This is a genomic window from Paenibacillus sp. WG02 (genome assembly GCF_055396115.1).
Genome location: NZ_AP036016.1, coordinates 732,862 through 848,204, shown reverse-complemented (window position 1 = coordinate 848,204; position 115,343 = coordinate 732,862). Strand labels below are relative to the sequence as shown.

Annotated in this window: 103 protein-coding genes, 3 pseudogenes and 1 riboswitch (2 of these 107 only partly in view); of the genes and pseudogenes, 15 read left to right on the top strand and 91 right to left on the bottom strand. The window is 45.7% G+C overall.

From position 1 onward, the window contains the following. A protein-coding gene (locus tag ACBP55_RS03810) for a type I glyceraldehyde-3-phosphate dehydrogenase (RefSeq protein ID WP_173192683.1) crosses the window boundary here: on the top strand, positions 1-847 show its 3' portion. Its footprint begins 152 nt before the window's first position; the window shows 847 of its 999 coding nt (coding positions 153-999); its start codon lies off the left edge, out of view; the stop codon is at positions 845-847. Between the two features lie 68 nt (positions 848-915). Here the strand turns inward: ACBP55_RS03810 and ACBP55_RS03805 are convergent, their stop codons facing one another. From ACBP55_RS03805 to ACBP55_RS03750, 12 genes are all read right to left on the bottom strand, one after another. Further along, positions 916-1,392 carry a GNAT family protein gene (locus tag ACBP55_RS03805; protein ID WP_029195534.1) on the bottom strand — a complete coding sequence of 159 codons (477 nt, stop codon included), beginning with the start codon at positions 1,390-1,392 and terminating at the stop codon, positions 916-918. Between the two features lie 237 nt (positions 1,393-1,629). Beyond that, positions 1,630-4,761 carry an S-layer homology domain-containing protein gene (locus tag ACBP55_RS03800; protein WP_464649895.1) on the bottom strand — a complete coding sequence of 1,044 codons (3,132 nt, stop codon included), beginning with the start codon at positions 4,759-4,761 and terminating at the stop codon, positions 1,630-1,632. 373 nt (positions 4,762-5,134) lie between these two features. Next, positions 5,135-5,530 (bottom strand): type II toxin-antitoxin system VapC family toxin, encoded by a 396-nt coding sequence (locus ACBP55_RS03795; RefSeq protein WP_464649894.1) that lies wholly within the window; start codon positions 5,528-5,530, stop codon positions 5,135-5,137. Next, positions 5,527-5,760 (bottom strand): hypothetical protein, encoded by a 234-nt coding sequence (locus ACBP55_RS03790; protein ID WP_464649893.1) that lies wholly within the window; start codon positions 5,758-5,760, stop codon positions 5,527-5,529. Before ACBP55_RS03790 ends, ACBP55_RS03795 begins: the two co-directional genes overlap by 4 nt. 147 nt (positions 5,761-5,907) lie before the next feature. Next, complete coding sequence (locus tag ACBP55_RS03785; protein ID WP_464653222.1) at positions 5,908-6,009, bottom strand: S-layer homology domain-containing protein; 102 nt, start codon at positions 6,007-6,009, stop codon at positions 5,908-5,910. Continuing rightward, a complete protein-coding gene (locus ACBP55_RS03780) occupies positions 5,996-10,171 on the bottom strand; it encodes an immunoglobulin-like domain-containing protein (protein WP_464649892.1) in 4,176 nt (1,391 codons plus the stop codon). The genes ACBP55_RS03785 and ACBP55_RS03780 overlap by 14 nt, the downstream gene beginning before the upstream one ends. A gap of 9 nt (positions 10,172-10,180) precedes the next feature. After that, positions 10,181-10,612 (bottom strand): type VI secretion system tube protein Hcp, encoded by a 432-nt coding sequence (locus ACBP55_RS03775; protein WP_464649891.1) that lies wholly within the window; start codon positions 10,610-10,612, stop codon positions 10,181-10,183. After that, a complete protein-coding gene (locus ACBP55_RS03770; protein WP_464649890.1) occupies positions 10,609-10,764 on the bottom strand; it encodes a hypothetical protein in 156 nt (51 codons plus the stop codon). The genes ACBP55_RS03775 and ACBP55_RS03770 overlap by 4 nt, the downstream gene beginning before the upstream one ends. A gap of 119 nt (positions 10,765-10,883) precedes the next feature. Continuing rightward, complete coding sequence (locus ACBP55_RS03765; protein ID WP_464649888.1) at positions 10,884-15,029, bottom strand: helix-turn-helix transcriptional regulator; 4,146 nt, start codon at positions 15,027-15,029, stop codon at positions 10,884-10,886. Continuing rightward, the gene (locus tag ACBP55_RS03760; protein WP_464649886.1) at positions 15,026-15,286 is read right to left on the bottom strand and encodes a hypothetical protein; all 261 of its coding nucleotides are present in this window, start codon (positions 15,284-15,286) and stop codon (positions 15,026-15,028) included. The genes ACBP55_RS03765 and ACBP55_RS03760 overlap by 4 nt, the downstream gene beginning before the upstream one ends. A 318-nt stretch (positions 15,287-15,604) precedes the next feature. Next, the gene (locus ACBP55_RS03755; RefSeq protein WP_464649884.1) at positions 15,605-16,129 is read right to left on the bottom strand and encodes a hypothetical protein; all 525 of its coding nucleotides are present in this window, start codon (positions 16,127-16,129) and stop codon (positions 15,605-15,607) included. Positions 16,130-16,213: 84 nt separating this feature from the next. Further along, entirely contained in the window at positions 16,214-17,038 is an 825-nt protein-coding gene (locus ACBP55_RS03750) for a protein-glutamine gamma-glutamyltransferase (RefSeq protein ID WP_464649883.1), read from the bottom strand. Between the two features lie 705 nt (positions 17,039-17,743). Between ACBP55_RS03750 and ACBP55_RS03745 the strand changes: the two genes are divergently transcribed. After that, positions 17,744-18,904, top strand: a complete 1,161-nt coding sequence (locus ACBP55_RS03745; RefSeq protein ID WP_464649882.1) for an acyl-CoA dehydrogenase family protein — start codon at positions 17,744-17,746, stop codon at positions 18,902-18,904. A gap of 13 nt (positions 18,905-18,917) precedes the next feature. Here the strand turns inward: ACBP55_RS03745 and ACBP55_RS03740 are convergent, their stop codons facing one another. The 5 genes from ACBP55_RS03740 to ACBP55_RS03720 form a co-directional block, all read right to left on the bottom strand. Next, a complete protein-coding gene (locus ACBP55_RS03740; protein ID WP_464649880.1) occupies positions 18,918-19,622 on the bottom strand; it encodes a PIG-L family deacetylase in 705 nt (234 codons plus the stop codon). After that, a complete protein-coding gene (locus ACBP55_RS03735; RefSeq protein ID WP_464649878.1) occupies positions 19,619-19,930 on the bottom strand; it encodes a DUF1806 family protein in 312 nt (103 codons plus the stop codon). Before ACBP55_RS03735 ends, ACBP55_RS03740 begins: the two co-directional genes overlap by 4 nt. A gap of 118 nt (positions 19,931-20,048) precedes the next feature. Further along, positions 20,049-21,953, bottom strand: a complete 1,905-nt coding sequence (locus ACBP55_RS03730; RefSeq protein WP_464649876.1) for a leucine-rich repeat domain-containing protein — start codon at positions 21,951-21,953, stop codon at positions 20,049-20,051. A gap of 29 nt (positions 21,954-21,982) precedes the next feature. Continuing rightward, positions 21,983-22,318, bottom strand: coding sequence for a hypothetical protein (locus ACBP55_RS03725; RefSeq protein WP_464649875.1), 336 nt, complete (start codon positions 22,316-22,318; stop codon positions 21,983-21,985). A 121-nt stretch (positions 22,319-22,439) separates the two neighbouring features. Next, complete coding sequence (locus ACBP55_RS03720; protein ID WP_464649874.1) at positions 22,440-23,417, bottom strand: restriction endonuclease; 978 nt, start codon at positions 23,415-23,417, stop codon at positions 22,440-22,442. 217 nt (positions 23,418-23,634) lie between these two features. Here ACBP55_RS03720 and ACBP55_RS03715 point away from each other — a divergent pair, with 217 nt between their 5' ends. Then, entirely contained in the window at positions 23,635-24,315 is a 681-nt protein-coding gene (locus ACBP55_RS03715; RefSeq protein ID WP_464649873.1) for a YHYH domain-containing protein, read from the top strand. Between the two features lie 274 nt (positions 24,316-24,589). Here ACBP55_RS03715 and ACBP55_RS03710 read toward each other — a convergent pair whose 3' ends face one another. The 3 genes from ACBP55_RS03710 to ACBP55_RS03700 form a co-directional block, all read right to left on the bottom strand. Then, a complete protein-coding gene (locus ACBP55_RS03710; RefSeq protein ID WP_464649871.1) occupies positions 24,590-26,326 on the bottom strand; it encodes a GTP-binding protein in 1,737 nt (578 codons plus the stop codon). A gap of 1 nt (position 26,327) precedes the next feature. After that, positions 26,328-27,251 carry a sulfate adenylyltransferase subunit CysD gene (gene cysD, locus ACBP55_RS03705; protein ID WP_464649869.1) on the bottom strand — a complete coding sequence of 308 codons (924 nt, stop codon included), beginning with the start codon at positions 27,249-27,251 and terminating at the stop codon, positions 26,328-26,330. A 598-nt stretch (positions 27,252-27,849) separates the two neighbouring features. Next, a complete protein-coding gene (locus ACBP55_RS03700) occupies positions 27,850-28,122 on the bottom strand; it encodes a hypothetical protein (RefSeq protein ID WP_464649867.1) in 273 nt (90 codons plus the stop codon). A gap of 97 nt (positions 28,123-28,219) precedes the next feature. Here ACBP55_RS03700 and ACBP55_RS03695 point away from each other — a divergent pair, with 97 nt between their 5' ends. Then, positions 28,220-28,480 carry a helix-turn-helix domain-containing protein gene (locus ACBP55_RS03695; protein WP_464649865.1) on the top strand — a complete coding sequence of 87 codons (261 nt, stop codon included), beginning with the start codon at positions 28,220-28,222 and terminating at the stop codon, positions 28,478-28,480. Positions 28,481-28,740: 260 nt separating this feature from the next. On the opposite strand, the gene ACBP55_RS03690 is transcribed toward ACBP55_RS03695, so the two are convergent. The 18 genes and pseudogenes from ACBP55_RS03690 to ACBP55_RS03605 all read right to left on the bottom strand — a co-directional run bounded on the left by ACBP55_RS03690 (position 28,741) and on the right by ACBP55_RS03605 (position 47,847). Beyond that, positions 28,741-28,998 carry a hypothetical protein gene (locus ACBP55_RS03690; RefSeq protein ID WP_464649863.1) on the bottom strand — a complete coding sequence of 86 codons (258 nt, stop codon included), beginning with the start codon at positions 28,996-28,998 and terminating at the stop codon, positions 28,741-28,743. 1,198 nt (positions 28,999-30,196) lie between these two features. Beyond that, a complete protein-coding gene (locus ACBP55_RS03685) occupies positions 30,197-30,799 on the bottom strand; it encodes a hypothetical protein (RefSeq protein WP_464649861.1) in 603 nt (200 codons plus the stop codon). A gap of 214 nt (positions 30,800-31,013) precedes the next feature. Next, positions 31,014-32,405 (bottom strand): hypothetical protein, encoded by a 1,392-nt coding sequence (locus tag ACBP55_RS03680; protein ID WP_464649859.1) that lies wholly within the window; start codon positions 32,403-32,405, stop codon positions 31,014-31,016. A 15-nt stretch (positions 32,406-32,420) separates the two neighbouring features. After that, a complete protein-coding gene (locus ACBP55_RS03675; protein WP_464649857.1) occupies positions 32,421-33,749 on the bottom strand; it encodes a hypothetical protein in 1,329 nt (442 codons plus the stop codon). A 474-nt stretch (positions 33,750-34,223) separates the two neighbouring features. Further along, positions 34,224-34,889 carry a DUF6946 family protein gene (locus tag ACBP55_RS03670; RefSeq protein ID WP_464649855.1) on the bottom strand — a complete coding sequence of 222 codons (666 nt, stop codon included), beginning with the start codon at positions 34,887-34,889 and terminating at the stop codon, positions 34,224-34,226. Between the two features lie 156 nt (positions 34,890-35,045). Then, positions 35,046-35,741, bottom strand: a complete 696-nt coding sequence (locus ACBP55_RS03665) for a hypothetical protein (RefSeq protein ID WP_464649853.1) — start codon at positions 35,739-35,741, stop codon at positions 35,046-35,048. 18 nt (positions 35,742-35,759) lie between these two features. Continuing rightward, a complete protein-coding gene (locus ACBP55_RS03660) occupies positions 35,760-36,236 on the bottom strand; it encodes a hypothetical protein (RefSeq protein WP_464649851.1) in 477 nt (158 codons plus the stop codon). 100 nt (positions 36,237-36,336) lie between these two features. Then, positions 36,337-36,957: an SIR2 family NAD-dependent protein deacylase gene (locus tag ACBP55_RS03655; protein WP_464649849.1), complete on the bottom strand. Its 621-nt coding sequence runs from the start codon at positions 36,955-36,957 to the stop codon at positions 36,337-36,339. Between the two features lie 267 nt (positions 36,958-37,224). Further along, positions 37,225-37,780: pseudogene (locus ACBP55_RS03650) on the bottom strand (IS4 family transposase); the annotation flags it as partial. 318 nt (positions 37,781-38,098) lie between these two features. Beyond that, complete coding sequence (locus ACBP55_RS03645; RefSeq protein ID WP_464649848.1) at positions 38,099-39,463, bottom strand: DNA cytosine methyltransferase; 1,365 nt, start codon at positions 39,461-39,463, stop codon at positions 38,099-38,101. Positions 39,464-39,610: 147 nt separating this feature from the next. Beyond that, complete coding sequence (locus ACBP55_RS03640; RefSeq protein WP_464649846.1) at positions 39,611-39,772, bottom strand: hypothetical protein; 162 nt, start codon at positions 39,770-39,772, stop codon at positions 39,611-39,613. A 470-nt stretch (positions 39,773-40,242) separates the two neighbouring features. Next, positions 40,243-41,307 (bottom strand): HpaII family restriction endonuclease, encoded by a 1,065-nt coding sequence (locus ACBP55_RS03635; protein ID WP_464649844.1) that lies wholly within the window; start codon positions 41,305-41,307, stop codon positions 40,243-40,245. 66 nt (positions 41,308-41,373) lie between these two features. Next, positions 41,374-41,610, bottom strand: coding sequence for a winged helix-turn-helix transcriptional regulator (locus tag ACBP55_RS03630; RefSeq protein ID WP_464649842.1), 237 nt, complete (start codon positions 41,608-41,610; stop codon positions 41,374-41,376). Between the two features lie 395 nt (positions 41,611-42,005). Then, positions 42,006-43,790 (bottom strand): GmrSD restriction endonuclease domain-containing protein, encoded by a 1,785-nt coding sequence (locus tag ACBP55_RS03625; protein WP_464649840.1) that lies wholly within the window; start codon positions 43,788-43,790, stop codon positions 42,006-42,008. A 224-nt stretch (positions 43,791-44,014) separates the two neighbouring features. After that, positions 44,015-45,439, bottom strand: coding sequence for a 23S rRNA (uracil(1939)-C(5))-methyltransferase RlmD (gene rlmD / locus ACBP55_RS03620; protein ID WP_464649838.1), 1,425 nt, complete (start codon positions 45,437-45,439; stop codon positions 44,015-44,017). A gap of 203 nt (positions 45,440-45,642) precedes the next feature. After that, on the bottom strand, positions 45,643-46,620 hold the full coding sequence (locus ACBP55_RS03615; protein ID WP_464649836.1) for a diacylglycerol kinase: 978 nt from the start codon (positions 46,618-46,620) through the stop codon (positions 45,643-45,645). Beyond that, positions 46,599-47,405, bottom strand: a complete 807-nt coding sequence (locus tag ACBP55_RS03610) for a sirohydrochlorin chelatase (RefSeq protein ID WP_464649834.1) — start codon at positions 47,403-47,405, stop codon at positions 46,599-46,601. Before ACBP55_RS03610 ends, ACBP55_RS03615 begins: the two co-directional genes overlap by 22 nt. A gap of 151 nt (positions 47,406-47,556) precedes the next feature. Then, on the bottom strand, positions 47,557-47,847 hold the full coding sequence (locus tag ACBP55_RS03605; RefSeq protein WP_029198698.1) for a YerC/YecD family TrpR-related protein: 291 nt from the start codon (positions 47,845-47,847) through the stop codon (positions 47,557-47,559). Between the two features lie 239 nt (positions 47,848-48,086). On the opposite strand from ACBP55_RS03605, the gene ACBP55_RS03600 reads away from it, so the two are divergent. After that, complete coding sequence (locus ACBP55_RS03600; RefSeq protein ID WP_464649832.1) at positions 48,087-48,758, top strand: aminotransferase; 672 nt, start codon at positions 48,087-48,089, stop codon at positions 48,756-48,758. 32 nt (positions 48,759-48,790) lie between these two features. Here ACBP55_RS03600 and ACBP55_RS03595 read toward each other — a convergent pair whose 3' ends face one another. The 3 genes from ACBP55_RS03595 to ACBP55_RS03585 are packed head-to-tail and all read right to left on the bottom strand — an operon-like array spanning position 48,791 to position 50,007. After that, positions 48,791-49,165 carry an Asp23/Gls24 family envelope stress response protein gene (locus ACBP55_RS03595; RefSeq protein ID WP_464649830.1) on the bottom strand — a complete coding sequence of 125 codons (375 nt, stop codon included), beginning with the start codon at positions 49,163-49,165 and terminating at the stop codon, positions 48,791-48,793. Between the two features lie 42 nt (positions 49,166-49,207). Further along, complete coding sequence (locus ACBP55_RS03590) at positions 49,208-49,777, bottom strand: hypothetical protein (RefSeq protein WP_464649828.1); 570 nt, start codon at positions 49,775-49,777, stop codon at positions 49,208-49,210. Positions 49,778-49,797: 20 nt separating this feature from the next. Continuing rightward, the gene (locus ACBP55_RS03585; protein WP_464649827.1) at positions 49,798-50,007 is read right to left on the bottom strand and encodes a hypothetical protein; all 210 of its coding nucleotides are present in this window, start codon (positions 50,005-50,007) and stop codon (positions 49,798-49,800) included. Between the two features lie 580 nt (positions 50,008-50,587). On the opposite strand from ACBP55_RS03585, the gene ACBP55_RS03580 reads away from it, so the two are divergent. Next, positions 50,588-50,914, top strand: coding sequence for an ArsR/SmtB family transcription factor (locus tag ACBP55_RS03580; protein ID WP_056829088.1), 327 nt, complete (start codon positions 50,588-50,590; stop codon positions 50,912-50,914). A 162-nt stretch (positions 50,915-51,076) separates the two neighbouring features. After that, entirely contained in the window at positions 51,077-52,801 is a 1,725-nt protein-coding gene (locus ACBP55_RS03575; RefSeq protein ID WP_464649825.1) for a SulP family inorganic anion transporter, read from the top strand. A gap of 169 nt (positions 52,802-52,970) precedes the next feature. Here ACBP55_RS03575 and ACBP55_RS03570 read toward each other — a convergent pair whose 3' ends face one another. After that, the gene (locus ACBP55_RS03570) at positions 52,971-53,795 is read right to left on the bottom strand and encodes a DUF3048 domain-containing protein (protein WP_464649823.1); all 825 of its coding nucleotides are present in this window, start codon (positions 53,793-53,795) and stop codon (positions 52,971-52,973) included. On the opposite strand from ACBP55_RS03570, the gene ACBP55_RS03565 reads away from it, so the two are divergent. From ACBP55_RS03565 to ACBP55_RS03555, 3 genes are all read left to right on the top strand, one after another. Further along, a complete protein-coding gene (locus tag ACBP55_RS03565) occupies positions 53,788-54,144 on the top strand; it encodes a hypothetical protein (protein WP_464649822.1) in 357 nt (118 codons plus the stop codon). The two genes, ACBP55_RS03570 and ACBP55_RS03565, sit on opposite strands and share 8 nt — an antisense overlap. 67 nt (positions 54,145-54,211) lie before the next feature. Further along, entirely contained in the window at positions 54,212-54,367 is a 156-nt protein-coding gene (locus ACBP55_RS03560; protein ID WP_464649821.1) for a hypothetical protein, read from the top strand. Between the two features lie 132 nt (positions 54,368-54,499). Next, positions 54,500-54,913 carry a thiol-disulfide oxidoreductase DCC family protein gene (locus ACBP55_RS03555; RefSeq protein WP_464649819.1) on the top strand — a complete coding sequence of 138 codons (414 nt, stop codon included), beginning with the start codon at positions 54,500-54,502 and terminating at the stop codon, positions 54,911-54,913. A 16-nt stretch (positions 54,914-54,929) separates the two neighbouring features. On the opposite strand, the gene ACBP55_RS03550 is transcribed toward ACBP55_RS03555, so the two are convergent. The 3 genes from ACBP55_RS03550 to ACBP55_RS03540 form a co-directional block, all read right to left on the bottom strand. Continuing rightward, positions 54,930-55,268 carry a DODA-type extradiol aromatic ring-opening family dioxygenase gene (locus ACBP55_RS03550; protein WP_464649817.1) on the bottom strand — a complete coding sequence of 113 codons (339 nt, stop codon included), beginning with the start codon at positions 55,266-55,268 and terminating at the stop codon, positions 54,930-54,932. A 5-nt stretch (positions 55,269-55,273) separates the two neighbouring features. Further along, entirely contained in the window at positions 55,274-55,714 is a 441-nt protein-coding gene (locus ACBP55_RS03545) for a DODA-type extradiol aromatic ring-opening family dioxygenase (protein ID WP_464649815.1), read from the bottom strand. Between the two features lie 121 nt (positions 55,715-55,835). After that, a complete protein-coding gene (locus ACBP55_RS03540) occupies positions 55,836-56,843 on the bottom strand; it encodes an N-acetylmuramoyl-L-alanine amidase family protein (RefSeq protein ID WP_464649813.1) in 1,008 nt (335 codons plus the stop codon). Positions 56,844-56,905: 62 nt separating this feature from the next. Between ACBP55_RS03540 and ACBP55_RS03535 the strand changes: the two genes are divergently transcribed. Further along, positions 56,906-57,034: a hypothetical protein gene (locus tag ACBP55_RS03535; protein WP_464649811.1), complete on the top strand. Its 129-nt coding sequence runs from the start codon at positions 56,906-56,908 to the stop codon at positions 57,032-57,034. A 20-nt stretch (positions 57,035-57,054) separates the two neighbouring features. On the opposite strand, the gene ACBP55_RS03530 is transcribed toward ACBP55_RS03535, so the two are convergent. The 24 genes from ACBP55_RS03530 to ACBP55_RS03415 form a co-directional block, all read right to left on the bottom strand. Further along, positions 57,055-59,112 (bottom strand): methyl-accepting chemotaxis protein, encoded by a 2,058-nt coding sequence (locus ACBP55_RS03530; RefSeq protein ID WP_464649810.1) that lies wholly within the window; start codon positions 59,110-59,112, stop codon positions 57,055-57,057. A gap of 663 nt (positions 59,113-59,775) precedes the next feature. Continuing rightward, positions 59,776-61,056 carry a CehA/McbA family metallohydrolase gene (locus ACBP55_RS03525; protein WP_464649808.1) on the bottom strand — a complete coding sequence of 427 codons (1,281 nt, stop codon included), beginning with the start codon at positions 61,054-61,056 and terminating at the stop codon, positions 59,776-59,778. A 28-nt stretch (positions 61,057-61,084) separates the two neighbouring features. Continuing rightward, complete coding sequence (locus ACBP55_RS03520; protein WP_464649806.1) at positions 61,085-61,969, bottom strand: carbohydrate ABC transporter permease; 885 nt, start codon at positions 61,967-61,969, stop codon at positions 61,085-61,087. An 18-nt stretch (positions 61,970-61,987) separates the two neighbouring features. Beyond that, positions 61,988-62,878: an ABC transporter permease gene (locus ACBP55_RS03515; protein ID WP_464649804.1), complete on the bottom strand. Its 891-nt coding sequence runs from the start codon at positions 62,876-62,878 to the stop codon at positions 61,988-61,990. A 91-nt stretch (positions 62,879-62,969) separates the two neighbouring features. Continuing rightward, the gene (locus tag ACBP55_RS03510; protein WP_464649802.1) at positions 62,970-63,299 is read right to left on the bottom strand and encodes a hypothetical protein; all 330 of its coding nucleotides are present in this window, start codon (positions 63,297-63,299) and stop codon (positions 62,970-62,972) included. Continuing rightward, positions 63,268-64,611, bottom strand: coding sequence for a type 2 periplasmic-binding domain-containing protein (locus ACBP55_RS03505; RefSeq protein ID WP_464649800.1), 1,344 nt, complete (start codon positions 64,609-64,611; stop codon positions 63,268-63,270). The genes ACBP55_RS03510 and ACBP55_RS03505 overlap by 32 nt, the downstream gene beginning before the upstream one ends. Before the next feature lie 184 nt (positions 64,612-64,795). Continuing rightward, positions 64,796-65,581, bottom strand: a complete 786-nt coding sequence (locus ACBP55_RS03500; protein WP_464649798.1) for a response regulator transcription factor — start codon at positions 65,579-65,581, stop codon at positions 64,796-64,798. Continuing rightward, positions 65,578-67,308 (bottom strand): sensor histidine kinase, encoded by a 1,731-nt coding sequence (locus ACBP55_RS03495; protein WP_464649796.1) that lies wholly within the window; start codon positions 67,306-67,308, stop codon positions 65,578-65,580. Before ACBP55_RS03495 ends, ACBP55_RS03500 begins: the two co-directional genes overlap by 4 nt. Before the next feature lie 161 nt (positions 67,309-67,469). Then, complete coding sequence (purD, locus tag ACBP55_RS03490; protein WP_464649794.1) at positions 67,470-68,729, bottom strand: phosphoribosylamine--glycine ligase; 1,260 nt, start codon at positions 68,727-68,729, stop codon at positions 67,470-67,472. A gap of 67 nt (positions 68,730-68,796) precedes the next feature. Beyond that, on the bottom strand, positions 68,797-70,344 hold the full coding sequence (gene purH / locus ACBP55_RS03485) for a bifunctional phosphoribosylaminoimidazolecarboxamide formyltransferase/IMP cyclohydrolase (protein ID WP_173189590.1): 1,548 nt from the start codon (positions 70,342-70,344) through the stop codon (positions 68,797-68,799). Positions 70,345-70,872: 528 nt separating this feature from the next. After that, complete coding sequence (purN, locus tag ACBP55_RS03480) at positions 70,873-71,484, bottom strand: phosphoribosylglycinamide formyltransferase (protein WP_464649792.1); 612 nt, start codon at positions 71,482-71,484, stop codon at positions 70,873-70,875. Continuing rightward, entirely contained in the window at positions 71,484-72,524 is a 1,041-nt protein-coding gene (purM, locus tag ACBP55_RS03475; RefSeq protein ID WP_464649790.1) for a phosphoribosylformylglycinamidine cyclo-ligase, read from the bottom strand. Before purM ends, purN begins: the two co-directional genes overlap by 1 nt. A gap of 107 nt (positions 72,525-72,631) precedes the next feature. Beyond that, on the bottom strand, positions 72,632-74,164 hold the full coding sequence (gene purF, locus ACBP55_RS03470; RefSeq protein ID WP_464649788.1) for an amidophosphoribosyltransferase: 1,533 nt from the start codon (positions 74,162-74,164) through the stop codon (positions 72,632-72,634). Continuing rightward, positions 74,149-76,392 carry a phosphoribosylformylglycinamidine synthase subunit PurL gene (gene purL, locus ACBP55_RS03465; RefSeq protein ID WP_464649786.1) on the bottom strand — a complete coding sequence of 748 codons (2,244 nt, stop codon included), beginning with the start codon at positions 76,390-76,392 and terminating at the stop codon, positions 74,149-74,151. Before purL ends, purF begins: the two co-directional genes overlap by 16 nt. Further along, positions 76,370-77,065: a phosphoribosylformylglycinamidine synthase subunit PurQ gene (gene purQ, locus ACBP55_RS03460; RefSeq protein WP_029198288.1), complete on the bottom strand. Its 696-nt coding sequence runs from the start codon at positions 77,063-77,065 to the stop codon at positions 76,370-76,372. Before purQ ends, purL begins: the two co-directional genes overlap by 23 nt. 97 nt (positions 77,066-77,162) lie before the next feature. Next, the gene (gene purS, locus ACBP55_RS03455; protein ID WP_029198287.1) at positions 77,163-77,402 is read right to left on the bottom strand and encodes a phosphoribosylformylglycinamidine synthase subunit PurS; all 240 of its coding nucleotides are present in this window, start codon (positions 77,400-77,402) and stop codon (positions 77,163-77,165) included. A 258-nt stretch (positions 77,403-77,660) separates the two neighbouring features. After that, positions 77,661-78,518 (bottom strand): phosphoribosylaminoimidazolesuccinocarboxamide synthase, encoded by an 858-nt coding sequence (locus ACBP55_RS03450; RefSeq protein WP_464653221.1) that lies wholly within the window; start codon positions 78,516-78,518, stop codon positions 77,661-77,663. 68 nt (positions 78,519-78,586) lie between these two features. Beyond that, positions 78,587-79,882, bottom strand: coding sequence for an adenylosuccinate lyase (purB, locus tag ACBP55_RS03445; protein ID WP_047676348.1), 1,296 nt, complete (start codon positions 79,880-79,882; stop codon positions 78,587-78,589). A gap of 26 nt (positions 79,883-79,908) precedes the next feature. Further along, a complete protein-coding gene (gene purK, locus ACBP55_RS03440) occupies positions 79,909-81,090 on the bottom strand; it encodes a 5-(carboxyamino)imidazole ribonucleotide synthase (protein WP_464649784.1) in 1,182 nt (393 codons plus the stop codon). Further along, complete coding sequence (purE, locus tag ACBP55_RS03435) at positions 81,087-81,572, bottom strand: 5-(carboxyamino)imidazole ribonucleotide mutase (protein ID WP_029198283.1); 486 nt, start codon at positions 81,570-81,572, stop codon at positions 81,087-81,089. The genes purK and purE overlap by 4 nt, the downstream gene beginning before the upstream one ends. Positions 81,573-81,729: 157 nt before the next feature. Then, positions 81,730-81,831: riboswitch (purine riboswitch) on the bottom strand. 730 nt (positions 81,832-82,561) lie between these two features. After that, positions 82,562-83,845 (bottom strand): dicarboxylate/amino acid:cation symporter, encoded by a 1,284-nt coding sequence (locus ACBP55_RS03430; protein WP_464653220.1) that lies wholly within the window; start codon positions 83,843-83,845, stop codon positions 82,562-82,564. A gap of 34 nt (positions 83,846-83,879) precedes the next feature. Continuing rightward, positions 83,880-85,304: an NAD-dependent malic enzyme gene (locus ACBP55_RS03425; protein WP_464649783.1), complete on the bottom strand. Its 1,425-nt coding sequence runs from the start codon at positions 85,302-85,304 to the stop codon at positions 83,880-83,882. A 128-nt stretch (positions 85,305-85,432) separates the two neighbouring features. Then, complete coding sequence (locus ACBP55_RS03420) at positions 85,433-86,146, bottom strand: response regulator (RefSeq protein WP_464649781.1); 714 nt, start codon at positions 86,144-86,146, stop codon at positions 85,433-85,435. Next, positions 86,139-87,737: an ATP-binding protein gene (locus ACBP55_RS03415; RefSeq protein WP_464653219.1), complete on the bottom strand. Its 1,599-nt coding sequence runs from the start codon at positions 87,735-87,737 to the stop codon at positions 86,139-86,141. Before ACBP55_RS03415 ends, ACBP55_RS03420 begins: the two co-directional genes overlap by 8 nt. Positions 87,738-87,838: 101 nt before the next feature. Between ACBP55_RS03415 and ACBP55_RS03410 the strand changes: the two genes are divergently transcribed. Then, positions 87,839-88,915: a DctP family TRAP transporter solute-binding subunit gene (locus tag ACBP55_RS03410; RefSeq protein ID WP_464649779.1), complete on the top strand. Its 1,077-nt coding sequence runs from the start codon at positions 87,839-87,841 to the stop codon at positions 88,913-88,915. Positions 88,916-88,988: 73 nt separating this feature from the next. Here the strand turns inward: ACBP55_RS03410 and ACBP55_RS03405 are convergent, their stop codons facing one another. From ACBP55_RS03405 to ACBP55_RS03385, 5 genes are all read right to left on the bottom strand, one after another. Further along, positions 88,989-89,261, bottom strand: coding sequence for a Fur family transcriptional regulator (locus ACBP55_RS03405; RefSeq protein WP_051253912.1), 273 nt, complete (start codon positions 89,259-89,261; stop codon positions 88,989-88,991). 56 nt (positions 89,262-89,317) lie between these two features. Continuing rightward, positions 89,318-90,781: a catalase gene (locus tag ACBP55_RS03400; protein WP_464649777.1), complete on the bottom strand. Its 1,464-nt coding sequence runs from the start codon at positions 90,779-90,781 to the stop codon at positions 89,318-89,320. 167 nt (positions 90,782-90,948) lie between these two features. Beyond that, entirely contained in the window at positions 90,949-91,869 is a 921-nt protein-coding gene (locus tag ACBP55_RS03395) for a polyprenyl synthetase family protein (protein ID WP_464649775.1), read from the bottom strand. Positions 91,870-91,880: 11 nt separating this feature from the next. Next, a complete protein-coding gene (locus ACBP55_RS03390; RefSeq protein WP_464649773.1) occupies positions 91,881-92,519 on the bottom strand; it encodes a response regulator transcription factor in 639 nt (212 codons plus the stop codon). Further along, on the bottom strand, positions 92,516-94,837 hold the full coding sequence (locus ACBP55_RS03385) for a sensor histidine kinase (RefSeq protein ID WP_464649771.1): 2,322 nt from the start codon (positions 94,835-94,837) through the stop codon (positions 92,516-92,518). The genes ACBP55_RS03390 and ACBP55_RS03385 overlap by 4 nt, the downstream gene beginning before the upstream one ends. Before the next feature lie 77 nt (positions 94,838-94,914). Here ACBP55_RS03385 and ACBP55_RS03380 point away from each other — a divergent pair, with 77 nt between their 5' ends. The 3 genes from ACBP55_RS03380 (at position 94,915) to sda (ending at position 95,993) form a co-directional block, all read left to right on the top strand. Further along, positions 94,915-95,142 (top strand): hypothetical protein, encoded by a 228-nt coding sequence (locus tag ACBP55_RS03380; RefSeq protein WP_464649769.1) that lies wholly within the window; start codon positions 94,915-94,917, stop codon positions 95,140-95,142. A gap of 220 nt (positions 95,143-95,362) precedes the next feature. Further along, complete coding sequence (locus ACBP55_RS03375) at positions 95,363-95,800, top strand: hypothetical protein (protein ID WP_029198010.1); 438 nt, start codon at positions 95,363-95,365, stop codon at positions 95,798-95,800. Positions 95,801-95,813: 13 nt separating this feature from the next. Beyond that, on the top strand, positions 95,814-95,993 hold the full coding sequence (gene sda / locus ACBP55_RS03370; RefSeq protein ID WP_464649767.1) for a sporulation histidine kinase inhibitor Sda: 180 nt from the start codon (positions 95,814-95,816) through the stop codon (positions 95,991-95,993). A 187-nt stretch (positions 95,994-96,180) separates the two neighbouring features. Here sda and ACBP55_RS03365 read toward each other — a convergent pair whose 3' ends face one another. The 17 genes and pseudogenes from ACBP55_RS03365 to ACBP55_RS03285 all read right to left on the bottom strand — a co-directional run. After that, positions 96,181-97,158 (bottom strand): Rieske 2Fe-2S domain-containing protein, encoded by a 978-nt coding sequence (locus ACBP55_RS03365; RefSeq protein ID WP_464649766.1) that lies wholly within the window; start codon positions 97,156-97,158, stop codon positions 96,181-96,183. Between the two features lie 21 nt (positions 97,159-97,179). Then, positions 97,180-98,325 (bottom strand): BMP family ABC transporter substrate-binding protein, encoded by a 1,146-nt coding sequence (locus tag ACBP55_RS03360; RefSeq protein WP_464649765.1) that lies wholly within the window; start codon positions 98,323-98,325, stop codon positions 97,180-97,182. 8 nt (positions 98,326-98,333) lie between these two features. After that, on the bottom strand, positions 98,334-98,819 hold the full coding sequence (locus ACBP55_RS03355; protein ID WP_464649763.1) for a (2Fe-2S)-binding protein: 486 nt from the start codon (positions 98,817-98,819) through the stop codon (positions 98,334-98,336). Then, on the bottom strand, positions 98,812-101,241 hold the full coding sequence (locus ACBP55_RS03350) for a molybdopterin cofactor-binding domain-containing protein (RefSeq protein ID WP_464649761.1): 2,430 nt from the start codon (positions 101,239-101,241) through the stop codon (positions 98,812-98,814). The genes ACBP55_RS03355 and ACBP55_RS03350 overlap by 8 nt, the downstream gene beginning before the upstream one ends. Next, on the bottom strand, positions 101,225-102,145 hold the full coding sequence (locus tag ACBP55_RS03345) for an FAD binding domain-containing protein (RefSeq protein WP_464649760.1): 921 nt from the start codon (positions 102,143-102,145) through the stop codon (positions 101,225-101,227). Before ACBP55_RS03345 ends, ACBP55_RS03350 begins: the two co-directional genes overlap by 17 nt. 576 nt (positions 102,146-102,721) lie before the next feature. Next, positions 102,722-103,369: a nucleotidyltransferase family protein gene (locus ACBP55_RS03340; RefSeq protein WP_464649758.1), complete on the bottom strand. Its 648-nt coding sequence runs from the start codon at positions 103,367-103,369 to the stop codon at positions 102,722-102,724. Beyond that, a complete protein-coding gene (locus ACBP55_RS03335; protein ID WP_464649756.1) occupies positions 103,363-104,352 on the bottom strand; it encodes an XdhC family protein in 990 nt (329 codons plus the stop codon). Before ACBP55_RS03335 ends, ACBP55_RS03340 begins: the two co-directional genes overlap by 7 nt. A gap of 34 nt (positions 104,353-104,386) precedes the next feature. Then, positions 104,387-105,983 (bottom strand): annotated as a pseudogene (ggt, locus tag ACBP55_RS03330) (gamma-glutamyltransferase). Continuing rightward, positions 105,977-107,221 (bottom strand): pyridoxal-phosphate-dependent aminotransferase family protein, encoded by a 1,245-nt coding sequence (locus tag ACBP55_RS03325; protein ID WP_464649754.1) that lies wholly within the window; start codon positions 107,219-107,221, stop codon positions 105,977-105,979. The pseudogene ggt and the gene ACBP55_RS03325 overlap by 7 nt, the downstream one beginning before the upstream one ends. Continuing rightward, on the bottom strand, positions 107,208-108,488 hold the full coding sequence (locus ACBP55_RS03320; protein WP_464653218.1) for a hydantoinase/carbamoylase family amidase: 1,281 nt from the start codon (positions 108,486-108,488) through the stop codon (positions 107,208-107,210). The genes ACBP55_RS03325 and ACBP55_RS03320 overlap by 14 nt, the downstream gene beginning before the upstream one ends. Position 108,489: 1 nt before the next feature. Continuing rightward, positions 108,490-109,884 carry an allantoinase gene (locus ACBP55_RS03315; RefSeq protein ID WP_464649752.1) on the bottom strand — a complete coding sequence of 465 codons (1,395 nt, stop codon included), beginning with the start codon at positions 109,882-109,884 and terminating at the stop codon, positions 108,490-108,492. 48 nt (positions 109,885-109,932) lie between these two features. Next, the gene (gene uraH, locus ACBP55_RS03310) at positions 109,933-110,289 is read right to left on the bottom strand and encodes a hydroxyisourate hydrolase (RefSeq protein ID WP_464649750.1); all 357 of its coding nucleotides are present in this window, start codon (positions 110,287-110,289) and stop codon (positions 109,933-109,935) included. Next, complete coding sequence (gene pucL / locus ACBP55_RS03305; protein ID WP_464649748.1) at positions 110,286-111,755, bottom strand: factor-independent urate hydroxylase; 1,470 nt, start codon at positions 111,753-111,755, stop codon at positions 110,286-110,288. The genes uraH and pucL overlap by 4 nt, the downstream gene beginning before the upstream one ends. A gap of 624 nt (positions 111,756-112,379) precedes the next feature. Next, positions 112,380-112,865, bottom strand: coding sequence for a nucleoside deaminase (locus ACBP55_RS03300; RefSeq protein WP_464649746.1), 486 nt, complete (start codon positions 112,863-112,865; stop codon positions 112,380-112,382). A 29-nt stretch (positions 112,866-112,894) separates the two neighbouring features. After that, positions 112,895-113,823, bottom strand: a pseudogene (locus tag ACBP55_RS03295) (ABC transporter permease). A gap of 51 nt (positions 113,824-113,874) precedes the next feature. Continuing rightward, complete coding sequence (locus ACBP55_RS03290) at positions 113,875-114,951, bottom strand: ABC transporter permease (RefSeq protein WP_464653217.1); 1,077 nt, start codon at positions 114,949-114,951, stop codon at positions 113,875-113,877. 41 nt (positions 114,952-114,992) lie between these two features. Continuing rightward, positions 114,993-115,343, bottom strand: the 3' portion of a protein-coding gene (locus tag ACBP55_RS03285; protein ID WP_464653216.1) for an ABC transporter ATP-binding protein. It continues 1,155 nt past the right edge of the window; only the last 351 of its 1,506 coding nucleotides appear in the window; its start codon lies off the right edge, out of view; its stop codon occupies positions 114,993-114,995.

Genomic DNA, 115,343 nt, shown 5'->3' with positions numbered 1-115,343 from the left:
GCGCTGGCACGAAGCCGTATCGGCACAAGAAGGCAGTATGGTGATCGGTGGACGCGAAATTCAGTTTATCGATTCATCGAAGGAAGTCCCTAATTGGAAAGAATTAGATGTAGATCTGGTAATTGACTGTACAGGCCGAGCTGTCACCCGAGCTGTTGCTCAGGTTCATTTGGATCGCGGGGCAAATAGAGTATTAGTTAGTGGGCCTAGCAAGAGCCTTGAAGATTGTGACGCTGTATTGCTGAAAGGGATAAATCTGGATAGTTTTGATCCGGAAAAGCATAAAATTATTAGCATGGCGAGTTGTACGACCAACGCATTGGCTCCAGTGGTCAAAATAGTCAAAGAAAACTTCGGCATTAAGTATGGTCTTTTCTCCACCGTCCATTCTTACACGAACACCCAGTCGCTAACGGATCAGCCTATGAAGGATCGCCGAGATTCGTGGGCTGCAGCTGAGAATATCATTCCTTCTTCATCAGGAGCTGCAAGAGCCCTTAAATTTATCTGGAATGATTTGCAGATTACTGGGAAAGCATACCGCATTCCAACGCGCACCGGAAGTATTGCTGAATTAAACCTTGTGACGGAAAAGCCGTGTACGGTACAGCAGGTAAATGATATTTTCCGTAGTGCTGCCAAAGATGGTCAATTAAAGGGAGTTCTTGATGTTCTGGAAGGTGAATGGGCATCGTCTCGTATCGTCGGCGACCCCCACTCCTCCATCATTGACCTTCCTTTGACCCAACTGCAGGGTGAAATCCTATCCGTTGCAACTTGGTACGATAATGAATGGGGTTATGCTTCACGATTAGCAGAAGTTGCAGCTTTTCTAGTTAATAAGTAAAATCGCTGCCATTGAATACGTAGGATCACCTCCGTTTATATAGAGGTGGTCCTACCGCAGCTTGAGAATTAATTATACGACATCCATACTGTATGACCCACAACCTCAAAACCCTGCTTATACCAAAAATTACGTGACTTTTCTAATGAATAAACATACATTTTCTTATTAGGGTATGTCAGTTTAAGCCAGTCCATGAAGAAAGCTGCATAGCCCTTCCGTTCAAATTCTTTCAGCACATCCAATGCTTCTATAAATACATAATCTGTTTTGTTCTTGATATCGATATAGAAGTCTTGTTCTAAGTATTTTTCATCATCGTTAAAATAATCTTTCTCCGCTTTCTGAATTAGCTGTTTCGCACTCGTGTATTCCCAAACCACGGCATACCCCACCATCGTATTTTCAACTTCAATGAGATATACATCGTTAGGCAGCTCCGAGCTTTCCTTCTTACTCAATTCCCCTGCATGGTACCCGGATTGCAATTCACTTAATATCGTTTGGAACTCTTGATCGAATGGTCTTTTCGTAATCGTAGGCATTATAAATCTCCTTTTCACTTGTCGCTAACGGAAGTATAACATACTTCTACACCACATCCCTTATGTTGGTTAATAGTGTTAACTATAGCTAATCATGTATAGCACATATACTATTAGACGCCGGGGAACAAAAAAACCTACAAACTCTGCTCCTTACAGAACAGCGCATGTAGGTTCTATATCTAATAGTCTCTTACTAAGTAAATAACTGCTGATAATTTAACCAAAAGGTTTGGATCAATTCTCTGGCCAAGCAGCATTCCGAAGCAGTTGATTGATCAGCAAGGCGGCTTCCCCGCGTGTTGTATTGGAACCCTTTTTGAAGGAGAATCCGTTACTCGCATTCAAAACATTCCGTTTTAAAGCCAAGGCCGTAGAATCACTCGCCCAATCATCCACTTTGATAGCTAATTCATTCATTCTCTTCACATAAAATGCACGTTCGGAGTCATCCAACTTAGAGGCGGAATTAATGAATCTCAGAGCATTACTTATCATCGTAATCGCTTCTTGATGTGTAATGCCTTTGTTAGGATGGAATGTTTCATCTTCATATCCGTTTATTAGGCCTGCGCTGACAGCTGTATGAACAGCTTTGCTAAACCAATCTTTAGAATTCACATCTGAGAATCGTTTATCGGAACTATTAACTGATTTTAGTCCGAGGCCTCTTCCTAGGAGGGTCGCAAACTCTGCACGTGTGACACTCGCATCAGCCCTGAAGGAGCCATCTTCAAAACCTTGAATAACATGACTTGAGGCTAAAGACTCGACATCAGCTTTTGCAAAATAGTCATCTTTTACATCTGCAAAATGCTTTTCAGATTTATAAACGGTATAGATTGAGTTTCCTTTTCTCCAAAGTGTTACGTATGCAGGCTTACCGTCTTTTTCTGGAGTAAAGGTTAAAGGAACAGAAACCAACTCGTTGGTCTTAGGGTCCCACACAGCACCGCTAATCTTTTCACCTGGTTTTAATTTATAATCAGTAGGTAAAAGGAGAATATGCCCAACAAATTCGGAAAAAGAATCGATTGTCGCAATAGTTTTATTAGTATCCATGAGAGAGAGTTCATAGGAAAGAGCTTTACCTATACTTACTCCCCCCTTAGAGGAAATGGTTTTCTCTAGATCCTGTTGGCTAGCCGTTGGTAAAGCATCGATACTAACCTTTAGGCTCATCTTATCCGTTCCGCCATTTGCTTTCACTGCTTCTTGCAATACATTAAATGGGATGCGTGCTGTTCCCAAGGTTGTATTTACAACTAGTACAGCATCGTCCATCTTACTTTTGATCTCATCTATCAAGCTAGCATTGATTTGGAAATCATACCCTTCAGCCTTCGTCTTTAAATCAATAGGAATTTCGCGTTTACCAGCTTTGGATTGATCTGCCGTCAGCTTCCTAATTTGATCAGGATCGACACTAGAAGAGATGCGGATAGTTCCATTCTGATTTACAATATCCCATTTTACGGTATCGACTGGACCTCCCCCAAAGCCTCCCCCGCCACCTCCACTTGAAAGTGTGTGAATTTGAATAATCGGACTATACCTACTACTATTACCTGCTGCATCAACAGCTTTAAGCGCATATGCATAATCGCTATTCGGAGTTAACTTGGTTAAATGGTAAAGTGTTGTAGTGTCTGATATTGTAGCTACTTCGCTGTACGTACTGCCCGTCACTGTGTACAGTTTGTATCCCGTAACACCCACATTATCGATTCCCGCAGCCCAATTTAAGGTTGCACTACTTGTAGTGATCTCAGTGGCGCTTGTAGTCATATTGGTTGGCCATTCCGGAGACTCTGTGTCAGCTGGAATTGGAGGTTCAAGTTGTGGAAGAACTACAACATCTGCATTTGTACTATATCCTCCATCGTTCGAGACATAGACAGCAGTAATAGTTGCGTTACCCTGTCGAATGCCTTTTATCACACCTTTTTCATCAATTTTAGCCACTCCAGAATCTGAAGTTACAAAATGTGAGAGATTCGTAACATCACGAGTCGTCTTATCGGAGTAAGTTGCAGATAGAACAGTATCAAGGGTTTCTCCAGCATGTAAAGTATAACTGTTAGTACTGAAATGAATAGAAGTAACCCTAGGTGGAGTTACATTAATAAATAGTTTTTGGTAGGCATCCTTGTATATTGCAATGATTGTCACAGGTCCAGACTTTGTTAAAGTGATGGAGCGATCCGGATTAACCCGCCCTTTACTAGCATCATCCAACACAAATAATGTATCACTTGTGACATCAGTATACGCCGACTTGTCTATTATAAATGCCTGAAATTCAGGGCGAATAGTCGTTCCCGCGGCAAAGCTTTTATTTTGCAAGGTAGTTTGGGTATTTTGAGAGAAAGCGGTGTTCGTTACATTAGGATCACTGGCTCCTACTACAATAACCGGTACAGATGAGGTTAAACCCTTATAAGTAGCTGATATTACTGTATATCCTAAATCTGTAGCGTTAGCTCTCTTATTAACCGGGTCAATGTTAAGTATCGAGCTATCCGAATAAGAATATGTAGCGTAAGAGGTAACATCATGAAATACCCCATTTTGATCAAATGCATTAACCATGAAATAATTGTTAGAATACCCTTTCAAGTATGTATCGAATGGAAAAGGCAGGGTTAAGCCTTTATATGATCCTTGCTCTACTTTAATGTTTTGAGAACGACTAATTCCATTACATACTGCTGTGATTGTAGTATTTCCTGGTGCTTTCGTTGTAATTTGAGCATATGCTTCAATACTAGCAATAGCGGGATTAGAAGAAGTTATTTGACATGACTTAAGGTCATAGCCTCCTGCCCCCGAATAGCCTTCTTTTTCAAACGGATTGCCATAGTACGCTGCAGTCCCCATTATATATTGTGTAAATGGAACATTATTGACTCCCGTATACATCGTGTTAGGCAAACCAATTGTAAAATCTTTAAATAATGAGCTACTACTTGAGTAGCTATATACGCCTGATGTCACTGAAACTTTGTCAAAGTTATTATAAAATCTTGTTTCTATATTAATGGCGTCAGGATTAAAATTTGTTCCGGTAATTGCATCGATATCAAATTGGTTTATAATCATGCTTGGGTCATAGCCAAACACAACTTTACTTGGTGAATAGCTTCCAACTGTATTAATTAACCTACCGAATCGATTTCGAAAATCAACTTTGATCTGAGAATCATAAGAATATACAGTACCGGTCACACGTCCTGTTGCAGGATTATATGTAATTGACGAAGGAACATACACATCAAAAGATGCATTCGAAATAATCGGACAAATTACCAAACCTGCAATAATCAATAAACAAACTCTACTAAATAATGTAACTACCCGATGAAACATACTCATAACACTCCTCTTAAATTACCAGAAATAAAAACATGAATTCTATGGCAGACTCTCTTTGCCCCCTCTTCCATTTAGCTATATGACCAATGACAATGCCTCGACTCAATTGAAGTATACTAAAATAAAACTGAATAAATTGTATTATTTTGTCTGATAACATCAAATTTTGATTAATTTAAAAATAAGCCCTCAAGAGCCATAGAATATGCTCAAGAAGGCTCACTCCTTCGAAAAAAAAGATTCGATGCATGCGTTATCCAGACAGGTTGCTTTGCGAGTTTGGCTGCCTTTAGAGACTAGAACAAGAAAAACCGCCCATTCACATCAGATCGTGATGATAGGCGGTAGCTTAATTATTATATAGAAGCTAGATTTTTATTAAAGGAATTGCGAGTTCGTTATGAACAAAATTCATGTCGGAATCTCTTGATATTAGAGTTAATTCATTTATTAGAGCAGTGGCTATAATGATAGCATCTGGAGTCTTTAGTTTTCGTCCTTTGCTTTTTTGATCCCTGCGAATAGTTCCAGCTAACTTGGCGTTTTCGGATGTTACTTCTACACATCTTTTAGAGGTAAATAGCTTTTCCGCTCGCAACTGTTCCTCAGGTTTTAAGCCGGAAAATACTTCACATTCAGTAATTGTAGAAAAATATATCGGCATTTTATCTCTTGAAGCTTGTTGAATAAAATCGATTACAGTATTCTCATTAACAAGAATTGCAATTGCAATATTAGTGTCAAGCAAATATCCTCGACTCATGAATCCCATTCCTCACGTGATCTTTTCACCTCATCGAGTAGTTCTTTGCCTCTTTCAGGAGATAACGTCCCAGCTGCTTCAAGAAGATCATCGATGGAATAATCATCATCTTGGGCTTCAACCGTTTGCTTTTCAAGATCAATAATAACACGGGCATTATTTATATTTAGCTTTTGAAGCATCGATTTAATTGCACTTGCCGTCTGAAAATCAATTTTTTTGGGGATCAAGGTTATCCCTCCAATACGATTTTATATATTCATTATACCACACGTTTTAAAGATCCAAACACCTGTGTTCCTACTTGGGTATATAAAAAAAGAGACTGCCTCTAAAAGCAGTCCCATTAAAAACTTGTTTAAACCCAAATCTCTTCCTCACATATGCAGCTGTTCCAATAAACGATACAGCAGCACAGCGGCTTCCGCTCGGGTCACTTGACGCTCCGGATGGAACTTGCCGTCATCATAGCCTTGCATCAAGTGGGATTCCGTCATCCGGTGAATCGCGGAATCCGCCCAAACCGGTAGGGAGGCCTGATCCTCGTAGCGCTTGATCGCGGAATCGGATGGAGCACCCTGCTGGTAACTGTTCATGATACGCTCCATCAGCACCGCCAGCTCCCGCTCGGGTCATACCCTGATCCGGCAGGAACTGCAGCGCGTCTCCCTCCTGATAGCCTTGAATCCAGCCTTTTTCGACGGCTGCCACGATGTGGGGTTTTGCCCAAGACGGGATGCGCTTGTCATCCTTGATTGCAGGTGCAGGCGCAGACTGAAGACCGAAGGTCTTGGAGAGCATCACCACGAACTGAGCTCGTGTCACCGTTGCTCCCGGAGCATACACGCCCTCCTCCATACCCGTTATTACTTCCATGCCTGCGAGCCGTTTCGTTTCAGTCTCAGCCCAATGGCCGGACATATCCTTGAAAACAACCGGCGGCTTAGCGATCACTGCAACTTGGCTAAAATGGTTCATTTCCGCCTGTAGGGTGCCGGTCTCCGTCACTTGACCGCCCACATAGATCCATCGCTGCTGCTCCTTGTGGTAGTAATAAAGGGCAGGCTGCTGACCAGTAGGAACCTTCTCTGCTGAGTAATGGATCGTTACGGATACCGGCTCGGAGATCTGGCTTCCAGCCGAGCTCGTGATGTCGATGATCTCGCTGGTCAGCTTGCCCGACACAGGAACAGTCTGACGTGCTAACGGGTCGGAAGAAACCGCCATGCGAATTTCTGACCCGGCCGGCATGGCACCGCTTGGAATCTGGATGTCCAGATATCCGCTTAATGCTCCGCGAACCACTTTTCCCAGCTCAACCGGAATCTGGATGACCGTCGACGGTGCTTGCGGCGCCGGAGGTATCTCAGGTACGTTCACTACTGGCCCCGGTGGAGAAACCGGAATGGTAGGCGACTCCTTTACATGAACCGTGCGTACCGCTTCTACGGCCATATTGCCGGAGCTGTCCGCCACATTGTAACGAACCGTATACGTTCCAGCCCGACTCGCATCCACATTCGAAGTGACCGTCATCCTCGAGGTCACGTTCCCTTCATATGCGTCTTGCGCCACAGCACCTGCATCCTGATACGTCCCGCCAACCGGCACGACGGCCGGATTATCCCCCAGCAGCGTAATGACCGGCTTCGCCGTATCCTGCACAGCGACGGTTCGTGTTGCCGTCGCGCTCATCCCAACCGAGTTGGTGACGGCATACTTCACCTCATACGTACCGAGATGACTCGGATCGACTGTCCCCGTCACAACAACCCGGCTGCTGATGCTACCTTCTAGTGCATCACTCGCCACAACCCCCGGATCCGCGTACACGCTGCCTGCTTCTAGCGGCATCGTCGCATCCCCCAACAGGGTCAGCGACGGAGTTCCTCGATAGATGCGCACAACAGCGGAGGATTCAGGGCTGATATTCCCTGCATGATCCATCGCCCTGGCGAATACCTGTGACTCGCCTTCGGCATCTACCGTTACGGCGCTTCCGGGATAGTCCGTCCATTCGCCGCCGGCTCCAAGCTTGTATTGGTACTTTTGAACGCCGCTCTCCAGATCCGTACTTCCCGATAGCGTAAAAGAAACAGGCCCATAGGTCCATCCAGCAACACCGGTTTGAATCGTCGGCGCCGTAGGAGAAGTATGATCGGAACCTCCCGGCAACACCTGTTCCAGCACGCGAACTGTGCGCATTGCTGTAAGGGAGGCATTGCCTGACGAGTCACTCACCCGATACTGCAGCGTATATTCGCCGGCTCGGTGGGTATCAACGGTACCCGTGACGACGATGGAAGCGGTCAGATCACCTTCCAACGTATCGTGAGCCGTTGCCCCCGGATCAGCAAACGGTGCCCCATATGCCAAGGTCACAGTGCTATCCCCAAGTAAGGTCACTACCGGCGGCGTCGTGTCGACCACGTTCACCACCCGAACCGCCTCTTGGGCAGCATTCCCGCTGCGGTCCGATACCCGATATACGACGGAATAGGTTCCCGGTCGATTCACATAAACGGACTGGCTTACCGTCATGCTGCCGGTCAAATCCCCGTCCTCGCCGTCGTAGGCCGAGGCTCCCGGATCAACGTAGGGGGTTCCCGCTTGCCAATCGAGCGGGTTGGCGCCATTCAGCACAATGTACGGCTGACCCCTGTCCACGACCTGAACCGTTCTTACCAATTCTACCGCCGTATTACCGGAGCTATCCGCCACGTTATAGCGAACCGTATACGTTCCGGCCCGGCTCACATACACATTCGAAGTGACCGTCATCCTCGAGGTCACGTTCCCTTCATATGCGTCCTGCGCCACAGCGCCTGCATCCTGATACGTCCCGCCAACCGGCACGACGGCCGGATTATCCCCCAGCAACGTAATGACTGGCTTCGCCGTATCCTGCACAACGACGGTTCGTGTTGCCGTCGCGCTCATCCCAACCGAGTTGGTGACGGCATACTGCACCTCATACGTACCGAGATGACTAGGATCGACTGTCCCCGTCACAACAACCCGGCTGCTGATGCTTCCTTCTAGCGCATCACTCGCCACAATCCCTGGATCCGCGTACACGCTGCCCGCTTCTAGCGTCATCGTCGCATCCCCCAACAGGGTCAGCGACGGAGTTCCTCGATAGATGCGCACAACAGCGGAGGATTCAGGGCTTATATGCCCCTCATGATCTAGCGCCCTGGCATATACCTGAATCTCCCCTTCGACATCCACCATTACGGCGCTGCCGGAGTAATCCATCCATTCGCCACCGGCTCCGAGCTTATACTGGTACTTCTGAACACCGCTCTCCGGAACCGTGCTTCCTGATAACGTAAAGGTAACAGGCCCATAAGTCCATCCGGTGCTGCTAGTTTGAATCGTAGGTGCAATCATACCTACTACGCCCGAGCCCGCAACCACCGAACCGATCCAGCCGCTGAGCACCGCATCACCATATACCACGCCGCTCACAGACTTCGGCGTGACCTCGAACCTGATCCAACTCCCCTGGTCCTCTGGACGTAGAACATACCAAGGAAGCGTCTGACCAGCGAGCTCCTGCCGGTTGCTTCCGTCAGCATCATCCGCCTTATACCACCGGTACGCAGCCTCGTCCTCCGGGTCGCCATCCGGGTCGTTATACGTGTAGTGGGCGTATACCGCCTTGCCCACAGTCCCCTCGCCCGTCCACGAGGGCAAACTTGCCACCGGAGCGGAATTCACACGGAAATCGACGATGCGCTGGTTGCCCGAATCAGCCACATAGGCCATTCCCCCAGTGGTAACGGCAAGGCCCGAGGGCAGGTTAAGCCCGTTCTCCCCTGCGCCGAAGCGTCCCCAAGATTTCAAATAGACACCCTCCGAGGTAAAAGCCTGAATCCGATGATTCATCCCATCGGCGACATACAGAATCCCATGCCCGTCTCCGGCTATGGCTTGCGGATAGAACAGCCTTCCCGGCCCGCCCCCCTTGACTCCGAACTGAAACAAATAGTTGCCGCTGCCGTCGAACACCTGAATCCGATGGTTCCCGGTATCAGTGATCCATACCTTGCCGTCCGGAGCTGCCCACACGGCGGCAGGATCGACAAACTGCCCCTGCTTAGAGCCTCTTCCTCCCCAAGTGCGAACAAACGTGCCATCCCCATCGAACACTTGGATGCGGTTATTCCCCGTATCCGCGACATAGATCGTTCCGTAGACATCTGCGGTAACGCCCCCGGGAGAGCTGAACTCACCTGGCTTGACGCCGAGCTGCCCCCACTCCCTCAAGTAATCCCCATTCTCGTCAAAAACCTGGATGCGATGGTTCCCACTATCGGATACAAAGACTTGGTCGCCGGTGCCAACCGCGACTCCTGCGGGACGGAGCAGCCCCCCTTGTTCGGAGCCGGTTCGACCCAGGGACGCCGAATACGTCCCCGCCCCGTCATAGATTTCAATCCGGTCATTGTACCGGTCAATCACATAAAGCCGCCCATGTGAGTCAAAGGCCAACTGCCCGGGGCCGTTCAGATAGCCGTGGCTGATGCCGTTGACGCCTGCTTTTGCATCCCAGATGGGATCTGCGAGCGCAAATGTGCCCCCTGAAGCGGCGATACATACCATGATTCCTAATGCAGCTACATATCTTTTCATCATATCAACCCGTTAATTCACAATGTTCAAAGATAAATCGTAACTTAAGCTCTGCGGGGCTCCCGAGGTGCTGGTGGTCATCGTAATCTTTTTATACACCAGTTCAATAACTTCTTCCGATTTAAACTGACTAGTGGCTTTCATCGAATAAGAGCTTGGAAAAGGGTTGGACAAGGAATACAGCATAACCTCCTGATTGCTCTCGTCGACGAAAGAGATTTCCGCCGGGCCTGCGACGTTCAAATCGCCAGTCAAAGCTTGTTTGAGCATCGGCAGCAAATAATGGTTCGTTTTCTCTTTCTTAATCGTCATTGGGCTCCATTCCGGTCTTCCAACCGTATAACCGCCTGACACTGGCCTGTTGACCTGAGTCGCCAATTGCAATTCTGCGGAATCCACCACGATCCATCCGTTTGCTGTTATCCCCGTCTTTGCCGGGTTCACACCCCGGCAACTCCGGGATATTTCAAATAGATCGTAATGATTTGCTCCCCTTTGTTCGGCGTACCAACGGCCGAGGCCGTACTTGGCGTCACCATACCCATCCAACCAATCACCCATGCCAACACGACATATAACACATATTTTCTCATCATAAACCCTCCAAAATGACAAATTTCATTCCAGAGTATAGGACAATTCTCGACATCGCGCATATATCCAAAGGTATAGTTCACCACATTCGCTCGAAAAAAATAACCGCGCAGGCCGAGGCCTACCGGTTATTGTCATTCAGCAGTTGCAGTTCCTTGGCTTGTGCGACAGCTTTAGTTCTGCGGTTGACATTCATTTTCCCCAAAATGTTATGAACATGCACCTTCGTCGTTCCCACAGCCAAACCCAGCTTCTGAGCGATTTCCCGATTCGTCATCCCGGTCGACATTAGGTTCAAGATTTCCATTTCCCTTTCGGTCAATGGCTCGATCAAGTTCCGGTTGCGCTCCCGCTGCAGATGGTCCGGTGCGGAGTGTTGTGCCGCTTCGGCCGATTCCCCAAACGGATAGAGCAGCCTGTAGACGTACACCGCTTGCGAAGCCAGCACCTCCAATACCTTAGAGCCCTGCGGTTGGAAAACATGCGCGGTCAGCCTGCTCTCTACGTACAGAACGCCGCACAGCGTTTCCTTCACGCAGACCGGCATCGCCAGCACCGAGAGGCATGGACGGTCAGCCCAGTAAGCATCATGGAAAAATGGACTCTCCCGCATGTCCCCATTGTAATTTACCGTCCCCTTCGTTCGCTCCACCCATTGAAAAATGGTGAGGGGAAGCTCCTTCGCCCCATATCCGGTGCCGGGTGGATAACAGGCATAAGCGGTATTAGACAAATCGGACCCCTTCACGAGCTGGCCGTTCCACTCCACAAGCAAGCAGGCTCTGTGCGCGCCGGATGTTTCCATGATAAGCTTCATCAACTGCCGAAACAGCTGGTCCAACTCCAATCCTTCGGTCATCGTCTGCGAGGCTTTCATCAGCGTAAAAAGATCGATTTCCTTCCCCAGCTGGCGAGAGGCATGCTCCGTTCCAGGAGTCGGCTCGGGTGCGTTCGCGGGTTCATCAGTGGTCTCCACCATCACCTGCATCCGTTCGTCGTCCTCGCGGGCGATGTGCTCTGCCTTGGCGACAGCCCCCCACTGGAGATAACCGTCATGCGCATCCTTTCGGTAAAGTGCGGCAATTTTCTTTTTCCCTTGATCGTTGTAAAATTTACCCGCAAGCTCATTGCCGACCGCTTCCTGCTCCGGCGATCCATGCTGCTTGGCCATGTGGATGGCTGATTCATAGAAGTCTGCAGCGAGCGCGTGCTTGCCCCGGACTCTGCACATCTCCGCTTCAACCAGCTGAGACCTGGCGGCATAATGGTTCGGTCCTTCTGCAGCCAACTGCTTCAGGTGCTGGGCATATCGCTTCGCCTGCTTCCACCAGCGTCTTCGAGCCTGGGAGGAGAGCCCGCTCCATCCGCCGCATACCGCTAACACAGCATAAAAGCCGAACTGCGGCGCATGCGGCGAGTGCATGGAGTTGACACGGTAAGGAGCAGCCAGCTCGGCATAGCGAAGCGCCTCCGAATAACGCCCGAATAAATAGCAAATCTGCAGCTTATACGTATAAAACTGAAATAACGTAATCGCCTTTCCGTCATCCTGATCCACCGATGCCAGGAAGTCATCCTCACTCAAGAAGCCGTCATGCAGCTGGAACACATCCCCGGTGAGGCCCTTGAGCGTTTTCGCCAGTTGGATGAAGATATGGACGTTCTTCGTCACGAGGTCATCCTTCGTAATTTCCAGCGGGGCCAAATAGCTTTTGTTCAGCTCCAGCATGTTGTCCATGCTTTCCTTCACATATGCGGCGTTGATATGAGCCCCAATCGCATAGCTCGCATACATATGGTCGCCCGACTGGAGCCCAAGCTTCAACGCTTCCTCCAGATACGGGTCGCCTTCCCGGGTCTGTCCGACCCATTGGCACAAAACGCCCCCGAACATCGTATAGGTTTGGCATTGGACAGAAGGAATCTTCAGCACATCAGCTAATGACACGGCAGCTTTGCCAATTTCATAGCCCAAGCGGTATTGCTGCATCGCAGCCCCTAGCAAAATGCCGAAGGCAACGTAGAACGTCGGTGCATAGCGCGATATGCCATGCTGCAGACTCAATCTAACAAAGTACGAGGTAAGCACGGCATACACCGGTTTATTGATAAAAAAAGTAGGCGCAACCAGAGCAAACATCAAATCCATCACAGCCTGAATCTGACTATCTTGCACTTCCTGGAGCAAAAGAAGCTTATCGATCTGCTTACTGACCTGCCATCTTGCCGTCATCACTTCTCGAAGGATTCGAAGAGTGTTCGGCTTCTCAGGGATACGGATCCCCGCTTCCTTCAAGCCACACAGCCCTAAAGATATGGCTTCTGCGTATTTGCCGCTCGAGGAGAGCTGATTCATCTGAATACGGTAGACCTGTGCCCTATCTTCAAAACGCTTTGCTTGACCGAGCAGGTCGAAGCACAGACGATCGGCCGTATCGAAGTTCCCGCTGAGATATTCGCACTCCGCCAGATTCATCCGAAGCTGGAAAAGCTCATTTGTACGGACGGGATCCACCCCCTCTAGGGCGTGGCGATAATAGTGAAGCGCGGACGCATAGGCGGAGGCTTCCTTCGCTTTATCTCCGGCCAGCAGATTCATCTCCGCCCGCCTTACTTTCTCTTCCAAGGCAGTGATGTGTTCGCTGCCTGCATTATAGTAGTCCGCCAAATCGTAGATGCGGTCCCAACGCTCCGTCGCGGTTCCCCGTTCATATATTGCCCTTCCCAGCTCCAGCAGACTTCTACTTCGTAAGTTGCTATCCAGCAAAGAGTAGGCAGCCTGCTGGATCCGGTCATGGTAGAATCGGTAGGCCTCGATATCTCCGCCATTTTGCTTCACTGGAAGAAGCAAGCCTTCTTGGACGGCAGGCGCCAATTCATTGGTCGCTTGCTCCGGAGTCGCTCCACTTAGGAGAGACAAGTCCTCCAGCTTAGGGCGGCTGCCGAGACAGGAAGCCAGCACGAGCAGTTGCCTGGTCGTATCCGGCAGGTTCTGGATTTTATGAACCAAATAATCCACGACCTGCTCGATCCCCGGAAGCTCTTCAAGCCGCTCCAGCATCCAATCCCAGCTGCCGCGGCTCCCTTGAAACGTGAGCCACTCCCGGTCCTTCATTTCTTGGAAGAGCCTTTTAAAGTAAAAAGGATTCCCTGCCGATTTGGCAAATAACGCCTCGGCTAACTCCATCCCCTGCTGTTTGTCAAGCTGCAGCGTGTCCGCAACCATCCGATGGAACACATCGATCTCGAGTGGCGATAGCTGTAGCGTACGGATCGTAATCCCGTGAGAAGCCTCATAGTCGTACAAGCTTCCGAGAAAAGAGCGGGGATCCGCTTCCGTATCCCTGTAGGCGCCGATCACCAGCAGATTTTGGCTAGCCGGATCGGTCAACAGCGTTTGCAGCAGCTGCCTACTAGCCCGGTCGGACCATTGCAGATCATCCAGAAACAGCACGAGCGGACGCTCCTTGGCCACCGACTGGATCAAGCCGCGTATCGCATGTTCCAGTCTGCGCCCGGCTTCGGCGGGAGGCAGCTTCTCTGCAGGAGGAAGCGTACCGATCGCCGTTTTCAGCTCGGGCAGCACCTCCAGCACGACCGAAGCGGCATTCCCCGCCGACTGGAGGAATCTGTCCCGCAGACGAGTAAGCACCTCATGCGGCTCCGTCAACAACTGGCTGACCAACTGGCTGAACGCCGCAATCATCGTCCCATAGGGCGTATTCCGCTGATACTGATCACATTTGCCCGAGATCCAGTAGGCCTTGCCGACCGCAATCGTCCGAAGCGCCGAATCGACAATCGCCGTCTTCCCGATGCCCGGAGGACCGCTGATCAGCACCAGCTCATTGCTGCCCAAGCAAGCACATCCGAAGGCATCCAGCAGCTCAGAGATTTCCTTCTCCCGGCCATATAGCTGCTCTTGGATCCGGAAAGTTCCTCGAGCATCCTCCCGCCCCAGCTCAAAATCCTGGATCGCGCCTGTCCGCCTCCACTGCTCCAGACATTGCGTCAGGTCTGCTCTCAGCCCGCTTGCCATCTGGTAACGCTGATCCGGATCCTTCTCCAGCAGCCTCTGCACCATCCGGCACAGCGGCTCCGGCAGCTCAGGCCGATACGTATGCGGGTGGACCGGAGCTACCGCGAGATGGGCATGCGTCCACGCGACCAAATGCTCAGCGACATACGGCAGCTTGCCTGTCAGCATTTCATAAAGAATCAGCCCGAGCGAATACAGATCCGATCGGCTGTCGACGCCCCGGTTCATCCGCCGGATTGCTCGGGGGACATATAGGCGGGGGTCAGCTCCGTCTGGTCCGTAAGTCTCTCGTTGATCACTTGCACTTGGAGCGTGCCGGCCTCCACCTCAATCGTCTCAGGGCTCAATCGGGCCGAGACCAAATTCTTCGCATGCAGCGCCTCCAGCTGCTCCGTAATTTGAATTGCCATGCTTATGATATCGGGCAAGTGAAGCTGTCCATCGTGTAGGTAGTCTCTTAGTAAACTCCCTTTTACCCGTTCCATGATCATCTATGCCTCCGTTGCAGCGTAACGCTGCACTTGTATTTATACACCTGATGTCATTTTATCATCCTCAGGATGGTTTGTCCTTGCACTATGGGAGATAAGACGAAGGATATTTTAGTGAAGAAGAAATAAGAACGACTTCGGAGTGGTTTCCGAGGTCGTTCTTTGTGTCATAATATTTCAAACGAGCCTCATTTGAGCGTAAGCATTGTTTCGCCCCTCTGAATCGAATTGCTCTTTCATTAAAGATAACCTAAAGTTATACTCTACTCTCGGCTCCAGTAGGCTGCTTATAGTGGGTGTTCGGTTACCGCATTAGTTGGATTGTGAAGGCATATGATGCTGTTGGTGATGATGATGATGGGTTTGCCCGGTATGGTGAGGATGCTGAGTATGGTGTTGATGATGATGCATGGGATCATGATGCATAGGATGATGATGCATAGGATGGTGATGCATAGGATGGTGATGCATGTAATGATGATGTGGGTAGTAGGCACCGTGGTGATGCATAGGATGGTACGCAAGATGGTGCATGGGATGATAGGCATGATGGTGTTGTTGGTGATAGGCGTGTTGAAGATGTGCATGGTAAGCATGGTGAGGATGTGTATAATGAGCATGTTCGTGATGTGGATGCATTGGATAATGCGCTCCCGGTGCTGCTGAAGGCTGCTGATAGATAGGGAGATTATCTCCTGTCAATATCGGAGCTTGTTGAACTGGATGGTAGGCCTCCGTCAATGTCGGAGCTTGTTGAGCAGGATGGTAGGTCTCCGTCCTTGTTCCAGCTTGATAAATAGGGAGGTTATCCTCCGTTGATAAATTACGATTTGTCATTTTCTTTCCCCTTTCTGAAGTAGGCATACGTCATCATATGCAAGGTTTCGCAAATAGGTCATTGTCTATATAAATTGGGCACATTTACCATGTTTTGTTAAAAATCCAGCTTTTTCGAACATAAATCCAATCTCCTACTTTCGCAATAATGGGTTTCTCCCGTAAACGATGCTGAAATTCTGCGAAGCAGGAGAAATCCGGATGAACATAACGATCTGACAGAAATGCTGATTTTGTACTGCCAATCATTCTGTTGTTATTCAGGACTTTAATGACTTGTTCCCCAGAAGTAATTCCGAGGCCATGTCCATGTCCATAAAAAAGGTCGTTTTCCATCAGGACGACGTTTTCTCCTTTCCACCAGGGTACCGAAGGTACAAAGTCGGGGTTCTCAAAATAGAGCACATCACCAACCACAGCTTCCTCATTACATGTCCGGTCGATTAGGTGCAATTTGCTGTTGGAATGCCAATCAAATAATAAAAGGTCCGCAAACAATATATCGAATTGTCTAGGATCTATGGATTCTAATAGGGCTTTGTACAAGACGACGATGACAGCCATTGAGCATTCGAATGCGTAAGAGCTGCCATTTGTAAATATATCCCTTATCGCATCTTGTGGAGCAACTCCGCTATTCAGCTGGAACCTCCCATGATTAGTTAAGTGCCAATACATCGGGTTACATAGCGTTTTTTTGAAATTTGCAAAATAGACACGAGCTTTATTCAGCTCTTTCGCGGCCTCCATAATCTGCGTTCGCATGTACAGTTCAAACAACAGGGTATCAACGGAATCATACCGATACTCAATAGGGCTGTTCTGCTTCTTTTGATAAATGGTTAGTTCTGACTCAGACATCGTACCTTCTCCAAAGGCTACATTGCTGGTACCTTCGATTAAGATCATGGACTTCTCCTCTTTATGAAAGATCTATAAGCGTGATTCACCTATTTTTATATGTGGAATATCGAAGTTATGTGAATGCGTAGCTTTTCCCGCTTGGGATAAACACCTTTCGAACGGATTATCTCGTTTAAAAATCGCTAAGAAGCAAAAGAGGGGCTGCCTCATAAGACGTTCATCTTTAGGCTGCCTCTGTTTTCACTGTTGCACTACATGGAAAACCTACCTTTAATTTGGTGAACTGGAGGAATTCCTGTTAGATTTCGCTCCGTATCGAAAAAAAATAAAGGCTGCTCGCTAGGTTATTAACCTTTTAGAGTCAGCCTCCTTTTCTAGGGACTATATGTTTCCGTGCTAATAAGTTTGCCACTCCCCCTCCCGCATCAACTCACTCCAATCCCACGCCAGCTGAGGTAAGCCTGAGAATGCAAGCCTGGAGCTGAAAACGGCGAATTAGGACAAGCTGGTCAGTGTTATAAGCGTGAGACAATTTGCGAGTTGGATAGAGACTGTTATAGTCCGCTAAACCTTGATTTTACTGGGTATGATGAAAGCTCCTCAATGTTGCCTTTGGTTTGGAGCCGATAGCTCGTGGGTACCATAAAAAGGAAGCTCCAAATAAACAGCTGAAGATCCCCTATCTGTTTTTCCTGTTTAACTCGGCTATACGTCAGCTGATATAATAAGAAGGAAAGGAGTGTGTAATGGATGAATCGAGTCATCGATCAATATATTCGCAGCGAGGAAGAGCGGGCTTGGGCTAGAAAAGCAGAGGAGCTGGCTGCCCTTTTTGCGGGGAGGGCCGCGAAGCATGACCAAGAGGGATCGTTTCCTTTTGAGAATTTCGCAGACCTGCGTGAGGCAGGGTACTTAAAGCTAACCGTCCCTCAAGAATTCGGCGGGAATGGACTCTCGCTTTACGCCCTCGTCATGCTGCAGGAGAGGCTCGCTTACGGGGACGGATCAACCGCATTGGCCGTTGGCTGGCATGTCGGTCAGATCCTTCATCTCCGGACAACCCGGAAATCGCCGGAGGCTATTTTTACCGCTTTGTGCCGTTCCGTCGTGAGCGACGGGACGATGATCAACACCTTCGCTAGCGAAGCAGCATCCGGCAGTCCCAGCCGCGGCGGTAAGCCCGAAACGACGGCAGTCCCTGCAGACGGCGGATGGCGGATTACGGGACGCAAAACGTTTAGTACGCTTTCCCCTATCCTCGATCGTTTTGTAGTATCGGCGTATATCCCGGATGAAGACTGTACAGACGACTTCCTGACTCATCAGACGGACCGGGTGACCTTGGTGGAAACCTGGGATACACTCGGGATGCGCGCGACCGGAAGCCACGATGTGGTGCTGGATGGTGTTTTTGTGGACAAAGACATGAGGCTCTCCGGAAAAGGCATGGATGACGGGGGCGGCTGGCTTCTGCATATTCCGGCCTGTTACATGGGCATTGCCATGGCGGCACGTGATTACGCCCTTGAATTTGCCCGCTCCTATCGGCCCAACCATATGAACGAACCGATCGCCGCACTCCCTTCCGTCCAGCATTCGATCGGAGAGATGGAAATCGAATTACGAACCGCACGCTCACTCCTTTATGCGGCGGCGGATCGCTGGGATCGGGAAAAGGAAGACCGATCCGCTTTGAAACCTGAGCTCGGCTTGGCCAAGTATGTTGCCACCAACAACGCCATCAAAATCGTGGACTTGGCGATGAGAATTGTCGGTGCCACGAGTTTGTCCCGCAATCGGCCTTTGGAACGGTATTACCGTGATGTTCGAGCAGGCCTGCATAATCCGCCAATGGATAGTACAGTGCTTCAAACCTTGGCTAAGGCCGCTTTAGCCGAGACACCCATGTGATCCGAGAGAGACGCTAAAACAAATCATCGAAAACCCGCGCCGGAGCCTCCCTATCCGCCTTCAAAAAGTATTCATATCTGCCGAATCTCGCCAGCGCCTCTTGGTCGGGCAGCCATACCCATTCGTCGATTTCGGTCTGGCATCGGTGGGCCCGAAACGCGGCTAGCTTTGCTTCCAGATGTGCGAGTACGTCGATTTTGATGACATCCTTACGGGAGTACCCGAACCGCTCCGGGCGCTCCATCGCGTCGCCGAACGTAATGAAATATAAAGCCCCCCGATGTCCTATTCGTTGAAACGCAGCCGTCGTCGCTTTTCCAATTGCGCAATGATCTGGATGTCCACCCAGCGTTTCGTGAAACGTAAGCACGACATCGGGATCCACTTCATTAATGAGAGCCGCAATCCGTGCTGTCAGGCTATCCTCATCGGCAAACTCCACTGTCTTGTCGCGGATATCCAGAAATAAGAGCTGCCGGATGCCCAGGCTCTCGCAAGCCTGCCGTAGTTCCATTTCGCGGGCAGCCGCCATCGATTCCCGGTTGAGATAGGGTGGGTTGCCCATACGTCGACCCATTTCACCCCGCGTGGCGCTCACCAGCGTAATGTCGACCCCCTCGCTAGCGTATTTGGCTAGAGTACCTCCACAAATAAACGACTCGTCGTCCGGATGGGCGAACACCGCGAGCAGCTTTTTGGCTTTATCGATATTGTTCATTCTGGAAACGGCTCCTTTCCCAAGTGCAGAGCAACATTCATCCGACCTCTGTCATCATAGCCGGCCAGCAAAAGACGACCACTTCCATCTACCTCATAATGCGTGAGCGCCTCCATTCGTAGCCAGCCATGCCCATCGAATCGTAGAGCGGCCCGAAAAGGGCCTTCCCCCGCTATAAAGGCATGAGTAACCTTAACCTTGAAATTGCGAACGAAGACAAATGAAGTCGCTTCGCTGTGGATATAAGCGTCAGTCCCGACGAAGGTCTGAAGCTCGGCTTCTACTTTCGACCTGATTATTTTGATCATCGCGTTTGGCTCTCTTTTCCGAAGGATTTAAATTGCTACATAATCGTAATCACAAAATAGCATCTTTTAGCCCAATATTCAAACGGGACAACCCTATTTTGGAAATGCCGAATTACATTTAATCCCCTATAATAACAGTTTGATTCGTTTGATCCCAGTTTACCTTCGCCCCTAGCGCTTCACTAACAAATCGAACGGGAACCAGTGTCGTACCATTGTGTAAACGAGGGGACACATCCAATTGAATGCCGCGACCATTAATGAAGGCTTCATTAGAGTCAATCTTTAAATTGATTTTACTACTCCCTTTACTCGCAGTAACTGACTGTGTTTCACCATCCCATGTAATGTCCGCACCCAGAGCAACAAAGATGCGACGCATAGGGACAAGAACTGTTCCATTTTCTAACACTGGCTGTTCATCTCCGTAATAACTTTGAACATACCCATTAACTTTGACAGTTATAACATTGCCATATTTAATGACAGCTCCACGGCTTTCCCCAGCTTTAATTACATTATAAACACTAGCATCCAATGGATTATTAATGAGATTAATTTCCCAAAGTTTTGGAAAATTGTTCAGTACATCAATATTAGAAATCTGATTATTGGCTAATGTTAATTTACTTAATCTAGTAAGTCCTGCAAGAGCAGATATATCCTTCACTTGATTGAAACTAATATTCAGACTATCTAATGCGGATAGGCCTTTTAATGGTTGGAGATCTACGATCTTATTCTCTGATAAACCTAAGCTTCGAAGTCTTTTAAGATTCCTCAATGGAGTCAAATCAGTAATGTTATTGTGATCTAGAAATAAAATATCTAACTTATTCAAACCAGAGAGAAAATCTATATTCTCTAAACGATTTGAACTAAGAGTTAAGAACGTTAATGAATCGATTTTCCCAAGTAGAGTAAAGTCTTTGATCGGATTAGCATCCAGAAAGAGAGTCGTTAACTTAGGTAATTTTTGAAGAGGCGTAAGATCAGTGACTTGATTACCGCTAAGATTCACACTCGGTAATCCTACCATTTTAGAAAGTGGTGTAAGATCTGAAACCTCATTACCAGATAGATCCAAACGTTTTAGTGACACAAGCTTATTGAGTGGTGAAATATCGGTAATACGATTTTGCGATAGTTGCAGATCGGTTAAACTAACCATACTTTGAAGGAAAGTTAAGTCTTGAAGATCAAAATGGCTGAGATCCAGATTCTCAACTTTATTTAAATTTTTTAAAATAGTTAGATCTTTAATCGGATTTTCGTCAAAACTCAGAATTCTTAAATCCGGCATATTTTTCAGCACACTTAAATCATTGATCTGATTCCTGTCAATAGAGAGAGCAGACATCCCTGATAATTTCTCAAGAGAGCTAATATCTTCAATACGATTACTACTTATAAAAAGAGCACTCAATTGGGTTAGTCCTGATAATGGAGAAATGTCCTCAATATGATTGTAATAAGCAGTTAGAGACTTTAGATTTTTCATACCTTGCAGTGCCGTTATATCTTTAATCTCATTACTGTAAATGTCTAATCTTTCAAGTTTAATTAGCTTTTTTAGAGGCTCAATATTATTAATCTTATTGTCATACAAAGAGAGACTTTTAAGATTCGTCAGCTCCTTCAAAGGTGTAATATCCGTTATTTCATTATGATTAAAATCGATAGATGTTAACTTTGTTAAGTTAGCAATTGGAGAAAGATCCGTAAGTTTATTCTCGCCAATATATAATGTAGTCAAGTTTGTTGCGTATTCTAATCCTTTTAGACTTTTGATTCCAAGCCAACTAGCTCCGGAAATATCACTCAATGACTCCATATCTTGAATGGTGATCGAACCGCTTGTTATCTCCAGTTTTTTTCTTAATAATGACTCTAAAGCAGGATCCTCAATGTTTACTGTACTTGTCGGTTCGGCTTTTGCAACGTTAGTCTGGCCTATTAGATTCACACCTAAGAATTGAATGAAAATGAGTAAGGATATTATTACTTTTGCTGTTATTCGCATATTATGCCTCCGTGTCTATTATATTTCCCTTAGAAATAAGAGTACAAAAAAGACCATAGAATCAAAAGTCCATGACCGAGTAATATAATACTGCCGATAACCAGCACGACAAAATCCAATGCCATATTTATCTCTTTTTTATGATGTGTACCAAATACATTACTAATGGCGTTCCTATAACTCCAACAATTAGAACCAAAATTTGTGCTTTTGATTCCATAATGGAGTTTTAAAGTTTCGGCTACTAAACCTTTTGACATATTTTCCACGGAAGGTTCTGTGAGCTTCAGCACTAGGAATAATAATCCTTCTACAAATGCCAAGGAGCCAAGCAGTAGAACTGACATCCAAATCATTTTTTTCAACTTATCTCCTCCTTCATAAGGGAGAGCGCATCATAAATGCAGTGCGGGTTAAAGATGGGAAGCGTATCGCTTGTAACTGCAAATATTGGCCACATCATCAATAAGAAGGTAGAATTAATGCTTAAACTGACCTCGTTTGCCTACATCTAGGAAATGTTGAACACCCCAAGAATGGCTTCCCTTCTTTCCCTTTCCTTGCAACCATAGGGGCACCACATGAACATATTATTTCTTTAGCAGTAGCAACTTGCGCTTGCGACTTTTGCATATCCGATCGAATAGCATTCTTCTCAAGTTGCAGCTTAGACTTCTTGTTGGTTGGCTGCCATTTACCCCATGTTTTTAATTTCTGTTCTACAACTGCTCCATGCCAGTAGTCAACTTTAAACTGCTCCGCTTCTTTTTTGGCCGGTTCTGTTAAATCCGATGTAGTGATAAGTAAGGATAAAATACAATCATGGTTTCTCTTAGCCCCGACCAGTTCCCTTACGATCTGCACGCCAACTGAATTATGGTTAGAATAGCATTTAGCTTGAACGGCTGTTTTCTCACCCCGTTGGTCAATAATGACAAGATCTACTCCACCATCCTTACCACCCACACCAACTTCCTTAACCTCAAAACCTTGATCACGAAAATACAGTGCAAGCAAACGTTCAAACTCCGCTCCAGATAAGCTTTCTAACGAACTACTTAAAATCTCTTGATCCGATCTATTTTGTAGCGTGCGCGGTCTTTGGGTTCTGCTGTTGCCTGAACTTTTTTTAGGTTTACTGACTCTTCCTTTTTTCTTACTAGAAAGTAAAGATACACAGACACTTATCATGACAAAAAAAAGTACCATACCTATAATCATGCCTGTGGTATTCCAGTTTTTAACCAAATTTTTTATTTCATCAAAATGATTTACACAAGTAAATAAAATGTAGACGGCTCCTATAAACCAAGCAATTGTCGCAAGCTTCTCGTGTACCCATTTACTTAGAAATCGGTAATAAAGTATAGCTCCTATTATCGAAAATAGAGCAATACACATTGCAATGAAAATTAATGGAGCAAGCAAATTTTGATTCATGTATTGAGATAGTTCATTATTCATTGGGTATAATTCCCTTCTATGCCTTAGGTAGGATGTCGCTAGGATCTGTTGGATAAATTCGACATAAAATTACACATTCCTTCCAACTTTGTAAGTTAGAAAAAACACCCTTTGATCAGGTTTACAAAAACGTTATTATTAAAAATTGAACATCCTTGAAATATTTGGTACTATCACGTAGGTAAATACTACTATATTTTAGGAGATGAAGAGGTAAATGAGGTTCAAACAAATCGGACTAATATTATTAACATTTATTGTAACATTGACTTTATCGCAGTCTGTTTACGCTCACTCGGGTAGAACAGATTCCAGTGGAGGGCATAATTGTTCAGCTAGCTCTCAGGCTAAAGGGTTGTGTTCTGGATATCACTATCACAATGGTGGGTCTTCATCCGGCAGCAGCTCATCATCTGGTGGATCAACTTCCAAGACTGCACCAGCAGCCCCAGTAGAAACTATTCCAAGTGGACATGTCAAAGTTGTAAAACCGACATACAGTATTTACGTAAATGGTACTTCAGTACCAAATTCATCCCTAAAATACCCCGTCATATCGTATAAAGATATTACTTATTTCCCTATGACTTTTAAGTTTACCCAAGCACTTGCTTTAGAAACAATATGGGATGCAAATACTGGATTTGTAATTCGAAAAACTTCTAATAAAGCTGGTAAACTTGAATTTGACTACGGTTCCACGAACACAAACCTGTATGCTAAGGAACCAGATTTTAACATCTATGTCAACGACAGCTGGATTGATAATGGTTCCGAGGAGTACCCTTTACTAGTATTAAACGATGTTACCTATTTCCCAATGACATGGCACTATGCAGTTGATGAACTAGGATTAACAATTAAGCTTGAAAATAATGCTTTTTATATATCCAAATAGTTGACTGCCTTCGGGCAGTTTTTCTTTTGTAAGCTAAAATGAACCCCATCTGCCTTAAGATTGGGTTCATTTACTATGTATTAATTATCTTTTTGAATCAGACTGACAATCAGATAAGGTTTTTTCACCAACTTAACACCAATTTTTACACTAATAGAGTCTTAACAGGTGCCCCATGCCGCGGACACAAAAAAAAGTCCCTACATCACCATTCACGGTGATGTAGGGATACTATTTTTCAAAGACTATTTCGTTGCGTCGATTTGTTTAAGTATTAGAAATTAAGGAATTGTCCACGACTACTCTCATTGATTAAATATTTGATAATTCGTTTCACTACATAATTTGCAGCTTCTTCGATTGAAAACTTGCTCATATCGATTACGATTTCCGGGTTCCCAGGTGTATTATTTGTGCTCGAACTACCTGTAACCGTTCTGTTTACATAAACTTCAATAAATTCTTGGCCAATGATGTCACGCGCGGCCTGATCGTTTTCGATCGAGGAATCATTCGATACCAATGCAATCAGTCCAGCATCGTTCATCAATTTGGCAACTTCTGCTAATCGCTGCAACGATTCTCCCTGGCCATTCTTGAGTAACATGGTGTGATGGCCTGTCGATACCAAACGTTTTTCAACTTCCTTCGCAAGGGCCGATTGATCTGAAACCAAACCCGTGAACCAAAGGGTCAAAGGATTTTGACCTTTTTGCTGAGCACGAACTTCTCTGGTGATTTCCGTATCTAACTGTACAACATTATCTGAGCCTTGAAGGGTTTGCTCGATCACTCCGCAAGCGGATGTCATATTGGTGACACGATCGATCAGAATAAATCCGCCAATGCTTTTATTTTGTTCAAAAGAATCAATAACGATTTTGTCTGATAAAGAAAACTCACATTTTGCCAATTCATTTTTGACAATATGATCGGTTGGAACCGTTTTTCCAGTATTAATTTCGATTTTATGCGTAATGGCCGTTACGGTACCTGGCAGTACTTTCGTACCTACTTTGACCAGATAGTTTTTACCTGGCGTCAGTACGGAATCGTCCATCCAAAGGATCGTGGCGTTAAAACTGTCCGCCTCTTGAATTTGACTATCCTTCGTGAATACACAGCCCCGCGAAACGTCGACTTCCCGATCCAATTGAATCGTTACGGGCTGCCCAGCATAGGCGTAATCCCGATCTTGATCTCCCACGAGAATCCGTTTAACTTTCGCCTTCTCATGACTAGGCAGCGTTGTCAGCTCATCGCCAACCGCGATAAGCCCACCCTCGATCTGCCCTTGGAAGCCGCGAAACGTATGGTCCGGACGGCATACACGTTGAATCGGCATCATAAATTGCTTCGCATTGTCGTTCTGATGAACGTCCACATTTTCCAAATACGGCAGCAAAGCAAGGCCTTCGTACCAAGGAGTATTTGGCGATTTTTTCGTAATGTTATCCCCTTCTGTTGCAGAGACAGGGATCACCTGAATGCTTTCAAAGTGAAACTCAGCGGTCAATTGCAAGAATTCTTGTTTGATCGCATCAAATATCTTAGGATCAAAATTCACTAAATCCATTTTATTCACGGCTAAAACAAGATGTTTAATGCCCATAAGTGCGCAAATCCGAGTGTGGCGCTTGGTTTGAGTAATAACCCCTTTTTTCGCGTCCACAAGAATGATAGCCAGATCCGCAAAAGATGCGCCAACGGCCATGTTACGGGTATATTCTTCGTGTCCAGGCGTATCCGCTACGATGAAAGAACGGTGGTCCGTCGTAAAATACCGATAAGCCACATCAATCGTAATGCCTTGCTCACGCTCGGCCAGCAGCCCGTCAAGAAGCAAGGAATAGTCAATTTTTCCGCCGCGGCTGCCAAGTCTGCTATCCAGTTCTAATGCTCTTTCTTGGTCGGCGAACAAAAGCTTTGCCTCGTAAAGCATATGTCCAATCAGGGTGGATTTTCCGTCGTCCACACTTCCACAAGTGATAAATTTAAGCAGACTCTTCATTTTAGAAATATCCCTCCCGTTTACGTCTTTCCATACTGCCAGCCGCTTCTTGGTCGATAACCCGCGTTGTCCGTTCGGATGACACCGCACCTAGAGTTTCTTCAATAATGGCATCAATTGTATCCGCCTCCGACTCAGCACCGCCAGTAAGAGGATAGCAGCCTAATGTGCGGAAGCGCATCTTCTTCATTTCAACTTTCTCATGAGGCTCAAGCTTCAACCGATCATCATCCACCATGACCATATGTCCATCACGATTGACGACGGGTCTTTCTTTTGCAAAGTAGAGCGGCACAATATCAATGTTTTCTCTGCGAATGTATTGCCATATATCTTTTTCTGTCCAATTCGATATTGGGAAGACGCGGATGCTTTCTCCTTTATTAATTCTTGTGTTGAAAAGCTTCCACATTTCCGGTCGTTGGTTTTTCGGATCCCATGCATGATTCTTATTCCGAAACGAAAAAATCCGCTCTTTCGCACGCGACTTTTCCTCGTCACGTCTTCCACCGCCGAACGCAGCCGTAAATCCGTATTTGTCCAATCCCTGTTTCAATGCTTGAGTTTTCATAATATCGGTGTACGCGGAACCATGATCAAATGGGTTGATCCCTTGTTTAACACCCTCCTCGTTCGAATGAACAATCATTTCGATCCCAAATTCTTTCGCTTTGCGATCGCGGAATTCGATCATTTCTTTAAACTTCCAGGTTGTATCAATATGCATGAAAGGAAATGGCGGCTTCTCGGGATAAAAAGCTTTCAGCGCCAAATGCAGCATCACCGAACTATCCTTCCCGATCGAATACAGCATCACGGGATTTTCACATTCCGCCGCTACTTCTCGAATAATATAAATCGCTTCAGCCTCAAGTTGATCCAGATGCGTCATTTCATCTATGGAATCAAGCAATTGTTTTTCCATGAAAAGGTGCCTCCTTTTAATTCTTACTAAATCCATCGGTATTTTCTTATATACTATCAGATTCTAGCTTTTATGCAAAGTGGAAGAAAGTGAAAAACTCTATATTTCTATTATTTTTCACGATTATTGTCGTAGTTTTTTTGAAAGCGTCGCTTTCTTAGCGAAATAGTCACTTTATGGCATTAAAGTTCACCTTGTTACGCTGGCATGGAAGGGTTCAGAAAAGCGTGGGAGACGAATCCCTGTTCATTTTATCCATGCGAATATTAGATATTCTACCGTAATGAATGAAAGTTTCTTCACATAAATATTGGGGACGCAACATTTCGCGTCCCCAATCAGTCCACAGCCCTATTAATCTTTTACTCCATCCCCATGTAAATCAATGGAACAAGTACAAAAAATGCCATAGAATCCAAAGTCCATGAATGAGTAATATGATGCCGCAAATAACCAGCACGACAAAAACCAATGCCATATAATTATTTCTTTTTTATGATGTGTACCAAATACATTACTAATGGCACTCCTATAACTCCAACAATTGGAACCAAAATTTGCGCCTTGATTCCTTAATGGAGTTTTAAAGCTTCGGCTGCTAAACTTGTAAACCCTTAATCTTATTTTCCAAAAAGCTCTTCTCTAGTCTGATATGAAGTAATTCGGTATCAAAATCCTGACCCATGGTATGAACCGCGGTAACAATGTCTTCAGCTGTTAGTATATGAATAGAATCTGCCTGGTCTGAGATATACTTTAAAATAACTTCTATAAACTCTTTGCATACTCCAATTCTTTGAATGAGTACATTTTCCTCTGCTACGAATTCATCGTATTTGATAACAATATCTTGAATGCCATTCGCCTCCACTATCGGTACCTGTATGCGTACCAGTAATAAATCAATTATATGGTACGTTATTGCGTATAGTCAATATTTAAATATGGCATCTCAAAGGTGACTCTACATGGCAAAAAAAATCGTAGTTAAAATCTCGAACCTAACCAAACAACATAAAATATCTTTACGTGAACTATCTAGATTAGCCGATGTGAGACATGCAGCCTTAAGTGAATTATCTAATGGAAAAAGAGAAAACGTGAATTTCAGTCATATTGTTAGAATTGCGGAGGCTCTGGATATTGAAGATATTCGGGAGATTATTGATCTTGTTGAGGTTGATAATGAGGATGACAGGTTAGGCTTGAGTGAAAGCAAGAAAACCTAGAGGCTGCAGCTTCTAGGTTTTCTATTTACAATATTTACATGTATTTAAAACTCAATAATCATTTTTTTGAAGTCGACCTTCAAACCAACAGCAGTCATGAAGTCTATACCTAATATTCCCTCAAAACCGTATGGATCCCTTGTTATACCCAATTGAAGCACATCCAGTATCAAACAATACATTTCTCATTTCAATTGTTTTCTCTTGATAAGTGCACGAATAAGAAACTAACGGAAGACCATTCTCAAGTCTAAGTTTCATCATGGTCTTCGAATTCCTGTAAAGTATTCCTCTATAACTTCAATTTCCTGTTTACTCGTATGAAAGACATAAAACTCACGATCAGGATTCTCCTTATGGTGGATTTTATAACCTTCCCAAGCATTTATAGGATTATCAAATTCTTCTACAACTGTCATTTCTTCAATCGTACGCAAACGATTCTTTGACACTGCTTTAATTGCTTCTACTAAAACAAATCGACTGGGGTAATGGTTGCAAATTTCAGACCATTTCATATCACACAGCCCCTTTAATATCAGTTTTATTTAGTATAACATACATTTACTGTTCCATATCGCTGTATAACGTTGCACGATAAACCTATATCCAACTACTCCAGAATCCTAACTCGACTTCAATCATTCACTCCCATAGCCTAACGCCTAGTACATTTCCAGCAAATCCACCTGATTATGGTCTAACTCCACTTTTACACGTCCCAATCGCCGCTGCTCGCGCCAAGTCATCAAGTCCTCTTCGGTTTCTAACTTCAACTCAGCAATTTCCATTGCGCGTTCAAACATTTATTTAGAGGTATACAAAACACTGTAAATCCCAAGACCACCAGGAACAATCGGCTTCTCCCGCTTCAACCATCTCTCCATAGTAAACTTCACATACGGCTTTTCCTCGGTACCACGTCTCGCCGGTCGTTCAATAATCTCCTTGCGCCTTACTACCTTCCAGTCAAGTACTTTGCCAAACCAATGAATCCCTACTTCACCTGAAGATCGGAACTCCTTAAGTGATTGATAGAGTGCTATGTACTCTATCTGTGTTAATAGCGTATGGTCTGAGATATTCTCTGCTTACTCTAGTATACAAAAAAAAGTACCCACAGTCTGAACACTTTTTCAAAGTGTCCAGACTGTGGGTACCAGTGTATTCAGCTTCTAGTTTTTTTTGTAATAATCTTTATTTACATGCACCGTATGCGAGTCAGAAAGCGAGTTTTATAGAGACTGTTATAGTCGGCTGGAGCCTTGATTTTACTGGGTTTTTGATGTTCGTATTATGTTCGCTTAGGCTGGTTTTGGTTGGTTTAGGAGAGGTTTTTTCACCAAATTTACACCAGTTTTACACCAATAGTTTCACAATAATAGAATGGTTTATTAAGAATAAGGTTTATTACCAATTTATCACCAACTTTACACCATTTTATTACCAAAATTATCACAATAGCTATACATGTACCCGTAGAAATATAAAATGGGTACATGTTAGGAACTGCATTTACCCCAAATTGAAAACACAAAAGTAATTGAAGCAAAACCAAACGGGTTGCAGAAAGAAAATCCCCACTAATCATCACGGAATCGAATTTAAGGGAATATCCGACTTTAGCCCCTTCTGCCACGATACATCTTTGATCGTATTATTTTACAAAAAACTCTCGGATTTTTTATATTCCCAAATCGTGATATCAATAGATATTTATAACTCAATGCCTCTATCTCTGGCTATTATAAAGTAATCTTTCATAATCCCATTTAGATTTGCCTTCCCCAAAGCAGTTAACTCAAATATGTACAATGTTGTTTGCGGAACTAAACCTGTATGTGTGTATGGCATAAGAATAAATTGATCTATTTCATATTCTTTATTAGAAGTATAGAACGCTCTAAAAACCTTTAAAGGATCAGTATTACCACATTCTACTACCTTCTTATCTTCCTTAGCGTAAATATCAGCTTTTCCGGCAGGGTACCATTGTTCTGTTAATGGGTTAGTTGATCCTTGATCAATCAACCATTTAGTGCCCCACCATTTGAGCATTCCATGTTCTAAACTTTCTTTTACGTTATCCGTAGTTGCCCTTAAATAGAATTCTCGATCTGTAGTTGGTGGATAAGATGTTGATGGTGGTTCTTGATATTCAGTATAACTATCTACATAAACATTGAAATGTTTCAAATTAAGCCATGTTGCAAGTAACTGGTAATACAAAGGTAATCCTCTTACGTAGCCTTTATGATTATCACTATAAAATAGGTTTTGAATTTGTATGATATCCCATTTTCCGGTTATAGGTTGCATATACTTTATCCTCCATATATAAATTTTCATTATTACATAGCTAATCTAATGTCTCTGTTGTTCAATGTCATCGAGGCATACATACCTCATCTCGTCTCGATGTGTTTTAGAAATTAAATTTTTGGAGAATAGCAACAAACTCATATCAAAGTTGATATGAGTCAAAAATCCTAACCAAGCTCTTTTATTGTTTCGCGTTAATGTAATATATAAATCACGACCCAGGAATTTGTAGGGTAAGCAATTTGAAATATGAACGGGGTATATTGGTTATGTGACAAATGAAATTCAGAAAGGTTTTAGCACCTATTAATATTTCTGAATAATTATTAAAAATACTTGTGAGATCTTCAATTTCTATATCTTTTGATTGGAGATCATATTCCATCAGGACATAGTCCAAGAATCTTAATAAATCATAATAATATAATGGATTACTCGTTACTCTCAGGACCAAATCATAATATGATTCAAAATAACTGGGTGGTGTCATATTAAATGATGGCATTTTCTGCGGCAATATAATATCGGGATATTGATTCTTCACCATACCATATGCCACCTTAAATGCTGTCTCAAACATTTCAGATCTTCTCTTATTCGAAATATCACTTGATGTAAGCCCTTCTTGAATTGTTTCCTTTTTCTCGCTATCCGAAAAATAGTAAATTTCCTTAGAGATATTAAATATAGATAACAAGAACAAAGTAACTAACTCATAGATTCCCCATTTAACTATGTCCGTTTGATCGTTACTTAATGGATTTTCTAAAGTTGTAGAAAGTTCACGTAACGCAGTTATAGTACGTTTAGATTTTGTATAATTATCAAGGATCCAATAATCAGAAGAAATAAATTTTGCGATTTTTTTATTAACTTGCTCATTTGGTAAATTTAACTTTGATAGATTATTGATTTTATTAAACTGTGTTTGAGGGTTCCAAGAACCCTTCCAGTTTTCACTTACAACACCAAAATCTTTTTCAAGTTTTTCAATAATAGATAAATCTAATATTTGTATTCCTGATTTCCGGGCATATTGCTTAACTGATGTTCTAGCTCCCCCTGCGACAAATATCATATCGTTTATTTCAAAATCCACCATAATACCCTTAATCCAAGAAATCCTTTTGTGGATTTCAACACCACCTGACTTACAATCTACCCAAGTTGTTTTCGAGGTGAAATCTTTATGGATATATATACCATAAACATCCAAATCGGTGATTTTATCGGCACTTTCATCAGAATGAGTTAGTATATCTATACCTATTCTTGTGTAATACCCCATAAAAAATAGTAGCCTCTTCATGCGGTATTCAAGTTTATAACCATTTGGAACAGTATTCTTATCACTTGGCGCAATAATTTCTGTTTCCGCGACATTATCTTTTTTATTTTTCCAATTTTTCTTTCCTAATTGCTGGCTTTTACCTTTGTTCGAGGTTTTTAATTTGGAACTATCCTCAAAAAATGCAGTTTGAACTTGTTTGTCAACAGGCAATTTTGGGGTATCAATTGGTTTGTCAAGAATTTCCTCGGATTTCTTCTTATTATCTAATTTATTATCAGTGAATGCATTTTTTTCATCGATATTTCCAGTCAATTATATGACCCCCTTTTACAATAATTCACCTCTTAACATTCTCAAAGCTTCATCGGTAACTTCCTTCATAGCCTCCGTTGATTCACCCATTAAAATACGATTTTCTTCAGGTGATAAACTGGAATTCAAATCCATAATGGAACCAAAGTTAGTTACTTCAGTATCCGAAGGTATCATATAATCTGGACTGGAAATGATTTTCAAGGCTTCTTCGGCTATATCTTTACGTAATAGCTCTAAACATGGTCCAGTTCTATTAACATAATTACCATAATACCTACTGTACTTACTTTTTGTTTTTTCCACAACCCTTACAATTCCTCGCTTCTCGAGCATTATATAATCTGTTGAATTGGCATTATGTGGACCGATGTCTCCGTTATTTATCAAGTAACTTAAAAAGTCTTTTGGATCCCATATAGTTGAATGTGGCGTGTAGTTCTCGCCAAATCTTATTGAAGCAAGTAATAACTTTACATCATCTAAGATGTCATCCTTGTAATCTTCTGGTTTCAAAAGATCGGCGCTAAATCCAAATTCCTTGTTGATGCCCCTTGTAGAGCTTATTGTCATAGGAGTTATCATTCCTATTTTTTTTGCAAGATTTAAGAATTCCATTGTTTCAGGCGCCATTCTCTCTAAAGGAAAACCTTGTGATTTCTGGATTATATCGATTATTTGTTTTATCTCTTCTTTTTCTTTCAAGTCAAGATGTGAAACTGCCATAGCAATTTTTTTATGGTCTTTACCCCATACATATTCATTACTAATAATGGCTCCTTGATTTCTTGATTTGTTAAGAATTTGAATTAACCTAAATTGGGCTTGTAAGGCGAGAGATAAGGATATATCTCTTTCCGAAAAGCTTTGCTTTGTGAGCATCTGAATGAGATCATCCTGAAGATAAGGAATCTTCTTTGTTTCATCCATTGTATCTACAACTATCCGCTCAACATCTGTTGGATCCGAATTTTCAAAAACCTGCCCAGAAATTTCTAAAACGCTGGATTGTTCAAACATGTATTCTACTAAACCAGTAATGTTGCCCACTGAGTCAGTAACAAGTTCAATCTTACCATCAGCTGCATCTGCCAGTTCTGGTAATATAAATCTTACTAACTCTTTTTTCCCTGTAATCCCTACACCATTAGCTATCACAAGCAACTTATTTATGTCATGAATTTCTTTATTCCCTCTTATAGCTCCGAGAAATCTACCTACTTTTCCCGCTAAGTTTAAGCTTCCCAATTGAGATAGTCCTGTCGAATCATTTTGAAATACTTTTAAGTGTTTTTGTGTTGCTACTGACCAGTACCCCGTTTTTATCTTTTGTTGGTCTGACATGATAGAATTCCCCCACTTATATATTGTATAATTACCAAATTTTTCATATACAATATTCGACAATCAAACTTAATTTCCCTTCTAACAATTAGCAAATCAAATAAAAAAGCCTCTAGCGATTCTTTCGCATAGAGACTCTTTCATACCGATTCTTTCGGATTTAAGCTAATTATATTCGAAAATGGTAAACATGTCCAGAAGTTATAGGAACTTTATTTTCAAACTAACATTATTGCCCTCTCTGATAACTTCAATACGATCAATTATCATTTTAGCCAACTTGTTTAACTCAGACTTTTCAACTTTTTCAACATTCCAAGCTTCTTTGAATGAGAACCTCATCTATTTCCGTATTATTCTTGTACGTTCTTAAAAGTAATTTCTCGAGGGCACTTTCCGGTAACAAATAGTTATCCGAATTGTTCCAGAAATTTAGATAGAATAAGTGGCATGAAAATTATACTTATTTCGGTCTCAGCTCAAATTATCGCTCACCCAACCAAAATGGAGCTCTATTCCGTTTATAAATACATTTCTTGAAAGTTGATTACTCTCCCCTTGAAGATCGAAAAGTTTGAGGAAGTTATGATAATCACCGATCCAAGATGAAGTGGCACTGAATGAATGAATAAGAACAATTGCTTTATTAGCATTTAACTTCTTAGCTTCTAATAAAGCAGATGCTGTCCGATGTAGTAATTGATATCGAATATTATCTAGTGACACCGAAGCAGGGATTTGTAAAGTTTCTTCTAGGAAAGCAAGTCGTTGTCTCTTCCCCTCACTCGACTCATTTAACCAATCTTTTACCGTTTCACCAAAAGGTTCTTCAACCTTTCCTTCAACCATAATGATGACCAGATCTTGATTTACCTTACCGAGGATAAAGAGGTCATTTTGTGATGGAGCTCTTTGATTATTTAAGTAGACCTGATATTCTGGAAAAGCGAACAGGATTATCATTGTTTTAAATTGAGAGTCATCGAATAATTTTTGAACTTTATCAGGAAAACCGTTAGTTTGTGTCCATGTATTGGCAAGTTCGTAGGCGGAGTATCCCTTTCTCCATTGTCTTTCTGGGTTGGCCATTTGTTTTTTCCAATCATCAAGATTACCGGTTGCAATATAAAATGTTTTCATCGCTTCCTCCGATTCAGTAATAAATCCTCAATGTTTTCCATGAAGAAACCCATGCGACCTACAGTTATTGTTGATGTCATATTATTCGAATATAGATGGAAGCTAATTGATCTCCAATAATAAATTCACTACCTATGAGGATCACCCTTTTTCTACTCATATTCTATCGACAGTCCTTATAACATCTACTAGCCTATTTATGGCTTGTTGCTTCAATGGAGGTTTAGGTAACCAGCTAAAAGGATGCGTGTAATCACCTTCCTTATCCGCCGCAAACACTAATTTTTGCTTATGCTCCTCTCCCCATCCCTTCAATCTTTGAACATCTTCCTTAAATGCATTCTTAAGAAAACCCATAATGATAAAAGAAGAGTTCTTGCATTGATTATAGAAATGATCTTTCTCACTTGCTTCTTGTTCGCACAGTATAGAAGGATTTATTTCATTTGCAGTCAGAAGATTAACTACCTTATTATGATAATTATTTATCTTATTCCCATCGGTTTCAATTAGGGAAGAGATGTTATAAATCGATAGATATCCTCTTGGTTTAGAAATACCCACTAACTCATAAGCTGTTCTTACAACTCCTATTAGACTCCGCATCGTGGCATCAGGTGAATCCTCACCTGTAATGAAGTCGATATTCCCTTCACCCTTAATAAATAAATCCCAATCTCTATGCTTACTCATTTTGTAAGAACCTGGATTCGTCATAAACACAGTTCCAAGTGCTGTATCCTCATCATTAAAGTGAATTTTGGTGTCCGTTCTTACTAATGCCACTCCATCTACATGCTTTATTCTTCGTATTGTAGCTGTTACTTTTTCCGGATATATTCTTAATGGCATTAACAAACACCCCCGTGCTTATAATCCTAATGACTTCATATGCCCAGATAGACTATGAGGGTACTCGACAGTAACACTCTCCTTGTCCTTCTGGACCCATAGCTTTGCGATCTTGAGATCGGACAAAGCCTTAGTTATTCGCCCAACCTGAAGACGAATTCTCGGAATGTCTGGATTTGCAATTACGAGAATCGTGTTTTCATCTATACTTTCATAGAGCTTCAACATTAGTTGAATTTGTTCTGCTAGATGAATACCGATTTGTGTTGAATCAAATACCGTATTTATATCGTGTCCCATGGCTTGATTTCCCCTTGCCTCGATAAGAAGCTTTCTTCCTAACTTTACTGCATGTAAATCAGCATCGTTCCTCGAATCAACGACTTTGAAGTCAAACCCTTGTTCCTGTAAATAGGAGTAAATAATATCTTCGCACTGATTCTTGCTTATGATGAATGGATCAGGATTATTTAGCTGGCTATTAATCGAAGGCATAAAAATTCCTCATTTCTCCATATAGTGTTGAAGAAGTAGCAATGTTTCAGCAGCTTTACCTCTAAGGAAGAAATCAAATCTATCTTCCTTGCCAGTCTCTTCAGCATTGATTAAGATTAATTTCCCTTTTGTGATAAAAGGGGGACTGATTGACTGGATGTACCTGCAAGCTCGTTCCGATTACCATCACAACATCTGCACTTTCAATGGCCTCCATGGATCGCTGCCATGCATCATTAGGTAAATTTTCACCAAATAATACAACAGAAGGCCTCAACTTCCCTCCACACTGACAAGGCCGCTCGTATATAAAGGCTTCCTCATCAGTTGCTTTTCCACATGAATGGCAACGGAACTCTTTAATAGATCCGTGCAGTTCCTGAACACTACTGCTTCCTGCAGCTTGATGAAGACCATCTACATTCTGCGTTGCAATTAATTTGATATGACCAACTTGCTCCCAGCGCGCTAAAATTTTGTGACCAGCATGAGGTAGAATATTTCTTAAATGGTTAACACGTGTTGTGTAAAAAGAATGAAACAGTGGATAATTGGTTTCCAAAGCTTTTACTGTCGCCACAGTTTTGGGATCTATTTGCTTCCACCAACCTGATGGAGAACGGAAGTCTGGCACTCCCGATTCAACCGAACACCCTGCTCCGGTTAGTACAACCATATTTTTTGAGCGGGTTATGATTTGAGCAACCTCTTTGTAAACCATATAATAATCTCCTTTCTTATCTGAAAGGTAACAAAGGAATTCAATACAAAATCAATATATCATAAACAATTTATAATCACTGTCGTATCTTGTAAGGGCTTTAGAAGACAGGGCTCAAACTTGGCGAATTGGTAATGGAATAAAAAACAGCCAGAGAAGGAATTTATATTTCCTTCTCTGGCTGTTAATCTTTTTTATATAAATTACTCAACTTCCGCAGCTTAGTTCTCCAAACAAACCCTTGATATAGCAAGGTAAACCAGAGATTCATTCGCGGAGTTGACAAAATACTGACGACTTTTCACGTTTAGTCTTTGCATGAGTTAATTGTATAAATAGCGCCATGAGTTGTTGTAGAGCCGTCTGGTAATCCAAATCCCTAACCTCATCTGCAAAAAGGAAAAACAGACCACCTAGCGACTTTTCGTCATTTTCATGGCGACGCTCGTATTCCATCACCAAATAACGGCTGAACACGACCGTCGTGTGGCTGACTAGCATGTCAAAAGAACGGCCCTGGAACTCGGTGCCAAGTTTAAGATAGCTCTTCGTAAATTTGAAAAACGTCTCGATACTCCAGCGCATACCATAGATTCGTACGATTTCGTCTTCACTTACGGTCAAGTCCGTGCTGATAATGGCCAGCCATTCACGGCGCTTGTTGCGATTTTGAACAAACACGAACTTAACGGGTAATCCGCAAGCGGTTTCGGCGATGACAGAGCCCAGAATTTCAGTTGGCTTTCCCTTTTGTTGCGTACAACTCTTTTAAGGTCATTAGTTTGCCGTTTAAGCGATAACGTTGCTTCAATTCTTTGACCATAGTATGATCCAAAAAAAAAATGGCACAAACCTGTTAAATCAGGCTGTGCCTCAAAATACCATTATGCAAACCAGGGCATTAATGTTTTTACAATAACGATCTCCCTGGGAACAGAATTTCTCATAGTAACAATTAAGTAAAGAAGTTCAATATTTACATAAAAGCGGCCAACCATTTTTCAATCGCCTCGTTCTTTCGATGTCCTTTGAATACATATTGTACTTGAAAGATCCGGTCTTAATTGTGGTGACGCGCTGCTTGTAGGGCATGAGGTGACAATTTTTTATTCAAACAATATTTAATTAGAAAAAATATATATTAATTCTTTATTAGCTCAACTTCACCAATCTTAATTTCAGAAATAGATTGAATTTCCTCAAGTGATTTTACAACCTGTTTACCTAAGGCAAAAGCCATTAACGGAGGAATTGCATCTCCGATTTGCTCATAACGATCCTGTTCAGGATCACTATGGAACTTTACATAATGACCTTCAAATTGATACCAATCGGGAAAAGACTGGAGACGTGCAGCTTCCCGCGGGGTTAAGCCTCTATCAAAATTAGGATGTATCATTTCATCTAAACAATGGGATGTCACTGTAAAGCAGGGTTGATCCTCACGAAGCCTACGATTTCTCGATCCGAATATTTTATTTGGAAAGAATTCCTTAACATCATTTTCTTTTCCTTCTAGTAAAAGCCTGTCCACAGCTGTCTTCATGCTCTCCCCTTGTAGAATTAGATGCATTCTTTTTCGCATTTTTTCTGTATGGTTTATTGCTTTATGTGAACTAATTGTAGTAGATATATCATAATCCAAATGATCTGGGATAAATGTATTGACCCCCCTCATACATCGAACAAATTCAGAACGGTGTTGTTCTTGAATATTATCAAAATTAAAGTCGTACACCTCTGATACTTGACCAAAGTCGATTTGAGGTAAATCAAACAAAGCGTCCTTTACAGTTACATAAGGCTTATCACCTTCTGGACCATGTGTAATCTCAGGGTAAGTATATTGCGCTTCATATTTACTATTTATTCCAACAAGGAAAATTCGTTCTCTGTTTTGTGGAACACCATAATCACTCGCTTTAAGTAAAACTTCCTTAGCATTTCTACTAGCGAGCTTATAAGAGCCCCCTGTCTTTCCGTCTATACGTTCAAACTCATCGCAAATATCTTCAAACATCTTCCCAGATATTCCTTGCGATTTTTTAGATAATAACCCTTTTACATTTTCAAATAATACCATCTTAGAATTTACTGAACGGGCTATCCGAACGATATTTAAAAATAAGTTATTACGCTCATCATCTTCTTTTCGATCTCCTTGCATAGAAAATGATTCACATGGTGCTCCACCTGTAACTATATCAACTGTGTCAGTATTAAACCTTTTAGCTAAAATTTCCATAATTAAATCATTAGATACCAGCCGTACATCACCATATATAAGTAATGTCTTGTCGCTCGGTTTAAAAAATTCATCCGAGTTTTCTAACTGACCATTTAGATAGTCCTCTAAAGGGAATATATCTGCATTATGAGTCGATTTATAAGTTTGAGTTGTCCAATAACTGAATTCAACTGCAATTAGCGGTTTGATACCAGCCCACTTAAAACCTGTACAAATTCCGCCTGGTCCTGAAAACAAGTCAATTGATGTATACGACATAAATTCCTCCTAAATATGAGAACATACATTTCATTATAACATCTTTCGTCGAAAAACACTTTAGTAATTCAAGAAAAAGAAGTCGAATTTTCTTAGTAATTTTATTGAAATAATTGATTAATTGCCCATTCTACTTTGTCAAGAATTTTATTTGAAAAAATATCGCAACCAATGGTGGCCAACCTGGCTTGGCAAATTCATAATCCACCACATGATGGGGAGATGGCGTAATTTATTCGCCTCGCCATAAGTAATAAGGAATTCAATGTTATTTTTGTCCCGAACGCGAATCAGGTATTGCTTGTTCATTGTCACACACCTCCATTAATTTATCTCGTACCCAAGATTTGTGCAAGTATCAAAGAGCTTGGTAATTGCATAACTAGTACCGAAATTTGGGATTAGTGCTGTAAGTACGCCTGTTACAATTGGAGCCGAAAAAGAAGTACCGCTCGTTATCCGCCGGGTATAAGTGCCAAATAAATAGCCACCCTGTGGTAGTAACCGAAAGGTGGTCTCATGTCTCGACCTGCCCGATCATTACCTTACTCAATTTAACAGCAAAGTCTTTCTTTTTCATTATTATCTATTTACACATAATATTTTAAGCTCTCGATGAAGCCTTTGATGCAATACCTCAGAAATTTGGCTACTCGCTTTATGATTAAAAATTAAATATAAAAAGTAAACACCCATCTATCGACAATGAATAAATGGGTGTTTGATACGAGGGGATTAGATAGCTCGGCATTTTTCTATATAGATCTAATTGCTAAACCTTAAAACCGTATTTGGAGGTTTAATACAAACTTAAGTTCACTTGTTAAACTGTCAATTATAATTTTTCCGATATCATATCTTGAACTACTTGGAGTATCAAATGCAGTGTGTGTATATAAGTATTTACTCAGCTTATTTCGGTCATAGATGTGGTAACACAAAACGTCAGCATCATCTTTGACTACGATATAACCCCCAGTAGCTTCGTCTAATCCATGCCACGGTGTTTGGGGAACCATTCCTAAAGCGCAAGCTATTAATAACTGTTTTACTTTATATTCGATGATTTCTTTGTCTTCACCAGTTTTTCTTATGAATGAATCTACAACATTAGGTATTTTTTTCCCTTTAACAAAATAGGATTCTTCAAAAAGAAGTGATAATACTTCTGGCATACGGTAATCTATCATTTGAAGATTTTTAGTAAACGTATTCGAGGAAATGCTTTCAAATTTGAGCTTAGCACCTTTTTGATAGATTTTAGCAATTCTGTCTTTTAACTTTGAACTACCCTCGATCTTGTTTATTTCATCTATATCACTATTGGTTAATGGAGCAACTGGCGATAACACGCTATATGTGATATTAGTTCCTCCTGAAGCATTTAGTAAAGTAGCTCGACCACCAATATATGATTTTACACTAAAACTTAAAATAGGATCTGTTGAAGTCAAAGCATCATGAACTTTGATAACTAAATCTCCCTTTAATCTACTTCCTGCTTTTAGAGAATGAATTTTCAAACGTCCAATAAAAGGTTCGATATTAGGTACTTCAAAAGTATGACCGCTACCATTTTTTATTCCTTGAAATAATTTATTAGTCTCCATCCTAAAATCACTGAACGGAACTGTATACGTCACGCCTCCAATAACAAAATCAACGTTTGACGTTGGTATATTTCGTAAATATTCGTTGTCACTTTGGAAAGCTGAAATGATATCGTATTTTACTTTTGGGTCTTTATCGAGATTTTCATCAGTTCCGTATATTTCTCCATTAGCCAACGAAAAAAGGAAAGCATATAATTCTGACCATTCACCCTTATTATATTTATGAGCCATTAAAACACCTCCGTATTTCTCTATTATCCCACAAAATAAAAACAAGAAAAAGATAGAGAGTTTAAACTATCGCGCGAGCGGAAATGACGAGAGAGTGTCTGGGTTATCTAATATGTAAATAAACGTGTATCCTTTCCCGTAGCCCTCATTCGTAATTGGTGCAATCAGATCAAGCACACGGAGATCTCTATATATCGTTCTTTCAGCTGTATCACACTTTACCGCAAGCTCCTTGGCTGTAATACCTGGATTGGCTTGTATCGCATTAAGCATTTTGAATAGTCGAATGACTTTATCGATCATCGATAACTCTCCCTAGAATTAGTTCTAAACCCCTATTTCTAATACATTCGATTCTATTTCCCACTATTCCCCAAAATCCTGCAACCGTCAAGCTAACAGTTTTGTTACAAACCTGTTCTCTCTGGTCCCAGTGCTTTAAATAGCTCCTCGCTTCCTTCCTGCCATACCATATAAATCTCTTTCGTACCTAAAGACAATTCAATAATCATAGTCTCGTGACATATAAATCTGACAATCCCGTTGATTTGATTAAAAAATTTATCATACACTCTTCCAGCGCTTTTCTCGATGCCGCTGATATTCAGTGGCTTTCTTTAATTTCAAATAAAATAGGCCTCTTAGTAAGAGACCCACAATGCATTACCCAGAATTAACTTATTAGGATAGCAAAATTTTTATCTTTTGATGAATCGTTCATATAGATGAAGATCATCTAATTTGTCTTTACTTGTAACTGTACTAGTATTTTGTCTGATATAGAAATCGCCCTCAAATCGAACTGGATGATCAGCACCTGTGATTTTCAGTACCAGTACAGTTTTATCATAGTAGCTAACAACCTCTAAATTCTCCAATATTTGTCCTTTATAATAAGCTGGTTGGATATCCAACTTAGTAAGTTCACCTTCAAAAACACGACGATAATGTTCTAGATTTTTATATCCCTTAGTGACCTCGCCATTAATTCCGGTAACATGGAAGTCACCGATCTTTATAGAATCAATATTATAATATTTTTTATATCTAATTGCGTCACTAGACTTATCAGCTACACCCATAATAATATATCCAGCTTCGTTTTTACCCTTGTTAGCCATAGCTGTGAGTGTCTTAATAACCTCTCGGTGTATAGTATTGGGGAAGCTATCATCGTGAAGAGGATGCAACCCAATTTTAAAATCATAGGAATTATCTTCTGTCCCTGATCTATTCAATAAAGTTTCTAGCTTCGTTATTCCTGAAATTGCTGTTGGGTCGTTACTTTCTCTAGTTATAAAATATCCTTCTAACATCCCTACTAAAGCGTTAATTGCTCTATTTCTAGTGCTTGTATCATCTCTAACCTCTGACAATTTCCCTTGTAACTCTCTTGCCCCTAATCCATTTAATTCATCTACGATTTTACTGTAGTTAACTATTTCTTTATTTCTTTTGATAAGTAATTCATAGAAAGCAGCATACACAATTTGAAATGCTCTATTTACATAACTTTTTTGGTTTGGGAACAATAAATTTGCAAATGATTTTCCAGATATCTTTATTGTTTTCTTGATCTCATCAAATACAATATCAAATAAACGCCTTACTTCTTCAACCCCACCATATTTTTTTATCTGATCGATTACTAATTTGTACTCTTGCGACTCAGGCGCAAAATAAACATTATCTAGTATCCTGGCAGCGTAATCAAATTCATTATTCGTCAACATACTAATTAATATATATGCAATAAGTTCCTCGTCCCTTGATTCCCGAATATTTTCTACGGTGATAATCCCATTTTCGCACCAGAAAATAGTAGGGATTTGAATACCGTACTTTAAACCTCTGTTGTTTAAACTTATTCTTTTCATAATATTAAGTGGCATAACATCATAATGAGATTCATCACCTCTTTTCGATTCAGCAATTGTTCGAACTAGTTTGGAAAATTCATTCAATATTCCTGCCTGCCGAATCTCTTGTCTTGATAGATGCTTTCCGTTTGAATTTATCCTCCTAAAAATTTCCTCAATGTCTCCGTGCTTATGCAACTTTGTAATTGAAAGAGGAATCTTATATCGTGCAATCTTAGTTGAGATCTCTCTCTCAAGCATAGGGCTCTTTTGTTTAATAACCCCTTTATCTTTTAGGTATTTTGTTTGAGCCGTTGACTCAAGATCGAAGAAATTTCCATTAAAACTATATTCCCCTTCTATGAAAGAAACCATAGCTTCAAGACGCTGCATTCCATCGATAATTTCGTATTTACCTTTTCCTTGATCATTAGTTTCGGCTACTAAAAAAAGTGGTACTGGAAAGCTATTGTACAAGGATTCAATATATTTTTCTTTTTCTTCCAATGACCAAACAAGTTTTCTTTGGTAGTTTCTATTAACTATTAAGAGTTGATTCGTATAGAGTTCATAAATGCTTTCGATTGATACATCAGTAATATTAAGTACTTCACTAATCTCCAAAATTACCCCTCCAAAATAAAATCTTGATCATTATTTTCTCTGCGCTTTAATTCCATAATCTCAAAACTACTCAGAAGTCTATATAGTTTAACTATTCGACATTTTTTGCCAATTGCCTTCTTTTAGTAACAAACAAACGAATCTATCAGAACTACTTAAGCTAACTCAATCCCCAAATAAAATAGGCCTCTTTTCCAAGAGACCCTAATACGCCGTTGTGCCAATTATTTTTCATTCCAAACAAGTAGTGAACAACACTCCACATGCACCGTATGCGGAAACATATCCACCGGTGTCACCTCCGCGACGCCGTAACCGCCATCGACGAGCACACGCAAGTCGCGCGCCAGTGTCGATGCGCTGCACGACACGTACACGACGCGCCGCGGCTGCAGCTCGAGGATCGTCGCCAGCAGCGCCGGGTCGCAGCCCTTGCGGGGCGGGTCCACCACGATCACGTCAGGCCGAACACCCTGACGGGTCCACTCGGGGAGGACCACTTCGGCTGGGCCTGCCTCGAAGTGCACGTTGGTCATGCCGTTTAACTCGGCATTCTTCCGTGCATCCGCGATCGCCTCCTCGACGATCTCAACCCCATACACCTGTCCCGCCTTCTGGGCGAGGAACAGGGAGATCGTTCCGATGCCGCAGTAGGCATCGACAACCGTCTCGCCGCCAGTCAGCGCGGCGTACTCCAAAGCCTTCCCGTACAAGACTTCCGTCTGGACGGGGTTCACTTGATAAAACGATCGCGCGGAAATTGCAAATTTCACATCGCCGATATAGTCATAGATGACTTCGCTGCCCCACAGGACGCGAGTCTCATCCCCAAAAATAACATTCGTCTGTTTCACATTAATGTTATGGCAAATGCTCTTCACGCCGGGCAGCGCGGCACGAATGCCAGCGACCCACTCGGCGACGCGAGGAATCTCGGCGCCATTCGTAACCAGCACGACCATAATCTCTCCCGTGCGGAAGCCGACTTTGACGACGACGTGGCGAAGCAGTCCGTCATTACGCTCTTCATTATAAGCGCGAACACCGAGACGCGCGCCGATCTCTTTCACACGAGCAACGACTTCGTCGTTCGACTCATGTTGGATCAAACACTCATCCATATTGATAATGCGATGGCTTCCCTGCGCATAGAATCCGCCGATGAGTCCGCCCTGCTCTTCCCCAAAAGGAACCTGAGCCTTGTTCCGATACCGCCATGGGTCGGTCATCCCCAGCGTAGGATGAACAACAATGCCTTCATCTGAAGCACCAGCATCAAGATGACCTAGTGTTGGCTCCCCCGCAACCTGCAGCTTCCCAATCCGCTGCAAATTATCCACCACCTGCTGGCGCTTCACGCGAAGCTGCGCCTCATAACTAAGGTGCTGCAGCTGACATCCGCCACATTCCTCATATATCCCACAATCCGGAACAATCCGGTCCGGACTCTCCTCAATCACTTCCACAAGCCCAGCATATCCATACTGCTTCTTCAAATGCTCCACCCGAACAAGTGCACGCTCACCGGGCAGCGCACCAGCGACAAAAAGGGTAAAGCCGTTCACACGGCCCACCCCTTCACCATCATGGCTGATCCCAATGATCTCAGCCTCATATTGCTGCCCAATCTGCACCGGCAGATCGGCCATCCAAGCCGGAGCCGCCTTCGCGACGGAACTCCCTGTCTTCCCAGTTCCTCTATCTTTACCTGACATAGAGCCAGATTTACCTTTTGCTCTCATAAGACCCTCACTTTAATAAAAAACTAAAATTAAACAATAGCTCAATCTCTGATCCCTACTCTACCTTGGCCGGGCGGTGCACGCAGGGGTAGTGTTTTACCTTCTGTTCATTACTCATGATCCCCATCCAACTGCCCGTTCCTCAATTGAAACGGCGTAGTCAACGTCTCTAAAAGCGTCTTCTTATAAATCGACTGCCCCGATTGATCCACAATAATCTGCAAATGACTCTTCAAATTCGTCATCACACAAGGCAGCGTGCCCCCGAACTCCCCATCCAGATTCAACTGGACGTAGTCCGGTGAATTAATCTCGATGTGATTCGTTTGGAAATAAATCAGATTCGGATCGCTCAGATGCTCACCGCGCAGTGCGAGCGTAACCACTCTTATGAACTCAGCAAGATTACACTTGCGCAAGATCAATACGTCAAAAAGTCCATCATTCATACTCGCTTCCGGAGCCAGCTTCTCGAAGCCGCCAACGGAGTTGGAGTTGCCGACGAGGAACATCATGACTTCCTCATGAAGCTCCATTTCGCCTGCCTTGACGTACAATTCGATCGGCTTCAGCCTAGGCAGTTTCTCCAGTCCCTTCATATAATAGGCCAACTGGCCGATCATGGTCTTGAGCTTGCTCGGGACTTCGTACGTCAGCTCGGTCATCGAGCCGCCGCCGGCGATATTAATGAAGTAGCGGTTGTTGATTTTGCCTACATCAATGTCGGTTGTGTACTGCTGCACGATCAGGTCGCAGGCGTACTCCAAATTCTTAGGAATGCCTAGCGCCCGGGCAAAATCGTTGGTCGTTCCCAGCGGCAAAATGCCAAGCGGGGGCCTGCCTTCCCTCTCGGCCATGCCGTTGACGACTTCGCACAGGGTACCGTCTCCGCCCGCAGCGATGATTAGATCGAAGCCTCGGCTAACGGCCTGTGCCGCTGCGAGTGTGGCGTCGCCTTCACCGATGGTGGCGTGAGCGGATGTTTCGAAACCGCCGCGCTCTAGGCGCTGAAGGATTTCTGGCAAACGTTTTTTCATTTCTTCCCGGCCAGAAGTCGGATTATAGATCAGTCTTGCTCTCTTGACCATTGCGTCTCATCACCTGTTTCGCCTTCTGCGATTTCTGAAGCAATCTGCTTCTCGATCCATTTGGAAATTAGCGGACTAGGCAGCAGCGCCCGTCCATTATACCGATATTCGAACCCTTCCATGCGGGAAGGGATGACTTGCGTCGTGAAATAGCCTTCACTTAGAAAAAGCGGCGCAACGACGATCATCTGGTCGGGCTTCTTCTGGGCCCACCAGGTCATCTTCCGTTTCACTTGATCTGGCAAAAGCATAGCGACATCCGCCTCGTCGTAGCCGCCTAACGCTTTCAACCGCTCAGCGAGCAGCTCTAAGCCTTGGCGCCACTTGAGATGGAAGCCCTTCTCTTTACTTCCGTGACCGATGAGCAGGACGATTTCCTGACTTGGCGATTCGGAAAGCTCTTTGATTTTCGCATAAATAATCTCAGCAATAACGGGGTCGTCATCAATTGGTGATGTGAAATGAATGCGCGCCTTGATTTCAAAAGGTTCCATATCGGTCTCGAGCAGTGGCTGTTCAATCACACCCAGGGCATAGCTGATTTCATCAATATGTGTACTCCCAGAGGACACGAACAGTGGAACGACGATAATATCGGTCACGCCCTGCGCCTCTAAACTGTAAATACCATCTTGAATTAATCGGCCTTCCACCAACTCCAGATAAGAAGCGTAGATCGGAACATTCATCGGCATCCTGACCGCAGACACGGCATCATCGACGAGCTGAACCCAGCCTTCATCCCGAGATCCATGGCTTATGACTAGCACACCATACACGCTCATTTTGTTTTCCCCACCCGTTCTACCCATGCCTATAATCCTATGCTAACGAATGTGTTCACACATGTCAATTGACCTGCAAATAAACAGGAAAAATCCCGCATTACGCAAGGTAACGCAGGATCTTGAATTCATTTTCGAACAAGCAACTTCATTAACGACCTAAACGATCCAGCGTCAGCACATAGCCGTCGTTTCCGTAGTTCAGGCATCTTTTGACACGAGAAATGGTTGCTGTTGATGCGCCCGTCTCGGCTTCGATCTGGTTATACGTACAGCCCTTGCGCAGCATGCGAGCAACCTCAAGGCGTTGAGAAAGCGATTGAATCTCGTTCACTGTGCATAGGTCATCAAAAAAGACATAGCACTCTTCAATATCTTTGAGCGTCAGCACGGCTTCAAAAAGCTGGTCTATTGCTTTATCATTTAATTTTTTTAATTGCATAGGTTGTCAACTCCCGGTAGAAAAGCATGTTAGCTTATAAGATCAGTTTAAGCTCCTGTGTATCATTCGACACGCCATGTATAAATCCTTCCTTTAGGATTGCGAAACGGTAAAATTTCTATGCGTTAATGAGGTGAATTGTGAGAATTAACTAGACCCGTGACATTCGTCCATACCAACGGTAGGCAATTGACATATCCTGTAGGAGACAAATCTGATATAAAGGATCGTGAATCCTAGTGAGCAACCAAAGACAAATCATTGGAAATGGCTATAATCGTCCTGAAGTGTATACTAGAAGCCTCACTGTACCTCCACAAATGGGTAATGGCGGCTTCGGGCAATATCCGGGCTTAGGCGGTGGCAGCAATCCGTTCGCACAAGGCGGAGGATTTCCTACTCCTTTCGAAGGAGGCGGTAATTTCTTCGGCGGCCCAAGCGGCGGTAATGCGGGTGGCGGATTGTTTGGCGGCGGCGGAGGTAATGCTGGCGGCGGATTGTTCGGCGGCGGCGGCGGCAACCCCAGCGGTGCTGCCGGAGGCGGCGGAGGTAATTTCCTCAGCAACCTCTTAGGTGGTGGCGGTGGCGGTGGCGGCGCAGCTGGCGGGGCCTCGTCTAACCCGCTAAGCGGTTTGAATTTGAATCAAATCTCCGGCTTCGTTGAACGTATGGGTGGTATTGACGGCATTCTCGGCACAATGGGCAAAGTCCAGAAGTTCGTGAGCACCTTTAGACAAATGGCACCTATGATAAAAACCCTTATTGGAGCGATTGGCAAAGGCAAAGTGAATTCATCGGATGACTTGGAAGATATATTTAAACCCAAACGCAAACGTCGTAAGAGATCAGGCTCAGGCGCCAAAAGAAAAGGAGCACCCAAATCCGGCCCAACTACACGTAAACGCCGATAAAACTAAAAAAAAATGAGCAGACCATAATCTGCTCATTTTTCTTTAAATAACAGGTCCAATTCTTTTTTAACTGCTAGACTCTCTACCTTTACGTTTACTGCCACAACTCGAAGCCCCGTCATGCTTTCCACAGCTTCCCTAACGTTTTCTTGAAGATCCCGACATACATCCTGAATCATAGTGCCGTAATTAACGATGACGCGTAGATGGATGGCGGCTTCCGACTCCATAACCTCGACAAACACGCCTTTTTTCGCATTTTTTCCGCTCATACGCTTAGTTAGGCCTTCGGAAATACCGCCTGACATAGAAGCAATCCCAGGTGTATCTAGGGCGGCAAGCCCAGCTATGATAGAAATAACATCGTCAGATATATGTATAATTCCAGATTGCGATTTCTCGGACAAATGAACCCCTCCCACTTCCTTGATGTATATTCTTCGGTCCCCTTATACTAGGCTTGTTTGTTCCAGCTGCTGACGATAAGTTTCAAGAGCTTGGTGAAATCGATGAAACTCGCTCGATAATGCTCCTAAATTACTTTTAATAATAGCCCTTTTATCTGGATTTTCCCCGTCAAACAGAAGATCCAAATTGCTATCGATTCTTTCCCTTAAAACAAAAATGTAACCTTGTTCATGATAATTTTCAGATATTCTTTTTAAATCCTCTGCAAGTTCGTAGCTAAGAAAACGAAGGTCTCGTTTTCTTAACGTATTTTGAAATTCAAAATAATCTGGCGTATAGTCTTCCCTATAATCCTGCCCAGGCACTTGTTTCCAAAATGAATTCCACTCCTCAAGAAGATCTACTTCATAAAGAAAGTACCTGAGAAATCCACATAACCATGCTGTACAACTCGTGTTGCGAGCTCTACAACCACTTTTAAAAGATAAATTTCTGCAACCTTTACAGCATGATCCTCCATTAGCTATACAAATGTTACATAGTTGGTCTGATCCAACATCTCTTAAGTAATCAAGACCTTGCTCAATAACCATCTGTCTAGAAGTAGTCATTAAATCAGAATCCCCCCTTTTTACACTTGAGTCGTTTTCTCTCCCCATTTGTGTAATTCAATGTTTTTTATGGCTTGATGAAACTCATGAAAGTCTTTGATTAAATAATTGAGCCTCTTTATTAAGTGAACAGCAATATCCGAATGATCAGCAAATTCAATCTCATCAATAAGATCATCCAAATCCCTAGCCAATACAATGAAATCGAGATTATTCTTATCTCTGTTCAACTTCAGTTTAAGATCATTCGCTAGCGCTTCGCCTAAGCTCTCTCATCATAGGAACTTCAAGATGTGTCGTCATTTTCACCAATGGAGGTGTAGAATCCTTTCGAAATTCAATACCAGGAACTTCATCCCAAAATGTATCCCAATCTTTAATCAATCCTGCTTTGTAAAATAATAATTTTAAGTATCCGCATAACCAAGACGTGCAGCTTGTATTTCTATTCTGACAGCCCAAGCCATCTATTAAGTGGCTGCAAGTACGACAACAAGAACCGCCATTTTGAATGCACACTTTACAAATATGATCTGCCCCTAAACCATTGAGATGTCGCATGCCATAGTCGATCAGATACCTTCTTGTAGCTATATACAATTCATCACCAACCAACATTCAGACCCAACCCTTATTTTTATAGTTTCAAATAACAATATATTTGATTTTTTGAATATTTATAACTTATACTATAACTGAAAAGTATTTAAAAACGCAAAGGATTTTGAAACTTGGTTCCATGCTTTCGAGCTTGTGATATGATATTCTATATATTCAAATGTTCGAATATTACTAATAGGGGAGAACGCTATGTATCAAGAAATACAGCATTTTAAAGCGGATTTTTTCAAGGCGTTAGCACACCCACTGCGTATAAGAATCCTTGAAGTTTTAGTCGAAGGCGACAAAAATGTTAATGAGATACAAACGATATTGGGCAGTGAAGGTTCTGCCGTTTCACAACAGTTAGCTGTATTAAGAAATAAAAACGTTGTCCGCGGGATTAAAGATGGAACCTCTGTGGTATACTCTCTAACTGACCCATTAATTAAAGACCTACTAACGGTTACCAAGCAGATTTTTGACAATCATCTTGTGAATGCTATTTCAATGTTAGAAAATATAAAAAATCAGTAATTCATAAAAAAGGAGTGAATCGGGTTGTTCGTATCGATTTGCTTCTTTTTTGGTTTATTTCGCTTGTATTTCTAGAAAATATCAAATTGACACTAAGTTAAATTGGATATATGATTTTATATATATTCAAATAATCAGATATTTAGGTCGGTGGGATTCGATATGAAATTCTCTTTTAGTGGCAGATTCCAAGGCTATAATGGAAAAAAATTTCAAAAAGACTTGATTTCAGGTCTAATCGTAGGTATTGTCGCCATTCCATTAGGAATGGCGTTTGCAATTGCTTCAGGCGTAAAGCCTGAATACGGGTTATATACTACGTTTGTAGCAGGCATACTAATCTCATTATTTGGGGGTTCGAAGTTTCAAATCGGCGGTCCGACGGGAGCATTTATACCCATTCTATTTGCAATTGTGATGCAGTATGGGTACGAAAACTTGCTTATCGCAGGTTTTATGGCTGGAGTCATTTTGTTATTCATGGGGATTTTTAAATTAGGTGGTGTCATTAAATTTATTCCACGTCCTGTCACCATAGGTTTTACCACAGGAATTGCCGTTACCATCTTCACAGGACAAATTGCCAATTTCCTTGGATTGAGCAATCTTCAAAAACATCAAGAATTTCTTTCCAATATGAAGGAATTAGGCATTCACATCTCAACAATCAATATGTACAGTATCTTAACTGCTGTGATTTGCCTCGTGCTTATCATTCTGACACCAAAGCTATTCCCTAAAATCCCTGGCTCATTAGTGGGAATATTGATTTCTACTGCTGCAGCATCAATCTTCTATCCAGACAAGATTGCAACCATTGGTTCTACCTACGGATCAATTCCGAATAGCCTGCCTAGCCTACACTTTCCTGCACTCTCCATTGAACACATGCAATCTTTAATAAAACCCGCTTTTGTAATAGCCATGTTAGGTGGTATTGAATCCTTACTTTCAGCCGTAGTTGCTGACGGAATGTCAGGAAGCAGACATAACAGCAATCGTGAATTGATGGGTCAAGGTATCGCGAATATGATAACGCCATTGTTCGGGGGTATTCCTGCAACAGGTGCTATTGCAAGAACCGCAACTAATATTAAAAGCGGAGCGGAGTCTCCCTTCTCTGGGGTCATTCACGGTATTGTCGTTCTGTTGGTTTTGTTCTTATTTGCTCCTTATGCTTCGAACATTCCGCTTGCGAGTATGGCCCCCATTTTAATGGTTGTTGCTTGGAATATGAGCGAACGCAAGGAGTTCGCCCACGTTATAAAAACCAAAACTGCAGAGTCATTCGTTCTGCTTATTACCTTTCTTCTTACTGTCTTTACAGATCTAACGACCGCTGTTGAGGTTGGATTAATCTTGTCTGGTATCATTTTCGTGAAACATATGAGTGACCTGCTAATTACTGCAAAGGTCTTGCCCGACCCTTCCGATAAGAATGAAAAAGTAGCCGCACATATGGTTAATGAGCAGCATTATTGCCCTCAAATCAGTATCTACACCGTCGAAGGAGCTTTATTCTTTGGGGTTGCAGCCATGTTTGAGAAGTCCATTATGGACGAAATCCATTACAAACCCAAAGTGTTATTATTGCGAATGGGCAATGTTCCCTATATGGACACCACAGGGGAATCCAATTTATCAAGTATCGTCAAGCACTTTAACAAGCACGGTGGCACCGTAATCATTTCCGAACTACAAAACCAACCAAGCCAAATGCTGAAGAAAACAAAATTAGACGAATTCATTGGGCTGGAACACTTTTTCGAAAAAACAGGTGACGCGGTTAGCTTTGCATTAACAAAACTTAACCACTCTCAATGTCTGGGGTGTAAGCATTATGCGTTCCGTGAATGCCATCAACTATCAACCCGAGAGATTAAATAACCAAGGATAAACGACTCCGTCGTCCTTCTGGGACGAGCGTGTTTGTCAAGACTGATGACGCGAAGTGTAATAAAACTTATACTTTCTTATCTACGGACAAAAAGCGCACGAGAAAAGCCGCCTCGTCTTGGTTCTAACCAAGCAGGGCGGCTTCTCTGCGCCTCTATGGCTATTCCATTTTCAACGTTGTACCCTCCGGTACGATCTGAATCCAGGTGTTGCCCGGCAGCAGCGGCACTTCCTTGCCACCCTCTGCATAGGCGCGCAGCATGCCATTTTTGCGTTCCCAAGTGATCTGCTGAGATTTGCCCTCTTGCAGGATGAGTCCTTTACCAGGTCCGAATACGTCGACTTCACGGCGCCCCTCTTTGTCCACAATTTTGTGCTTGCTCTCGAGTACGAGCAGATTTTTGGTTTGCAGCTGCTTGCCCGTCTCTTTGTCGAGATGCGGCTTGCCCTCCATGCTGCGCTTGTATACACCTTCAGCGGCATTGTATTCATAGGAAACGAAATATCCTTGAATATAAGGAATTTGAATATAATTCACGGCTGCGCCGGTAAGTTTACTTTGAGCATCCTTGGCAAAAGTGAGCAGCGGTCCATTCCATTCGGAGCGGAATTTGCGCGCCTCGGCGCCCTGCTTCATTTTATCCATAGAGGTATAGAGATTATGGGGTGCTTTGCGATCGGTCGCGCGCCAATAGTAGGCGCCATCGCCATATACCTCGTCAAGATGGGCCAGCTTACGGCCTGCCATCATATCCATCGCTTCCTGACTCCAGCCAGCATGGACGATAACCGCATCGAGCGCGTCGCCGATCTCCACGAAATAAGGCCGGATGCTGCGCACGGGACCAATGGTCTTCGCTGCTTGACTCTGGAACACCGAGACGAATCTCGTAATCTCGCCCTCTGCAAGAATCTCATAGACGATGTCCGCTTGATCTAGGCCGGTTTGGGGCCTGGCTTGCGGGGCATTTTCGACCATGACCATGAAGGGCCGGCTCTTCACTTCTTTATCGGTAGGCAAACCCGTTAGCGGGAATTTGTACGGCTGCTCCGTCTCCACAGCTGTAGCCGCAGGTTTGGTGGCTGGCGATGCGGCGGCGGGCGTGACTTCAGCGGTAATCGGGCTGGTCGATGGTAAGGAGGCAGGCGTATCGCTGCAACCGACAATGGCTATGACAGAGCATCCAAGGACGAGCCAGGCGCTAAGGTTTTTGGGGCGGAATAAAGGCAATGCTTTCAACAGGGCTGCACCTCTTCTCTTAATCGTTCTAGTAAATGTATATGCTAGTGATGCGATAGATAGAAGACATTTTGTGCTGTGGGCCAAAAGGTAGTTGGACCCGCGACTGTGATTAGGTATAGTAAGGGTAGGTGATTGGCTTGTTTGCGGAGTGCTTCTGTATGCGTGATGATGGATTTGGTTGCTGGAGTGCTTCTATTCGCGTGATGGGCGTGTTTAAACTAGGTAATGCATTTTGTGCATCAAATTCTGCTCAAATCGGTGTTTTCAGTAGATTTGCTGCAAAAACTACAGCTAATTCATCCATAACAAGTTGATTTGGCTAAAATGGACCATTTTTGCTGCGCTTTTTGCAGCTTCTACCTTATAGATGGAGTGACCACCGGAATTACATGCACTTTTTGCAGCTAATTCATCTATTCCCTACTCGCCAAAAAGGAGGCTATTCCATGACCAAGCTCACCGATGACCAAGCCATCGTATTGTTCGACGGGGTCTGCAATCTGTGCAGCGGTGCTGTTCAGTTCATCCTTCGGAACGACCCAAAGGGGATTTTCCGGTTTGCTTCCCTGCAATCGGATAGCGGCCAAAAGCTGCTCGAGCAGCACAACCTGCCTACGGGTATGATCAGCACGATCGTCCTGATCGAGGGCGGCCGCTCCTATACCCGTTCGACCGCTGCGCTGCGCATTGCCCGGCGTTTGCGTGGCGCTTGGCCCCTAGCGTATGCGGCCATCATCATTCCCGCTCCGCTGAGGAATCTGGGCTATGCGTTCGTGGCGCGCAACCGCTATCGCTGGTTCGGCAAAGCCGAGCACTGCATGCTGCCGAAGCCAGAGTTCAAGGCGCGGTTCCTGGATTAGTTGATCAGCAGTCCGACTAAGACTTCCTCATCCCGCCAAACATCCAACAGCATAAGCTCAGCGTGCCCATCTGAAAGCTGTGATGCAGCAGCTTCGCCCTGCGTGTAGTGTCCGCCGCACCTAGTGCAAGCAGCAAAGGCACAAAATGCTCCGGCGTCGGAACCGCCTCACGCGCGTTTGGCGCTCTTTCATCATAGCGAACGAGCGCATCCAAATTCCACGTCTCCAGCTGTTCCGCCAACCACTCATCGAATTCCACCGCCCACACCTGCGGCACAGGGTTATTCCGATCCAGCTTGCGCAAGTTGTGAACCGTCCCTCCACTGCCGAGGATGAGAACATCTTCTTCCCGCAAGGGGCCTAGACTGCACCGATGCGATAATGCTCTTCCGCCGTCAAACGCGGATTCACAGAGAGCGCAACCACCGGTATCTGCGCATCCGGATACATAATATGCAGCGGTGCCCACGCCCCGTGATCCAAGCCTCGCTCATCATCGAGCTCACAACGAATGCCCTCTTCCTGAAACAGCCGCTGTATATGTAAGCTTAGCGTCAAATCCCCTTTTGCTGGGTACTTAATGTCATAAAGCTTTTCCGAAAAGCCCGAGAAATCATAGATCGTTTCCAGATGAATCGCCGAGCTAATCTTCTGCACGGGACTTTCCCAATGTGCGGTGAACAGCACGATGGCTTTGGGAGCAGGAATGCTCTTGGCCAGCTTCTGCAAAAACTCGGTGTAAGCATGCTGCTCAATCGCCAAACTCGGTGCTCCATGGGCAATGAAAAAAGATGGCAGCATGGCAGATCCCCCTTCTTCCTAAATGGTAACTTTTTACCAATCTACTTTACATTATATGCCTATGGGCACAAATAAAACCGCCCCTGGTCAGGGCGGCTTCAATATTAACCTATTCGCTAGCTCATCGGCTTTTCAGAAACTGCTCAATCCCGTCGGCGATACCTAGTGCCAGCTTCTTCTGATATTCCACTTCGGACATCAGCTCATCTTCTTCCGGATTGGTCATGAAGCCAAGCTCGACCAGTACGACTGGCACTTTGGACCAATTGAAGCCTGATAAGTCGCTGCGTGCTGATAGTCCTCTTCCTGCCGTGTCATTCGCAGCTTTCAGATGTTCTAGAATAAAGCCAGCTGCTTCATGGCTTTCTGCTGCGATGGGCTTCACCGCGGCTGTGGAAGCCGAAGGATACAACACCGAAAACCCTTTGGTTTTCGGAGAACTATCACCATCCGCATGAATGCGCACAGCCAGCGCTGCTCCAGCTTCGTTGGCCATATCCGCACGCTGCTTGTTGCTGATATCGACGTCATGCGACTCGCGAGTCATCGCAACCTCGATGCCGCGGCGGACCAGCTCGTCCTTGATCAACAGGGAAACCTCCAGATTGAGGACATATTCCGGTTTTTTCGTTCGAACGCCGACCGTGCCGGAGCTGACCTTTGGCTTGGTTTCCCGCGAATCCGGGCCCACTGACTCAGGAGCATTATTCCCATAACGCTGATGTCCGGGATCCAGCATGACGAGTTTTCCTTGAGGCGTGGCAGCGGTTTTGGAAGCCGCCGGCTCTGTTTTAGGCTTTGCTATAGGTGTTACTGTAGCCTTAGCAATAGTCTCTGTTCCAGCCTCTACTGCAGACTTCAGCAATGTATCAGCGACAGAACTTTCCGCCACCGGCTTCATGGTCGCGCTACTCGAAACCGCAGGCGCTTCCTTGTTTACTATAGGCGACTCTTGCCGAATAGCCTGTCTGTCCAATACTTGTGGCGTACAACCAGCCGCGATCAATACACAGACTATCCATATCGCAACAATCATGAAAGCCATCCACGGCCTCCGGTTTTTTCCTATATTCACACGGTTCTCCGCCTTTTCATTTGTTGCTTTTTCACAACGAATCACCCGATGCATGAAACAACCATCTCCTGCCAAAACTATCCTCCATATAAACAAAAATAGAAGGAGGTACTCACATGAATACTTTCTGGAGCTTCATTTCTCACCATTGGTTATCGATTGCTTTAATCGTTGGTGTACTCGTTGCCTTATGGTCCGTTTACAAGCATAGGGACAAGCTTCTTAGAAGCACCGATGACAACTAACTTCGGACAGTAGAATCTTATTATACCTTAAATACTTTGACAACCTCTTGGAGTTCGTCAGCCATTTTGGACAACGATTGGGAAGCTGCGCTCACTTCTTCCATGGAAGCAAGCTGCTGCTCAGCTGCTGCGGCTATGCTGTGTGTGCTCTCTAGCGATTTACTGGAAATCGCGCAAATGTGCTCGACAACCTCAACCATATGTTTCGAGTCGGATTGAATGAAGACGGCCGATTGAGACACTTCTTTCACATGTCCAAAAACATCCTCCACCGCTTGGAGAATAGCCAGAAATGCCGCCTTCGCACTTTCGCTCATTAAGGTTCCATCGTTGACGGCTTGGGTCCCTTTATTCATGGAATTTACTGCATGGCTGATCTCAGATTGGATGTCACTGATTAAGCTGCGAATACGGTCAGCTGCTGTTGCGGATTGTTCAGCCAACTTGCGAACTTCAGTCGCAACGACGGCGAAGCCCTTACCGTGCTCGCCTGCTCGTGCTGCTTCAATCGAGGCATTGAGCGCCAACAAGTTCGTCTGACTGGATAATGTTGTAATCAGCGTGATCATTTCCCCGATTTGCAGCGATTTCCCGCTCAGCTCATCTACAATCATGGACGATTGCTCCATGTTGCGATGAATGAGCTTCATTTGCTCCGTTACCTCGCTTACGGCTCTGTTCCCTTTTTCAGCTGTCTCGGCTGTTTTCTCAGTCGAAACATTTACTTTCTTAACGCCGTCAACAATCGATACAAGCCGCTTGGCGATGTCGGTAACCGTCTTTTTCGACGTATCATTCATATGACTTTGCTCATCGGCGCTTGAAGCGACTTGCTGGATCGAATCTGCAATCTGCTCCGTTGCTCTCGAAGTTTCCTCTGCGCTAGCCGATAATTGTTCGGACATAGAAGCAACTGTGTGCGTGTGCATCGAAATGGAACCAAGCATCGTACGAAGCCTCTGAATCATTTCATTGAAGGAATGCCCCATTTGCCCTAATTCGTCACTCGTTTTCACTTCCATTTGCTGCGTTAAATCACCTTCTGCGATGCGACCTGCCATCACTTTGGCTCTACGTATTTGGTTAATGAGGTATCGACTAAATAAAATAATTACAAGCACCATGATGACCAGAGCGATCAGGCCGCCTATGCCCAAAGAAATGACAAGCTTCTGCACAGGCTCCAGCAGCTCTTTCTCTGGCATAACGAGCGCAATCGTCCAGCCGGTTTCCGGTATTTTTTGATAATAAATACGATTAATTCCCTTATCATCTGTGATGGTGGACTGGCCATTTGACTGTGAAAGCAGCGTTGGCGCCAGCGCACTTATCGACGGGTTCGGGTCCTTATTCATACTGACCTTCATTACCTTGGACTTATCCGGCAGAGCCAGATAGTTCCCTTTGGCATCGACCAAGAACGCCCACCCCGTGCGGCCTACCTTCGTTTCTTCAACAAGCTTTTGCAAGCGAGCAAGGTTAAAATCACCGGTGACTACAGCGAGAAACTGCTTTTTTTGATCATAGACGGGTACGCTCGCCGTCACCATGGTGACTTTCGTCGGTTCGTCATAGTAAGGATCGGAGTACGCAAACGATTGCTTCGTGTCCTGAGCCAATTTGTACCAATCCCAATGCGGATAATCGTAATCGGCTGTGTTATAGTCTTGCGTTAAGTTAATTTTGTCCCCTTCTCGGAACGCGTAAGACGAAAAATATTTCGTTTTGGCATTGTACTTGAACGGTTCAAAGAAAATTCCTAAACCAAATGTGTCTTCACTCGTGACCAAATCACTAGTTAGTATTTTATTATAGTTGTCCAAAGTCAACTGGTTAGGTGCAAACTCCACTGTTTTGGCCAGCACTTCACCCACTTTGCGATGAACTACAAGCTTTCCATTAATGCTGCTGGTCACACTTTCTAGCTGCTGCTGCATCTTGAGCCCAATCTCGTTATTAATCAATCCTTTACTATTCACGTATGCGAATGCGACGATGCCAAACAGGGTAACAACAATAAGAGGAACAAGCAACAGCATAAATTTACTTTGAATACTTTTTAGCTTCACTAAAATCATCGCCTCCACCTATCTCTAGGACTATAGATTATCACTAGAAATTCCGTTCACTTTCGACAAATACCTCTTATTTTCGACATTATTTGAGTAAATTTATTATGAAGGTCCTTTCATCATTGCCGACCTTATTTATCGTGGTAAAAAAGAAAGACCTGAGGCTTTACCTCAGGTCCTTTGTGTGCAAATCCAAATGTTTGAGCTTGGGGAGGAAATTGGATATAGGGCTCCAACCGCCCATATCCGTTTTCTCCATGATCATCTTCTTTTCTCTGCAGGCCGATTTTGGAAGCTGTCGCAGAGCTAACGAACCGTGCACACGCAATTATCCTCATAATGCGCATACTCGAATGGCTAACGAATCGCAGCCTCGTTACGTTAGCGAAAAAGCCTGATTTGGGGCTGTCTTTCCTGTAATAGCGTTTTCTCGATTCGTTAGACTATCAAAAGCCCGCTTTTGGGCTTCATAACGTTTTCTGAGTTCGTTAGCGTTTGTCCACAACGAATCGACATCCGACTTTGCTCAATTGCAGAAGTTTTTGAATGGCCACCTTAGAAAGGGGATACCCTTAAGCTCTACCTTGAAACTTATACTTTCTATTATGTAAATAAAAAACACAGCCTTTTAACAAACAAAAGGTTGTGTTTCTGCTTTCAAACTATTTACTAGTCAAAATAAATCGGGTTCGTTAACGCAGCCATAAGCGTCATGTTGACCACATCGAAATGCCGCCAAACTTCGGCCCGTACAAACGTTGTTCCCTGTGCGTCAAAATGGATGCTAAGCCCCCCGTCTGAGGACACTAGTACTTCCTTTTCCAATCTGATGTTACTAAAAAGTTTGATCTGATCTCCTGCCATCAAATCCTCAGCATGCAAAGACACTTCTCTGCTCCGCTCACCTGCTGGAACGATGTCTCCAACCCTATATGAGCCGCAGTTCAGCTCCACAAATGGCCCGTTTGGCGCATAAGTAATCACCACGCGACCCAGCCCTATAGCGCTCAAAATGCCATCCACGGTTTTCTCAGAAGCGTACACCCATGTACATGGCATCGCATGCTTCACGTACGGATCCGGACGATGGGTATCGCTGCCGCCAACCGCAACAAGCCTTCTGCCAGAGACGAGTTGACTATGCCACCAATTCAGCGTCCGAACATTCCGCTCCGTAAAAGGGCCATTCCAGACTTCTACCCAGTCATGATCTACATTAAAATCCCATTCCCACGGGCAGTACTCGCAATGCGGATGATTAATCACGATTTTGGCTCCGTTAGCACGGGCTTCGGCAATCTTGGCATTGACGTCTTCCTGACTCTTCACCCGGAAATCACGGATGGGATCGGCAACGCCCAAGAAATTGCTGTGTCCGAAATTCGTTGTAAATTCCATTCCCGGTATCATGACAACGCTTGTATGGCGCGGGTAGGTCATGTTTTGGCTGACTGTATTATGATCCGTCATGGCGATGAAGTCGCAGCCGAGTTCCTCCATCCTTGCCGCATTCTCTTCCAGCGTAAAAGTGCCGTCGCTGTTCACGCTGTGCGTATGTAGATCGCCTTTCAGCCAGCGAGGTGTCTTATAAAGAAATTCAATGGTGACTGTAACGGAACAACCTTCATTCGGTACCTTGTAAGCGTTATGTAGAACCGCCCAGTTTCCCGGCGTCAAATCACCCGACAAATAGCCGGGAGTTGATTGTTCTTTTCCGAGTCGAAATGCTTTGCGCGCTCCACCGCTCCAACCTCTCACTCTGCCGGTGTCCCTCAGGCCCAAATCGATCACGGCCTCCAGTTCGCCATGTAATTCGATCACGTAAGCGACCACTATCTCCTCAACATGCTCGGGCATTTCAAAAGGCACTTCGATATAGGTGCTTTGCTCCGAATGAGCAATTCTTTTCGTAATGGTTGTAACTGAACGTATTCTTTCCACAGGTTTCATCTGTCGCTCTCCTTGATCTGCTCATTGTCTATTCTTTTACAGAACCAAGCATAATTCCATGTATAAAATACTTTTGTAGAAACGGATATACGATAAGAATCGGCACCATCGAAACCACGATTTTGGCCGCATTGAGTGTCTTATCTGATACCTTCATCAGTAACTCAAGCTTAGTCGAATCAAGCTCCAACACGTTCTGGTTGACGACGAGCTGCTGAATATACGTTTGCAGCGGATAATTTTCCGCACTGCGCATGAAGATCAAGCCGTCGAAGAATGAATTCCAGTGACCGACAATACTGAATAAAGTGACGGTAGCCATCGCTGGCAGTGAAAGCGGCAGATAGACTTTGACCATCATATACCAAGGTCCCGCACCGTCCATGTAACCCGCGTCGCTAAGCTCTTTCGGCAAGTTTCGGAAGAAGTTCATTAACAAAATAACGTTAAACACAGGTACCGCACCCGGCAGCACCAGAGCCCACATGGAGTTAAACATCCCTAATGCCTTTACGGTCAAATACAACGGAATAATTCCGCCGCTGAAAAGCATCGTGAACAGCATGAACCACATATACACGTTCCGGTATGGGAATTCCTTATTGCTTCTCGATAACGGATACGCCATCATAACGGTCAATACGAAATTGATTCCACCGCCCAGCAAAACCCTTTTGACGGAAACTAAAAACGCATTGAAAAAATGCGGTTCTTCCAAAATTTTACGATATGATTCCAAAGAAAAGCCAACAGGCCAAAACTTAACGAATCCCCCAGCCGCTGCCGCGTTGTCGCTAAACGAGACGGAGAACACGTGCACAACAGGCGCGAGTGACATGGCTGAAATGACTAGCATCACTAGGATTAGAGCTGCTTCGGTTATACGAGCCGAAATCGTCTTATTACGTACCACTGGCATTCACCTGCTTCATTAGAAAATTCTATAATTCGCATACGTATAGGCAACTCTGTACGAAATAAAGATGAGAATGAAACCGATCGCTGATTTCAACAAACCGACGGCGGTAGCTAAGCCATATTGAGCCTGCACAAGTCCTACCCGGTACACATACGTATCGATAATATCACCTGATTCGTAAACAAGAGGATTATACAAATTAAAAATTTGATCAAAGCCTGCATTCAAAATATTGCCTATGCTCAAAGTGGCCAGTAAAACAACTGTAGGAACCAAGCTCGGCAGCGTCACATAAAACAATTGTTTCCATCGATTTGCTCCGTCTATTTCGGCTGCTTCATAGAGGGAAGGATTAATGCCAGCAAGTGCAGCTAAATAAATAATGGCAGCAAATCCGAACTCCTTCCAAATGTCTGTACTAACAACAATGCCAGGAAACAAGCTGTTTTTGGCCATAAACATAATCGGCTCGAAACCTAATGCTTTCAATGCATGGTTGATAATGCCGTCGAGCGACAGCATATCCATCACAACACCCGCCAGGATAACCCACGATATAAAATGCGGCAGGTACACAACCGTCTGCACCCATCTTTTGAAGATCCGGAATCTAATCTCATTGAGCAAAATGGCAAATGTAAGCGGAATGATGAGATGCGCGATAATTTTGCACACGGCAATAAATACCGTATTAAAGAAAATAACTTTACTGTCTCTCAGTTGAAACATGTACGTAAAATTTTCAAATCCGATCCAAGGAGAGTCCCATATGCCCAGACCGATCTTGAAATCTTGGAATGCAATCGCGATTCCGAACATCGGCACCAGATGAAAAATAATGAGCAGCACGATACCCGGCAGGAGCATCAAATGGTAGTGCTTATAAAACGATTTTATGTTCATGAACGATACACCTCTGTTCAAACTTATCCATTTTGATGGTAGAAAGAGCGCACCACCATTCGGTTTGGTGATGCGCTCTTTTCATTTCACATTACTTTTTGGACTTGCTGATTTCATCCATTACTTCTTTCGTGATTTCGTCGCCGCCTTGTGCTTTCCAATCGGTAACGAACTTATCAAACGAATCAAGGGGCTTCTCGCCCATTACGATGCCGAAGAAAGTTTCATTCTCTAATTTTTGAAGATTAACCCATTTTCTTTCCATTGTTTTCGTATTCGCTGTAAATTCGCTGTACACCTTATTCATGTTCATCTTCAGCAAATCTGCTGGAACGGTGTACCCGAAATATCCTGACCAATCTTTCAGATCTGCTTTCGGATTAGCTTTGTCACGAGTTGCCTTTGCAAGCAATTCTTTCATTTCCGGATTCAGACTCTTCAGGCTTGATTTGTCCGCCCATCGCCTTTTTCAATGTATCGGATTTTCTCTCCACAGCATCTGCATAATCGTAGGTGGAATTTCCGATTGGCCAGTATTCTGCGCTTACCGAGAAATCTAATTTCAGAGCGTCTGGATCTACTTTACGCTGAGCATTGATAAACGTATTCGCATAAATCATAGCCGCTTCTGGATTCTTCATCCCTTTCTTCACGACAATAAACTGTGTACTTACCGGCACCATCATCGTGTTCACAGTCCCTTTGGCATCAGGGATCAAATAAGGCACGAAATCAACCTTCGGATTAAGCTTCAAAGCATCAGCAACCAATCCGCCGGACCACCACGGTCCGAAGAACATACCCGCTTTACCGGATACGATGTTTTCGTTCGGGTCTTTGCGTAAAGCAAATTCCTTATCAATTGCACCTGCTGCATACATGTCACGTAATTTGCCGAGTGCTTGCTTCGTTTCAGGAAGAATCGAAGCGTAAACAGCCTTGCCGGAGCTATCCTTGATCCAGTTGGAAGGATAAGCGCCGAACGCTTGGAAAATACCCTTAAAGTCGCCCCGTTGCGCTTTACCGCTTACCGTTAATGCTTTCTCGAAACCAGCGATTCCAATTGTATCCGCTTTGCCGTTACCGTCTGGATCTTTCTCTCCGAAAGCTTTGGCAATCGCAGCGACATCGTCAATCGACTTTGGCGGCTGGAGTCCCAACTTATCCATCCAGTCCTTGCGTATCCAAGCCATACTTGCAGCATCCGCTTGTACGCTAATATTCGGAATACCCATCAATTTACCTTTATAGGTTGCTTTCTCAATCGCTTTGTTGTTCGTTGATGCATACAATTCCTTGGCTAATGGGGAAGCATATTTGTCATACACTTTGCTTAAATCCTCAATTTGTCCGGCTTCGGCGAGGGAAAGGAAGATTTGCTCGTTGACAAGCATAACATCAGGCAGATCATTGCTCGCGATGGCCAACTTCATCTTTTGCTCATAGTCCTGTGAAGCTGCATACCATAAAATTTTAAAGTTGATATTTGTTTTTTCTGAGATATATTTCATGTACTGGTTGCTTTCGACTGTATCGCCAGCTGGTAACTTTGCGCCTGGGCTTAAGCTTTTGAAGGTGGTCACTTCAATCGGATTTGGCATCTTAAACGGGTCCACCTTAACGTTCGGGTCTGCTGCTTGCTTGACGCCGTCCTTACTGGCCCCTCCGCTTGAACATGCCGTCATCAGAACAACCAATGCCATCATAGATATTAGCGTTATTTTCTTTTTCATTTTGCCCCTCCTCATTAATAACCCTGCACTTACATTTTAAAGAAAATGAAAGACATTCGGGTTCGTTAATGTCTTACGTTTAGGAGCAAATCGTCTCCTAATTGGCATACTGGGAACGTTCTAGGAGACAAAAGTGCACTTCTTTGGAGACGATTTGTGCTACTGTTGTTTTGTAAAAACCGATTTATCTCTGGCTCTTGCGATACTCACCAGGCAGCATTCCCGTCAACTCACGGAATACTTTGCCAAAATATTTTTCATTCGGATACCCTGCCTGCGTGGCGATCCAACCAATCGTTTTCCCTGTCTGACTAAGCAGATCTTTCGCGTGATTTACTCGCACTTCCCGGATAAAATCGTTAAACGTTTTCCCGGCAATATCCCGAAAACAGCGGCTGAAATAGCTGCGGCTCATGTTTACCCTTTTCGCGATGTCTGGCAGAAAAAGCTCATTTTGAAACTCTTGATGAATAATGTCTACGGCCTTCCAAATACTTGCCTTCACTTCCGGCGAATACGGCCCCTCATCCTCTTCGGCAAACGTAATAGCTCCATGGTTCTCCACTGTCGTCTCCCTTGTTCGTACATGCTGCTCCTGCATTTTACCGACAATTCTTCCTAGGATTTCGTCCATCTGCTCATGTTCAAGCTCGACCTTCGTCATGTAATCCAACGCCCCTAGGCGAAGAGCTTCCTGAATCAGTTCAAAATCCTGATGAAATGTCAACACGACCATGCTAATATCCCGATATCGTTCTTTCACGCACCTCATCAAATCTATACCTGACATGACAGGCATCGCCAAATCGGTAATGAGCAAGTCCACCTGATTATTCTCCAGAAACTCCAACGCTTTTTTGCCGTTACCGGCTTCTCCGACGACCTCTAGGTTATGTTCACGCCAAGGCATCATCGCGATGAAGCCTTTACGTACCAAGTGATCATCGTCCACAACCATAACCTTTATCATCCGAGTACACCTCCTATTGGAAGACGAAGTATGATCGTCGTCCCTGAGCCGATTGTGCTTTTAATATGAAAACTCGCGGCAGCCCCGAATTGGAACTTCACCATACGGTTTACATATTGCAGCCCGATTCCCATACCTACCTTCTTCTTCTCTAACGTGTTCTCGCTCATTAATTGATCAATTTCTTCCTCTGTCATCCCGTCTCCATTGTCTCTAACTTCAATAATGACATGGGACTCGCCGTCTTCAATGACACTGACTTCGATAATGCCTTTATCCTCCAGACCGTGATACAAGGCGTTTTCAACTAGCGGCTGTAGAATGAACCTAGGAACCGGCAGCTCAAGCGCCTCGGAATCGGCATGGATTTTCACATCGAAGTGGAAGTTATAACGGATGCCCTGCAGCTCAACATAATTTTTCAGAGCCTCAATCTCATCTTTAATTCGGGCAGGTCCGCCTTTACCGAGATTATAATAAAGCACTTTGTTTAGCGTGGAAACCAAGCGATCAATATCCTTCTGCCCATTGGCACGAGCCAGCCAGCGAATGGTATCGAGCGTATTGTGAATGAAGTGAGGATTGATTTGCGTCATTAATTTCTCGACTTCGAGAAATGCTTTGCCTTGTTCTTTCATCTCCACCTCGCCAATTAATTCGAAGATGCGGCTTCGCATTTCGGCAAACTCTTTATAAATAACGGCAAACTCCAAGATCTGAGATTGTCTTCTCGGGAAAACCTCGTTGTTGCTTTTTACATTGCGAATATCCGTACTCAGCAGCTTGAGCGGACGGTATACCGTTCGCCAAATCAGCCAAGCAATGAAGAAACTCGCTATAAGTGTTAGGATGGCAAAGAAGGCGAACTGCTTGATCCACCTATTGACTTCGAGGTTGTACACCGATTTGGGAACAGCGGCCAACACTTTCCAAGATTGGTTGCTGGTCTCCTCAAACATCATATATTTACTGTCTTTATTCGATTGGTTATTGGCATTATGCAGCATGCCGACAGGAAAATCAGCGGAATTCTCGCTATAAACAATTTTGCCATGATTATCAACAATAAGATGTACCAAGTTGCCGCCGAATTGATCGTTATCTTTGAGTATGCTTTCGGCCAATTTAAAATTTGTTTCTATGTAGACATACACATCGTCACGATCAGGCAGCTCGACTTTGCGCAGTATAGACAGCACTTCATTGCCGTCAATCGGGTTTAAAGAAAGATGCGGTCCCATATAAGTAAGTTTATCGAATTTGATAAGTACAGGCAGCTGCTTAAGGTCATAATCGTCACGAACGTTAAAATTTTCAAATAATCGCTGGTTGGTTTCCTCAAAGTAATAAAACATTAATCCAAGCGTCGGGTTCGTAAAATGAATCAAGCCCAACTCGCTTCTGATCTCGTCATTCAATCTTTTCTTTTCAAATAAATCCGCTGCCAAATAGTTCTCTAGGCTTTTGCCAACCCTTCCATCAAAAGCGAGCTGCTGCGAAGCGTGATTTAACTGACCGAGCGTGTCTTCAAGCAATAGTCTTACTTGGTGCAAATTGCTCTGGACCCCGCCCTCTGCTTTATTTTGTAAAATCGCATACATGGAGAAATAGGAAATGCTCCCAATGAGAATTAAGGGTGCGAGTGAGCTGATAAACAGGATCAAGATTAGACGATATTTCAACGAATACGGCTTCTGATGTAACCCCGCAATTTTAAGTATTGTCATGGTTCAGCCTCACTTTACTACTTATCTAACATTGCCTAGTATACCTAACATATAAAACGCTTACAACGGTCAATTAATTGCATATTATTTTCAATCGGGCTGAGAAAAATGAAAAAGCACAACCCTTTGATGAACAAAAGGCTGTGCTTTATAGGTTTACGCTATTTCAAAGCTTTCATTGCAATATCCGTACGGTAATGCTTCCCGTCAAAATGGATCCGATCCGCATCCGCATATGCTTTCTGACGAGCTTCAATGATATCTTTGCCAAGGCCTGTGATTCCCAGAACGCGTCCGCCGTTGGTGACGATTTGGCCATCTTCGATGGCCGTCCCCGCGTGGAATACTAGAGAGTCCTGCACGTTGTCCAGACCAGTAATCGGCAGTCCTTTCGGGTATGGACCTGGGTAGCCCGGTGAAGCTACAATGACACAAACTGCCGCTTCCTCGCTCCACTCGATCGGCTGTTCAGCCAACGTTCCGTTGTTGATTGCTAGGAAAATATCGAGAAGATCGGTTTTGAGGCGAGGTAAAATAACCTGCGTCTCTGGATCGCCGAAACGAGCGTTAAACTCAATGGTTTTCACGCCATTCGGGGTCAAAATCAAACCGGCGTAAAGCACGCCCTTGAATGGTCGGCCCTCTTTTACCATCGCATCAGCAGTAGGTTGAACGATGTTCACAAGCGCTTCCTGAACGATCGACTCAGGGATGTGCGGCAGCGGTGAATATGTACCCATTCCGCCCGTGTTTGGCCCTTTATCGTTATCAAAAACAGGTTTATGATCCTGTGACGGCACCATGAGACAAACCGTGGACCCATCAACAAAGGCTAGCAGCGACATCTCTTGTCCTGTCAGGAACTCCTCAATGACCACGCTCGCGCCGGATTTGCCAAACACTTGATCCACCATAATATCTTTAAGTGCCGCTTCCGCTTCTTCCATGGTCTGGGCAACGGTCACGCCTTTACCAGCAGCTAGGCCGTCCGCTTTGATAACGATAGGCGCTGTTTGGCTGCGCAAATAAGCAAGCGCTGGCTCATAAGCGTCGAAAGACTCATAAGTCGCTGTCGGGATGCTGTACTTTTTGAGCAGTTCCTTCATGAATACTTTGCTGCCTTCGATGATCGCCGCATTCGCTCGAGGTCCGAAAGCCTCGATACCTTTGGACTCCAAGTGGTCAACCAAACCTGCTGCTAATGGATCATCAGGTGCTACCATCACGAGGTCAATCGCCTGCTCCTTCGCAAATGTACTGATTTCCTCAAATTGCAGTTCCGTAATCGGAACACATTCCGCCAAACCGGCAATCCCGCCGTTCCCCGGTGCGCAGAACAATTTGCTGATCTTCGGGCTTTTGCTGAGTGCCCATACAATCGCGTGCTCGCGCCCGCCTCGTCCAATAACTAATACACGCATCTTTGGTATCCCCTCTCATGGGGAATGCCCACGGACCTGTTCATGATCGTGAGCATTCTCAATTGTTTTAGTGTTTAAAGTGGCGAACGCCTGTCATGACCATGGCAATGCCATTTTCGTTCGCTACGCGGATGGATTCTTCGTCTTTAATGGAGCCGCCTGGCTGAATCACCGCTGTGATGCCTGCTTTTGCTGCCATTTCAAGCGTGTCGCCCATTGGGAAGAATGCATCGGAAGAAAGAACGGAGCCTTTCGCCTTGTCGCCAGCTTGCTCAATCGCGATTTTGGCTGCGCCAACGCGGTTCATTTGGCCAGCACCCACGCCAACCGTCATGTCGTCTGCAACGAGTACGATTGCGTTAGATTTAACGTGCTTAACTACTTTCCATGCGAAAAGCAATTGTTTCATCTCTTCAGCCGTCGGTTGACGCTCAGAAACGACCTTCAGATCAGCTTCTGTCAGCTGGTAAGCATCGCTTGCTTGTACGAGCATGCCGCCTTCAACCGTTGTAATCACTGGCTCCGCTTTGCGACCAGCTACTGTATCTAAGCCGCTTACTTTGAGTAGGCGAATGTTTTTCTTTTTAGAAAGGATATCGAGCGCTTCCGGTGTAAAATCAGGCGCAATAACGATTTCCAGGAAAATCTCATGCAGCAGTTGAGCTGTTGCTTCGTCAATCGCACGGTTCGCAGCCACGATTCCACCAAAGATGGATGTTGGGTCTGCATTGTACGCTTTCGTGTAAGCTTCAAGCACATTCGTACCGATACCTACGCCGCAAGGATTCATGTGCTTAACGGCTACGACCGCAGGCTCGCTGAATTCTTTGACAATCTGCAGTGCAGTATTAGCGTCATTAATATTATTGTACGATAATTCTTTCCCATGTAACTGCTCAGCCGTTGTAATGTTTCCGGCAGCCGCATTCGGCTTACGATAGAAAGCCGCGCTTTGATGCGGGTTCTCTCCGTAACGAAGCTCCTGCATTTTCTCATAAGTCACTGTATAACGCTCTGGGTAAGGCTCGCCTTGCAGGCCAGTCAAGTAGTCACCAATCAACGCATCGTAAGCTCCTGTGTGACGGAACACTTTGGCAGCTAGACGTTTGCGCGTTTCCAGCGTTGTGTCGCCAGTCTCTTGCACTTCTTCCAGCACCTTCGCATAGTCGGTTGTATCCACGATAACGGAAACAAACGCATGGTTCTTAGCTGCGGAACGAAGCATCGTCGGTCCACCGATATCGATGTTTTCAATCGCATCCTCGTAAGTCACATCCGGCTTCGCAATCGTTTCAGCAAAAGGATACAAATTCACGACAACCAGATCAATATACTCCAAACCGAGCTTCTTCATGCTCTCTTGGTGCTCCACGTTATCACGAACGGCCAGTAGTCCGCCGTGAACATTCGGATGCAGCGTTTTGACGCGGCCATCCATGATCTCCGGAAACCCTGTAACCTCAGAAATACCGATCACCGGCACCCCTTTATCCTTCAACAAACTAAGCGTACCGCCCGTAGAAATGATCTCAACGCCCAGCTTCGACAGCTCGCTCGCGAATTCAACAATTCCCGTCTTATCGAAAACGCTGATAAGTGCTCTTTTGATTGCCACTATGCTTCCTCCCAGAAAATAATATTTGTAACTTCTCCCGCTCAAGCCAACTTAGCGATGAAAAACATCCTTAATTACCACTGAACTCACTCATATTGGGTAAAACCGCCGCGCTAACGATGAAAAACATCCTTAAAGTAGCTATTTCTACCGTTCAGCCCTGCTTAGCGATGAAAAACATCCTTAAATCCAGCCAAACTCACTCATTCAGGGTAAAACCGCCGCGGTAACGATGTAAAACATCATTACAGTAGCTACTTCTCCCGCTCAAGCCAACTTAGCGATGAAAAACATCCTTAATTACCACTGAACTCACTCATATTGGGTAAAACCGCCGCGCTAACGATGAAAAACATCCTTAAAGTAGCTATTTCTACCGTTCAGCCCAGCTTAGCGATGAAAAACATCCTTACCTTCGACCAAGCTCACGCAACTGGCGGAAAATAGCTACTTTAAGTGATTTAAACAGCAGCGCGCACAGCCGAGTTATCCACAAGGAACCTTAGTCTCATGAGTTACGGCTCCAACCTACGACCGCACGCTAACCCTGCGGCCATCCAAGCTCACGCGATCCTCGCGCAGCCAGCGAATCACCTGCGGCAGCAGCACGTGCTCAGCCGCATGGATGCGCTCGGCCAGCGAGTCCGCCGTCTCGTGCTCGTGGATCTCCACGGCGCGCTGCGCGATGATCGGCCCGGAGTCCAGTCCGCCGTCCACGAAGTGAACGGTCACGCCGGTTTGCTTCACGCCGTACTCGACGGCTTGCTCGATCGCGCGCACGCCGGGAAACGACGGCAGCAGCGATGGATGAATGTTGATCATGCGCCCGAAATACGGCTCAACCAGCACATTCGTAATAATCCGCATGTAGCCGGCCATCACGATCAGATCAACCTGACGATCTTCCAGCTCCTTCAATATAAGAGCCTCATAGGCCTCGCGATTTTCATAATCACGTGGACGGAACGTGAATACAGGCACCTTCGCCTCTATAGCACGCTCCACCACAAACGCTTGCGGGCGGTCACAGACAAGAAGCTCGATGCTGACATCAAGCTTCCCCTTCTGTACCTGATCTACGATGGCCTGAAAATTCGAGCCGCTGCCCGAAGCAAAAACCGCAATTCGGTAAGGCTGCATTAAACCTCAGCTCCTTGGAACGTCACTACACGCTCGCCTTCAGTAACAACGCCTAAACGGTAGGCTTTTTCGCCTTGTGCTTCTGCTGCTGCAATAGCTTTCTCCGCATCGTCTGCGTCAACGATAACAACCATCCCGATGCCCATGTTGAACGTTCGGAACATATCATTGTTCGAAATGCCGCCCTCACGCTGCATCAGCGCAAAGATCGGAAGAATCGGCCACGATCCATATTGGATTTCGACGTTCACGCCATCAGGCAGAACGCGAGGAATATTTTCGATGAAACCGCCGCCTGTAATGTGTGCCATCCCTTTGATCGCAACATCTTCAAGTATCGCAAGAACTGGCTTCACATAAAGCTTTGTTGGCTCAAGCAGCACGTTACCAAGCTTATCGCCTAGCTCATCCACATGCCCCTGAAGCGTATAACCGCCATCTTCCAGCAAAAGCTTACGCACAAGAGAGAACCCGTTACTGTGCACACCGCTCGATGCCAGACCAAGAACCACGTCTCCAGGACGGATCGTTGTACCATCGATGATCTTTTTCTTGTCGACGATTCCAACCGTAAACCCGGCAATGTCATACTCCCCTGACGCATACATGCCCGGCATTTCCGCCGTTTCGCCACCGATAAGTGAGCAGCCAGACTGCGCACAACCGTCAGCGATCCCTTTAACGATAGCTTCAATTTTCTCTGGAATTACTTTGTCACAAGCGAGATAGTCGAGGAAAAAAAGCGGCTCCGCGCCTTGAACGATAATATCATTCACGCACATCGCAACAGCGTCAATCCCAATCGTATCATGCTTATCCATTGCAAAAGCGATCTTCAGCTTCGTGCCCACGCCGTCCGTACCAGATACGAGCACAGGCTCCTCGTACTTGTCTTTATTCAAGCTGAACAGCCCGCCGAAGCCACCGAGGTCAGTTAACACTTCAGGACGGAAAGTCCGTTTGACGTGCTTTTTCATCCGTTCTACTGCTTCGTTCCCTGCCGCGATATCGACTCCAGCCTTTTTGTAAGCATCCGACACTTCGCTTCCACTCCTTAGTTTGTCTATGTATCGGGTGGTCGTCCGCCTAAGCGGGACCCACCCGTTATGTCTATTCCATTTTTTGCATTTCCCTATCTATTAACCAATTAATCGCAAGCACAACCAACCTTAGTAACATCCACAATTTCTGTTGGATAGGTGTTATCGAAGCATGCCGTACAGTAGCCGCTTTCCGCTCCTGCCGATCCTTGACCGATCGAATCTAATAGCCCTTCTTTGGTCAGAAAATGCAAGGAATCCGCGTTGATCGCCTTACGAATCTCTTCGATAGAATTCATTGCAGCGATCAGCTCTTTCCGATCCGGTGTATCAATCCCGTAGTAGCATGGGTTCATAAAAGGCGGCGAAGAGATACGTACGTGCACTTCCGTAGCGCCGGCTTCCCTAAGCAAATTCACAATCCTTAAAGACGTTGTCCCGCGCACGATAGAGTCATCAATCATGACAACACGCTTGCCTTCCACGACTTTGCGAACGGCGCTCAGCTTCATTTTAACCCCTTGCTCACGAAGCTCTTGGCTTGGAATGATGAACGTCCGGCCTGTGTAGCGGTTCTTAATCAGACCCAACTCATAAGGGATACCCGTTTGTTCCGCATAACCAATTGCAGCCGAAATACTCGAATCCGGTACCCCTGTTACAATATCAGCGTCAACGAAAGCTTCCATCGCCAGTTTCTTACCCATCCGCTTACGCGCGGAGTGAATATTCACCGTATCGATGTCGCTGTCCGGACGAGCGAAGTAGATGTACTCCATCGCACAAATCGCACGCCGACCGCTTTCCGTGAAACGCTCAGAGCGGAAGCCGTCGCGGTCAATCACGATGATTTCCCCCGGCTGCACATCACGGAAATACGTAGCTCCCACCGCATCGAAGGCGCAGGACTCGGAAGCGAACAAGTACGCCTCTCCCAATCGGCCGATCATGAAGGGACGAAGTCCGTTCGGATCGAGCGCAGCGATCAATTTGTCCTTGGTGACAATCAGGAAGGCAAAGCCGCCGATAACTTGATTCATCGCATCTTTAACCGCATCCACAATATCGTCGTGCTCCGAACGGGCAATCAAATGCGCCATAACCTCGGTGTCGCTCGTCGTTTGGAAGATCGAACCCTTGCGCTCAAGCTCTCTTTTAATAATGTTCGCATTATCAAGGTTACCATTCGTTGCAATCGCAAGGTCGCCCTCCCGATATTTGAAAACTAGTGGCTGCGCGTTCGCCAGCTTGCTCTCGCCTGCTGTGGAATAACGCACATGCGCAATCGCTGTGGAACCTGTCAGAGGCGACAAATTTTCATTTGTGAAAACCTCTTTAGCAAGTCCCATCCCGCGATAGTAGTTAAACTTTCCATCTTCTACTGTACAGATACCAGCGCTTTCCTGTCCGCGGTGCTGCAGGGCATGCAGCCCGTAATAGCACAGAGAGGAAGCGTCGGGATGACCATACACCCCGAACACCCCGCACTCCTCATTCAGCTTATCAAACAATCCGCCATGGCCGCCTACACCTTCGTTGAAATACTCTCCTGTCCAAAGCTGATGCTGCCCGTCGCCCACTTGGACAACAGGAGCAGCAGGAAGCTTAAGGGCCTTGGATTGTTTTACGCCATTAGACATGGAATCGCATCCTTCCAGACTTTCGCCAGCTCGCTTACCGGAGACTGGAGACGCTGTTCGTTGTTGATTTTAACGGTTAGATCTGAACCAGTAACTGTTCCAATTTCTTGATATGGTACGCCTTGTGAAGCAATCCAGTGTTTCAAAGCGTCCGCTTTATCAGGGGAAGCACTCAGCAAAATACGGGATTGTGTTTCACTGAAAAGCGTGAAGTCAGGACGAAGATCAGACGCCACATTCACAGCTGCGCCTAATTTACCGCCGATACAGCTTTCAGCCAAAGCAACGGCCAAGCCGCCTTCGGATAAGTCATGCGCAGAAGCAACAAGACCTTCTTGAATGGCTTTTAGTACCGCATTTTGCAGGCGTTTCTCAGTAGCTAAGTCCAATTCAGGAGGACGGCCTTCCGTAACACCGTGAATCACATATTGGAATTCGCTGCCGCCGAGCTCCGCTTTCGTCTCGCCTAGCAGGATGATGATGTCGCCTTCTTTTTTGAAGCTTTGCGTCGTGATGTGGTCGACGTCATGAACAAGACCAACCATCCCGATAACCGGTGTCGGGTAGATCGCACCTTTGGCGTTCTCGTTGTAAAGCGAGACGTTACCGCCGATAACCGGTGTATCCAAGAAGCGGCAAGCTTCTGCCATACCGTCTGTGGATTTCTCCAGCTGCCAGAAAATTTCTGGTTTATCTGGGCTGCCGAAGTTCAGGTTATCTGTAACCGCGAGAGGCTCAGCTCCGGAGCAGACAACGTTGCGCGCTGCTTCGGAAACGGCGATCCGTCCGCCAACTTCCGGATCCAGGTATACATAGCGTCCGTTGCAGTCGGTTGTCATCGCGAGGCCCTTGCGGGTACCGCGAATGGTCACAACCGCTGCGTCCGAACCCGGACGCACTGCCGTTTCCGTACGAACCATGTGGTCATACTGGTTGTACACCCACTCTTTGCTCGCTACCGTCGGAGACGCGAGGATAGACTTAAGCGCATCCGTCAATTTCGTTACCTCAGGGTAACGAGTCGTGTCGATCGATGCGCTAGCTTCGTAATAAGCCGGCACTTGGCTCGGCTTATTGTACACCGGGCACTCGTCGACGAGTGCGCCGACAGGCATGTTCCCCACGACTTCACCGTGGTGGATCAGCTTCAGGTAACCGTCATCGGTTACCTTGCCGACTTTGGCGCAGTGGAGACCCCAGCGCTCAAAAATGCCCTTAGCTTGCGCCTCATGCTTCGGCTCAACAACGAAAAGCATACGCTCCTGAGACTCAGACAGCATCATTTCATACGCTGTCATGCCTTCTTCGCGCTGCGGAACTTCATCAAGGTAAAGCTCCATGCCGTTGCCCGCTTTACTAGCCATCTCTGCGCTGGAGCAAGTAAGCCCCGCAGCGCCCATATCTTGAATTCCGAGCACGATGCCGGAATTGATTAACTCTAAGCACGCTTCCAGCACGAGCTTCTCCATGAACGGATCGCCCACTTGTACCGCTGGGCGCTTCGCTTCGGACTCCGCCGTAAGCTCCTCGGATGCGAATGTCGCACCGTGGATACCGTCGCGGCCAGTCGCTGGTCCGACGTAGAACACTGGGTTGCCAACACCTTTGGCAACACCGCGTTGAATCATGTTGTGGTCGATAAGACCCACACACATCGCATTAACGAGCGGGTTCCCCTCGTAACTCTCGTCGAACATCACTTCGCCGCCGACTGTCGGAATCCCGATACAGTTCCCGTATCCAGCGATTCCGGATACAACGTGCTCGAACAAATACTTCACGCGGTCGTTTTCAAGCTTGCCGAAACGCAAGGAATTCAGAAGCGCTACCGGGCGCGCGCCCATGGAGAAAATATCACGAATAATACCGCCCACACCTGTCGCCGCGCCTTGATAAGGCTCGATCGCTGAAGGGTGGTTATGACTTTCTATTTTGAAAACAACCGCTTGGTTGTCTCCGATATCAACAATCCCTGCGCCTTCACCAGGTCCCATTAGGACGCGAGGTCCTGTAACTGGGAATTTACGAAGTACAGGTTTGGAATTTTTGTATGAACAGTGTTCGGACCACATAACGCTGAATACACCGATCTCAACATAGTTCGGATTGCGTCCAAGGAAGCCGCAAATTTTGGCAAACTCTTCGTCCGTCACGCCCATTTGCTTGTAAATTTTCTGCTCCGCGATTTGCTCGGCTGTTGGTTCATTAACGGATAGCTGCTGCGTCATGTTTCTCCCTCCAAGCGCTTAGAATTGATGTGAACATTTTCTTACCATCTGCGGAACCAAGAATCTCATGAACGGCACGCTCTGGATGAGGCATCATACCCACGACATTGCCCGCTTTATTGCTGATTCCAGCGATATCGTCAAGTGATCCGTTCGGGTTGTTGCCCGCTTCATAACGGAATACGATTTGATTGTTTTCTTGCAATTCTTTTAGCGTAGCTTCGTCACAATAGTAATTGCCTTCGCCGTGAGCGATTGGAATTTCAATCAGCTCGCCTTCCGCGTAATCACGCGTGAAAGCCGTATTGTTGTTCTCCACTCTAAGAAGCGTTTGGTGGCAGCGGAATTTCATCCCGTTGTTGCGCAGCAAAGCGCCTGGCAGCAATCTTGCTTCCGTTAACACTTGGAATCCGTTACAAATACCTAGAATGTACTTGCCTTCTTCCGCAGCCTTAACTACAGCTTTCATCACATTCGTAAATTGTGCAATCGCTCCGCAACGCAGGTAATCCCCATAAGAGAATCCACCCGGCACGAGGATGCAGTCGTATTTGGACAAGTCGCCATCTGTATGCCAAACATAATCAACCGGCTGACCAATGGTATCTTCGATTGCCTTGTACATATCGATGTCGCAGTTCGATCCCGGAAATACAAGAACCGCAAAATTCATGACGTATTCCTCCCTAGAGTTTTGCTTTAGCAAAACTTTCTTCGTAAGCATGTGCTGAGTTTTGCCTTGGCAAAACTTTTTCGTAAAATCTGGTCTATTACGCCAACTCGTAGCGGTAGTCTTCGATAACCGTGTTCGCAAGCAGCTTCTCGCACATTGCTTTAACGCGTGCTTCTGCTTCTGCTTTATCCGTTGTATCCAGTTCTAACTCCAAGTATTTCCCGATGCGCACCTTGCCAACTTCGTCAAAACCCATGGAATGAAGCGCTCCTTGCACCGCAGTTCCTTGAACATCCAGTACGTTTTGCTTGATCGTTACGTAGACCGTTGCTTTCATTTGTAATCTCTCCTTAGCGTTATTCGCCAGAGCAGCTGGCATGGACTGGAGCTCATTTAGAAGTCCCTAAAGGCTCTTATTTCTCATTTTTCTTACTATATCCGGGAAATAGCAGCCTCTAAAGACTCTTATTTCCCCAAAAAGCAACTATTTTACTGATAATCATGGAAATAAGAGGCTTTAAAGACTCTTATCCACAATTTTTTGCTCTTTTCTTTGAAATAGGAGCCCCTAGAGACTCTTATTCTCATTTTTCTACTAATCCACCAAACGGTGTAAAATTTCTTTATAACGGTTCGAAGTCTCTTCCACAACGGAAGCTGGAAGCTCATCCGGCTCACTATTTTTATCCCAGCCCGATCCCGCTAAATAGGTGCGCACGGGCTCTTTGTCCATCGAATCAATCTCGATATCCAGGGCGTATTTATCTTGGGACCAGTAACGCGAGGAATCCGGCGTGAAAATTTCATCAATAATAATAAGTTCACCCGCATAAAAGCCGAATTCAAACTTTGTATCTGCTAAAATAATGCCCTTTTGCTCACAAATCGAATGTGCCAACGTGTAAAGCATGATGCTTCGCTCTTGCAGCGCATAAGTCAGCTCTTCGCCGACTAAATCAATCATTTGTTCCACGGAAATGTCTTCGTCATGACCGACATCATTTTTAGCTGCAGGTGTGAAAATAGGATCTTGCAAGCGCTCGTTTTTGCGCAGGCCTTCAGGCAGTTTGCGACCGTTAATCTCACCGGTTTTCTCGTACTGTCTCCAGCCGTTGCCTGTGATGTAACCGCGAACCACGCATTCGATAGAGATGCGCTCCGCTTTTTTCGCTACAATAATACGTTCCTTCAGAAGCTCTCTATCTTCCGCACTCGGAATAATCGCGTGGAGCTTTTCCACGTCCGTGTGCACAATGTGATTGTTCATGTAACCACTCGTCACGCCGAACCAGTATTTACTTAGCGCGTTTAGAACGTACCCCTTATCAGGAATACCAGGCTTCAACATGTAATCAAAAGCTGAAATCCGATCCGTCACCACGATAAGGAAATGTTCGCCCAGATCATACAGTTCACGTACTTTGCCCTTATGAACCAGGGGAGCGTTAATCATTTCAACAGCTGATTCCAAGATATTGTTAGCCACGAACCACACATCCTTTCCTGTTAAAATGACCTGCTTTATTTCAAACCTAAACGGTTAAAGATCGTGTCTACGTGTTTCAAATGCCAGCTTGGATCGAAGCAATCTGCGATTTCTTCTGGGCTTAACACTTCGGTAATGACGGAAGCATTCTCCACGATTTCGCGGAACGAACGCTGTTCTTCCCATGCTTGCATCGCTCTTGGCTGAACTGTATCGTACGCTTGCTCACGAGCAAAGCCTTTATCGATCAGCTTCGTCATAACGCGGCCAGAGAAAGGAACATCATAGGTGCTGCGCATGTTGCGCTTCATATTCTCTGGGAACACTGTCAAATTCTTGATAATGTTGCCTAGACGGTTCAGCATGTAGTTCAGCAGCTGCGTCGCATCAGGAAGGATTATACGCTCAACGGAGGAGTGCGAAATGTCGCGCTCATGCCAAAGCGTCACGTTCTCATAAGCAGAAACCATGTGCCCGCGAATCACACGAGACAGACCGGAAATGCTCTCGCAACCAATCGGGTTACGCTTATGCGGCATGGCGGAGGAACCTTTTTGACCTTTTGCAAAAGGCTCTTCAACTTCACGGAACTCACTCTTCTGAAGCGCGCGAATTTCAGTCGCGAATTTATCAAGGGATGTAGCAACTAGCGCCAGCGTCGCCATGTATTCCGCGTGACGGTCACGCTGCAAAGTTTGTGTAGAGATCGGAGCTGCTTTAGTGCCCAGCTTGCCGCACACATACTCTTCAACGAACGGATCGATGTTCGCGTAGGTGCCTACTGCACCTGAGATTTTACCGAATTGTACGCCATCAGCGGCAAAGCGGAAACGCTCCAGGTTACGCTTCATTTCCTCGTACCAAAGCGCCATTTTCAAACCAAAAGTCGTCGGCTCGGCATGCACGCCATGCGTTCTGCCCATCATAGCTGTATCTTTATGTTCGATCGCTTTATTGCGAAGGATTTCGATGAAATTCTGAATGTCTTTGTCCAAAATCTCGTTCGCTTGTCTCAGCAAGTAGCCCAGTGCCGTATCGACAACGTCTGTCGAAGTCAAACCGTAGTGAACCCATTTGCGCTCAGGTCCCAGCGTTTCGGAAACCGCTCTAGTGAAGGCGATCACGTCATGACGCGTCTCTTGCTCGATTTCATAAATGCGGTCAATGTTGAAGCTTGCGTTCTCGCGCAGTACCTTCACATCTTCCTTAGGAATAACTCCGAGCTCTGACCATGCTTCGCAAGAAAGAATCTCGACTTCAAGCCAAGCTTGGAATTTATTTTCCTCTGTCCAAATGCGTGCCATTTCTGGGCGTGTATAACGTTCAATCATGTTAGCCGTTCCTCCAATGAGTTCTTTTACTTACTTTCCCAAATGCCTGTCTGTTCTATCCAAGTCAGTGCTTTCGCTACGTCGCTTGTCAGGAGATTGATGTGTCCCATCTTGCGTTTTTCTTTCGCTTCTTTCTTGCCATATAGATGAACCTTCGCGCTAACGCCTAATTCACTGTGTTCGAGGAAATCGGGTCGGTCGATCAGTTCTTGCAGCGGTTCGATATGCTCACCAAGCAAATTGACCATCAAAACCGGTGACAGCAGCTCGGTAGAACCAAGCGGCAGGTTGCAAATCGCGCGAACATGCTGCTCGAACTGTGAAGTCCTGCAGGCTTCCATCGTGTAATGACCTGAATTGTGCGGGCGTGGCGCAAGCTCATTGACATAAAGCTGTCCATCCTTCGTCAGGAATAACTCCACTGCGATCAAGCCAATCACACCAAGCGATTCTGCGATGCGTACAGCAAGCTCTTCCGCTTCCTTTTGCACCTGAGCAGGGATTCGCGCGGGAACGATCGATTGATGCAGGATGTTATGTACATGTATATTTTCAGCAGCGGGAAAAGCCTTTACCTCGCCGCGTGGACTTCTTGCCGCAATCACGGATAATTCTTTGTCAAAATGAATGAATTGTTCGAGAACCAGCTCGGTTTTCGCACGGCTGAGAGTTTTGTAAGCTTCCTCCACCTCGTCCAGCGAGCGAAGCACCCACTGCCCTTTGCCGTCGTAGCCGCCGGTTGCTGTTTTGAGCACGCACGGTGTCCCGAAGCGTTCAGCCGCTTCACGCAAATCAGCTGCGCTGGTGATTTCAGCATATGGAGCCACAGGTACGCCCGCTGCTTCAATTGCTCTCTTTTCACGCAGACGATGCTGCGTCGTGTATAAAAGCTCACTTCCTTGTGGAACATAGGACTCATTCATTAAAATGTTGGTCACATGCGCATCGACATTCTCGAATTCGTAGGTGATGACGTCCGACAGGGCTGCGAGCTTTCTCGCCGCTTCCACATCGTCAAAGTCCGCCTGAATTTGCTCATCCGCGACTTGACCGCAAGGCGCGTCATCCGTGGGGTCGAGCGTCACGAAGCGATACCCCATGTTGCGTCCAGCCAAGGCCAGCATACGGCCTAACTGCCCTCCGCCTAAAATACCGATGGTGCCGCCTGGCTTGATGACCTTATCGCTTGAGTTTGAAGCTTCGCTCATAACAGGTCACTGCTTTCAATAACCGTTTGCGCAATGCGCTCGCGGCGCGCTCTGACCTTCGCTTGCAGCTCTGGCTCGAATGCGCCCAGAATTTGCGCCGCCAAGAGGCCTGCATTCGTGGCACCCGCATGTCCGATCGCCACCGTCGCGACGGGAATGCCGCCTGGCATTTGCACGATCGAGAGCAAGGAATCAAGTCCGTTCAGCGTGGACGTTTTGACTGGAACACCAATAACCGGAAGCTCCGTTTTGGCTGCTACCATCCCTGGTAGATGCGCCGCCCCTCCTGCTCCGGCAATAATCACTTGAATGCCGCGGCCTGCCGCCGAAGCTGCATATTCGAACATAAGGTCCGGCGTTCTATGCGCAGAGACCACCTTTTTCTCATAAGGCACTCCCAGCTCTTCCAGCATGTCGCATGCGTGCTTCATCGTTTCCCAATCCGACTGGCTTCCCATTATGACACCAACACGTACCGTCATCATAAACCTACTCTCATCTTATATAGTAGTTTTAAAACCAGATTCCATACATCATCTATAACCTTAAACCCAAAAAACGCCCAGAGCTAGAATACATGATTCTATCCGCTGGACAGCAAAAGAACCGAATGCAAAAAGACCATCGTCTTCCTATGGTTTCCCTCATTCGCTTCCTCGTAGTCCAAAAATTCATGGTTTTTGGGTAGAAACTTTCAGGCCTTATCCCTGATTTTATACGAGTTGATTCGACATTTTCAATTAGTGCGGCTTCATTTCCCGCTTCCCTAGTTTACTACCAACTAACGTGCGATGTCAATTTCAAAAAACGAACAATTTTCGTCTAATTCTTTTGGATAGTTCGCTTTTTGGTGCATTTTCTATCTTTTAAACGGTTTGCGACCTCAGATGAGATTCTCATCTTCTCCCAAGTCGCGATTTATGAGTCGTGCAGTTGTTTATAGGGTACTTGACTGACCCTACTATTTTTCGACAAGACCATTATACAACAGCCGCCGTCCCATCCAATCTTTCTGCACATGTAGGTGTCTCAAACGGGGATCAATCGTCATCTATACTCAATTGAGGTTACTGGATGAACGAATCCCTATTCACGGTTGAATGATGTTGCAGAAAGTGCAACAATTTCCGTCCAAATCTCGCCTCTCTCCCTTCATTGTTGCATTATGTACAACAATTTGGTCCTAAACAGGCCATTTCGTAACAAATGGGCTAAAAATGTTGTACAAAATGCAACTTCAAGCTGCCAAATAGCCTTTAGGCGTATGAATTGTTGTAGTAAATACAACATCTGTAGCCCTACTACATCCACTCCACTACCACTATAGCCCATCCCCACCTTACGCAAGCTGAAGAACTCTAAAATCGACTACTGGAGTTATGCCTACCAGTTGTGAAGAGGCCATATTCTTATTTGCATAAAAAAAGGGATACTCCATGAAATGGAATACCCCTCTTTTAACCAGTTCACACTACACAGCAGAAACTTCTTTCACCGCCCCTGTTTGCAGCGACATATCTGTTTCCTCTGGATTTGCATTAAACTGCTTCTCACTCTTCGCAATGACAATGGTCGCGACGCTATTACCAATGATGTTCGTAATCGCTCTCGCTTCCGACATGAACCGGTCTACTCCAATCAGAAGCGCCATGCCTTCAATTGGAATGACATTGTTAGGAATTGCGGCAATTGTAGCTGCCAGTGTGACGAAGCCTGATCCGGTAATGCCCGCAGCACCTTTTGAAGTTAGCATCAGTACGCCCATGAAGGTCAGTACCTGCATCAAGTTTAGTTCTATACCATAGGCTTGTGCAATGAATAACCCTGCCATAGATAAGTAGATCGATGTACCGTCAAGATTGAATGAATAACCAGTAGGAACAACAAGACCTACAACGGACTTAGATGCACCGAACTTCTCCAGCTTTTCCATAACGCGCGGCAATGCGGATTCGGATGAAGATGTCCCCAGTACAAGCAGCAGCTCTTCTTTAATGAATCGCAAGAGCTTAATTAAGCTAAATCCATACATTCTACAAATAGCTCCGAGTACAATAAAGATGAAAAGTGCCATGGTAATATAGACGGACCCCATCATTTTACCGAGAGAAAACAACGAGTGAACGCCGAATTTGCCGATCGTATAAGACATCGCACCAAAAGCGGCAATTGGAGAGAATTTCATGATGATTCCTACAATGCGGAAGAAAATTGTATTCAATTTCTCTAGGAAATTCGTAACGGGTTTCGCGCTGTCCCCAAGACCAGCCATCGCCAAGCCAAACAAGATAGAGAAGAATAGAACCGGCAGCATATCACCTTTGGAGAATGCAGCCATCACGTTATCCGGAACGATACTTGTAAGGAAATCGACAAATCCGTGACTGGTTGCTGCCGCGTCTTTCGTATACTTCGCAACATCTGCGGCCTTCACACCAGCCGTACTCATTCCTGCGCCAGGGCGAATGATGTACATTACGGCTACACCGATAACCATTGCAAACGTAGTAATAATTTCAAAGTACAGCAGCGCCTTGCCGCCGATTCGACCTACTTTTTTCATATCCCCCATACCGGAGATCCCGATTACAATGGTAAAAAACACAATTGGAGCAATAACCATCTTGATCATTTTCACAAATACATCAGAAAGTACTTTTAAGCTTTCCCCCTGAGAAGGGAAAAACTGACCGACTGCAATCCCGAGCACAATCGCTAGCAGTACCTGCAGGGTTAAATTTTTTCTAAGTTTCATTAACATCTTATTTCCTCCTTCATCTCTACCTAAATTAGGCTTGGACTTTCTCTTTGCGTCTTCTGGCGACCCCGTCTTCATAAGCCGCTTCTATCACAGCATCTCTCACACGTTCCGCGACGGATTGATTAAACACACTTGGAATAATGTAAGACTCATTCAACTCATCTTCTTGAACTACCGATGCGATCGCTTTGGCTGCTGCAAGCTTCATATTCTCAGTCACTCTGGATGCCCTGCAATCCAGCAATCCCCTGAACAAGCCTGGGAAGCATAGCACGTTATTGATTTGGTTCGGGTAATCCGAACGGCCGGTGGCCATAACCCGCACATAAGGCTCTGCCTCTTCGGGAAGTATTTCTGGCGTCGGGTTTGCCATTGCAAAGACGATCGGATTCTCCGCCATTTTGGCGACGTCTTCTCTTTTAAGCACACCAGGACCCGATACACCGATGAAAATGTCCGCTCCTTCAATAACTTCCGACAGCGAGCCTTGAATCTGCTTCGGATTCGTATGCTCCGCGTACCATTGCCAAAACGGATTGTCGTAAACGCCTTCACGTGTGATAGCACCTTGTCGATCGACACCGATAATATTTCGAACGCCTGCAGCCATCAGCATTTTGGTGCAAGCCGTTCCTGCCGCGCCAACGCCGCAAAGCACGACTTTGCAATCTTCAAGCTTCTTGCCCACAATCTTAACGGCATTAAGCAATCCTGCCAAAAGCACCACCGCAGTACCATGCTGATCATCATGAAAAACGGGAATATCCAATTCCTCGATAAGCCGCTGTTCAATCTCAAAGCATCTAGGTGCAGAGATATCTTCTAAATTAATCCCGCCGAACGTTGGCGATAGCGCTTTCACAATATTGACAATTTCATCTGTGTCCTGTGTAGCCAGACATATTGGGAATGCATCGACACCAGCTAACTGCTTAAACAACATTGCCTTTCCTTCCATAACAGGCATCGCTGCTTCAGGCCCAATATTACCTAGACCAAGTACGGCAGTTCCATCCGATATGACCGCGACCGTGTTGCGTTTAATGGTCAGCGTATGGGAGAGCGACGGCTTTTCGTGGATCGCCATGCAAACCTTGGCAACACCCGGTGTATACACCCTCGAGAGGTCATCCCGATTTTTAATGGGATACTTGGGACTCATTTCAATTTTCCCGCCCAAATGAAGCAGGAACGTTTGATCCGAAACATGAACGATTTTCACTCCCGCCAATGTGCCGATGGCCGCGGCAATCAGCTCAGTATGCTTGTTATCGTATACATTGATCGTGATATCCCGAACCGTGATGTTTTTGTCCGTTCTAACGACGTCAATGGCTATAATGTCTCCACCTGCATCACTAATGGCCGTAGCCACACTGCCGAACGACGCGGTATCCTTATCCAATTCTAGTCTCAAAATAATACTGGTATTAACTCCCGATGGGATTGACACGTTCTTCACCTCAAGCGATATCAGACTTAGTTTCATCGTATTTCTGTTTTCATGATATCGCTTTCAAAAGAAGGCGTGAAGAATTTGACCATATTGGTATTTATGGTCTTTTTGGTCTTCACTTTGACCTATGATCTTTTATCCTCTGCCATCCATACATATCGGTTAATCGGGCGCCCAATCCCGCCATATTCAAGGTCTAACTTCACCTGCTTATTCTTCTCCAGGAAATCCAGATATCTGCGCGCCGTAACCCTTGCCAACCCTACGCCCTCAGCTACTTCTTCCGCGGATAAAGATTTGTGCTGCTGCATCAGAAATAGCACAACTTGCTTCATCGTCAACGCTTGCAATCCTTTGGGCAAGTCCGTTTGCATACGGACAGAAGGTATTTCAGGAAGCGGTTCTCCCCCGTTCCCGTGTAACAATCGATCCAGTTCAACTTGTGATAGTGTCGATTCTGTACCTAATCGCCTCTTCATTATTTGGTAATTTTCCAGCGCCTCTCGGACCCGTTCAAACTTAAAAGGCTTCATGATATAATCCACAGCCCCATGATGAAGCATCCGTTGGATCGTTGGAATGTCGTTAGCAGCCGTTATTACAATGGCATCTGTATGCAACTGTTCATTTCGAATCTGCTGCAGCAACTCGGTTCCATTTTGCCCCGGCATATAGATATCTAGAATTACGAGGTCTGGCTTCAAATCACGAACTTTCTCGATACCATCTAAACCGTTAGAGGATGTCCCTACAATTACGAAGCCGGGAACTCTCTCAACAAACTGCCTGTTCACTTCAAGAACCATCGGATCGTCCTCAATCAGTACGACTCTATACATGAGTTTCTTCCTCTCTTGTATGCATCGGGAAAGTGAGAATAAAGCTCGTCCCCACGCCAACCGTGGACTCTACTTCCAGATGAGCCCCGCATTTATTCACAATATTATGAATTAAATACAAACCAATGCCCCTGCCTTCGTCCGCATTTGTCGAGTAACCTCGCTCAAACTTGCGCTGTTTGGTTTCCTCAGTCATGCCTTTTCCGTTATCCTCGACCAAAATCGATAATACCTCATCATCCTGCTCAATACTGATAAAGATCTCTTTCTTCCCATCCTTCTCCTTCAGGGCATCAAAAGCATTTTCAATCAGATTCCCCAAGATGACCACAACATCGTGCTGGTCCAAATTATCTGGAAATCGCATCAACCTACTTGCCCGATCCAAACGAACGTCGATACCCAACTCTCTGCCGCGGCTGATTTTCCCCAAAAGTAAACCGGCAGCGCTCTCATTCGCAATCTTGCTCGAGACAAAGCTGCTAAGCTCGGATTGCGCTTCCATCGTTTCAAATAAATAGTCCAACGCCTTCTGCTTATGATCAAGTTGGATCAAGCCACCGATGGTGTGCAGCTTATTCATATATTCATGATTCTGCACCCGAAGTGCGTCAACAAATGCCCTTACGCCGGTCAACTCTTCCGCGATTTTCGTCACCTCCGAGCGATCTTGAAAAATAGCTACGGCGCCAACCGTTTGATGGCCTACTTTAATTGGAACCCGATTACTCAAAATATGAGCAGGACCAATATGCAGCTCTTGGTTATAAATAGCATGGTTAAGCTGCAAAATCTCCGGAAGCCGCGTATCCGGCAGCACTTCTCGAATATGGCGTCCGAGTACTTCTCCTTCGATCTGAAGCATTTTTTTGGCTTTATCGTTAAAAACCGTGATGTATTCATCGCTGTCTATGGCAATAACACCTTCATGCATCGCATTGAACGTGGCAGTTCGCTCTACGAGCAGCTGGGCGATTTCCTCAGGTTCCAAGCGAAACATCTGCTCCTTAATATGCCTCGAAAGCATCCACGAACCCCAAATACCAAACAGCAATGATAAAAGTACCGTTACATAAATTTGCCCCCGCATGTCGAGGATGACCCCGGTTAGTCCCGGCACCAGCTTCCCCACCAATACGACACCTACCTGTTCGTGCTGCTCATTCATGACAGGTACGAAGGCTCTAAGCGCTGTCCCTTGTTCTCCTTTCGCCTTGGAAAGATACGTATGCTCGGCAAATGCAGCATGCTCGTCCTCCCCCTGTGAAGGCTCCCCGATCCGGGAGGATGACGGGTGAGACCAGCGAATACCGTTCATATCCATGACAACAATATAGTCAACGTCATTAATAATACGTATACGTTCGGTGATCGGATTAATTTCCTGCCTTCGGCTTTGTTCCGTTAGCCCGCTGATGATAGATGGCAATTGGGTAACTGTGCGCGCAGTAACAAGCAGTCTCTGTCCAAGCTCTTGTTCCTGCAGGTGAATCACACGGCCTATTAAAATGATACCGCCGATACAAATCGCAAATAAAACGATGCCGAACGACAGAATCGTAATTTTCCAATTCATGCGAAGCCCTTTAATTTTCAAAAGCCGTTCACCCACTTTCAGCTTGCCGTGAATTTCAAACATCATCCTACATTATGTTACACTGAATTTATTATACAGAACAAATGGGGGTCCATATGAGAACGTTTGTCGGTATCACTATGTTTCTTTTAATCGGACTCCTGACAGCGTTGGGATTCGGTTTCTCCTGGCAATTTAATAACGGGCCGATTGTGGGTGATGATGAGCAGATCGGACTCGGCCGACAAACGATCATTCGATTCAGCTTTGTTGTGGCGGAGAATACACCCAAAGGATTAGCGGCTCAAAAGTTCGCCCAATTAGTTAAAGAAAAGACTAACGACACCATCAAAGTCGAACTATTTCCCAATGGTACGCTATACAATGAACCCGATGAAGTCGGCGCTTTACAGAAGGGCAGCATTCAAATGATCGCGCCAAGCTTCTCTAATATATCCGAAGTCGTTCCCGAATGGATGGTCATGGATCTTCCCTTCATTTTTCAAAATGATGAAGATGTAGCCAAAGCATTTCAAGGCAAGATTGGGAACATTCTGATGCGTAAATTAGAGCCGAAGGGTATCGTTGGTCTCGGTTTTTGGGCTAACGGTTTTCAGCAAATGACGTCAAACCGCGGTACGCTTGCTCATCCCGAAGATTTTCGAGATTTGAAATTTCGGATTCTTCCAAGCAAGATCATCGAATCCCAATTTCGTCTGCTGAATGCGAAGACGGTCCCTATTCCTTTTAACCAAGTATACCGCAGTATGGAGTCCGGTCAGGTAGACGGTGGAGAGAATACGATTTCGAACATTTACTCTAAAAAGCTGTATCAGGTTCAAAAATATTTGACCATTAGCAATCATGCTTATCTTGGATATGGCGTGTTAGTGAATAAAGTATTTTGGGACAAATTATCGGCAGAACAGCAAAAGACGATTAATGAGGCCATGCAAGAAGCGACGGTTTGGGCGAATCAAAATGCGATCGAGATCAACCGTAAACAGTGGAACGAGCTGCAGAGGATTGGGCAGATGAACGTTCACATTCTATCCAAAGAGGAACGAAATGAATGGCAGCAGGCGCTTGAGCCTGTCTATGAGGAAGCTCAATCCTATATAAGCAAAGAGCTCATGGATGCCGTGAACGAACTCAGACGCGAGAGCACTAATAAGCAATCGGGATTAGACTAAAAAGGCGCTGCAGCGTGAAAAGAGGCAATTTTATCTCTTCTCACACTGCAGCGCCTTACTTATGATCAAGCATTTACGAGCAAATTGCCGCTTCATATCGCAAGGAGGCACCGACTACAGGCAACTCATTAACTAAACCAAGCTGTTTAAACACATGCAAGCTGCTGTTAACCGTCATCGCATTCATATGGGGATATTTATCGATCAACGCTTCACAAATATCTTTGACCGTTGTGTAACTGCCCTGCGCATATAGAAACGTAAGTATTGCACATCTCTGTGGTGTTAAAGGTATATTTTTAGCGCGCATCCGCTGCAGCGCTTGATTCAGATCATGTTGTACCATGATGGGAACCTCCTCTTCGATTTAGTGGCATTTATTTATTTTATTTATGATGGCCATTAGCGGTTCAAATGTTGTAAGTAACCCGAAATATCCACGTTCAAGCCTGCTGCCAAGCTTTCTCCCAGCCTGCTATCTGCTCTATAGAAGTTGCAAATCGCCAGCAATTTTGATTTCTCGTGAACAGACGAAAGGTCGCCTACCAGATTCGAAATAAAGTTCGCTTGCTCCTGCTCGCTGAAGCTGCGGAATGTGTCTCCGGCTTGTGCGAAATCATTGGTTTTTGCGATTTTTTGTCTACCAGCGGATCCATTGATGGGTGCTGTGCTGTCGCGGAATTCAGGCGCTTCTTTCGGTGCATCGGTATGACGAGTCGGCTCATAATTCACACTGCCAGGCTGCGGCTTCATTTGCATAGCGCCATCGCGCTGGTTATTTTGCACGGTTGCATAAGGACAGTTTACCGGGATTTGCAAGTAGTTCGCACCGAGACGGTGTCTTTGTGTATCTGGGTAGGAGAAAAGTCGCCCTTGCAGCAGCTTATCTTCCGAAGGCTCAATCCCGGATACCAACACGCTAGGTGCAAAAGCTGCTTGCTCCACATCTGCAAAAAAGTTCTGTGCGTTGCGGTTTAACGTCATCGTACCTACTTTTTGCAATGGAATAAGATCTTCTGGCCACACTTTAGTTGGATCCAACGGATCAAAATCGTAAGCATCCAAATCCTCAGGCTGCAGCAGCTGCACATGCAGATCCCATTTCGGGAACTCGCCGCGATCGATGTGGTCGTACAAATCTCTTGTCGCATGGCTGAAATCCTCGCCCTGAATCGCTGATGCTTCGGCTTTGCTCAAATTGCGAACGCCTTGATGCGGCTTCCAGTGATACTTCACATACACATAATTCCCTACGGAATTGATCCATTTAAACGCATGAACACCGAATCCATTCATTTCACGGTAATTCGCTGGTGTGCCATAGTCCGAGAATACCCAAGTCAGCATATGCGTCGATTCCGGTGTCAGTGACATGAAATCCCAATAGCGGTCGGGTGTCTGCACATTCGTGTCAGGCGCTGGCTTCAAGGAGTGAACCATATCAGGGAATTTCATCGCATCGCGGATAAAGAAAACAGGAAGATTATTGCCGACCAGATCGTAATTGCCTTCTTCTGTGTAAAATTTAACCGCGAAACCACGCGGATCGCGTGCTGTTTCAGGTGACCCTTGCCCATGAATAACGGTGGAAAAGCGTACGAATACCGCCGTTTCTTTCCCCGCTTCTGCTAGGAAACCCGCTTTCGTATAACGTTTCATCGAATTCTCAACCGTAAAGGTTCCAAAAGCTCCCGCTCCACGCGCATGAACCACACGCTCCGGAATGCGTTCCCGATCAAAATGAGCGATTTTCTCTAGTAAATGGTAATCTTCCAATAGTGTCGGGCCATTCTGGCCTGCCGTCCGTGAGTTCTGGTTATCGCCTACAGGCGCACCCAGGTTCGTAGTTAAGTGGTTATGGGACATCTGCATTCTCCTTCATAGTAGATTTTAATAAAATTACACATTTAAATTAGAATAATTATTATGTAATATCTATTTTATTTTAATTGAGAACAGTTGTCAATGACCCTTTCTTGCACCTTCTTCTTTGATTGATGGTTCCGCCTAACTCAAAAGAGCGCGTTTGGCCCCTATTCCGCATCCAGAAAATCCCCATACGTAGCTTGCTTAAATCTTTCTCTCCATGGAGAGATGGCTTGCAAATTCCCATATATCTCTTCCGCCTTTTGAATACACACGGATTGGACAATTCGGGCATATTCCATACATCCGGAATCGTGAATCATTTGCAAAAATTTCTCTTTCTCTTCCAACAGAAAGTCGACGGTAATTTCACCTTCATAATATGCTTTCAATGGGCTGAATGCCGCATCATCAATGGATAGTAAATACAACACAGGAAGCGTTCGTTTCTTACCAAGCAAATCGTTTTTCACATCAAACCGAACTAGATCTCTCATATCATTTTGAATTTGATGAATAAGGCCAATACAGTCAGCTAATTGATGAATCTGTTCAATGGTTTCCTCCGTACATGCAAGTAGGGAATAGCCCATGAAACAGGCAAGCCTGAATAAGGAACCGGATTTCTCTTGCGTCATCATCAGATAGTCATCTACGGTTGATATCGTATTGGTTACATCTTTTTGTTGGCCATTAATCGATCTTGAAATGATTTTACTTACCTCGACTAGCATCTTATCTTTGACCTGCAAGTGCCCCAATTCACCTACAAATCCCATGAACAGCGCCATAACAGCATTCAACGTAAGAGCTTGTGGACATTGCATCCATGGCTTACTCCCTTGATCTTGATCCTGCAAATCATCCATAATATCCAAAGTTAGAATGACCAGTTCCGTCACCGCAGCAAGTCTGTGAATGTGAGGCGAGTCTCCTCCTAACATCTTGTGTGTGCAAATCGTGATCTTAGACCATGTACAGTTTTCCTTTTCTTTGTCATCTATAAAAGATTTAAGCAGAGTATTTAAATCTTCTACATAAATATAGTCATCAATAACACGATGCATATGCTGCTGGATGTCCTGCATAATTTCCTCCCTTAAGCCTTCGAGTAATATTTGCTTTTAATAAACTTTTCTAGTGCTTCTGTTCTTGATTTGGCCCCCCATTTGTCGTAAATCTTGCGTAAATAATTATCGACAGTTCGCTTGCTCATAAAGATGCGTTCCGCAATTTGATCGTGAGTCGCTCCCTGGACCAACATGTTCATCATGAGTACTTCTTCCTCTAGTAACACACAGTCATCCTTGCTAAATTCCCCACTCAATTGCATCTGGTGAAAGAATGATAACGGCAGCATCGTATGACCATCCAAAATACAATTCACCATATTTTTAATCGTTCGTTCGCTCGACTCCTTCGATAGAACACCGCTTACTTTGATTTCGATTAGTTTATTCAAGATACCCGTCACATCGATTCCCGTAAAAATAACAATATGCATATTCGGATAAATATCCTTTAACTGAGCAGCGACTTCTGTACCGGATAGATCAGGAAGTTGATAATCTAGGAATACGAGACCCGGCTGATACAGTTTCACTTGTTCCAAGCATTGTTTGGCATTAGAGACAACACCGATAACTTCAATACGATCGATCTCCTCTAATAACGTTTTGGTCGCACGTGCAAATAAAGGATGATCATCGACAACCAATGTCTTGACGACTTCAATCATGCTGAAATTACCTCCCCGGTGGGTATCGTGATAATAAACTTCGTTCCACTCCCTTTTTGTGTGTTGAGCTCAAAGCGTCCACCCACGTGCAAGACTCTGCTTCTCATTTGTTCGATCCCCATGCCTGATGCGCCAATCTCCAGGTGAACTCCGTCTCTGTCATGAAATCCCACCCCGTCATCTTCGTAAATTAAACAAAAATAATTGTCTTTTTCCACGATCTGGAAGGTAACTTTGGTTGCCTGAGAATGCTTTTTTGCATTATTAAGCAGCTCTTGGACAATTCGGAATATATGCCGTTTAGTAAGCAAATCTTTGGTTTCGATGACTGCAGCATGCCCTTCTTGAAATTCAAGTTCAAATGGCGTTGTATATGACTCCTTTTCCAAATACATCTTCAGCGTTTGAATCAGACCTACCTCTTTTAGCAAATGGGGGTTTAACTCAAAGCAGCTTTGGCGCAGGCTTGCATTGATCATTTCCACAAAATTATTCATATTTTTCAACTGTACCTGATCTTCTTGATGCATCGTTGGCTTATCTGCAAGTGAGGATATTCTTCTTTTGAGAAAGAACAGATCCTGCATCGTCGTATCATGAAGATCGTTAGCAATTCGAATTCGTTCCTCTTCCTGAAGTTCAAACATCACCTTACGAAACCATAAAATATCATTCGCAGCCGTTTCATGAGGGAGCTCGGAAGCAAATTGCTGCAGTCTGACCGTCAACTTGCGGATCAAGTGGACATTTTCCAAGCTAACTTCCAAATAGGATGTAATTAGTTGCAACCACTGCCTCTCTTCCTTCGCAAGCATCGTGTTCGTCTTTTTGCGTGTCATAATCAAATAACTCGTATACTCTTCATGGCTATTCATCTCCATGCACGTATAAAGTGGATGATTAACCAATGATGACGAGTTAGCAAGTTGTTGAATTTCTGTGGCGTCAATTTCCCCTTCACAAATGATTTCGCTATCGTTCTTATACTGAAAAACAATCGCTCCACCCTTTACTTGAAGCGTGTTTACAATATCCACAAGTATAATTTCTTTCAACTTACGAAAACTGGAAATCGTCCCGAGGTTTCTGGAAATTTTCTTCAAAGCAGATTGCAGAATGAATTTTCTTGGGAACAAAAACGGTTCAAGCCGCGTCGTCAAATATTCGGCTGCGTACAACACCGTGGAAACTAGAATCATCGACCCGACGAAAATGAACAGAATTTGCTTTTCTTCCACTACATGTTGGAATAAGAAGACGTATGCCCCTGTAAACAGGCTGGCTGGAATGATCGCCAGAAGACCAGCGAACAAAAATCGCCTGAACACAAGACCGATATCATACAACTGGTTGGAAGCAATCAGGTATGCAAACGAGATGGGGAAAAATAGGATAAACCAGCTTGTATATCTTCCGTCAATAATCCAATATCCAACAACTATTTGTGGAAGAAAGGAAAGACAGCTGATCGGCAAAAAAGAGAGCAAAAATGACAACCATACACTCTTTACAATGCTTAACACGTTAGATGGTTTTTTCCGCATTTTGACGTACAGGATCGTTAACTTCCACATGTTAAATAAAAACCCAATAATGAAAAAGCCCAGGGTAACAAATCTATCATAATGATAAATCGTGTAGACCATTGGAGGATAAAAGTATAAACTTCGTATTACAATGTCTATCGCAGCAATGAAATACCCGTATTTCAAAATCCGTGCTGGCAATTGAATATGGCCTTTTTCCTTGAAAAAGACGACTAAAAAATGATAAAAAGTGATCGGCAAAACCATCATAAAGCTGGCGATCGCAACCTTCGCTATTGCATCCCCCCTCACGGAAGAGCCTAGACTCATATAAATGATAGCCATGGTCAGAAAAACTGCTGCAAGCAGCCTGGCTGATGGAGAACGGCGCATTTTCATTAATAGAAAAACCACCATGAACAGACACACGAATTCCTCTATTAGCGGAACCATGTCATAGGTAATAGTGCTGTTGATGTTTACCTCAATTTCGTGCTCTTGCCCGTCTCTTGAAATCAACAACATATTAGCTTGCTCTATAACTCTCCATTTTTGTATGCTTGGGAATTCATCAGGAAGCATGCCATCCACTTGTTTGACGATATCCCCAACTCTGACGTCGAGCCTCGCACTGGCGCTTTCCTGATCCAACTCCTTAATCACCCATTGCTGCTGTGAATTTAATTCAAGATATATCCCGATATAGGGGGAATTAAAGATAATGGATGAACACCAAATCTGCAATGCAATAAAAATTGATGCACAAAACCCTATTAAATACTTATTTTCCATGATAATCCTCCATCATTTTCTGCTTATTTGCTATAATACACTTTGAATTACAACAATTCGCGAAGGGAGTGACCTATATGCTTACCATCCAGCTAAACCCGCAATTACATCACGTCATTCATAAGTTAAAGAGTATCGATTTGCGCGAAAATGAAAGCTCTTTCTTCTCTGCGCTTTCCTTATCTAAGGAAGAGGTTACCGCAATGACCAGAACCTTTGTTAGTCCCGCAAATACTAGACAGAAAAAATTAGAAGAACCTGTCTGCAGACTGGCTTTGATCCCTCGTATTATTTTACCAAAATAAAAAAGGATTGCATAATTAGCTTCCGCTAATCATGCAATCCTTTTTTCGTTTTCACGCAATTCTTCTTGCATGTTTTGCACAAGTATGAAAAAAAGATTGAAATCAGTGAAATGATTTATGTGATGCCTCAATTACAAGTTAACTTTATGATAATAAGTATATATATGGAAGAAAAACAAACTTGGTTCTTTTTATGCATAAGAAGAAAGGAGTTCAAGGTATGAAAGATAAAATAATGAGTCGATGGAGTACCTATGATCCCTTCTATATCGAACTAGCTGATAAAAAAATCGTCGATATTGTCATCACCCATCATGCCCATAGTCGATGGATCTCTCGTGTGGAAGGTGAACAAACAAAAATAGAGGATATATGCAAGTTTTTGTGGGATAAGCTGAAGAGCGGCAAAATAGCATCCTACTACCGCAATGAAGAAGATGTGTACGTCATCGACGATGATTTACTAATGGTTGTGCAATTTACGGAGATGGAGAATGAAACGGATCTGACAGGCAAGCCTGTACATAGAATGATTATCATCACTTTCCTCGGATTTATGTCTAAAACCATGGAATTGCGTGACTTACGAGCCTATTATTCTTGGCTGCGCCATTCCAGGAGAATGACGCTAATGAAGAATAGCCGAAAAAAAAGATAACGGGGAAAACATAATGAAATCACTTAGTTCCCAAGGGCTCATCAGCGCATATTTAAGTTCTATAGATCTGCAACTTGATAAAGAATTTATACATACACTCTTTCTGGAAATACAAAAACGGAAGTTAAACATCGATAATTTGTCTACTAATCATTTTGAATCCGAAAAAATAGCAGACGAATTGATCGAATAAAAGTTTCAGCTCCATTGCAAGGATAAACGACTCCGTCGTCCCACTCGGACGAGCGCGTTTGTCAAGGTAGATGCGAAGCAAAAGTATAAACTTATACTTTCATATCTACGAACAAAAAATGCTGCGGCGCATGAGAGAAGAACCACTCCGGTTCTTCACCCATGCGCCGCAGCTTTCCGTTTAACCCCTAAGCCGTCCCAAAGGTGACGCCCAGTTCCCGAAGCCGCTTGCGGTACGCGATGCTCAAGCGATCAGTATTCAGATGCAGCTCCGCTTGAAGATCGAGCGGCAGCAGCTCGGGCTTCTGGTTTTCGACCATTTCACGATCCTGCTCGATGAGCAGATCTTGGAACTGAACGAAAACCTCGTCAGGTTCCTCATAAGCATAGTTCCTCTGCTTCAACATGAACGCTTTGCTCGTCTTCTCCGTTTCCGGCAGCACTATCAAGAACAACCGAAAGATATGATCCGTATCGCGATCTCTTTTGGTAAAAGCGACACAGAGCGGACCGAACACTTCGTAGACGTATCGGCTATGTACGCCGCGCCCCGTTCCATCCGGATCGGGTTGGTAGACGACGATTTCCTCTGAAGTAAGGACACCATCCTCCTCATAAACCTGATAATCCCCAATTTCGGCGAATTCACTATCACCCAGCAGACCCTCATGAACAAACATCAAATGGGATACATCGAGGAAGTTCTCTATGATACGAGGCCCTGCAGCTTGCAGCGTATAGGGTCCCATGATGACTTCTTTGAAGCCGTCAGGGATAAACACACTCACTTTCGGCAGAGAATGAACCGGTGTACCCAAGCTCACCCAGATGAAACCGTGTACCTCTAAACATGCATAGACGAACGCTTTCGCCTTGGAGGGAATCGCTCGATCTGCAGGCAGAGACGGAATTCGCGTGCAAGTACCGCAGCCGTTGTAAGACCAACCGTGGTAAGCACAGACGAGTTCATCCCCCTTCACTTTGCCCAGCGATAACGGTACTCCCCGATGTATGCATAAGTCCTTGAAGGCGTGGACGCCTTGCGAAGTACGGAATACAGCCACTTTTTCGCCTAACACGATGACAGGCACAGGCTTATCTAACAGATCTGACGACAACAACACCGGATGCCACTCGTCCATCAAAGCAAGATCTTGTATCGTCATCGTCCTAACATCCTTTCATGCTTATTTAGGAATAACACCTTTAATGCCCTTAACAAACCAGGTTGTGCCCAGAATCTCCTCGTCTGTCATCTTTTTCCCCTGTTCAAAACGCGTCTTGCCATCTTGGTCCACGATAGGCCCTTGGAATACGTCGAAAGTACCGTTCAAGATTTCTTGTTTCTTCTTCTCAATGAGGGCCTTAACGTCGGCTGGCACATTTTTGCCTAGAGGAGCTATATCTGTAATGCCTTCTTTCATGCTTCCAAAATACGCGCTGGATTTCCAAGTCCCGTCCATGACACTTTTAACCGTCTGCACATAGTAAGGCCCCCAGTTCCATTTCGGGTTCGAAATATACGTCTCAGGCGCAAATCTGCCCATGTCCGAATCGTTTCCAATCCCCCAAACTTTACGTTCTGCTGCTGCTTGAATACTTGCAGGTGAGTCTTGGTACGCAGCCAGCACATCAACGCCTTTATCCAGCAAAGAAATCGCAGCTTGCTTCTCTGTCGCCGGATCGAACCAAGTATTGCTCCAAACCACAGACACATCAATATCCGGATTAACGCTTTGTGCGCCAAGGGTAAAAGCATTAATGGTATAAATAACTTCTGGAATTGGGAATGCGCCGACATAACCCATGTGATTGTTCTTGGTCATTTTACCGGCAGCCATACCTACGAGGTAAGCACTTTGATATTCGCGCCCCATGTATGTCCCTAGGTTAGGCAGTGTTTTATAGCCAGTTGAATGCAGGAATGTGACCTTCGGGTGCTTTTGAGCTACATTGTACATCGCATCCATATAACCAAAGGAGGTTCCGAAAATAATATCATTCTTCTGTGCCAACTCTTCGAAAACACGCTCCGCATCAGGACCTTCAGGGATATTTTCAACCGTTGTCGCTTTGATGCCGAGCTCTTTTTCCAACATTATACGGCCTTGATCATGCTCGTAGGTCCAGCCTCCATCACCGGGAACTCCGATATAAACAAAGGCGACTCTAGGCAGTTTTTTCTCTGCTTGCGGCGTTGAACTTCCAGCTGGGGTTGAAGCAGGGGACGCATTAGGTGCAGTCGTGGTGCTAGTCGTTGTTGATTGTCCAGAGCAAGCGGTTAGGATCATAAGTAAGATAGCTGTTAAGGAAAACATCCATTTTTTTGTCATAATGGCTTCTACCCCTCTCTTTTTATCGACAAACCACATCTTTCTACAGCTCTGAAAATGCCTTCATAGCCCGTGCATCGGCATATATTGCCGCACAGTGCCTCTTCGGCCTCCGCCCTAGTCGGGGTAGGATTCTCTTCCCATAGAGCCGTAAGCGTAACGACCATACCAGCGGTGCAATAACCGCACTGCAGCCCTCCTTCCTCTAACATTGCTTGCTGAACGGGATGCAGTTCTTCCCCTGTCGATATCCCCTCAATGGTCGTTACTTCCTTACCCGCCGCTTGATAAGCCATAAGCAGACAAGAATTTACGGGTTTACCATCAAGCAGTACCATGCAGGCGCCGCAGCGTCCAATCTCACAAGAAACTTTGGTTCCTGTTAAAAGCAAGTCATCGCGCAGGATATCCGACATCCGTTTGGAAGCAGGGACCGGCACTGCGACAGCCTTACCGTTAATGGAACATTCCAGCACATAAGTTGTATTAATCAATGGCCTCCACCCCTTCCAACCAGTCGATGGACTGCACGATGTCTTCCGGTGAAATCGGAAGTCGATTTACCCAGATCCCCGTTGCTTGCCGAACCGCTGCGGTAATGGCCGGGGCCAAACCGACGGAACCGATTTCGCCAACCCCGCGCGGGCCAAATGTATCCCCTTCGGGCAAATCTTCGATCGCTTCTACTCGAATGGTAGGAGGGCTATCCTTGAAGGTTGGGACCAGATACGTGTCCAAATTATGCCGGACGTAATTGCTGTCCTTCATGACGGCATCCTCGGTCAACGTGTATCCCAGCGCCATCACGCTGCCGCCCTCGATCTGCCCGAGGAACCCCATCGGATTAATAACAGGACCGGCTGCAATGACGTGATCGGTTTGCAGCACCTTCACCCGCCCCGTCAGCATGTTGACTTCCACTTCCACGATGACGGATGCGTAGGAGTATAAATAATGAGCCCCGACCAGCCCTTCGGGCGTCGTAGGGTAGTCGAACTCCGTATGCGCGATGATCGGCTGGGCTGCTGCCTCCGCAGCCTCCGCCAACTCCGCATACGTCACAACCGGCTTGCCCGCTTCATCGCCCTTGCGATGAATCCCGCCTGCGCCGGTTGCCAGCTCTTCGGCTGCGAGGCCGGCGAGTGCAGACGCCTGCTGAAGCAGCGCCTGCACGAACGGCGGCTTCAGCCGCTGCAGGGCGCGCCACATCATCGTGGTGGCGCGTGAAGCGGTGCTGGATCCGCTGCTCGGCACGCGATCCGTATCTCCGATGACGATGCGGACGTCTTCGGCGGTGCAGCCGAAAAAGTCTTGCAGCATCAACGTGAGCGCTGCATAAAGCCCTTGCCCGAACTCCTCGAAGCCGAAGGAGGCCTGGATCTTGCCCTCCGGCGTAAGCTCGATGCGGCCGCCGGAGTGATCCGGTATGCCTAGGCCGAGCCCGGCGCCGTGCATCACTATCGCTGCGCCGACGCCTCGGCGGATCCACGGGGCTTGATCTTCGCTCTTATGATCCCTCTCTACACCTTGCAACCTCTCCGCTGGATCCTGCTGCACCTCTCGCTCTACACCTTGCTGCCACGCCGCATGATCTTGCTGCTTTTCGCCATCGCTATGCTGTACCGCTCCAACGCCTCCCCGCTCCGGCTTCTCGCGCTTCGCCCAGAGCGGCGACTCCTTCACCTTGCTCCACACTTGGTCCGCGCCCTCGGTTTGCACAATCTGCTGTCCCATCGGTCCCGGGTCGCCCGGAGCACGCAAGTTCAGCTTGCGCAGCTCCCAAGAGTCCATACCGAGCTTCTCGGCTAACCGCTCGATCTGGCTCTCAACGGCAAAAATCACCTGATTGCCGCCAAAGCCCCGAAACTCACCGGATACGCCGTTATTCGTGTATACACTCGTACCCTGAACATCTATATTCGGAATGGTGTAAGGTCCTATCGCATGTTCCGTAGCAAAATTCAAAACCTCACAACCCAGGGTCGCATAGGCGCCTGTATCAGCAAGGATGCTGACCTGATGTGCGACAAGACGTCCCTCTTTATCCACGCCGGTCTTCATCCTAATCCGCATCGGATGCCGTTTGATACCCGATATGACCGATTCACGACGCGAATTGTGCATCTTGATCGGAGATCCCGTCTTCAGTGCCATCAAGGCACCGAACGGCTGTACATTGAGCTCATCCTTACCGCCGAATGATCCGCCAATCGGACTGGATACGACCCGAATTTGCTCCTCATCCATCGCTAGTATCCTTGACAGCTGCATCCGATCCTTATAACCATGCTGCGTCGGCGAGTAAACCGTCAATCGACCGTCATCCTCTAGGATGAATAAGCCGCCCTCTGTTTCCATGTAGGTGTGCATTTGACGAGGCGTATAATACGTCTCGTCAACAATATGCGCACACCCCTCGAACGCCGTTTCCGCCTCCCCGTGCTTCAAGCTGGTTCGGTGCAGCAGATTCCCATCGGGATGCAGCCTAATAGCGCCAGCATCTAGCGCCGTTTCCGGATCATCTACAACAGGCAACGGCTCGTAAACAACCTCGATCAGGCTGAGCGCATATTCCGCGATCTCTTCCGAATCCGCAGCTACCGCCGCCAAAGCATCTCCAATGTAACGAACCCGATCATGACAGAATACAGGCTGATGCGGGAAGGCAATGCCGAATAAATTCATACCGGGCACATCTTCTGCCGTTACCACGACGCGCACACCCGGAATCATTATCGCCTTGCTTGTATCTATGGAAAGAATCCAGGCATGGGGGTAACGACTGCGAAGCACCTTCCCATGCAGCATGCCGGGTGCTGTTAAATCCGTGAGATATCGGAGCTTTCCGGTTACCTTCTCTTCACCGTCAGGTCGGATAATCCACTTTTTTGCATACGTATCACGACCTAGGAGCATCCGCTCCGCCCCCTTTTTGCCACGCTTTATAGCATTCAGAAACGATGAGATTCGCCGCTGTTTGCTTGCGATAAGTCACACCCGCATAATCATCAGCCACAGCATCGAATTCCGCGAACACTCCTTTATGCAGATACTTCAGAAGCTCCTTGGATAAAGGCTGACCCATGGCAGCAGCCTCCAAATCCTTGAACCTTGCTGGAACAGCACTACCTCCACCCGCAGCTAATGCAATACTTGCGAGGGTTCCATCTGTTCCTAGTGCTAATCTTCCAGCTACGGTTACAACCGATGGGGTGAACGCTTCTCTGCGTCCAACCTTTAGATAAAATTCGTAGCTGCTTCCCTCTTCCGCATTAATCTGTTCATGTGATGGCACCTCGATCCCAGTCATTACCTCGTTCTGGCTCGAAATCGGACTACCCAGCCACTCCATCAGCGCGATTGACCGTTCATTCTGCCCATCCGAGCAAATGATTTGAGCATCCATGACAAGCAATACAGGAATGAGATCCCCCGTTCGGGACATTACGTTGCCTCCGATAGAGGCTAAATTCCGTACAGAGGGCGCTGCGATCTCCGAGCAGGCTTGCACTAGGAGCCCGCATCGTTGTCTAACCAACTCATTTTTCATCAAATCTGCTAAACAAAGGGCTGGACCTATATGAATTCGCCCTAGAGAATTGACCGTTAATCCCGAGAGAGAGGAGATATTTCCAAGGCTAATGAGATGCTGCGGGAGCGGTGACTGACCGTTTTCCCAGCGAGTACGCAGCCAGGTCCCCCCAGCGATGAGTACCGAATCATCTCCCCATTTATGCTTCAAACGCATGGCTTCCTCTACGCTAGTTGGCTGCCATACTGAAGGCTGCTGCTCAGGCAGCTGATACAAAGGAACTGACATGAACAACCCTCCTTAAATCACAATAGATACGAGGTTACTGGATGAGTGAATCCCTATTCGCGATTGAATGATGTTGTAAAAAGTGCAACAATTTCTGCCTAAATCTCGCCTCTCACCCTTCGTTGTTGCATTATGTACAACAATTTGGCCCAATATTGGCCATTTCGTAACAAATGGGCTCGAAATGTTGTACAAAATGCAACTTCAAGTCGCAAAATAGCCTTTAGACGGGGAAATTGTTGCAGAAAATACAACATTGGTAACCGCTATAGCCCATCTACCCTCACGAAAGCTGAATGACTCTAAAATCGAATTTCGGTGTTATGCCTACGCATGACAATTTACTTTGATTGCTGCTTCACACTGTTTCGTTTATTTAAGACATCCTTACTTAGGAGCGTTACTGAGTTTCCCCATACTTCGTTTCTCAAAAACCATCCGCATATAAATTAGATATACTATAAACAATTTTCAAAAACTGCGTCAACTTACTTAACATTAATTTGTGTTTTTGTATAAAAAAATAGCGCATTATTAGTAATAATGCACTCACTCTCTCTTTTATGTTATTTAAGTTCACATATATTGGTGCAAAAAGATTTTTTTCGCTTGTTCATAGCCATCCAATGTGTCAACATCCATAAATTTCAACGGATTTTCCTCTTCCACAATTTGACCACGGTATGCTGGCAAGTGAAACAAGGAACGCGCTCCGGCATCCCCTTCCAAGGCAGCAGCCGCTGGCCACATCCCTCGCCCCAAAATAACAGGAGGCTTCGGAATCCCCTTATCCCCGCTGGCGATATAATCGCAACCCGCTTCCTTATTAAACGCATTCATAAGGCTTAGTAGCATCTGACCATCTACGAAAGGCTGATCCGCCAACAGGACTAAGATGCCATCAGCGCCCATCTCTTTTGCCGCCTGAATCCCCGTGCGCAGCGAGTGCGCCATCCCGCTTTGAGCATCCTCACATTTCTCAATACGGCATCTGCCTAATAACATGTGCATGTGAGCTTCTTCCGGCAACCATTCTAAGGAATCACCAACACGCACGACTACAACCACACTATGCAGTTCGGAATGAAGAGCTTGCAGCAATGCAACCCCGCCAAGTCGAACGCCTTCAGCCATTTCTAACGACTGCTTCGCTGTCCCCATCCGTCTGCTGCTGCCTGCCGCCAAGTACACGCCAACGATCTTTTTCTTCCTAGTACTCACCATAGGCGGCAGCTTTGGATATCTCGCCTCATGGCTACAGAGGAGGCCCACTCTTCAGTCGTGCGAACACCACGCTTCATACGTATCAGCTCAGCAACTATGCTGACTGCATTTTCAACAGGGCCTTCCGAGCCAATTTTTAAACCAACGGGATAATGCAGACAATCCGGCCGCTCCAGTCCTTCAAGCATCTTCTCCGTTCGATCCCTCGAACCCATGATACCCAGGTAGCGCAGGCTTGACTCCATTGCTCCCCTCACAAAAGCTGAATCCTTCTCAAACTGGTGACTCATGACGATGACATAATCCTGCGCATTCAGCTTCAGTTGTTCCACCAATTGCTCTGGAAAAGCCACGACCGTCTCAGCCCCCGGAAAACGCTCCACATTGCAGAAAGCCTCCCGCCAGTCCGCTACCACCACGCGAAACCCAACACTTGCCGCCATTTGGGCAAGCGGCATCGCATCAGGATTCGCCCCAAACACAATAACCCTCGGCTTCGGCGTAAACAATGAGGCGTACACAGCTTGGCGGTCTGAAGGCGCTCCCTCATCAGGATCACACAACGTATAGGTTATATTCGAATACCCATCCGAGAAGGTGCGCAGCAGGTGCACGGCCTCCCCGCGGTCCAGGCTAGCTTTCACTACCAGCAAGTTTACAAGCAATTCCCCGGAAACAGGCTCCAGCAGAATACGAATCAACCCGCCGCACCCAATCGTTGCACCCCAGCCGAAATCGTCCGCCGGTCTCATGTCGTACTCCACCATTTGCGGTTTTTGCGACTCCCATACAGCAGGTACGTATGCGGATAGATCCGCTTCCAAACAGCCTGGAGAAATACTGCCCAGCGAGCTTTCATCCGCCATCAGCAGCATCATCGCTCCCTGCTTGCGATAAGCATGGCCTTCCACATGAATAACTGTCGCTAATACACGCGCCTGCGCATTACTCTCCACCGCTTGCAAAATGTCATAAGCCTCCATCACGCATCGCACCTCGCTTTATGGATTTAACCTCCTACCAACCGATCGCTAAACCGTCACCCCGAGGATCTGCAGCACCGCTCATGAAACCTTTCTCATCAATCACAATACCCTGCGCTTGCCCCATAATCCCATCCCAAGGGTTCACGGGTTCAACACGATGTCCCCATCTTTTCAAACGCGCATACACATCGCCATCCAAACGGTGCTCGAGCTTCAGCGCATCGCCATCTTCCCCCCACGTACGGCCATATACCCAACGCGGTAGCGATATAGCTTCTTGAATGGACAAACCATAATCCAACACGCCTGTCAGTATGGAAAGCTGTGTTTGCGGGCTCACCTTCTCCGCCTTGTGTGCCGAAAAGCATATAAGGTTTCCCCTCTTTGCTCACCATAGCAGGCATTAACGTATGAAATGACCTTTTATTGGGCTCTAGAACGTTCGCGCATGCGGGATCCAGTGAGAAAAAAGAACCGCGATTTTGCATAATAATGCCCGTATCGCCCGGTACATAAGCAGCACCGAAGTCGAAATATAGGCTTTGTATAAACGAGACTGAATTCCCTTCATCATCAACAACAGCCGCATAGGCCGTATCCTGCCCGATCGCTGGTGACAGATGTTCACTCACCTTGAGCGGTTCCGCTTGAATCTCATTCCAGAGCTCCGCCGCATAGGCTTTTGAAAGCAAACGCTCCAGCGGAATTTCCCGAAAATAGGGATCCGTCAAGTAAAGATCACGGTCTTTGAACGCCTTTTTGATCACTTCTGACATCATATGATAGAAATTCGCGGAGGCCCTCGGAACCGCACTAACCTCTATATTTTCCAGCATATTCATCATCATGAGCGCTGTGAATCCTTGTGAATTCGGCGGCATTTGATAAATGTCATACCCTCGGTAGGTTGTTGAAAGCAATTCCACCCATTCTCCCGAATACATACGGAAATCATCTTCCTGCAGCAATCCGCCATCCCGCTGAATGCTATCAACAACAGTCTGCATCAAAGAACCCTTATAAAAGGCCTCTTTACCTTCTCGTTGAACTATACGTAACGTTTGGGCCATGTCTTTCTGAACAAGACGATCTCCTTCTTTCAAAAGCTCGCCGCCTGCCATATATATGGCACTCAACCGTTCGGAAGCCCGAATGAAAGCCTCGTCCTTGCGCATCCAAAAAAGCAAATTACGCGAAATAGGAAAACCCTTTTCCGCATAAGCAATCGCTGGATCGAGCAGCTTCTCCCAAGGCAGCTTCCCGTACTTCTCCCATACTTGCCACCAGGCATCGACCATTCCCGGAACGGTTATCGCGCTTAGAATGCCTCTTTGCGGAATCGTATTTAACCCTTTATCTTTATAAAAATCAGGCGTCGCCTGCGCGGCTGACTTCCCGCTTCCATTAAAGCCCGTAAAAGTGCCCGTCGCAGCATCGTGCATGAGGAAAAAAGCATCACCGCCAAGCCCCGTCATATGCGGGTAGACGACTCCTAGTGTCGCACTGATCGCAATCGCGCTATCAAACGCATTGCCTCCCTGCTGCAAAATAGCACTCCCCACACTGCTAGCCAAATAATGGGGCGTAGCGATCATGGCACGCTCGGCTCGCGGCATGATGTTTAACATGGCAGTTCCTCCTCTTTCCGAGCATATAACGTTAATGCTGCTTGCAAAGCCTTGCCGACTGTAATATCGGCGCCGTGCCATAGGAGAACTGCTTCCAGTGCACCGAGCACATGGAGCACGTTTTTTTGATTACAGCTAAATCCCATCGTGCCGATTCGCCAAATTTGACCCTTCAATGGTCCGAAAGAACTGGCGATTTCAATGCCGAAGCTGTTTAACAGCATCGAACGCACAGATTCACCAGCGATTCCATCTGGAATACGGATGCAAGTTACAACCGTCAGCTTACAGTTAGGATCCCCATATAGCGTTAAGCCCATTGCCTGAAGCCCTGCAACTAACGCAGCCTCATGACGCTGATGACGACGGTATCGATTTTCCAGTCCTTCCTGCAGGACAAGACGCAAGCCCTCGCGCAAAGCGTACAGCATCGAAGTTGCCTCCGTATGATGATTGAGCCGTTTCGGACTCCAGTAGTCTTGAAGCTGGCCGAGGTCGAAATAGTTGCTCGCAACTGGCTTCCCAGCTGACACCGCCGAGCCTTTCTCACGCAGTCCCCGTTCAATGGTTTTGCGCCGCAGCACCTTGGCTTCGACTCGCTCGTTATAGGTGATTGGCGACATCCCGGATGGGACGGATAAACACTTTTGCGTTCCGCCAATAACAGCATCCAGCTGCCATTCGTCTGTTTTTACCGGGACTCCGCCAATCGTAGCGACGGCATCAACAACAAGCAGAGCATCCACTTCACGGCAGGCTGCTCCGATCCCATCAAATGGTTGGATACAACCTGTGGATGTTTCGCCGTGGACGATCGCGACGATGCTCGGTTTTTCCCGGTGTATGGCAGCGATGATTTCCTCTGGATCGAACACCGTGCCCCATTCTCTCTCCAATAGGACAACCTCTGCACCGCAGCGTTCCGAGATTTCCACAAGCAGATTGCCAAAGCGCCCATATATAGGAACAAGCACCTTGTCCCCCGGTTCAATCACACTCACTAGAACAGCTTCTATTCCTGAACGCGAGGTGCCATCTATCGGAAAAGCCCATTGATTTTTGGTTTGAAATACATCGCGAAGCATTTCCATCGTCTCATTCATCAGTTCAGTGAATTCAGGATCGAATTGTCCCAGAATCGGATAAGACATCGCCCGCAGTACCCGCGGGTCGACCTCTACAGGTCCAGGGGTCATGATCGTTCGCAGCGAGGGCGACAAGTCTTTATAAGATTTCATCTACTTTCCCCCCATAGCCATATTGGTATAACACATGCACTAGCACTTGGAACCCTGCGACCAAATCGGCCGGGTCCGTAAACTCATGAGGACTGTGGCTAATGCCTGCTCGACTTGGAACGAGGATCATCGCTGTCGGACATATCGGCCCAAACAGCTGAGCATCATGCCCTGCCCCGCTTGGCAGCTGCATACTCTCGAATCCATGGGCATCACAGGCAGCTTCAATTTCCGCCGAAATCCCTTCATGCATCGCCACAGGTGAAGCGTGTAAATGTTCAATTGTATCTATTTGAAGATCTCTTCGCTCAGCTATTAATTCAAACTCAGCTAGCAATCTCGCACGAAAAGCATCCATCTTCCACTCGTCAGTATGCCGAATATCTAGCGTAAATTCAACTTCCCCCGGTACCACGTTCGAGGTTCCCTGCTTCACTTCCAAACGGCCAACGGTAGCTACAAGAGGTTCCCCTTCCTCCAGCGCCTTCCGCTCTGTTAGAGTCACCATTTCCGCAGCTCCTGCAAGTGCATCTTTTCGCATCGCCATCGGAGTCGTCCCGGCATGATTCGAGGTGCCCTTTACCACTACGGTCAACCTAATTTGACCGACGATAGCTGTTACTACACCGATCTGTTTCTGCTTATATTCCAAAACAGAGCCTTGCTCGATATGAATTTCAATATACGCGCCTATATCTTCGCGCTTCGCAGGGTGTTCACCTACGCTTGCCGTGTCGAATCCAGCTTGCCGCATCGCCTCAAACAGAGTCACACCTTCAAAATCAGCAATCTCCGAAGCTCCAGTCATCGACCTCACACCGGTCACATGTCCAGAGCCCCAGTAAGCTAGCGGGAAGCGACTTCCCTCTTCTTCACAGAATGAGACCACTTCCAGAGTTCGCCTCGGCGTCCCATAAGCCGCCTTCAAATAACCAAGTGCCATCATGGAGGCGACTACGCCGTATGCCCCATCGTATTTACCGCCGTTTTTCACCGTGTCTACATGAGAACCTGTGAGTACCGATTCCAAAGCTTGGTTACTTCCTTGCAATTTTCCGAAAACATTACCCACGGCATCGAAGCCTGCTTCCAGCCCTAACTGCTGCATTTTTTGGGTAAGAGCCTGCTGCGCCTGCTGCCATGGCTGCGTATACAGCAAACGAGTGACTCCCCCCGCTGATTCAGCCCCATAAGACGAAAGCCACTCCAGCACATCGAGCATCTGCTCGGCGTATTGAGACAACAAATCTAGCGAGTCCGGTGTCATCTTAGCCACCTTCCTCACCTCCGATCACGGCTGCGTGGCGCAACCAAATCCCGTCCGCTTTCTCCACAACCCCTTCGCCTAACTCATACACTTTAGTACCTCGTAAGAAGGTAGCCCTTACCCGACATCCGAACTCTTTTCCTACATAGGGACTATGTTTATGGCGGTAAAATAAATCACTCCCCTGAAGTGAGTATCTCAACTTCATATCCACTAGAGCAAAATCAGAATCCGCACCTAAAGCGATTTCACCTTTGCGTGGATGCAGCCCAAAACGCTTGGCTGGCTCAAGGGACAACATCCGCGATATCATAGGCAGAGGCACCTCTCTACGCAGGTGGCCTTCGTCCAGCATAAGCTCCAGCGAGCTTTGCGCGCCGGATATCCCGCCCCACGCCTCGAAGAAATCCCCTTGCTTCATATGCGTTGGGCAAGGCGAGTGATCCGAGGCGAGGAAGTCCAACTGCCCAGCTGCCAGCGCTGCCCACAGCTGAGCTTGATCTTCCGATGTGCGCAGCGGAGGCGCACATTTGGCAACCGGACCTAGACGCTCCAAATCGGCGCTAGTTAGAATTAAGTAATGCGGACACGTTTCCACCGTGACGTCCAGCCCTTTGGCCTTCGCTTCCGTGATGGCCTGCACAGCTTCCGTGCTGCTAATATGCACGAAGTGCAGCTTGCAGCCCGTCTCCTCGGCGTAGAACAGTGCGCGATTCACCGCTTCCAGCTCCGCTGCAATCGGTCTCGTCGCGACGAAATCCAACGCCCCGCGTCTACCTTCCGCAAGTGCCTGCGCAGCCAGCTTGGATACGATCTCCTCGCTTTCGGCATGCAGCGCGAGCACTAGCCCCAAGCGGGCAATTTCTTTCATCCCTTCGTGGAGGGTCAGGTCGTCTACCTCAGCGAAAATATCTTCCCCTTCTCCGCCAGGACAAGACATGAACGCCTTAAATCCAATGACACCTGCTTCCGCCAGCTCTTGAAGATTGCCTACATTTCCTGGTACAAGTCCGCCCCACAGGGCATAATCGACCAAGGAATGTCCTTCAGCCGCTTCCAGCTTCCGCTCAAGTGCACTTAGCCGAACCGTTGGAGGCACGCCATTCAGCGGCATGTCGATATAGGTCGTGCATCCGCCAGCCGCAAGCGCCGCTGATCCGGTAGCAAAACCTTCCCAGTGACCGAGTGCTGGTTCATTAAAATGAACATGCGCATCAACCATCCCCGGCATAATGTGCAAATGCTCCGCATCATAAAAAGGTGTATCCTCCGAGTACACGAGGTTTTCGCCTAGCGCAGCAATTTTGCCGCCTTGAATACCGATGTCTAACTGGCGCACTTCCTCTCTCAGGACTACGGTACCCTTCCGAATTACGAGGTCATATTGGTTAGTCATTCGAAACCCTCCCTCGGATTCATTTATGCTGCAGCCTTCCTGCCAACGTTAGCTTCCTCGATATGTGTTATACCCCCATGGCGCGATCAGCAGCGGCACATGATAATGAGCATCTTTGGCCGATATGCCAAACCTAACCGGTACTTGATCCAGGAAAGCAGGCTCTCCAAGCTCAATCCCAATTCCTCTGAAATAATCTCCTATATGAAAGACAAGCTCATAAATTCCTGGTGTAAAATCATCTCCGCTAAGCATCGGCCCCTGAAGGCGACCATCCGAATTCGTCACTTCCGAGCGAAGTAGCTCTGAGCCCCCTTCTTGCAGACGAAACAAATCAATCCTCACTCCACTAGCCGGTCGTCCACTGCTAATGTCCAGTACGTGCGATGTTAAACCAGCGCTCATAGGCCCTCGAGGTCACTTTTTGTCATCGAAAAACCTTGGAAACCATAAGGCGGTCTAGGCTCTGTAAACACCTTACCTTCACCAACGGAAGCTTGCTCGAGAATCGTTTCCCATGTCCGATTGTTAGACTCAAAGCGAATTTCTTTTAATTGAGGAAAACGAGTGAGCGAGCGCTGCCCGATTCGATAAATGAGATTTTGGATCGACGGAGAATGCTGTTCATGGAATACGGTATGCGCTATATCCCGAATTTGCTCAGCAGCCACATAGCGACCGCGGTCAGAGTCCAGTGCGTCCGCCACTTCTTCATAATTCCAAGCAATATCTAAGAAAATAAATAAAGGACGGTCAAAAGATTCCGGAAGCGTCGTATATTCATCTCGAACGAAGCCTGCGAAGGAACTTCCTTTTACTTTAATCAGCTTCAAGTCAGCGACGCCGCCTGCATGATCTAGGATAGCAATCCCCTCATCCGTGCGCACGACTTCAACCAGCGCGGTTGGATGTTCATTTTGCGAATAACGGTAAACAAGATCACTAGCGTCAAATCCATTTGCACCAGGAACCGGCAGCACTTCAAAAGATACTTGATCTGCTGTCATTTTCACACCTGTCATCTGCGGGTACGTCTCTAGAAAGTGGCGACCGGCGAACTCCAGAAACCCTTCCGCAGTAGCGCCTTCATACTCTCCAGCTTTGCGCAGGATGAAATTCTTCATAGAATCCGTGGCAACAAGCACCCGGTTGTCACCCTCCGTGAAAGAAGTAAAAAACTTCTCTCCGCTAACCGCCACCTTAATATTCATCCCAAACAGCACATTATCTCGTCCGGTAAACCCAGATTCCGGTATTAACGTCAGATTTGTCAGCGGCTTCGCATAAGAACGATACACCCATACATCACCTTTACCGTAGTACATGATTCGTTCCGATCCGTTCGCTTGCTTCATCGCTTTCGCCTCCGCTTCATTGACTAACAGTGCCTCTAGTCGGAACCGCCCTATTTTACAAACCTCCTGCAATGCTTTCCCTAACTCTTCTTCCTGATCACGCTGTATCCGGGTGCGAATCGCTTCTCGAATGGTTTCTTTGGTCTGGCCCTTGACCGCCATGATAAAAGGAAACGCAAAAGCATCCGTATACTGCTTGTTAAGTCCAAAAAACTGTTCATATTCTTCAGCTGTTAACTGGTTCAGACCGGCGCCGGACTGCTCTTGAACGGAATGATCCGTCATCCGTACTCGCGTCCCTAAGTCTGGATGCGCTCTAAGCAGCGCTAGCTGCTCCACCCGATCAGCACGCCAAACCTCACGTTCCAAGGCACTGATCAAATCCTGCTCCATTGCAAAAGGCCGCGAGCTCCATGCACGCTCTGCCACCCAAGGTGAGTGTTCAAATAGAGGGCCGAACATATCGATGAAATCTTCCTGATTCAATTCATTCACTTTATGCAGCGTCAGCTTCACTACCCATCACCTCTATTTCTATGAAAATCCAACCATGCTTCATCAAGATTTGTTTCATTGTAAATGCGCCATCCCTATGGGTCAATTTATATGAAAGAAGTTTGTAAACTTTCATAACATCAGCAACTTTTTTTGTATATTTGCAAAAAATCAGCACCTCATGGGTTCTCAATCGATGTTTATGCCTCAGCATCCGCTAACGGATATGCCCTCTCTCCCCTGATCCCCGCCTCTCCCCTTCGTTGTGACAAAATGTACAACAACACCCCCTTGTCCTCACCTCTCTCACCTCGTTGTTGCATAAAGTGCAACAATTCAGCCCTTAAACCCACCTTTCTCCTCTCAATGTTGCACAAAGTACAACAATCAGGCTCTAAAACGACCAATTCACAACAAATGAGCTCAAAATGTTGTACGAAATGCAACTCCATCATGCAAAACAGCCTTTGAGCGTGTAAATTGTTGTAGAAATTACAACATTGGTTACCAACTACCGCCCATCTCCCATCAAGAAACTGCTGAACAACTCTAAAAATCGAAATTTAGAGTCATGCCTCCCTCAGCTCCAGCAAAATAACAAAAAAGCCACCAGGAATCAGAAACCTCCCCAGTGGCTCACTATTTTTAAGACCAATACCCCTCGTGCGCTGCTACAGCCTCCGCCTCTACCTCAGGAATAGGGCCGATGACTTCTATCGGCTTATTTCCTCTGGCAAATACCACCCGACAGGGTAAGTCCAACGTTGGATTCTTTTCATCATCTCCTGTTAGCTCAGCTAACAGCGTTTCAGAAATGCCATAGACGACACGTCCCACGTTCCCCCAATAGATGGCGCCCGAGCACATGGCACATGGTTCGGTAGATGTATACAACGTACAAGCCCATAGCTCTTTCTTACTGTATCTCTTCGAGGCAATCTCCATCAACATAGTTTCTGCGTGCCCCGTGCAGTTCGATTGCGTAATTTCAACATTTCCATGCTCCAGCAGGATCTCCCCGGTCGGCCCCACCAGCAACGCACCGAAAGGCGTGTTACCAGATTCTCTGGCCAACACAGATAACTCTACACATCTTTTTAAAAAGGGAATGTGGCTCGCATACTCGCTCATTTTGCTTCCTCCAATGACCTAGATTCTTTTTAAAATCTTTGCTCCCGTATGTAGGGAACGCCTAAAGCTTCAGGTGCACCCGAAGGCTTATTTCGATTTCGCCAACCGAGGAACATCAGAACCAGAATGGTCACGATGTACGGAATCATTTTCAGAAAATAAGAAGGGATATGACTACCAATTAGCTGCACACGGAACCCCAGCGTATCCAACACACCGAAGAAATAAGCGCACACCAAAGCACGAACCGGATTCCATCTCGCGAAAATAATGAGCGCCACCGCAATCCAACCGCGTCCAGAGGTCATGCCTTCGTTCCAAGTTGGTGTGTACACGAGCAGCAAATCAGCTCCGCCAATGCCAATCAACATCGAACCAATAATGATACAAACGTAGCGGATCGCGATAACGGGAATGCCCATTACATCTGCTGTTGCCGGGTTATCCCCGACCGCTCTGAGATGCAGCCCCATGATGTGCGGTGAATGAACAGATGCATAACAATAACCAGCACAAAGCTGAACCAAGTAAAAAGATCCAAGTGCGCAAAAACCTTCCCTACAAAAGGCACACTCTCCAGCCATAGCAAATCTAGCTTCGGTACCGCTCCGGGTAGTGGGATACCGCTAACACGCTTTCCCAGATAAGCACTAAGACCTGCGCCGAATATCGTCATCGCTAGACCACTTACGACCTGATTGGCATGCAGGGTTACACATAGAAATCCATGAAGCATCCCCAGAACACCGCCCACTGCAAGTACACAGAGGAGGGTCAGCGGCAAGCTCCCGGTTTGAATGAAGACCAGACAGGATGTCACTGCCCCCATTAACATAAGCCCTTCCGCACCTAGTTGTGTGACGCCGGATCTTTCGATAAGAATTCCACCCAATACAGCTAAGAGCAGCGGCGTACCGGAAGAGATAGCGGAAACAATTAATTGTGTGACGATATCCACGACATTCCCTCCCCTTTCAGCATAATTTCAATCCAAGCTCAAGCTCACCTATCACCTATTGCGGCGAATGCGGATTTTCCCAGCCATACCGCCCGCAATGAGAAAAAATAGGATAGCCCCTTGAATCATAGATGAGGTCGATGAAGGAAGACCGATCGTCTGCACACTATATCCTCCTACAATGAGCCCTCCGAACAGTACCGATGATATCACCAGCCCTGTCGGATTCAGCTTCGCAAGCCAAGCCACAATAATCGCTGTATACCCATAACCCGGCGAAATACCATACATAAGTCGATGCGCCACACCGGAAACTTCGCTCATTCCCGCTAATCCAGCCACTCCGCCGCTAATGATCATAACAACGAGAACATGTCTGGAAATTCGAATTCCTGCATTCCGCGCAGCTTCCGCATTCGCACCAATAAGGCGCAGCTCATAACCCCAACGTGTATATCGGATCATAAAGGCATAGAGCAGCACGGCTATAATAGCAAAAACGATCCCGAAATGAAGTCGGGTAGCTCCAAAAGCAGGCAATGACTGCGCCGCGGTGAGCATCGGGGTTCCTGGGAAGTTAAAGCCTTTCGGATCTTTCCATGGACCGAATACCGCATAATTTAAGGCAAGAAGAGCAACATAATTCAACATTAAAGATGTAATTAGTTCATTAACTTGAAAATAGGTCCTAGGAATCGCCGTCAGCAATCCCCAGACTCCACCGGCTACGATGCTCGCCGCGACCATAGTTGGAATCGAAATGTACATTGGCAGCTGTGGAAAATAAACCGTAACCGCGGTAGCCGCCATCGCTCCAGCCAAAAATTGCCCCTCGGCACCGATATTCCATACCGAAATCCGGTACGCAATCGACACGCCAAGACCGCAAAGCAGCAGCGGAATCGCCTTCACAAGGGTCTCCGTAATGCCAAAGGAAGAACCAAAAGCACCTTTCAACATTTTGGCATACACCATAATCGGATTCATGCCATTCAAAGCAATAAAAATACCGCAGGCCACAAGCGCCAAGACGATGGATACAATCGTCACCCACCACGGACTCGCTGGCCCTGCAGGATCAATCTCAAAACGGTAAGGCAAACGGAAACTAGCTTCTCGTGTAGGCATTTTATTTTCTATCGGGATGGTTCCAGCCGTTTGTTGTTCGCTCACCCTGCATCCTCCTCTGACCCCGCCATTAACATCCCGATATATTCACGGCTCGCTTCTTCTCGGGGAATATTGCCCACGATGCGCCCGTCGTACATGACTAGAATTCGGTCAGCTATCTGCAGCACCTCATCCAAATCTTCAGATATCAGGAGTACTGAACTCCCCTTGCTGCGCAATTCCTCTAATAATTGGTGCACCCCCTCAGTGGCACCCACATCTAGCCCCTGCGTTGGATGCACAGCGACCATCAGCTTCGGATCTTGATCAATTTCCCTTGCAAAAAGCAGCTTCTGCTGGTTGCCCCCTGACATATGCTGAACCGGAGCATCAATCCCCGATGTCCTCAC

Excerpts from the sequence above, each read along its gene's own strand:
- ACBP55_RS03540 (WP_464649813.1), bottom strand. The coding sequence starts at position 56,843 with ATGCATCGGGTGATTCGTTGTGAAAAAGCAACAAATGAAAAGGCGGAG.
- ACBP55_RS03515 (WP_464649804.1), bottom strand. The coding sequence starts at position 62,878 with ATGAACATAAAATCGTTTTATAAGCACTACCATTTGATGCTCCTGCCG.
- ACBP55_RS03750 (WP_464649883.1), bottom strand. The coding sequence starts at position 17,038 with ATGATCTTAATCGAAGGTACCAGCAATGTAGCCTTTGGAGAAGGTACG.
- ACBP55_RS03325 (WP_464649754.1), bottom strand. The coding sequence starts at position 107,221 with ATGAAATCTTATAAAGACTTGTCGCCCTCGCTGCGAACGATCATGACC.
- ACBP55_RS03720 (WP_464649874.1), bottom strand. The coding sequence starts at position 23,417 with ATGAATAATGAACTATCTCAATACATGAATCAAAATTTGCTTGCTCCA.
- ACBP55_RS03350 (WP_464649761.1), bottom strand. The coding sequence starts at position 101,241 with ATGCTCCTAGGTCGTGATACGTATGCAAAAAAGTGGATTATCCGACCT.
- ACBP55_RS03570 (WP_464649823.1), bottom strand. The coding sequence starts at position 53,795 with ATGGTCATGGTCGAAAATGCCCCGCAAGCCAGGCCCCAAACCGGCCTA.
- ACBP55_RS03655 (WP_464649849.1), bottom strand. The coding sequence starts at position 36,957 with ATGGTTTACAAAGAGGTTGCTCAAATCATAACCCGCTCAAAAAATATG.
- ACBP55_RS03605 (WP_029198698.1), bottom strand. The coding sequence starts at position 47,847 with ATGCAATTAAAAAAATTAAATGATAAAGCAATAGACCAGCTTTTTGAA.
- ACBP55_RS03320 (WP_464653218.1), bottom strand. The coding sequence starts at position 108,488 with ATGACACCGGACTCGCTAGATTTGTTGTCTCAATACGCCGAGCAGATG.
- ACBP55_RS03735 (WP_464649878.1), bottom strand. The coding sequence starts at position 19,930 with ATGATCAAAATAATCAGGTCGAAAGTAGAAGCCGAGCTTCAGACCTTC.
- purD (WP_464649794.1), bottom strand. The coding sequence starts at position 68,729 with ATGCGTGTATTAGTTATTGGACGAGGCGGGCGCGAGCACGCGATTGTA.
- ACBP55_RS03670 (WP_464649855.1), bottom strand. The coding sequence starts at position 34,889 with ATGAAAACATTTTATATTGCAACCGGTAATCTTGATGATTGGAAAAAA.
- ACBP55_RS03525 (WP_464649808.1), bottom strand. The coding sequence starts at position 61,056 with ATGAAACCTGTGGAAAGAATACGTTCAGTTACAACCATTACGAAAAGA.
- ACBP55_RS03715 (WP_464649873.1), top strand. The coding sequence starts at position 23,635 with ATGAGGTTCAAACAAATCGGACTAATATTATTAACATTTATTGTAACA.
- ACBP55_RS03495 (WP_464649796.1), bottom strand. The coding sequence starts at position 67,308 with ATGACAATACTTAAAATTGCGGGGTTACATCAGAAGCCGTATTCGTTG.
- ACBP55_RS03785 (WP_464653222.1), bottom strand. The coding sequence starts at position 6,009 with ATGCAAGGCTATGATGACGGCAAGTTCCATCCGGAGCGTCAAGTGACC.
- ACBP55_RS03780 (WP_464649892.1), bottom strand. The coding sequence starts at position 10,171 with ATGATGAAAAGATATGTAGCTGCATTAGGAATCATGGTATGTATCGCC.
- ACBP55_RS03545 (WP_464649815.1), bottom strand. The coding sequence starts at position 55,714 with ATGCTGCCATCTTTTTTCATTGCCCATGGAGCACCGAGTTTGGCGATT.
- ACBP55_RS03760 (WP_464649886.1), bottom strand. The coding sequence starts at position 15,286 with ATGGAACGGGTAAAAGGGAGTTTACTAAGAGACTACCTACACGATGGA.
- ACBP55_RS03615 (WP_464649836.1), bottom strand. The coding sequence starts at position 46,620 with ATGGTCAAGAGAGCAAGACTGATCTATAATCCGACTTCTGGCCGGGAA.
- ACBP55_RS03800 (WP_464649895.1), bottom strand. The coding sequence starts at position 4,761 with ATGTTTCATCGGGTAGTTACATTATTTAGTAGAGTTTGTTTATTGATT.
- ACBP55_RS03555 (WP_464649819.1), top strand. The coding sequence starts at position 54,500 with ATGACCAAGCTCACCGATGACCAAGCCATCGTATTGTTCGACGGGGTC.
- purK (WP_464649784.1), bottom strand. The coding sequence starts at position 81,090 with ATGAGCGAAGCTTCAAACTCAAGCGATAAGGTCATCAAGCCAGGCGGC.
- ACBP55_RS03375 (WP_029198010.1), top strand. The coding sequence starts at position 95,363 with ATGAAAGATAAAATAATGAGTCGATGGAGTACCTATGATCCCTTCTAT.
- ACBP55_RS03590 (WP_464649828.1), bottom strand. The coding sequence starts at position 49,777 with ATGACTACTTCTAGACAGATGGTTATTGAGCAAGGTCTTGATTACTTA.
- ACBP55_RS03755 (WP_464649884.1), bottom strand. The coding sequence starts at position 16,129 with ATGACAAATCGTAATTTATCAACGGAGGATAACCTCCCTATTTATCAA.
- ACBP55_RS03635 (WP_464649844.1), bottom strand. The coding sequence starts at position 41,307 with ATGGCTCATAAATATAATAAGGGTGAATGGTCAGAATTATATGCTTTC.
- ACBP55_RS03385 (WP_464649771.1), bottom strand. The coding sequence starts at position 94,837 with ATGGAAAATAAGTATTTAATAGGGTTTTGTGCATCAATTTTTATTGCA.
- purE (WP_029198283.1), bottom strand. The coding sequence starts at position 81,572 with ATGACGGTACGTGTTGGTGTCATAATGGGAAGCCAGTCGGATTGGGAA.
- ACBP55_RS03405 (WP_051253912.1), bottom strand. The coding sequence starts at position 89,261 with ATGGTACAACATGATCTGAATCAAGCGCTGCAGCGGATGCGCGCTAAA.
- ACBP55_RS03740 (WP_464649880.1), bottom strand. The coding sequence starts at position 19,622 with ATGAACAATATCGATAAAGCCAAAAAGCTGCTCGCGGTGTTCGCCCAT.
- purS (WP_029198287.1), bottom strand. The coding sequence starts at position 77,402 with ATGAAAGCAACGGTCTACGTAACGATCAAGCAAAACGTACTGGATGTT.
- purB (WP_047676348.1), bottom strand. The coding sequence starts at position 79,882 with ATGATTGAACGTTATACACGCCCAGAAATGGCACGCATTTGGACAGAG.
- ACBP55_RS03560 (WP_464649821.1), top strand. The coding sequence starts at position 54,212 with ATGCGTGATGATGGATTTGGTTGCTGGAGTGCTTCTATTCGCGTGATG.
- ACBP55_RS03530 (WP_464649810.1), bottom strand. The coding sequence starts at position 59,112 with ATGATTTTAGTGAAGCTAAAAAGTATTCAAAGTAAATTTATGCTGTTG.
- sda (WP_464649767.1), top strand. The coding sequence starts at position 95,814 with ATGAAATCACTTAGTTCCCAAGGGCTCATCAGCGCATATTTAAGTTCT.
- ACBP55_RS03535 (WP_464649811.1), top strand. The coding sequence starts at position 56,906 with ATGAATACTTTCTGGAGCTTCATTTCTCACCATTGGTTATCGATTGCT.
- ACBP55_RS03630 (WP_464649842.1), bottom strand. The coding sequence starts at position 41,610 with ATGATCGATAAAGTCATTCGACTATTCAAAATGCTTAATGCGATACAA.
- ACBP55_RS03315 (WP_464649752.1), bottom strand. The coding sequence starts at position 109,884 with ATGACTAACCAATATGACCTCGTAATTCGGAAGGGTACCGTAGTCCTG.
- ACBP55_RS03660 (WP_464649851.1), bottom strand. The coding sequence starts at position 36,236 with ATGCCTTCGATTAATAGCCAGCTAAATAATCCTGATCCATTCATCATA.
- ACBP55_RS03500 (WP_464649798.1), bottom strand. The coding sequence starts at position 65,581 with ATGATAAAGGTTATGGTTGTGGACGATGATCACTTGGTACGTAAAGGC.
- ACBP55_RS03505 (WP_464649800.1), bottom strand. The coding sequence starts at position 64,611 with ATGAAAAAGAAAATAACGCTAATATCTATGATGGCATTGGTTGTTCTG.
- ACBP55_RS03695 (WP_464649865.1), top strand. The coding sequence starts at position 28,220 with ATGGCAAAAAAAATCGTAGTTAAAATCTCGAACCTAACCAAACAACAT.
- ACBP55_RS03420 (WP_464649781.1), bottom strand. The coding sequence starts at position 86,146 with ATGTATAGAGTCGTACTGATTGAGGACGATCCGATGGTTCTTGAAGTG.
- ACBP55_RS03430 (WP_464653220.1), bottom strand. The coding sequence starts at position 83,845 with ATGAAACTTAGAAAAAATTTAACCCTGCAGGTACTGCTAGCGATTGTG.
- ACBP55_RS03745 (WP_464649882.1), top strand. The coding sequence starts at position 17,744 with ATGAATCGAGTCATCGATCAATATATTCGCAGCGAGGAAGAGCGGGCT.
- ACBP55_RS03765 (WP_464649888.1), bottom strand. The coding sequence starts at position 15,029 with ATGAACCGGGGCGTCGACAGCCGATCGGATCTGTATTCGCTCGGGCTG.
- rlmD (WP_464649838.1), bottom strand. The coding sequence starts at position 45,439 with ATGGCCGATCTGCCGGTGCAGATTGGGCAGCAATATGAGGCTGAGATC.
- ACBP55_RS03340 (WP_464649758.1), bottom strand. The coding sequence starts at position 103,369 with ATGGTGAGTACTAGGAAGAAAAAGATCGTTGGCGTGTACTTGGCGGCA.
- ACBP55_RS03610 (WP_464649834.1), bottom strand. The coding sequence starts at position 47,405 with ATGAGCGTGTATGGTGTGCTAGTCATAAGCCATGGATCTCGGGATGAA.
- ACBP55_RS03770 (WP_464649890.1), bottom strand. The coding sequence starts at position 10,764 with ATGATGAGAAAATATGTGTTATATGTCGTGTTGGCATGGGTGATTGGT.
- ACBP55_RS03400 (WP_464649777.1), bottom strand. The coding sequence starts at position 90,781 with ATGTCCCATAACCACTTAACTACGAACCTGGGTGCGCCTGTAGGCGAT.
- ACBP55_RS03365 (WP_464649766.1), bottom strand. The coding sequence starts at position 97,158 with ATGACGATACAAGATCTTGCTTTGATGGACGAGTGGCATCCGGTGTTG.
- ACBP55_RS03690 (WP_464649863.1), bottom strand. The coding sequence starts at position 28,998 with ATGAAATGGTCTGAAATTTGCAACCATTACCCCAGTCGATTTGTTTTA.
- ACBP55_RS03580 (WP_056829088.1), top strand. The coding sequence starts at position 50,588 with ATGTATCAAGAAATACAGCATTTTAAAGCGGATTTTTTCAAGGCGTTA.
- ACBP55_RS03345 (WP_464649760.1), bottom strand. The coding sequence starts at position 102,145 with ATGTCAGTTCCTTTGTATCAGCTGCCTGAGCAGCAGCCTTCAGTATGG.
- ACBP55_RS03665 (WP_464649853.1), bottom strand. The coding sequence starts at position 35,741 with ATGCCATTAAGAATATATCCGGAAAAAGTAACAGCTACAATACGAAGA.
- ACBP55_RS03710 (WP_464649871.1), bottom strand. The coding sequence starts at position 26,326 with ATGAAGAGTCTGCTTAAATTTATCACTTGTGGAAGTGTGGACGACGGA.
- ACBP55_RS03510 (WP_464649802.1), bottom strand. The coding sequence starts at position 63,299 with ATGAAAGAATTGCTTGCAAAGGCAACTCGTGACAAAGCTAATCCGAAA.
- purL (WP_464649786.1), bottom strand. The coding sequence starts at position 76,392 with ATGACGCAGCAGCTATCCGTTAATGAACCAACAGCCGAGCAAATCGCG.
- ACBP55_RS03795 (WP_464649894.1), bottom strand. The coding sequence starts at position 5,530 with ATGAGTCGAGGATATTTGCTTGACACTAATATTGCAATTGCAATTCTT.
- cysD (WP_464649869.1), bottom strand. The coding sequence starts at position 27,251 with ATGGAAAAACAATTGCTTGATTCCATAGATGAAATGACGCATCTGGAT.
- ACBP55_RS03575 (WP_464649825.1), top strand. The coding sequence starts at position 51,077 with ATGAAATTCTCTTTTAGTGGCAGATTCCAAGGCTATAATGGAAAAAAA.
- ACBP55_RS03380 (WP_464649769.1), top strand. The coding sequence starts at position 94,915 with ATGCTTACCATCCAGCTAAACCCGCAATTACATCACGTCATTCATAAG.
- ACBP55_RS03290 (WP_464653217.1), bottom strand. The coding sequence starts at position 114,951 with ATGCCTACACGAGAAGCTAGTTTCCGTTTGCCTTACCGTTTTGAGATT.
- ACBP55_RS03565 (WP_464649822.1), top strand. The coding sequence starts at position 53,788 with ATGACCATGAAGGGCCGGCTCTTCACTTCTTTATCGGTAGGCAAACCC.
- purN (WP_464649792.1), bottom strand. The coding sequence starts at position 71,484 with ATGCAGCCTTACCGAATTGCGGTTTTTGCTTCGGGCAGCGGCTCGAAT.
- ACBP55_RS03300 (WP_464649746.1), bottom strand. The coding sequence starts at position 112,865 with ATGAGCGAGTATGCGAGCCACATTCCCTTTTTAAAAAGATGTGTAGAG.
- ACBP55_RS03640 (WP_464649846.1), bottom strand. The coding sequence starts at position 39,772 with ATGAACAAGCAATACCTGATTCGCGTTCGGGACAAAAATAACATTGAA.
- ACBP55_RS03450 (WP_464653221.1), bottom strand. The coding sequence starts at position 78,518 with ATGATTAACGCTCCCCTGGTTCATAAGGGCAAAGTACGTGAACTGTAT.
- ACBP55_RS03805 (WP_029195534.1), bottom strand. The coding sequence starts at position 1,392 with ATGCCTACGATTACGAAAAGACCATTCGATCAAGAGTTCCAAACGATA.
- purF (WP_464649788.1), bottom strand. The coding sequence starts at position 74,164 with ATGTCTAATGGCGTAAAACAATCCAAGGCCCTTAAGCTTCCTGCTGCT.
- ACBP55_RS03410 (WP_464649779.1), top strand. The coding sequence starts at position 87,839 with ATGAGAACGTTTGTCGGTATCACTATGTTTCTTTTAATCGGACTCCTG.
- uraH (WP_464649750.1), bottom strand. The coding sequence starts at position 110,289 with ATGAGCGCTGGTTTAACATCGCACGTACTGGACATTAGCAGTGGACGA.
- ACBP55_RS03730 (WP_464649876.1), bottom strand. The coding sequence starts at position 21,953 with ATGCGAATAACAGCAAAAGTAATAATATCCTTACTCATTTTCATTCAA.
- ACBP55_RS03685 (WP_464649861.1), bottom strand. The coding sequence starts at position 30,799 with ATGCAACCTATAACCGGAAAATGGGATATCATACAAATTCAAAACCTA.
- ACBP55_RS03390 (WP_464649773.1), bottom strand. The coding sequence starts at position 92,519 with ATGATTGAAGTCGTCAAGACATTGGTTGTCGATGATCATCCTTTATTT.
- ACBP55_RS03360 (WP_464649765.1), bottom strand. The coding sequence starts at position 98,325 with ATGACAAAAAAATGGATGTTTTCCTTAACAGCTATCTTACTTATGATC.
- purQ (WP_029198288.1), bottom strand. The coding sequence starts at position 77,065 with ATGAATTTTGCGGTTCTTGTATTTCCGGGATCGAACTGCGACATCGAT.
- ACBP55_RS03675 (WP_464649857.1), bottom strand. The coding sequence starts at position 33,749 with ATGTCAGACCAACAAAAGATAAAAACGGGGTACTGGTCAGTAGCAACA.
- ACBP55_RS03395 (WP_464649775.1), bottom strand. The coding sequence starts at position 91,869 with ATGCAGGACATCCAGCAGCATATGCATCGTGTTATTGATGACTATATT.
- ACBP55_RS03645 (WP_464649848.1), bottom strand. The coding sequence starts at position 39,463 with ATGTCGTATACATCAATTGACTTGTTTTCAGGACCAGGCGGAATTTGT.
- ACBP55_RS03335 (WP_464649756.1), bottom strand. The coding sequence starts at position 104,352 with ATGGAGGCTTATGACATTTTGCAAGCGGTGGAGAGTAATGCGCAGGCG.